This window comes from Modestobacter sp. SSW1-42, assembly GCF_046635825.1.
Lineage (GTDB): Bacteria > Actinomycetota > Actinomycetes > Mycobacteriales > Geodermatophilaceae > Modestobacter.
In genome coordinates, this window is sequence record NZ_JBISCA010000004.1 from 284957 (window position 1) to 398109 (window position 113153).

General features: G+C 76.1%; 109 protein-coding genes, 1 pseudogene and 2 riboswitches (2 of these 112 running past the window's edge). Of the genes and pseudogenes, 54 read left to right on the forward strand and 56 right to left on the reverse strand.

The genetic code is table 11. The features are described from left to right. From ACGBYP_RS15640 to ACGBYP_RS15655, 4 genes are all read right to left on the reverse strand, one after another. On the reverse strand, positions 1-913 hold the start of the coding sequence (locus ACGBYP_RS15640) for a penicillin-binding protein (RefSeq protein WP_411585576.1). The gene continues 1487 nt to the left of window position 1, outside the view; 913 of the gene's 2400 nt are visible here — the first part of the coding sequence; it begins with the start codon at positions 911-913; its stop codon lies off the left edge, out of view. A gap of 130 nt (positions 914-1043) precedes the next feature. Then, positions 1044-2168, reverse strand: a complete 1125-nt coding sequence (locus ACGBYP_RS15645; protein WP_411585578.1) for a fatty acid desaturase — start codon at positions 2166-2168, stop codon at positions 1044-1046. 173 nt (positions 2169-2341) lie between these two features. Further along, positions 2342-3556, reverse strand: coding sequence for an ArsA family ATPase (locus ACGBYP_RS15650; protein ID WP_411585580.1), 1215 nt, complete (start codon positions 3554-3556; stop codon positions 2342-2344). Next, positions 3553-4548 (reverse strand): ArsA-related P-loop ATPase, encoded by a 996-nt coding sequence (locus ACGBYP_RS15655; protein WP_411585582.1) that lies wholly within the window; start codon positions 4546-4548, stop codon positions 3553-3555. The genes ACGBYP_RS15650 and ACGBYP_RS15655 overlap by 4 nt, the downstream gene beginning before the upstream one ends. 63 nt (positions 4549-4611) lie before the next feature. On the opposite strand from ACGBYP_RS15655, the gene ACGBYP_RS15660 reads away from it, so the two are divergent. Further along, the gene (locus ACGBYP_RS15660; protein ID WP_237492791.1) at positions 4612-4785 is read left to right on the forward strand and encodes a DUF4177 domain-containing protein; all 174 of its coding nucleotides are present in this window, start codon (positions 4612-4614) and stop codon (positions 4783-4785) included. Next, positions 4785-5261, forward strand: a complete 477-nt coding sequence (locus tag ACGBYP_RS15665; RefSeq protein WP_411585584.1) for a RidA family protein — start codon at positions 4785-4787, stop codon at positions 5259-5261. The genes ACGBYP_RS15660 and ACGBYP_RS15665 overlap by 1 nt, the downstream gene beginning before the upstream one ends. Positions 5262-5480: 219 nt before the next feature. Here ACGBYP_RS15665 and ACGBYP_RS15670 read toward each other — a convergent pair whose 3' ends face one another. Next, positions 5481-6155 (reverse strand): Crp/Fnr family transcriptional regulator, encoded by a 675-nt coding sequence (locus ACGBYP_RS15670; RefSeq protein ID WP_411585585.1) that lies wholly within the window; start codon positions 6153-6155, stop codon positions 5481-5483. Positions 6156-6303: 148 nt separating this feature from the next. Then, positions 6304-6603 carry a hypothetical protein gene (locus ACGBYP_RS15675; RefSeq protein WP_411585587.1) on the reverse strand — a complete coding sequence of 100 codons (300 nt, stop codon included), beginning with the start codon at positions 6601-6603 and terminating at the stop codon, positions 6304-6306. A gap of 155 nt (positions 6604-6758) precedes the next feature. Here ACGBYP_RS15675 and nth point away from each other — a divergent pair, with 155 nt between their 5' ends. From nth to ACGBYP_RS15700, 5 genes are read left to right on the forward strand one after another with little or no spacing between them, the layout of a single operon-like run. Further along, positions 6759-7595 carry an endonuclease III gene (gene nth / locus ACGBYP_RS15680; RefSeq protein ID WP_411585589.1) on the forward strand — a complete coding sequence of 279 codons (837 nt, stop codon included), beginning with the start codon at positions 6759-6761 and terminating at the stop codon, positions 7593-7595. Continuing rightward, complete coding sequence (locus ACGBYP_RS15685) at positions 7592-8164, forward strand: TlpA family protein disulfide reductase (RefSeq protein WP_411585591.1); 573 nt, start codon at positions 7592-7594, stop codon at positions 8162-8164. The genes nth and ACGBYP_RS15685 overlap by 4 nt, the downstream gene beginning before the upstream one ends. Then, positions 8161-8913 carry an NUDIX hydrolase gene (locus tag ACGBYP_RS15690; protein ID WP_411585593.1) on the forward strand — a complete coding sequence of 251 codons (753 nt, stop codon included), beginning with the start codon at positions 8161-8163 and terminating at the stop codon, positions 8911-8913. The genes ACGBYP_RS15685 and ACGBYP_RS15690 overlap by 4 nt, the downstream gene beginning before the upstream one ends. Further along, positions 8910-9398, forward strand: a complete 489-nt coding sequence (locus tag ACGBYP_RS15695) for a cupredoxin domain-containing protein (protein ID WP_411585594.1) — start codon at positions 8910-8912, stop codon at positions 9396-9398. The genes ACGBYP_RS15690 and ACGBYP_RS15695 overlap by 4 nt, the downstream gene beginning before the upstream one ends. A gap of 51 nt (positions 9399-9449) precedes the next feature. After that, positions 9450-10631, forward strand: coding sequence for a MarP family serine protease (locus tag ACGBYP_RS15700; RefSeq protein ID WP_411585596.1), 1182 nt, complete (start codon positions 9450-9452; stop codon positions 10629-10631). A gap of 88 nt (positions 10632-10719) precedes the next feature. Here ACGBYP_RS15700 and ACGBYP_RS15705 read toward each other — a convergent pair whose 3' ends face one another. The 4 genes from ACGBYP_RS15705 to acs all read right to left on the reverse strand — a co-directional run bounded on the left by ACGBYP_RS15705 (position 10720) and on the right by acs (position 15153). Beyond that, complete coding sequence (locus ACGBYP_RS15705) at positions 10720-11649, reverse strand: alpha/beta fold hydrolase (RefSeq protein WP_411585598.1); 930 nt, start codon at positions 11647-11649, stop codon at positions 10720-10722. A 19-nt stretch (positions 11650-11668) separates the two neighbouring features. Then, positions 11669-12169, reverse strand: coding sequence for a phage holin family protein (locus tag ACGBYP_RS15710; protein WP_411585600.1), 501 nt, complete (start codon positions 12167-12169; stop codon positions 11669-11671). 117 nt (positions 12170-12286) lie between these two features. Further along, the gene (locus tag ACGBYP_RS15715; RefSeq protein ID WP_411585602.1) at positions 12287-12952 is read right to left on the reverse strand and encodes a helix-turn-helix domain-containing protein; all 666 of its coding nucleotides are present in this window, start codon (positions 12950-12952) and stop codon (positions 12287-12289) included. 269 nt (positions 12953-13221) lie between these two features. Beyond that, complete coding sequence (acs, locus tag ACGBYP_RS15720) at positions 13222-15153, reverse strand: acetate--CoA ligase (protein WP_411586058.1); 1932 nt, start codon at positions 15151-15153, stop codon at positions 13222-13224. Between the two features lie 179 nt (positions 15154-15332). Here acs and ACGBYP_RS15725 point away from each other — a divergent pair, with 179 nt between their 5' ends. Further along, positions 15333-16058 carry a (2Fe-2S)-binding protein gene (locus ACGBYP_RS15725; RefSeq protein ID WP_411585604.1) on the forward strand — a complete coding sequence of 242 codons (726 nt, stop codon included), beginning with the start codon at positions 15333-15335 and terminating at the stop codon, positions 16056-16058. Positions 16059-16113: 55 nt separating this feature from the next. On the opposite strand, the gene ACGBYP_RS15730 is transcribed toward ACGBYP_RS15725, so the two are convergent. From ACGBYP_RS15730 to ACGBYP_RS15775, 10 genes are all read right to left on the reverse strand, one after another. Further along, positions 16114-17334 carry a serine hydrolase domain-containing protein gene (locus ACGBYP_RS15730; protein WP_411585605.1) on the reverse strand — a complete coding sequence of 407 codons (1221 nt, stop codon included), beginning with the start codon at positions 17332-17334 and terminating at the stop codon, positions 16114-16116. A gap of 174 nt (positions 17335-17508) precedes the next feature. Continuing rightward, positions 17509-18738: a uroporphyrinogen-III C-methyltransferase gene (cobA, locus tag ACGBYP_RS15735; RefSeq protein WP_411585607.1), complete on the reverse strand. Its 1230-nt coding sequence runs from the start codon at positions 18736-18738 to the stop codon at positions 17509-17511. Further along, complete coding sequence (gene cobC, locus ACGBYP_RS15740; protein ID WP_411585608.1) at positions 18738-20162, reverse strand: Rv2231c family pyridoxal phosphate-dependent protein CobC; 1425 nt, start codon at positions 20160-20162, stop codon at positions 18738-18740. The genes cobA and cobC overlap by 1 nt, the downstream gene beginning before the upstream one ends. 5 nt (positions 20163-20167) lie before the next feature. Continuing rightward, positions 20168-21013, reverse strand: a complete 846-nt coding sequence (locus ACGBYP_RS15745) for an energy-coupling factor ABC transporter ATP-binding protein (RefSeq protein ID WP_411585610.1) — start codon at positions 21011-21013, stop codon at positions 20168-20170. Further along, complete coding sequence (gene cbiQ, locus ACGBYP_RS15750; protein ID WP_411585611.1) at positions 21010-21744, reverse strand: cobalt ECF transporter T component CbiQ; 735 nt, start codon at positions 21742-21744, stop codon at positions 21010-21012. Before cbiQ ends, ACGBYP_RS15745 begins: the two co-directional genes overlap by 4 nt. Continuing rightward, positions 21741-22058: an energy-coupling factor ABC transporter substrate-binding protein gene (locus tag ACGBYP_RS15755; protein ID WP_411585612.1), complete on the reverse strand. Its 318-nt coding sequence runs from the start codon at positions 22056-22058 to the stop codon at positions 21741-21743. The genes cbiQ and ACGBYP_RS15755 overlap by 4 nt, the downstream gene beginning before the upstream one ends. Beyond that, positions 22055-22738 carry an energy-coupling factor ABC transporter permease gene (locus ACGBYP_RS15760; protein ID WP_411585613.1) on the reverse strand — a complete coding sequence of 228 codons (684 nt, stop codon included), beginning with the start codon at positions 22736-22738 and terminating at the stop codon, positions 22055-22057. The genes ACGBYP_RS15755 and ACGBYP_RS15760 overlap by 4 nt, the downstream gene beginning before the upstream one ends. Then, the gene (locus tag ACGBYP_RS15765) at positions 22725-24131 is read right to left on the reverse strand and encodes a cobyrinate a,c-diamide synthase (RefSeq protein ID WP_411585615.1); all 1407 of its coding nucleotides are present in this window, start codon (positions 24129-24131) and stop codon (positions 22725-22727) included. Before ACGBYP_RS15765 ends, ACGBYP_RS15760 begins: the two co-directional genes overlap by 14 nt. Before the next feature lie 25 nt (positions 24132-24156). After that, entirely contained in the window at positions 24157-24771 is a 615-nt protein-coding gene (gene cobO, locus ACGBYP_RS15770) for a cob(I)yrinic acid a,c-diamide adenosyltransferase (protein ID WP_411585617.1), read from the reverse strand. 1 nt (position 24772) lies between these two features. Next, the gene (locus tag ACGBYP_RS15775) at positions 24773-26893 is read right to left on the reverse strand and encodes a putative cobaltochelatase (protein ID WP_411585619.1); all 2121 of its coding nucleotides are present in this window, start codon (positions 26891-26893) and stop codon (positions 24773-24775) included. Positions 26894-26929: 36 nt separating this feature from the next. Then, positions 26930-27050, reverse strand: a riboswitch (cobalamin riboswitch). Between the two features lie 77 nt (positions 27051-27127). On the opposite strand from ACGBYP_RS15775, the gene ACGBYP_RS15780 reads away from it, so the two are divergent. The 4 genes from ACGBYP_RS15780 to ACGBYP_RS15795 are packed head-to-tail and all read left to right on the forward strand — an operon-like array spanning position 27128 to position 29271. Next, complete coding sequence (locus ACGBYP_RS15780; protein ID WP_411585621.1) at positions 27128-27577, forward strand: hypothetical protein; 450 nt, start codon at positions 27128-27130, stop codon at positions 27575-27577. Next, the gene (locus ACGBYP_RS15785; RefSeq protein WP_411585623.1) at positions 27574-27870 is read left to right on the forward strand and encodes a transcriptional regulator; all 297 of its coding nucleotides are present in this window, start codon (positions 27574-27576) and stop codon (positions 27868-27870) included. The genes ACGBYP_RS15780 and ACGBYP_RS15785 overlap by 4 nt, the downstream gene beginning before the upstream one ends. A 44-nt stretch (positions 27871-27914) precedes the next feature. Next, on the forward strand, positions 27915-28973 hold the full coding sequence (locus tag ACGBYP_RS15790) for an AbrB family transcriptional regulator (protein WP_411585625.1): 1059 nt from the start codon (positions 27915-27917) through the stop codon (positions 28971-28973). 37 nt (positions 28974-29010) lie between these two features. Then, the gene (locus ACGBYP_RS15795; RefSeq protein WP_411585627.1) at positions 29011-29271 is read left to right on the forward strand and encodes a hypothetical protein; all 261 of its coding nucleotides are present in this window, start codon (positions 29011-29013) and stop codon (positions 29269-29271) included. Positions 29272-29278: 7 nt separating this feature from the next. Here the strand turns inward: ACGBYP_RS15795 and ACGBYP_RS15800 are convergent, their stop codons facing one another. Continuing rightward, on the reverse strand, positions 29279-29836 hold the full coding sequence (locus ACGBYP_RS15800; RefSeq protein ID WP_411585628.1) for a type II toxin-antitoxin system PemK/MazF family toxin: 558 nt from the start codon (positions 29834-29836) through the stop codon (positions 29279-29281). 231 nt (positions 29837-30067) lie between these two features. Here ACGBYP_RS15800 and ACGBYP_RS15805 point away from each other — a divergent pair, with 231 nt between their 5' ends. After that, entirely contained in the window at positions 30068-30283 is a 216-nt protein-coding gene (locus ACGBYP_RS15805; RefSeq protein WP_411585630.1) for a hypothetical protein, read from the forward strand. 60 nt (positions 30284-30343) lie between these two features. Here ACGBYP_RS15805 and ACGBYP_RS15810 read toward each other — a convergent pair whose 3' ends face one another. Beyond that, positions 30344-30940, reverse strand: coding sequence for an MSMEG_1061 family FMN-dependent PPOX-type flavoprotein (locus ACGBYP_RS15810; RefSeq protein WP_411585632.1), 597 nt, complete (start codon positions 30938-30940; stop codon positions 30344-30346). Positions 30941-30964: 24 nt separating this feature from the next. Between ACGBYP_RS15810 and ACGBYP_RS15815 the strand changes: the two genes are divergently transcribed. Further along, positions 30965-31342 (forward strand): acyl-CoA thioesterase, encoded by a 378-nt coding sequence (locus ACGBYP_RS15815; RefSeq protein WP_411585634.1) that lies wholly within the window; start codon positions 30965-30967, stop codon positions 31340-31342. A 21-nt stretch (positions 31343-31363) separates the two neighbouring features. Here the strand turns inward: ACGBYP_RS15815 and ACGBYP_RS15820 are convergent, their stop codons facing one another. From ACGBYP_RS15820 to ACGBYP_RS15835, 4 genes are all read right to left on the reverse strand, one after another. Beyond that, positions 31364-32851 carry a cobyric acid synthase gene (locus tag ACGBYP_RS15820; protein ID WP_411585636.1) on the reverse strand — a complete coding sequence of 496 codons (1488 nt, stop codon included), beginning with the start codon at positions 32849-32851 and terminating at the stop codon, positions 31364-31366. Positions 32852-32885: 34 nt separating this feature from the next. Then, on the reverse strand, positions 32886-33551 hold the full coding sequence (locus tag ACGBYP_RS15825) for a lysophospholipid acyltransferase family protein (protein WP_411585638.1): 666 nt from the start codon (positions 33549-33551) through the stop codon (positions 32886-32888). A 98-nt stretch (positions 33552-33649) separates the two neighbouring features. Beyond that, positions 33650-34378: a PAS and ANTAR domain-containing protein gene (locus ACGBYP_RS15830; protein WP_411585639.1), complete on the reverse strand. Its 729-nt coding sequence runs from the start codon at positions 34376-34378 to the stop codon at positions 33650-33652. A gap of 211 nt (positions 34379-34589) precedes the next feature. Further along, positions 34590-35519 (reverse strand): cobalamin biosynthesis protein, encoded by a 930-nt coding sequence (locus tag ACGBYP_RS15835; RefSeq protein ID WP_411585640.1) that lies wholly within the window; start codon positions 35517-35519, stop codon positions 34590-34592. Between the two features lie 119 nt (positions 35520-35638). Here ACGBYP_RS15835 and def point away from each other — a divergent pair, with 119 nt between their 5' ends. From def to cobM, 3 genes are all read left to right on the forward strand, one after another. Next, positions 35639-36196: a peptide deformylase gene (gene def, locus ACGBYP_RS15840; protein ID WP_411585642.1), complete on the forward strand. Its 558-nt coding sequence runs from the start codon at positions 35639-35641 to the stop codon at positions 36194-36196. 79 nt (positions 36197-36275) lie between these two features. Continuing rightward, positions 36276-37496 carry a precorrin-6y C5,15-methyltransferase (decarboxylating) subunit CbiE gene (gene cbiE / locus ACGBYP_RS15845; protein ID WP_411585643.1) on the forward strand — a complete coding sequence of 407 codons (1221 nt, stop codon included), beginning with the start codon at positions 36276-36278 and terminating at the stop codon, positions 37494-37496. Further along, positions 37493-38236, forward strand: a complete 744-nt coding sequence (gene cobM, locus ACGBYP_RS15850; RefSeq protein WP_411585645.1) for a precorrin-4 C(11)-methyltransferase — start codon at positions 37493-37495, stop codon at positions 38234-38236. Before cbiE ends, cobM begins: the two co-directional genes overlap by 4 nt. A gap of 68 nt (positions 38237-38304) precedes the next feature. Here cobM and ACGBYP_RS15855 read toward each other — a convergent pair whose 3' ends face one another. Continuing rightward, positions 38305-39387, reverse strand: a complete 1083-nt coding sequence (locus tag ACGBYP_RS15855) for a cobalt-precorrin-5B (C(1))-methyltransferase (protein ID WP_411585646.1) — start codon at positions 39385-39387, stop codon at positions 38305-38307. 95 nt (positions 39388-39482) lie between these two features. Between ACGBYP_RS15855 and ACGBYP_RS15860 the strand changes: the two genes are divergently transcribed. Beyond that, entirely contained in the window at positions 39483-40217 is a 735-nt protein-coding gene (locus ACGBYP_RS15860; protein ID WP_411585647.1) for a cobalt-precorrin-6A reductase, read from the forward strand. Here the strand turns inward: ACGBYP_RS15860 and ACGBYP_RS15865 are convergent. After that, positions 40208-40597: a hypothetical protein gene (locus ACGBYP_RS15865; protein WP_411585648.1), complete on the reverse strand. Its 390-nt coding sequence runs from the start codon at positions 40595-40597 to the stop codon at positions 40208-40210. The two genes, ACGBYP_RS15860 and ACGBYP_RS15865, sit on opposite strands and share 10 nt — an antisense overlap. A gap of 75 nt (positions 40598-40672) precedes the next feature. Between ACGBYP_RS15865 and ACGBYP_RS15870 the strand changes: the two genes are divergently transcribed. Genes ACGBYP_RS15870 through ACGBYP_RS15885 form a run of 4 tightly spaced genes read left to right on the forward strand, consistent with a single transcriptional unit; the run spans position 40673 to position 45189 of the window. Continuing rightward, entirely contained in the window at positions 40673-41305 is a 633-nt protein-coding gene (locus ACGBYP_RS15870; RefSeq protein ID WP_411585649.1) for an HAD hydrolase-like protein, read from the forward strand. A 57-nt stretch (positions 41306-41362) separates the two neighbouring features. Beyond that, the gene (locus ACGBYP_RS15875) at positions 41363-41851 is read left to right on the forward strand and encodes a hypothetical protein (protein WP_411585650.1); all 489 of its coding nucleotides are present in this window, start codon (positions 41363-41365) and stop codon (positions 41849-41851) included. Positions 41852-41893: 42 nt separating this feature from the next. Beyond that, positions 41894-43600, forward strand: a complete 1707-nt coding sequence (locus tag ACGBYP_RS15880; protein ID WP_411585651.1) for an ABC transporter — start codon at positions 41894-41896, stop codon at positions 43598-43600. After that, positions 43597-45189 (forward strand): GTPase, encoded by a 1593-nt coding sequence (locus ACGBYP_RS15885; protein WP_411585652.1) that lies wholly within the window; start codon positions 43597-43599, stop codon positions 45187-45189. Before ACGBYP_RS15880 ends, ACGBYP_RS15885 begins: the two co-directional genes overlap by 4 nt. A 183-nt stretch (positions 45190-45372) precedes the next feature. On the opposite strand, the gene argG is transcribed toward ACGBYP_RS15885, so the two are convergent. From argG to ACGBYP_RS15915, 6 genes are all read right to left on the reverse strand, one after another. Next, positions 45373-46821 carry an argininosuccinate synthase gene (gene argG, locus ACGBYP_RS15890; RefSeq protein ID WP_411585654.1) on the reverse strand — a complete coding sequence of 483 codons (1449 nt, stop codon included), beginning with the start codon at positions 46819-46821 and terminating at the stop codon, positions 45373-45375. A gap of 44 nt (positions 46822-46865) precedes the next feature. Further along, complete coding sequence (locus ACGBYP_RS15895) at positions 46866-48074, reverse strand: MFS transporter (RefSeq protein ID WP_411585656.1); 1209 nt, start codon at positions 48072-48074, stop codon at positions 46866-46868. A 78-nt stretch (positions 48075-48152) separates the two neighbouring features. Beyond that, complete coding sequence (locus tag ACGBYP_RS15900) at positions 48153-49649, reverse strand: precorrin-2 C(20)-methyltransferase (RefSeq protein WP_411585657.1); 1497 nt, start codon at positions 49647-49649, stop codon at positions 48153-48155. Positions 49650-49689: 40 nt separating this feature from the next. Then, positions 49690-50310, reverse strand: coding sequence for a precorrin-8X methylmutase (locus ACGBYP_RS15905; protein ID WP_411585659.1), 621 nt, complete (start codon positions 50308-50310; stop codon positions 49690-49692). Then, complete coding sequence (locus tag ACGBYP_RS15910) at positions 50310-51506, reverse strand: precorrin-3B synthase (RefSeq protein WP_411585660.1); 1197 nt, start codon at positions 51504-51506, stop codon at positions 50310-50312. Before ACGBYP_RS15910 ends, ACGBYP_RS15905 begins: the two co-directional genes overlap by 1 nt. A gap of 51 nt (positions 51507-51557) precedes the next feature. Next, on the reverse strand, positions 51558-52238 hold the full coding sequence (locus ACGBYP_RS15915; RefSeq protein ID WP_411585661.1) for a DUF4383 domain-containing protein: 681 nt from the start codon (positions 52236-52238) through the stop codon (positions 51558-51560). Between the two features lie 191 nt (positions 52239-52429). Here ACGBYP_RS15915 and ACGBYP_RS15920 point away from each other — a divergent pair, with 191 nt between their 5' ends. Together ACGBYP_RS15920 and ACGBYP_RS15925 are read left to right on the forward strand one after the other, a co-directional pair. After that, on the forward strand, positions 52430-52771 hold the full coding sequence (locus ACGBYP_RS15920) for a tetratricopeptide repeat protein (protein ID WP_411585662.1): 342 nt from the start codon (positions 52430-52432) through the stop codon (positions 52769-52771). Between the two features lie 225 nt (positions 52772-52996). Further along, the gene (locus tag ACGBYP_RS15925; protein ID WP_411585663.1) at positions 52997-54862 is read left to right on the forward strand and encodes a family 43 glycosylhydrolase; all 1866 of its coding nucleotides are present in this window, start codon (positions 52997-52999) and stop codon (positions 54860-54862) included. Positions 54863-54921: 59 nt separating this feature from the next. On the opposite strand, the gene ACGBYP_RS15930 is transcribed toward ACGBYP_RS15925, so the two are convergent. Continuing rightward, entirely contained in the window at positions 54922-55716 is a 795-nt protein-coding gene (locus tag ACGBYP_RS15930) for a hypothetical protein (RefSeq protein WP_411585664.1), read from the reverse strand. Further along, positions 55713-56273 carry a SigE family RNA polymerase sigma factor gene (locus ACGBYP_RS15935; RefSeq protein ID WP_411585666.1) on the reverse strand — a complete coding sequence of 187 codons (561 nt, stop codon included), beginning with the start codon at positions 56271-56273 and terminating at the stop codon, positions 55713-55715. The genes ACGBYP_RS15930 and ACGBYP_RS15935 overlap by 4 nt, the downstream gene beginning before the upstream one ends. A 179-nt stretch (positions 56274-56452) precedes the next feature. Between ACGBYP_RS15935 and ACGBYP_RS15940 the strand changes: the two genes are divergently transcribed. Next, on the forward strand, positions 56453-57004 hold the full coding sequence (locus ACGBYP_RS15940) for an FKBP-type peptidyl-prolyl cis-trans isomerase (protein WP_411585668.1): 552 nt from the start codon (positions 56453-56455) through the stop codon (positions 57002-57004). A gap of 10 nt (positions 57005-57014) precedes the next feature. Here the strand turns inward: ACGBYP_RS15940 and ACGBYP_RS15945 are convergent, their stop codons facing one another. Then, positions 57015-57446: an Lrp/AsnC family transcriptional regulator gene (locus ACGBYP_RS15945; protein ID WP_411585669.1), complete on the reverse strand. Its 432-nt coding sequence runs from the start codon at positions 57444-57446 to the stop codon at positions 57015-57017. A gap of 103 nt (positions 57447-57549) precedes the next feature. Between ACGBYP_RS15945 and ACGBYP_RS15950 the strand changes: the two genes are divergently transcribed. The 5 genes from ACGBYP_RS15950 (at position 57550) to ACGBYP_RS15970 (ending at position 65600) form a co-directional block, all read left to right on the forward strand. Next, positions 57550-58581, forward strand: coding sequence for an ornithine cyclodeaminase (locus tag ACGBYP_RS15950; RefSeq protein ID WP_411585671.1), 1032 nt, complete (start codon positions 57550-57552; stop codon positions 58579-58581). A 43-nt stretch (positions 58582-58624) separates the two neighbouring features. Then, positions 58625-58692: riboswitch (cobalamin riboswitch) on the forward strand. A 51-nt stretch (positions 58693-58743) separates the two neighbouring features. Continuing rightward, complete coding sequence (gene cobN, locus ACGBYP_RS15955; protein WP_411585673.1) at positions 58744-62376, forward strand: cobaltochelatase subunit CobN; 3633 nt, start codon at positions 58744-58746, stop codon at positions 62374-62376. Between the two features lie 232 nt (positions 62377-62608). Next, entirely contained in the window at positions 62609-64108 is a 1500-nt protein-coding gene (locus ACGBYP_RS15960; protein ID WP_411585675.1) for an NAD(P)/FAD-dependent oxidoreductase, read from the forward strand. A gap of 131 nt (positions 64109-64239) precedes the next feature. Continuing rightward, entirely contained in the window at positions 64240-65319 is a 1080-nt protein-coding gene (locus ACGBYP_RS15965; protein WP_411585676.1) for a WD40/YVTN/BNR-like repeat-containing protein, read from the forward strand. Next, the gene (locus tag ACGBYP_RS15970) at positions 65316-65600 is read left to right on the forward strand and encodes a MoaD/ThiS family protein (RefSeq protein ID WP_411585678.1); all 285 of its coding nucleotides are present in this window, start codon (positions 65316-65318) and stop codon (positions 65598-65600) included. Before ACGBYP_RS15965 ends, ACGBYP_RS15970 begins: the two co-directional genes overlap by 4 nt. Positions 65601-65609: 9 nt before the next feature. Here the strand turns inward: ACGBYP_RS15970 and ACGBYP_RS15975 are convergent, their stop codons facing one another. Beyond that, positions 65610-66059 carry a MarR family winged helix-turn-helix transcriptional regulator gene (locus tag ACGBYP_RS15975; protein WP_411585680.1) on the reverse strand — a complete coding sequence of 150 codons (450 nt, stop codon included), beginning with the start codon at positions 66057-66059 and terminating at the stop codon, positions 65610-65612. Between the two features lie 62 nt (positions 66060-66121). On the opposite strand from ACGBYP_RS15975, the gene ACGBYP_RS15980 reads away from it, so the two are divergent. Further along, positions 66122-66496: a VOC family protein gene (locus ACGBYP_RS15980; protein WP_411585682.1), complete on the forward strand. Its 375-nt coding sequence runs from the start codon at positions 66122-66124 to the stop codon at positions 66494-66496. Between the two features lie 31 nt (positions 66497-66527). On the opposite strand, the gene ACGBYP_RS15985 is transcribed toward ACGBYP_RS15980, so the two are convergent. The 3 genes from ACGBYP_RS15985 to ACGBYP_RS15995 are packed head-to-tail and all read right to left on the reverse strand — an operon-like array spanning position 66528 to position 68394. Further along, positions 66528-67268 carry an adenosylcobinamide-GDP ribazoletransferase gene (locus ACGBYP_RS15985; protein ID WP_411585683.1) on the reverse strand — a complete coding sequence of 247 codons (741 nt, stop codon included), beginning with the start codon at positions 67266-67268 and terminating at the stop codon, positions 66528-66530. After that, positions 67265-67834, reverse strand: coding sequence for a bifunctional adenosylcobinamide kinase/adenosylcobinamide-phosphate guanylyltransferase (gene cobU, locus ACGBYP_RS15990; RefSeq protein ID WP_411585684.1), 570 nt, complete (start codon positions 67832-67834; stop codon positions 67265-67267). The genes ACGBYP_RS15985 and cobU overlap by 4 nt, the downstream gene beginning before the upstream one ends. Continuing rightward, positions 67831-68394 (reverse strand): histidine phosphatase family protein, encoded by a 564-nt coding sequence (locus ACGBYP_RS15995; RefSeq protein WP_411585686.1) that lies wholly within the window; start codon positions 68392-68394, stop codon positions 67831-67833. The genes cobU and ACGBYP_RS15995 overlap by 4 nt, the downstream gene beginning before the upstream one ends. A 61-nt stretch (positions 68395-68455) precedes the next feature. Between ACGBYP_RS15995 and ACGBYP_RS16000 the strand changes: the two genes are divergently transcribed. Next, entirely contained in the window at positions 68456-69445 is a 990-nt protein-coding gene (locus ACGBYP_RS16000; RefSeq protein ID WP_411585688.1) for an aldo/keto reductase, read from the forward strand. A gap of 11 nt (positions 69446-69456) precedes the next feature. Here the strand turns inward: ACGBYP_RS16000 and ACGBYP_RS16005 are convergent, their stop codons facing one another. Continuing rightward, complete coding sequence (locus ACGBYP_RS16005) at positions 69457-70290, reverse strand: HAD family hydrolase (RefSeq protein WP_411585690.1); 834 nt, start codon at positions 70288-70290, stop codon at positions 69457-69459. A 181-nt stretch (positions 70291-70471) separates the two neighbouring features. Here ACGBYP_RS16005 and ACGBYP_RS16010 point away from each other — a divergent pair, with 181 nt between their 5' ends. The 3 genes from ACGBYP_RS16010 (at position 70472) to ACGBYP_RS16020 (ending at position 73519) form a co-directional block, all read left to right on the forward strand. Further along, the gene (locus tag ACGBYP_RS16010) at positions 70472-71020 is read left to right on the forward strand and encodes a phosphatase PAP2 family protein (protein WP_411585692.1); all 549 of its coding nucleotides are present in this window, start codon (positions 70472-70474) and stop codon (positions 71018-71020) included. Between the two features lie 184 nt (positions 71021-71204). After that, the gene (locus ACGBYP_RS16015) at positions 71205-71912 is read left to right on the forward strand and encodes an acetyltransferase (RefSeq protein WP_411585693.1); all 708 of its coding nucleotides are present in this window, start codon (positions 71205-71207) and stop codon (positions 71910-71912) included. Beyond that, positions 71909-73519, forward strand: a complete 1611-nt coding sequence (locus ACGBYP_RS16020) for an FAD/NAD(P)-binding protein (protein ID WP_411585695.1) — start codon at positions 71909-71911, stop codon at positions 73517-73519. The genes ACGBYP_RS16015 and ACGBYP_RS16020 overlap by 4 nt, the downstream gene beginning before the upstream one ends. Before the next feature lie 48 nt (positions 73520-73567). Here the strand turns inward: ACGBYP_RS16020 and ACGBYP_RS16025 are convergent, their stop codons facing one another. Genes ACGBYP_RS16025 through ACGBYP_RS16040 form a run of 4 tightly spaced genes read right to left on the reverse strand, consistent with a single transcriptional unit; the run spans position 73568 to position 78676 of the window. Continuing rightward, on the reverse strand, positions 73568-74197 hold the full coding sequence (locus tag ACGBYP_RS16025; RefSeq protein ID WP_411585697.1) for a sugar transferase: 630 nt from the start codon (positions 74195-74197) through the stop codon (positions 73568-73570). Next, positions 74194-75351 carry a DegT/DnrJ/EryC1/StrS family aminotransferase gene (locus tag ACGBYP_RS16030; RefSeq protein WP_411585699.1) on the reverse strand — a complete coding sequence of 386 codons (1158 nt, stop codon included), beginning with the start codon at positions 75349-75351 and terminating at the stop codon, positions 74194-74196. Before ACGBYP_RS16030 ends, ACGBYP_RS16025 begins: the two co-directional genes overlap by 4 nt. Next, positions 75348-77264: a polysaccharide biosynthesis protein gene (locus ACGBYP_RS16035; RefSeq protein WP_411585700.1), complete on the reverse strand. Its 1917-nt coding sequence runs from the start codon at positions 77262-77264 to the stop codon at positions 75348-75350. Before ACGBYP_RS16035 ends, ACGBYP_RS16030 begins: the two co-directional genes overlap by 4 nt. Further along, positions 77261-78676 carry a polysaccharide biosynthesis tyrosine autokinase gene (locus tag ACGBYP_RS16040; protein ID WP_411585701.1) on the reverse strand — a complete coding sequence of 472 codons (1416 nt, stop codon included), beginning with the start codon at positions 78674-78676 and terminating at the stop codon, positions 77261-77263. Before ACGBYP_RS16040 ends, ACGBYP_RS16035 begins: the two co-directional genes overlap by 4 nt. Positions 78677-79000: 324 nt before the next feature. Here ACGBYP_RS16040 and ACGBYP_RS16045 point away from each other — a divergent pair, with 324 nt between their 5' ends. Then, a complete protein-coding gene (locus ACGBYP_RS16045) occupies positions 79001-80059 on the forward strand; it encodes a GNAT family N-acetyltransferase (RefSeq protein ID WP_411585702.1) in 1059 nt (352 codons plus the stop codon). 16 nt (positions 80060-80075) lie between these two features. On the opposite strand, the gene ACGBYP_RS16050 is transcribed toward ACGBYP_RS16045, so the two are convergent. The 5 genes from ACGBYP_RS16050 to ACGBYP_RS16070 all read right to left on the reverse strand — a co-directional run bounded on the left by ACGBYP_RS16050 (position 80076) and on the right by ACGBYP_RS16070 (position 86221). After that, positions 80076-81104 (reverse strand): glycosyltransferase, encoded by a 1029-nt coding sequence (locus tag ACGBYP_RS16050; protein ID WP_411585703.1) that lies wholly within the window; start codon positions 81102-81104, stop codon positions 80076-80078. Between the two features lie 65 nt (positions 81105-81169). Continuing rightward, a complete protein-coding gene (locus tag ACGBYP_RS16055; protein ID WP_411585705.1) occupies positions 81170-82522 on the reverse strand; it encodes an O-antigen polymerase in 1353 nt (450 codons plus the stop codon). Beyond that, positions 82519-83400: a glycosyltransferase gene (locus ACGBYP_RS16060; RefSeq protein ID WP_411585707.1), complete on the reverse strand. Its 882-nt coding sequence runs from the start codon at positions 83398-83400 to the stop codon at positions 82519-82521. Before ACGBYP_RS16060 ends, ACGBYP_RS16055 begins: the two co-directional genes overlap by 4 nt. After that, positions 83397-84743, reverse strand: coding sequence for a lipopolysaccharide biosynthesis protein (locus ACGBYP_RS16065; protein ID WP_411585708.1), 1347 nt, complete (start codon positions 84741-84743; stop codon positions 83397-83399). The genes ACGBYP_RS16060 and ACGBYP_RS16065 overlap by 4 nt, the downstream gene beginning before the upstream one ends. Continuing rightward, positions 84740-86221, reverse strand: a complete 1482-nt coding sequence (locus tag ACGBYP_RS16070) for a hypothetical protein (protein WP_411585710.1) — start codon at positions 86219-86221, stop codon at positions 84740-84742. The genes ACGBYP_RS16065 and ACGBYP_RS16070 overlap by 4 nt, the downstream gene beginning before the upstream one ends. Positions 86222-86557: 336 nt before the next feature. On the opposite strand from ACGBYP_RS16070, the gene ACGBYP_RS16075 reads away from it, so the two are divergent. The 3 genes from ACGBYP_RS16075 (at position 86558) to ACGBYP_RS16085 (ending at position 90715) form a co-directional block, all read left to right on the forward strand. After that, positions 86558-87859 carry an OmpA family protein gene (locus ACGBYP_RS16075; protein WP_411585711.1) on the forward strand — a complete coding sequence of 434 codons (1302 nt, stop codon included), beginning with the start codon at positions 86558-86560 and terminating at the stop codon, positions 87857-87859. 1 nt (position 87860) lies between these two features. Continuing rightward, the gene (locus ACGBYP_RS16080) at positions 87861-88997 is read left to right on the forward strand and encodes a glycosyltransferase (protein ID WP_411585713.1); all 1137 of its coding nucleotides are present in this window, start codon (positions 87861-87863) and stop codon (positions 88995-88997) included. Between the two features lie 140 nt (positions 88998-89137). Beyond that, positions 89138-90715, forward strand: a complete 1578-nt coding sequence (locus ACGBYP_RS16085) for a glycosyl hydrolase family 28-related protein (RefSeq protein WP_411585714.1) — start codon at positions 89138-89140, stop codon at positions 90713-90715. Positions 90716-90805: 90 nt separating this feature from the next. On the opposite strand, the gene ACGBYP_RS16090 is transcribed toward ACGBYP_RS16085, so the two are convergent. Further along, complete coding sequence (locus tag ACGBYP_RS16090; RefSeq protein ID WP_411585716.1) at positions 90806-91558, reverse strand: methyltransferase domain-containing protein; 753 nt, start codon at positions 91556-91558, stop codon at positions 90806-90808. 205 nt (positions 91559-91763) lie between these two features. Here ACGBYP_RS16090 and ACGBYP_RS16095 point away from each other — a divergent pair, with 205 nt between their 5' ends. Further along, complete coding sequence (locus tag ACGBYP_RS16095; protein ID WP_411585718.1) at positions 91764-92045, forward strand: hypothetical protein; 282 nt, start codon at positions 91764-91766, stop codon at positions 92043-92045. A gap of 16 nt (positions 92046-92061) precedes the next feature. Here ACGBYP_RS16095 and ACGBYP_RS16100 read toward each other — a convergent pair whose 3' ends face one another. Both ACGBYP_RS16100 and ACGBYP_RS16105 read right to left on the reverse strand, forming a co-directional pair. Beyond that, a complete protein-coding gene (locus ACGBYP_RS16100) occupies positions 92062-92616 on the reverse strand; it encodes a sugar transferase (RefSeq protein ID WP_411585720.1) in 555 nt (184 codons plus the stop codon). 202 nt (positions 92617-92818) lie between these two features. After that, a complete protein-coding gene (locus tag ACGBYP_RS16105; protein ID WP_411585722.1) occupies positions 92819-93022 on the reverse strand; it encodes a hypothetical protein in 204 nt (67 codons plus the stop codon). Positions 93023-94939: 1917 nt separating this feature from the next. Here ACGBYP_RS16105 and ssd point away from each other — a divergent pair. The 7 genes and pseudogenes from ssd to ACGBYP_RS16140 form a co-directional block, all read left to right on the forward strand. Beyond that, on the forward strand, positions 94940-95974 hold the full coding sequence (gene ssd, locus ACGBYP_RS16110; protein WP_411585724.1) for a septum site-determining protein Ssd: 1035 nt from the start codon (positions 94940-94942) through the stop codon (positions 95972-95974). After that, positions 95971-97119 carry a TadA family conjugal transfer-associated ATPase gene (locus tag ACGBYP_RS16115; RefSeq protein ID WP_411585726.1) on the forward strand — a complete coding sequence of 383 codons (1149 nt, stop codon included), beginning with the start codon at positions 95971-95973 and terminating at the stop codon, positions 97117-97119. The genes ssd and ACGBYP_RS16115 overlap by 4 nt, the downstream gene beginning before the upstream one ends. Beyond that, a complete protein-coding gene (locus tag ACGBYP_RS16120) occupies positions 97116-97889 on the forward strand; it encodes a type II secretion system F family protein (RefSeq protein WP_411585727.1) in 774 nt (257 codons plus the stop codon). The genes ACGBYP_RS16115 and ACGBYP_RS16120 overlap by 4 nt, the downstream gene beginning before the upstream one ends. Continuing rightward, a complete protein-coding gene (locus ACGBYP_RS16125) occupies positions 97886-98611 on the forward strand; it encodes a type II secretion system F family protein (RefSeq protein ID WP_411585729.1) in 726 nt (241 codons plus the stop codon). The genes ACGBYP_RS16120 and ACGBYP_RS16125 overlap by 4 nt, the downstream gene beginning before the upstream one ends. 126 nt (positions 98612-98737) lie before the next feature. Beyond that, positions 98738-98962, forward strand: coding sequence for a DUF4244 domain-containing protein (locus ACGBYP_RS16130; protein ID WP_411585731.1), 225 nt, complete (start codon positions 98738-98740; stop codon positions 98960-98962). A 14-nt stretch (positions 98963-98976) separates the two neighbouring features. Then, positions 98977-99345 carry a TadE family type IV pilus minor pilin gene (locus ACGBYP_RS16135; RefSeq protein WP_411585732.1) on the forward strand — a complete coding sequence of 123 codons (369 nt, stop codon included), beginning with the start codon at positions 98977-98979 and terminating at the stop codon, positions 99343-99345. Continuing rightward, a pseudogene (locus ACGBYP_RS16140) lies at positions 99342-99689 on the forward strand (Rv3654c family TadE-like protein); the annotation flags it as partial. The gene ACGBYP_RS16135 and the pseudogene ACGBYP_RS16140, both read left to right, overlap by 4 nt. 60 nt (positions 99690-99749) lie before the next feature. Here ACGBYP_RS16140 and ACGBYP_RS16145 read toward each other — a convergent pair. After that, positions 99750-102278, reverse strand: a complete 2529-nt coding sequence (locus tag ACGBYP_RS16145; RefSeq protein WP_411585734.1) for a DEAD/DEAH box helicase — start codon at positions 102276-102278, stop codon at positions 99750-99752. Between the two features lie 223 nt (positions 102279-102501). On the opposite strand from ACGBYP_RS16145, the gene ACGBYP_RS16150 reads away from it, so the two are divergent. The 5 genes from ACGBYP_RS16150 (at position 102502) to ACGBYP_RS16170 (ending at position 108671) form a co-directional block, all read left to right on the forward strand. After that, positions 102502-102825, forward strand: a complete 324-nt coding sequence (locus ACGBYP_RS16150; protein WP_411585735.1) for a hypothetical protein — start codon at positions 102502-102504, stop codon at positions 102823-102825. Further along, positions 102822-104366 carry an alpha/beta hydrolase gene (locus ACGBYP_RS16155; RefSeq protein WP_411586059.1) on the forward strand — a complete coding sequence of 515 codons (1545 nt, stop codon included), beginning with the start codon at positions 102822-102824 and terminating at the stop codon, positions 104364-104366. The genes ACGBYP_RS16150 and ACGBYP_RS16155 overlap by 4 nt, the downstream gene beginning before the upstream one ends. Positions 104367-104548: 182 nt before the next feature. Further along, a complete protein-coding gene (topA, locus tag ACGBYP_RS16160; RefSeq protein ID WP_411585737.1) occupies positions 104549-107404 on the forward strand; it encodes a type I DNA topoisomerase in 2856 nt (951 codons plus the stop codon). A gap of 5 nt (positions 107405-107409) precedes the next feature. Then, positions 107410-108153, forward strand: coding sequence for a class I SAM-dependent methyltransferase (locus ACGBYP_RS16165; RefSeq protein ID WP_411585739.1), 744 nt, complete (start codon positions 107410-107412; stop codon positions 108151-108153). Then, positions 108150-108671 carry a DUF1990 family protein gene (locus ACGBYP_RS16170; protein ID WP_411585740.1) on the forward strand — a complete coding sequence of 174 codons (522 nt, stop codon included), beginning with the start codon at positions 108150-108152 and terminating at the stop codon, positions 108669-108671. The genes ACGBYP_RS16165 and ACGBYP_RS16170 overlap by 4 nt, the downstream gene beginning before the upstream one ends. 3 nt (positions 108672-108674) lie before the next feature. Here ACGBYP_RS16170 and ACGBYP_RS16175 read toward each other — a convergent pair whose 3' ends face one another. Beyond that, complete coding sequence (locus ACGBYP_RS16175; RefSeq protein ID WP_411585742.1) at positions 108675-109475, reverse strand: trans-aconitate 2-methyltransferase; 801 nt, start codon at positions 109473-109475, stop codon at positions 108675-108677. A 225-nt stretch (positions 109476-109700) separates the two neighbouring features. Here ACGBYP_RS16175 and tmk point away from each other — a divergent pair, with 225 nt between their 5' ends. After that, a complete protein-coding gene (tmk, locus tag ACGBYP_RS16180; RefSeq protein WP_411585744.1) occupies positions 109701-112007 on the forward strand; it encodes a dTMP kinase in 2307 nt (768 codons plus the stop codon). A gap of 14 nt (positions 112008-112021) precedes the next feature. Next, positions 112022-113153, forward strand: the 5' portion of a protein-coding gene (locus tag ACGBYP_RS16185) for a DNA polymerase III subunit delta' (RefSeq protein ID WP_411585745.1). The gene runs 47 nt beyond the window's last position; 1132 of the gene's 1179 nt are visible here — the first part of the coding sequence; its start codon is at positions 112022-112024; its stop codon lies beyond the right edge, outside the window.

Below are 113153 nucleotides of genomic sequence, written 5' to 3' on the forward strand. Positions count from 1 at the left end.
AGAACCCGCCGATGGTGGCGTTGGCGCAGCCGTTCGGCGGCCGGGAGCCCTCGGCGGTCTGGATCGGCGCCGCGGACAGGTCGGCCAGCTCCTGCTCGGTCATCGGCTGGTCGGGCTGCCCGCCCCCGCCGTGGCCGAGGTCGTGCATCCGCTGCAGCACCTGGTTGCGCCGGGTCTGCGCGGCCTCCGGGTACAGGAGCGGGTCGTCGTTGGTCGGGCTCTGCACGAGACCGGCCAGCACGGCCGCCTGGGGGAGGGTCAGCTCGGCGGCGCCCACGCTGAAGTAGGTGCGCGCGGCGGCCTCGATGCCGTAGGCGCTGTGGCCGAAGTAGGCGATGTTGAGGTAGCGGGTGAGGATCTCGTCCTTGGAGTAGGTCTGCTCCAGGGCGAGCGCGAGCCGGGCCTCCTTGAGCTTGCGGCCCACCGACTGCTCGGTGGCCGCCGCGGCCTCGGCCGGCGTGGCCGCGGTCTGCAGCAGGGTCTGCTTCACCAGCTGCTGGGTCAGCGTGGAGCCGCCCTCCTCGACCCCGCCGGCGGCCAGGTTCTTGGCCAGCGCGCGCAGGGTGCCCTGGGCGTCGACGCCCTGGTGCTCGTAGAAGCGGGAGTCCTCGATGTCGACGATCGCCTGCTTCATGATCGGCGAGATCTGGTCCGGCGTCACCGGCGTCCGGTTGTTCTCGTAGAACTCGGTGATCAGGCTGCCGTCGGCGGCCAGCACCTTCGTGTTGCCGTTCGGCGTCTTGTCGGTCAGCTCGACCGGCAGCGCGTCGAGCAGGGTCGTGGAGTTGCGGGCGATCAGGCCCGCTCCTCCGACGAAGGGCAGCAGCACGGCGGCGACCAGGCCGCCGGCGACGACCAGCGCGACCAGGAGCTTCGCCAGGGCGCCGACACGGGAGGGAGCAGACTCGGACATCGCAGGCCAAGGTACCTGTCGCGGGCCTCCGCGTGCCGTGCCCGAGACCCGACGCGCGGGCCCGCCGGGCGACGCGCCGGGGGCGCTCACAGTCCCGTCCCAGGAGCGCCCCCGGCGTCGCCGCCGCCGGTCAGTCCTTCGCGTACCGGTTGGCCCGGGCGAAGGTGCCCATGTCGTTGAACCGGACGCCGTTGGCGGCCAGCACCGGGTGGATGTCGCGCTCCATCAGCTGGCGCACGTAGAACGGGTCGGCCACGTAGAAGTGGTGGATCGGGTGCGTGCTGCCGAAGTTCGCGCAGAACACCTGGAACGGCGCCAGGTACCACTTGTTGAACACCTGGGTCTGCTGCAGGACGTTGCCCTGCTCGACGTCGCCCTGGTAGTGCATGTTGCTGGAGATGAAGTGCAGGCAGAAGCCGCGCCACACGTTCGGGCCCACCCACACGACGGTGAGCACGGTGAGGGCGTGCAGCAGCCCGGCGGGGACGGCGGCGCCCAGCCAGGAGGCCAGGTGCAGGCCGAGGAAGCCGTACCAGATGGTGATCGCGACCGGGGTCAGCCCGATGCTGGCCTTGAGGATGGTGCGCCGCCACAGCGCGTCCTCCTCGTCGACCGGCTTGGTCAGCACGATCCGGACCATCGCCGGCACGTAGGGGTCGAGGAGGCTGTACAGCCGCACCAGGCCCCACGGCTTGCCGTTGGTGATCGACACCTCCTCGATGTCGTCGGGCAGGCCCGAGTAGGCGTGGTGCCGCAGGTGCAGCCGGATCCGGTAGACCGGGTTGATCGTGTAGGGCCGGAACGCCCACACGGCGTAGAGCAGGGCGTAGCGCACCGCCTTGCGGCGGCGGAAGTAGAGCGCGTGGATCAGGTCGTGCTCGACCTCGTGGCCGATCGCGGCGAAGGCGGCCGACACGAGGACCGTGACGTACCAGGGCAGGACGCCGGTCAGGTACAGAGCGCCGCTGCCGACGAAGCCCAGCAGGGCCACGGAGAAGGCCGCCAGCCCCAGGGCGTCCTGGTGCCGCAGCCCCGGGTGGTCGCGCCGCAGCTCCTGCGAGCGCTGCCGGATCGCGGTGGTAATGACCTTCGTACGGGCCCGGTCGTCGGCGTCCATGCCGGTCAGGTCGACGGGGATCTCCACCGGCAGGTCCGCGGCCGCGGGCACCGTGCCGGTGCCGAACAGGCCCATCGGGGCCGGCGCGGTGGTGGTCGTGGCACCGGGCGGTGCGTCGAGCTCGGGCGCGGTGCTCATGCGTGTGTCATCCCTCCGACGGAACGGTCGGCCGGACGCTAACGGTGCGTCACGACCTCCGTCGAGGTGCGCGTGTGAACAGGGCACGAACCGGAGTCGCCGGGTGCGCAGGTGCACCGTGCGTCACGCCCGCCCCACCCGTCCCACCGGGAGGGGGAGGACGGCGGGCGGGGTCAGGCAGCCGGGGGGCGCAGCGGCAGGACCCGGCTGCGCGGGGTGCCGGTGCCGGTGTCGGCCTCGGCGGCCAGCAGCGCCCGGCCCATGACCCGCAGGCCGTCCAGGTCGTGCACGTCGCCGGCGGCGGCGGGCACGGTGCGCACCGGGACCTCGGGGTGCGCGCTGCTGAACCGGTCGGCCAGCCGCTGCTCGCGGGTGGCCACGGTCATCCGGTCGGCGTGCACGCGCAGCGCGCCGGCGGCCAGCTCGGCGCCCGGGCCGCCGGCCTCCAGGACCGCCTCGGCCGCGGCCTCGGCGCGGGTCGCCGACAGGCCGGTCGTCGCCGGGGGGTGCGTGCGGTTGACCACCAGGCCGGCCAGGGGCATGCCCTCGCTGGAGAGCCGGTCGACGAAGTAGGAGGCCTCCCGCAGCGCGTCCGGCTCGGGGGCGGCGACGACCACGAACGCCGTCCCGGGCTGGCGCAGCAGCTGGTAGGTGGCGTCGGCACGCTCGCGGAAGCCGCCGAACATGCTGTCCAGCGCGGAGACGAAGGCGGAGATGTCGTTGAGCAGCTGCCCGCCGAGGACCTTGCTGATGATCCGGCTGAACAGGGCGAAACCCGCGCCGACGAGCCGGACGCCGGCCCGGCCACCGGCCCGCGCGGGGGCGGTGAGCAGCCGGATCATCGTGCCGTCGAGGAAGCGGGACAGCCGGTTCGGGGCGTCGAGGAAGTCCAGCGCCGAATGCGAGGGCGGGGTGTCGACGATCACCAGGTCCCAACGGTCGCTCTGCCGCAGCTGCCCCAGCTTCTCCATGGCCATGTACTCCTGCGTGCCCCCGAAGGAGGACGACAGCGCCTGGTAGAAGGGGTTGTCGAAGATCACCTGCGCCCGTTCGGGCGTCGAGTGCGCGGACACGACGTCGTCGAAGGTCCGCTTCATGTCCAGCATCATCGCGTGCAGCTCGCCGCTGGCCCCCGGCGTCTCGACCAGCCGCGGCTCGTTGTCCAGCTCGACCAGTCCGAGCGACTGCGCCAGCCGGCGGGCCGGGTCGATCGTGAGGACGACGACCTCCCGGCCGGCCTCCGCCGCGGCCAGGGCCAGCGCCGCGGACGTCGTGGTCTTGCCCACGCCGCCGGAGCCGCAGCAGACGATGATCCGGGTCTCCGGGTCGCTGACCAGGGCGGCGAGGTCGAGGGCCGGGGCGGGCCCGGTCCGGCGGGGGGCGGTCACGCGGCGACCTCCGTCTGCAGGTGGCCGCTGAGCCGGTCGGCCAGCTCGAACAGGCAGCCCAGGTCGATGGGGGACGACGACAGCGGCAGCTCGACCACCGGACGGCCCAGCGCCTCGACGTCCCCGCGCAGCGCGTCCTGGGCCTGCCAGCGGCGGGCGTGCTCGACCGCCTCGGCGACCAGGGCGTCGGCGACGGCGGCGTCCCCGGGCAGGTGTGCCGCGGCCAGCGCGGGGAGCAGGTCGGCGCCGGACAGCCGACCGGCGGCGGTGGCGGCCAGGTCGGCGGCCGGCAGCAGCGGCTCGGTGGCCATGTTGACGATCACCGAGCCCACCGGCAGCCGCAGCGTCTCGAGCTCGGCGATCGCGTCGGCGGTCTCCTGCACGGGCATGTCCTCCAGCAGGGTCACCAGGTGCACCGCGGTCTGCGGCGACCGGAAGACGGCCATCACCCCGTCGCTCTGGCTCTTGATCGGGCCGGAGCGGGCCAGGCCGGCCACCTCGCCGGTGACGTTGAGGAACCGGGAGATCCGCCCGGTCGGCGGGGCGTCGACGACGACGGCGTCGTAGACCGGCCGGCCGTCCTTGCCGCGGCGGGTGACCGCCTCCTTGATCTTCCCGGTGAGCAGCACGTCGCGCAGGCCCGGGGCGATGGCGGTGGCGAAGTCGACCGCGCCCATCTTGCGCAGCGCGTAGCCGGCGCGCTTGAGGTTGTAGAACATGTCGAGGTACTCCAGGAAGGCGGCCTCGACGTCGATCGCCAGTGCCTTGACCTCGCCGCCGCCGCGGGTCACGGCGACCCGGCGCTCCTCGTAGGGCAGCGGCGGGGTGTCGAAGAGCTGGGCGATGCCCTGGCGCCCCTCGGTCTCCACCAGCAGCACGTGCCGGCCGTCGGTGGCCAGGGACAGGGCGAGCGCCGCGGCGACCGTCGTCTTGCCGGTGCCGCCCTTGCCGGTCACGACGTGGCACCGCACGGGCATGGGCTCGGAGGTCACCCCCAGGAGAGTACGAGCGGTCGCCGGGTCCGGCCCGGCGCGAGGCTGCGCTAGCGTCGCGGCATGAGCGAACCGGCCCGCCGTACCTGGGAGTACGCCACCATCCCGCTGCTGATCCACAACACCAAGGCGATCCTGGACTCCTGGGGCGTCGACGGCTGGGAGCTGGTGCAGGTGCTGCCCAGTGGTGACTCCGGCACCCAGCTGGTGGCCTACCTGAAGCGCCCCACGAACTGATGACCGCCTCCGACCAGCCCACGAGCTGGACCGCCCGGCTGGCCGAGCTCGGTGTCCGGCTGCCCCCGGTGGCCGCCCCGGTCGCCGCGTACGTCCCGGCCATCCGCACCGGCCAGCTGGTGTTCACCTCCGGGCAGCTGCCGTTCGTCGACGGCGGGCTGCGGCGCACCGGCAAGGTCGGCGGCGCCGTCGACATCGAGGACGCCGCCGCCGACGCCAAGGTCTGCGCCCTCAACGCGCTGGCCGCGATCGACGACCTGGTGGGCCTGGACGCGGTCGCGCGGGTGGTCCGGGTCGTCGGTTACGTCGCCAGCGCCGAGGGCTTCAGCGGCCAGCCGCGCGTGGTCAACGGCGCCAGCGAGTTCCTCGGCCGCGTGTTCGGCGAGGCCGGGCAGCACGCCCGCTCCGCCGTCGGCGTCGCCGAGCTGCCGATGAACGCCCCCGTCGAGGTCGAGCTCACCGTCGAGCTCCGCTGAACCCAGCGCCGTCCGTCCGTCCGTCCGTCCGTGGCGGGTGCGTCCGGGATCAGGTGACCTGATCGTGCGTGCTCCTGGCTCACCTCCGGAGGTGAGCCAGGAGCACGGCCGGTGAGCTCAGCTGATCCCAGCGCGCAGCGGGCGCAGCGCGCACCCGGCGCAGGACGCGAGAAGGCCCCGCTCCGGATCGGAGCGGGGCCTTCTCGCGTGACGGGTGGCTCAGCGCGCGCGGCGGCGCAGCCGGTCCTCGTCGAGGACGACGACGGACTTGCCCTGCAGCTGGATCCAGCCGCGGTGGACGAAGTCGGCCAGCGCCTTGTTCACCGTCTCGCGGGAGGCGCCGACCAGCTGGGCCAGCTCCTCCTGCGTCAGGTCGTGCTTGACGCGCAGGCCGTCGCTCTCGCGGCTGCCGAAGCGGTCGGCCATCTGCAGCAGCGCCTTGGCCACGCGGCCGGGGACGTCGGTGAAGATCAGGTCGGCGACCGAGTCGTTGGTGCGGCGCAGCCGGCGGGCCAGCACGCGCAGCAGCTGCTCGCCGATCTCCGGGTGCGCGGTGATCCACGGCCGGAGCATGTGGTTGGGCATCTTCGCCAGGCGCACGTCGGTGACGGCGGTGGCGGTGGCGGTGCGCGGCCCCGGGTCGAACACCGAGAGCTCACCGAACTGGTCGGAGGGGCCCATGACGGCCAGCACGTTCTCACGACCGTCCGGCGCGCGCCGGGAGAGCTTGATCTTGCCGGAGAGGACGACGTAGAGGCTGTCGCCCGACTCGCCCTCGTTGAAGACCACCCGGCCGCGGGGGAGCGTCACCGTCTCCAGGGCGCTGGCCACCGGCTCGGCAGCCTCCTCCGACAGCCCCTGGAACAGGCCGGACTGGGCAAGGACCTCGTCCACGTGCACCTCTCGAACGTCCTCACGGGTGCGATGGCGACCCGTGTTGCTGGTGAGTCTAGGGCTTGTGGTCCGCCTCACCAGTGCACTGCGTCACCGGACTGCCCACTCTGAGTGGCAGCCGAACATCGGACGTCGCCCGGGCGGGTGATCAGCCGGCGTGCCGGCCCCGCTCGGTCGGCTGTTCCGGCGTGCGGTCGGCCTGCCGGTCGGTGAGCACCGGCCGCGGCGCGGTGCGCGGGCGGCTGCGACGGCGCATCCGCCAGCGGGTCATCGCCCGGCGGATCCCCGAGTGCGCCAGCGTGCTGACCTCGGCGTCGGTGGCGGTGCCGAGGAAGTCCTCGACCTCGCGCTGCGACGTGGGGCGCCGCAGGGGCTCCTCGACCCGCTCCATGACGAGCAGGAAGGCGATCAGCAGCGGCGGGAACAGGATGACGATGAGGGCGACCACGGGCACCTCCTCGGGTCGTGCGTCCCCGGGCGGAGCGGCCCGGGAGGGTCGGCGTCGTCGTGCGGGCGGCGGGCGCTGCGGCCGGGGCCGGAGCACGCACCTGCGTCGAGTATGACGGGCGCCGCCACCCAGGCCCGACGCCTACCCTCACACGCGTGTCCCGGCCCGCCCCTTCGCCCGCCAGCCAGTCCGCCGAGTCCCCGGCCGACCCGTCGGTCTACACACGTCCCGCCCGGGCCCGGCGTCCCGGTCCGGTCGCCCGGCTGGGGGTCGCGCCGTTCGACCCGCAGGAGAGCCCGCTGGCCCGCACCCGCCGGGCCCGCCGGATGGCCCGCGAGCTGGCCGTGATCCACCCCGACGCGCACTGCGAGCTGGACTTCACCACCCCGCTGGAGCTGCTGGTGGCCACCGTCCTGTCGGCGCAGACCACCGACAAGACGGTCAACAAGGTCACCCCCGCGCTGTTCGCGCGCTACCCGGATGCGCACGCCTACGCCGGTGCCGACCGCGAGGAGCTCGAGACGGTCCTCAAGCCCACCGGGTTCTTCCGGGCCAAGGCGAACTCCGTCATCGGCCTGGGGCAGGCGCTGGTCGAGCGCTTCGACGGTGTCGTCCCGGGGCGGCTGGAGGACCTGGTCACGCTGCCCGGCGTCGGGCGCAAGACCGCCAACGTGGTGCTGGGCAACGCCTTCGGCGTCCCCGGGCTGACCGTCGACACCCACTTTGGCCGGCTGGTGCGCCGTTTCGGCTGGACCGCCGAGGACGACCCGGTCAAGGTCGAGACCGAGGTCGCGGGGATCGTGCCGAAGAAGGAGTGGACCGACTTCTCCCACCGGGTGATCTTCCACGGCCGGCGGGTCTGCCACGCCAAGAAGCCGGCCTGCGGGGCGTGCGGTCTGGCGGCCTGGTGCCCGTCGTTCGGGATCGGCCCGCTCGACCCCGAGGTCGCCGCGAAGCTGGTCAAGACCCCCGCCGCCTCGGACACCGAGTGAGCCGCGGCCCGCGCGCCCTGGCCGCTGCCCTGGCGGTCGGGCTGGCGCTGCTCACCGCCTGCGGCTCGGACGACGCCCCGGCCGACCCGCCCGCCCAGCCGGTCGCCGCGCTGGCCCCCTGCCCGGAGCAGCCGGACACCCCGGCCGCGGACAGCGACCTGCCGGCGGTCTCGCTGGACTGCCTCGGCGGCGGGACCCTCGACCTGACCAGGGCGCCGGGCGTGCCCACCGTGCTCAACCTCTGGGCCAGCTGGTGCGGGCCCTGCCGGGAGGAGCTCCCCCTGGTGCAGGAGCTCGCCGACGTCGCCGGTGACCAGGTGCGGGTGGTCGGGGTGGCCAGCAAGGACGGCATGCCGCAGGCCACCTCGTTCGCCGCCGACGCAGGCATCACCTTCCCCGGCGCGTTCGACGGCGACGGCGCGGTGATGACCGCGATGCGGCTGGTCGGTCTGCCGGCCACGGCCTTCCTCGCCGCCGACGGCTCGGTCGCCTTCGTGCAGGTCGGCCCGGTGCGCTCGATCGAGGAGTTCGAGGAGCTGGTGGCCACCCACCTGGGGGTGCAGCTGTGACCGGGCCCGCCGCCGACCTCGCCGGGCTGCCCGAGCACGTGCAGCGGCTGGTGACCAACGCCGGGCGGCTGCCGCGCATGCGCACCGAGCGGCCCTCGTCCACCGCGCGCCGCTCGGCCGTGCTGATCCTCTTCGGCGAGGGCCCGGCCGGCCCGGACGTGCTGCTGATCGAGAAGTCGCCGCACCTGCGCAGCCACGCCGGGCAGCCGGCCTTCCCCGGCGGCGGGGCCGACCCCGGCGACGAGTTCCCGGTCGGGACGGCGCTGCGCGAGGCGCACGAGGAGGCCGGGGTCTCACCCGACGGCGTCCGGGTCCTCGCCGTGCTCCCGGAGCTGTTCCTGGGGCACTCGGACAACCTCGTCGTCCCCGTCGTCGGCTGGTGGGACGACCCCCGCGAGGTGACCACCGGCGACCCCCGGGAGGTCGCCCGCGTGGCCCGGGTGCCGCTGGCCGACCTGGTCGACCCGGCCAACCGGTACCGGGTGCGCATCGCCACCGGCTACGTCGGCCCCGCGTTCGGGGTCGCCGGCATGGTCGTGTGGGGCTTCACCGCCGCGCTGCTGGACTCGGTGCTCACCGCCGCCGGCCTCGACCGGCCCTGGGACACCACCGACGTCCGCCCGCTCGCGACGCCGGCCGGCGGCCCGGAGCCCGGCCGGTTCCCCGGTCCCGGCGCCCCCGTCGCCGCGCCGACGGACGACGACGACGCGGCACGCGGGGCCGCCGCGCGTACGGTTCCGGGGCCATGAACTCCGCTGCAGCTCGCGCCCGAGGAACGCACCGGACCACCCTGAGCAGGGGGCCGGCCGGCGTCCTGCTCAGCGGTGCGCTCGTGCTCGCGGTGCTCACCGGCTGCTCGGACTCCGAGCCCACGCTGCCCGAGGTCACCCGGGCCACCTCCGCGGACGCCGGGGTCGTGCGGACCGCGCCCGACGGCGTCCAGGAGGTCACCCTGGAGACCGGCGACGACTACGCGTTCACGCCGGCCACGTTCACCGTCGCGCCGGGTCCGGTGCGGCTGACCGTGCGCAACACCGCGAAGCAGCTGACCCACAACTTCCTCTTCACGAAGGGGAAGGGTCCGGAGGAGATCACCGAGCAGATCCCCTTCCTCGGTCCGGGGGACAGCAAGACCATCGCGTTCACCGCCACCGCGCCGGGCGACCACCCCTTCGAGTGCAGCTTCCACCTCGCCCTCGGCCAGGTCGGCACCATGACGGTGAGCGCCCCGTGACCGGGCGCAGCGCGGCGTGCGCGGGCCGGTCCGGGACGGGAGCCGGCTGAGGTGTCCCTGCTCGACCTGGCCCTGATCGTGCTGGCGCTGGTCTTCGCGCTGTCCGGGTTCCGGCAGGGCGTGATCGTCTCCGTCACCTCCTTCGTGGGCTTCTTCGGCGGGGCGGTGATCGGGGCGCAGCTGTCCGGGCCGGTCTCCGAGGAGCTCGCCACCTCCTCGGTCACCCGGGTGTTCGTCGCGCTGGTCGTGGTCCTGGCCGGTGCGCTGCTGGGCCAGCTGCTGGCCGGCATGGTCGGCCGGGCGGTGCGCAAGCGGGTCACCTGGGAGCCGGCCAAGATGGTCGACGCCGCCGCCGGTGCGGTGGTCTCCGCGGCCGCCGTCCTGCTGGTGGCCTGGATGGTGGCGACCCCGCTGGCGAGCTCGCCGCTGCCGGGGATCGCGGGGCAGGTGCGGCAGTCGACGCTGGTGCAGGCGGTCGACCACACCGTGCCCCCGCAGGTGCGCTCGCTCTACGACTCGCTGCGGCAGGCCATCGACCGCAACGGCCTGCCCGACGTGCTCGACCCGCTCACGCCCACCGAGGCGCGGCAGGTGCCGGCGCCGGACCAGGCGCTGCTGGCCAACCCGGTGGTGGCGAGCGTGCAGGGCTCGGTCGTGCAGGTCCAGGGCATCGCGACCTCCTGCTCCAAGCAGATCGACGGCTCGGGCTTCGTCTACGCCGACCAGCGGGTGATGACCAACGCGCACGTGCTGGCGGGGGTGACCGCCCCGGAGGTGATCGCCGAGGGTGAGAGGTACGACGCCGTCCCGGTCTACGTCGACGAGGAGACCGACGTCGCGGTGCTCGCCGTCCCCGGCCTGCCCCAGGTGCCGCTGTCGTTCGCGCCGACGCCGGTCGACACCGGCGCCGACGCGATCGTCATGGGCTACCCCGGCGGCGGCCCGTTCTACGTCGGCCCGGCGCGGGTGCGCGACCGCGGCGAGATCAGCGGCCCGGACTTCCGCTCCACCGGCACCGTGCAGCGCGACGTCTACGCGCTGTTCGGGGAGGTCCGGGCCGGGAACTCGGGCGGACCGCTGGTCGCCCCCGACGGCACCGTGCTCGGCGTGGTGTTCGCCTCCGCGATCGACGATCCCGAGACGGGGTACGCGCTCACCGCGGCGCAGGTGATGACGGCGGCGACCACCGGGGCCGGTTCGAGCGCACCGGTGGACACCGGCTCCTGCGAGTGAGAGGAACCCGTCCTCCTCATCCCTCGCAAGCTCGGGACGAGCCTCTGGACGGGGCCGATGGCTGGTGGCGCGGCGTGATCGACCTGCGTCAGGGACTCGCCCAGCGGGCGATGGCCTCGGTGACCTCGGTGGGGGACTCCTCGTGCGGGAAGTGGCCGATGCCGGGGAGGGCGCGCCACTCGTAGGCGCCGGCGACGTAGCGGCCGGAGCCGGTGGCGGTCGAGGGCAGGACGTAGGGGTCGGCGGCGCCGTGCAGCTGGAGCGTCGGAGCGGTGATCGGCGCGGACATCCGGCGGGCGTAGCGCAGGCCGTCGGGGCGCAGCTGCGAGCGGCCGGCCCAGCGGTAGTACTCCATGGCGCCGTAGGCGGCCTGCGGGATGCGCGAGGCGGAGCGGTACCGGTCGACGGCCTCGGCGAAGTCGGTGGTGCTCGCCCACGCGGGCCCGGCCCAGCGGCGCATGAGGTCGGCGACGGGGTCGTCGTCGGCGCGGGTGAGCCGGCGCTCGGGCAGCCGGGGGAGCTGGAAGCGCAGGGCGTAGGCCAGGGCGCGCCGCTGCCGGGGGTCGGTGATCGAGGACCGCAGCCGACGGGGGTGCGCGGCGGAGACGACCACCAGCCGGCGGACGCTGCGCGGGTGCAGGGCGGCCATCGTCCAGGCCACCAGCCCGCCCCAGTCGGAGCCGACGACGACGGCCTCGGTCTCGCCCAGGGCCCGGACGACGGCGGCGGCGTCGGCGGCCGCGGTGGGCAGGTCGTAGCCGCGCGGGGGCTTGTCGCTGGCGCCGAAGCCGCGCAGGTCGGGGGCGACGACCCGGAACCCGGCCGCAGCCAGGCCGGTCAGCTGGTGCCGCCAGGTCCACCAGAACTGGGGGAAGCCGTGCAGGAGCAGGACGAGCGGCCCGCTGCCGGCCTCGGCGGCGTGCAGCCGGACGCCGTTGGCCGAGACGTCCCGGTGCGCCCAGGGGCCGGGCAGCAGGACGCTGGTGGCGTCGGGCTGCCCGGCCCCTGGGTCGGTCACGGTCGCTGCGGGCGCGAGGTCAGCGCAGCGGGGCGTGCGGGTCGGCGACGACGACCTTGCCGTTGCGCACGGTGGGGAGGTCGTGCTGACGCTGGCCGGGGGCCTCGCGGCGGGCCAGGTCGGGCAGGTCGTGCAGCGTCTCCAGCGTCTTCTCCGGCTTCTGGATCTTCTTGACCTGGCGGTAGCCGATGAAGGCCACGACCGCGGCCACCACGACCAGCAACGCGAAGACGATCAGGAACGCCGCCCAGCGGGGGAGCCACTCGGCGAGCAGCTCGGCCAGGAAGAAGAAGAAGAAGAAACCGGCGAACAGGAGCATCGCGCCGGCGGCGGCGAAGGCCGCGGCACCGATGCCGCCGCGCTTGGCGGAGGTGGTGAGCTCGGTCTTGGCGAGCTCGATCTCCGAACGGATCAGCGTGGACATGTCGGCCATCGCGCTCTTGGCGAGCGTGCCGACCGACGGTTCGGTCGGGCCCGTGGGCCGACCCGCCAGCTGGGTCGTCGAGACACTGTGGGCCACGGGTGGCTCCTCTCTGATCTGCGCCGGGTGCGACGCGTTCCTCCGGTGATCGTGCCGCATGATCGCCGCGCCCGCCGGTCCGGATCACCCGCTCGTGGCGCATCTCGCCCTCGGCGGTCAGGCGACGTCGCAGCGGCAGCCGCAGTCGGCCACGTGCGGGACGGCGTTCTCCCGGGCCGACAAGGGTGCTGACGGGAACAGCAGCGCGTCGCACCCGGCCGGGCAGGTGCACGTCGGTGCCCAGGTGTCGGTGGGTCGCCGGGCTCCCTCCTCGGCCAGCCGCCGCTGCTCGGCCCAGGCGGCCTGCCGCCGGGCCCGGGCCCGGGCCTGCGGCGCATCGCCCGGCTGCGGCACCTGGTGGTCGGACGGTTCGCCGCGTCGGGTCCGGCGGTGGTCCCGGGCCCGCCGGTCGCGGTCGAACGTGTACCAGGGACGCGGCCGGCTGTACCGGACCTCGTCGTGCCACCAGCCCTCGTCGCCGTACCGGGTGTCCAGGTGTGCCGGGAAGCGCCGGCCGGCCATGTCGCGGACGGCGTTGCCCGCCATGCCGCCGACCTCGTCGCCGGCGTCGTCGAGGAGGGCCAGCCGGAGCCCGGCGAGTCGGGCGGCGCGCATGAGCACCGTCGCCGGGAGGTCGCGATCACCGGTCTCTGCCCGCGCGACAGCTCCGCTGCTCACCGAGAGGGCGTCGGCGAGCTCCCGCTGGGACAGGTCAGCCGCCCGGCGGATGCGTCGCACCCAGGCGCTGAGCTGTGATCGGCCCCGCAGTTCGTCGTCGCCCACGAGGTCGACGATGGCGCGTCGAGGCGGTCCCGTGGGGCGGCTCGACGCGAGCTGTGGACAGACGAGGGAGGAAGGGCCGAGGCGGTCACGTGCCCCTGGCGGGAGTCGTGCTCTGCTCACCAGGGTGAGCAGAGCACGACTGCCGCGGGCGGTGACCCCGGAGACCACGGCCGAGGAGCCAGGCGACCCTGGCCTGTGTCCGGGCTGCCCGGGCTGGCCTCGTCGGCGCGCCCCCGGACGGACGCGGGGGCGCGGCGACGATGCGCGCCTCAGTCCTCGCTGGAGGTGGCCGGGAGCTTGGCGCTGATCAGGTCCATCACCGAGGAGTCGGTCAGCGTCGAGACGTCGCCGAGCTCGCGGTTCTCCGCGATGTCGCGCAGCAGCCGGCGCATGATCTTGCCCGAGCGGGTCTTGGGCAGCTCGGCGACGACCATGATCTGGCGCGGGCTGGCGATCGGGCCGATCTCCTTGCGGACGTGCTGCCGCAGGACCTTGACCAGGTCCTCGCCGGAGTCGACCGCGTCCCCGCGCAGGATCACGAACGCGACGATGCCCTGGCCGGTGGTCGGGTCGGTCGCGCCCACGACGGCGGCCTCGGCCACCGTCGGGTGGCTGACCAGCGCCGACTCGACCTCGGTGGTGGAGATGCGGTGCCCGGACACGTTCATGACGTCGTCGACCCGGCCGAGCAGCCAGATGTCGCCGTCCTCGTCGAGCTTGGCGCCGTCGCCGGCGAAGTAGACGCCCTCGCCGTACCGGCTCCAGTACGTGTCCTTGTACCGCTCGTCGTCGCCCCAGATGGTGCGCAGCATCGACGGCCAGGGCTCGGTGAGCACCAGGTAGCCGGTGGCGCCGGGGGAGATCGGGTTGCCCTCCTCGTCGACCACGGCCGCACCGATCCCGGGGAACGCGCGCTGCGCCGAGCCGGGCTTGAGCGAGGTGGCGCCGGGCAGCGGGGTGATCATGTGGCCGCCGGTCTCGGTCTGCCACCAGGTGTCGACGATCGGGCAGCGGCCCCCGCCGATGTTCTCGTGGTACCAGAGCCACGCCTCGGGGTTGATCGGCTCACCGACCGAGCCGAGCAGCCGCAGCGAGGACAGGTCGGCCGCGGCCGGCACCTCGGCGCCCCACTTCATGAACGTGCGGATCGTCGTGGGCGCCGTGTAGAGGATCGTGACGCCGTACTCGGCCACGATGTCCCACCAGCGGCCCTGGTGCGGGGTGTCCGGCGTCCCCTCGTACATCACCGACGTCGCCCGGTTGGCCAGCGGGCCGTAGACGATGTAGCTGTGGCCGGTGACCCAGCCGACGTCGGCGGCGGTCCAGAAGACGTCGGTGTCGGCCTTGAGGTCGAACGTCGCCCAGTGCGTGTAGGCGATCTGGGTCAGGTAGCCACCGGAGGTGTGCAGGATGCCCTTCGGCTTCGCCGTCGTCCCGGACGTGTACATGATGTAGAGCGGGTGCTCGGCGTCGAAGGCCTGCGCCTCGTGCTCCGCCGACTGGCCGGCGACCAGGTCGTGCCACCAGACGTCGCGGCCCGGCGTCCACGCGACGTCCTGCTCGGTGCGCTTGACCACGAGCACGCTGCGCACGCCCTCGGACTTGGTCAGCGCCTCGTCGACGTTGGGCTTCAGCGCGCTCGGCGCCCCGCGCCGGTAGCCGCCGTCGGCGGTGATGACGACCTTCGCGTCGGCGTCGGTGATCCGGCTGGCCAGCGCCTCGGGGGAGAACCCGCCGAACACGACCATGTGGACGGCGCCGATGCGGGCGCACGCCAGCATCGCGAACACCGTCTCCGGGATCATCGGCATGTAGATGGCCACCCGGTCACCGGCGGTCACGCCGAGCTCGGTGAGGGCGTTGGCCGTGCGGCACACCTCGTCCTTGAGCTGGGCGTAGGTGATCGTGCGGGTGTCGCCGGGCTCGCCGACCCAGTGGTAGGCGACCTTCTCGCCGTGTCCGGCGTCGACGTGCCGGTCGACGCAGTTCACCGCGACGTTGAGCTTGCCGCCCACGAACCACTTCGCGAACGGCGGGTTGCTCCAGTCCAGGACCTCGGTCCACGGCTCGGCCCAGTCCAGCCGCGCGGCCGCCTCGGCCCAGAAGCCCAGCCGGTCGGCGGCTGCCCGCTCGTAGACGTCCGGCCCGACGTTCGCCGACGCGGCGAAGTCGGCGGGGGGCGGGAAGCCCCCGGCCGGCATGCGGCTGGACAGGCTCTGCTCGGTGGACGGGGTCTGCTCGTCGGTCGTCTCGCTCACGCGCACCTCCGGGTCCGGGCGCCGCCTCGCCACGAGGCGGCGCTGCCTCGGGGGACAACCTATGGCCCCGGTCACCCCGGCGTCAGGCCGGACCACGCCGTGGTGGACGGCAGACTGGGGGAGTGACCACCGACGGGGCCCAGGCGAGCGTCGCGGCGCGCCTCCCGGGCGCCGGCGCGCTCGGTCTGCTCGCCCCGCCCGGCGCCGCCGTCGTCCCGGCCGTCCGGCTCGCCGACCCCGGCTGGACGGCGCAGGTGCTCGCCGCCCGGGCGCTCCGGCAGCGCACCCGCGACCGCCGTGTCCTGGCGACGCAGTGGTGGTGGTACTCGGCCTCGAGCGTGCTGCTGACCCCGGCGCTGGCCGGGCTGGTCACCGGCGTGCGGCTGTCCGCGCGGCTGGCCGACACCTCCGTGCACCTGCTGGCCGGGCACACCCCGATCGCCGCGACCGCCACCGCCGGGGCCGGGGACGACGTCGCCGGCGAGCTGCACGGCTCCCTGGCCGCGGTGGTGGCCGCCGTGGCCGAGGCCGGCGGGATGCGCGCGCGGCCGCTGTGGGCGATCGCGACCGACTCGCTGGCCAACCGGCTGCTCGCGCTGGGCGGGGCGGTCGGCGACGTCGGCGCGGTCACCGCACTGGCCGGGCCGCTGGCCGCCGCGATCGGCGGGCCGTTGCCCGCGCCCCGCTACGTCGACGTGGCCACGCCGTCCGGGGGCACCGCCCGGTTCACCCGCCGGGCGTCGTGCTGCCTGCTCGACCGGGTGCCGCACGAGGTGCGGTGCACCTCCTGCCCGCACCGGACGCCGTCCGAGCGCCAGGTGCTCCTGGAGGACGCCGCGTCCCGCTGACGCAGGAGGGCCCCGGCCGCTGCGACGACCGGGGCCCCTCGGGCAGGTGGGTGCGTCAGCGACGCGGCTGGGCGCAGACGGCGGCGTCCACGGCGTCCTCCCAGGCGACGTACTGGTGCAGGTCCTCGGGGTCGGCGTTGGCCGGCTCGCCGGTGACGGTCAGCGTGGCGCCCCGGCCGTCCTCGGTGAACGCGTTGCGGGTGTGCACGCCCGGCAGGTCACCGCCGTGGCCCCAGCCCTCCACCCCGCAGGGCAGCTCGTGGCCGGCCAGCCCCAGGCCGTACTCCATGCCGGTCCCGCGCAGCGAGAGGTCCGGGGCCGGCACGGTCGTCTTCATCTGGGCCAGCTGCGCCGGCGGCAGCAGCTGCCCGCCGAGCAGGGCGCGGAAGAAGGTCGCCAGGTCGCGCGGCGTGGAGACCAGCTGGCCCGCGGCGCCGCCGATGGACGGGTCGAGCTCGGTCACGTCGGTCAGCGGTCCGCCGGCCTCGGCCTGCGTGTAGGTGTGCGGGTGGCGGCCGCGGACGGTCAGGTCGCCGTCCGCCGGCCAGTAGGTCTGTCGCAGGCCCAGCGGCTCGATGATCCGGCGCTCGATCTGGTCGGCGACGGACCGGCCGGTGACCTCCTCGACGACCATCCCGGCCAGCACGTAGTTGGTGTTGGCGTAGGAGAACACCCCCTGCGGGGTCGCCGGCCGGCCGAGCCCGGCCGCCACCAGCTCTTGGGGCGTGAAGTGCCCGGTCAGCCCGGTCTCGGCCCAGTCCGGGTAGACGACGTCGTCGTAGTCGGGCAGCCCGCTGGTGTGCTGCAGCAGCTGGCGCACGGTGATCTGCCGGCCGTCGCCGCCCGGCCCGCGGACCAGCCCGGGCAGGTACCGCTCGACCGTCTGGTCCAGGCCGATCCGGCGCTCGGCGACCAGTTGGAGCACCACGGTCGCGGTGAAGGTCTTGGTGTTGCTGGCGATCCGCACCCGGCCGTTGACCGGTGCCGGCTCGCCGGTGGTGACGTCGGCGACGCCGGCTGCCACGTCGCGGACGCGCCCCCGCCCGTCGACCACGGAGCCGAGCACCGCGGGGAAGCCGCCCTCGCTCACCAGGGCGTCGACGTCCCGCTGGACGGAGGCGATCGGTGCGGGGGCGTGCCCCGGGGTCGCGGACGCGGTCGCCGGGGCGAGCAGCCCGGTGCCGGTCAGGGCGGCCAGGACGGCGCCGGTGGCCACGAGCGAGCGGCCGCGGCGGCCGGGGCGGGAACGGGCGGGGAGGGCACGGGTACCGGTCACGGGGTGGAGCTCCTCGGGACGGAGGTGGTGTGCGGACTGCTCCAGCCTCGGTCCCGGTGGTGGCCCCGACGATCCCGTCAGCCCGACACCCGGGGTGGTGCAGGCACCACCCGGGCTGCTCGTCCGGTCGACCTGCCGGCGGCCGTCACCGGCAGCGGAGCAGGGCCGCTGCGGTCAGGCGCCGAGCGACACGACGTCGCCGACGACCCAGACCGCGGGGGGCCGCACGCCCTCGGCGGTGATGGTGGCGGCGAGCCCGGCCAGGGTGGTCCGCAGCGTCCGCTGGGCGGGGGTGGCCCCGTCGGTGACGACGGCGACCGGGGTGTCGGCGGCCCGGCCGTGCTCGACCAGCGCCGCGGCGATGGCCGGCGCGGTGTCCACGCCCATGAGCACCACGATCGTCCCGCGCAGCCGGCCCAGCGCCGCCCAGTCGACCAGTGACGCCGGGTGGCCCGGCGGGACGTGCCCGGAGACGACGACGAACTCGTGAGTCATCCCGCGGTGGGTGACCGGGATGCCGGCCAGCTCCGGGACGCCGATCGCGCTGGTGACCCCGGGGACGACCTCGACCGGTACGCCCGCGGCGGCGCACGCCTCCAGCTCCTCGTAACCGCGGCCGAAGACGAACGAGTCGCCGCCCTTGAGCCGCACCACGCGCTTGCCGGCCAGGGCGCGGGTGACCAGCAGCTCGTTGATCTGCTCCTGGGCCATCGAGCGCCCGCGGGGCAGCTTGGAGGCGTCGATGACCTCGACGTCGGCCGGCAGCGAGGCCAGCAGCGCCTGCGGGGCGAGGTGGTCGGCGACCACGACGTCGGCGTTGGCGACCGCCTGCCGGCCGCGCACGGTCACCAGCCCGGGGTCGCCGGGGCCACCGCCCACCAGGACCACGCTGCCCGGCGCCACCGAGGCCGTGCGGGAGGTGCGGTCGGCGATCGAGCCGTCGGTCAGCCCGGTCAGCACCGCGTCGCGCACGCCGACGGCCCGCTGCGGGTCGCCGCCGCCGTGCACGCCGACGACGAGGTCGCCCTGCCGGCCGACCGCGGGGGTCCAGGCGCTGGACAGCCCCCGGTCGTCGGCGCGGGCGCAGAACACCCGGTCGCGCTCGGCCTCGGCGGCGACGGCGGCGTTGACCGCGGGGTCGTCGGTGGCGGCGACGGCGTACCAGGCGCCGGCCAGGTCGCCCGCGACCCAGCCGCGCCGGTGCCAGGTGACCGAGCCGGGCGCGACCAGCGCCTCCAGGGCAGGGGTGACCTCCGGGCTGACCACGGTCACCAGGGCGCGCGCCTCGAGCAGGCCGGCCACGCGGCGGTGGGCGACCTGGCCGCCGCCGACGACGACGACCCGTCGTCCGGCCAGGCGCAGGCCGACCGGGTAGACGGCGCCGGGGTCTGCAGGAGCGGTCATCAGCTCGTCTCGTCGGAGGTCGGGGCGGTGCCGGGGGGACTGGGCTGCGGATCGCGACGCTGCGGACCGGGCACCAGGATCGCAGCCAGCGCGGCGGCGAACGCACGGGAGGTGCCCGGGTCGCGGACGGCCACCCGCAGGTGGTCGGCCGGCAGCCCCGGGAAGGTGTCCCCGCGGCGGACCGCCCAGCCCTGCTCCCGCAGCTGCGCGCGCACCCGGGCTGCGCCCGGCACCCGCAGCAGCACGAACGACGACCGCGGTGTTCCCACCACCTCGACGCCGGGCGGCAGTGCGGCCAGCAGCGCCGCCCGGTCGGCCTCCAGCCGCACCGCGGCGGCCCCGGCCTCGGCGCGGGCGGCCGGGGAGGTGCAGGCGACCAGCGCAGCCAGCGCCGGCGTCGAGACCGGCCAGTGCGGCTGCTGGGCGGCCAGCGCGGCGACCAGGTCGGCCGGCCCGAGGGCGTAGCCGACGCGCAGCCCGGCCAGGCCCCAGGTCTTGGTCAGGCTGCGCACCACGAGCAGGCCGGGCAGGTCGGTGCGGGCGGCCAGCGACGCCGGCTCCCCGGGCACGGTGTCGGCGAACGCCTCGTCGACCACCAGCACCCGGCCGGGCCGGGCCAGCGCGGCGACGTCGTCGGCGGGGTGCAGCACGGAGGTGGGGTTGGTCGGGTTGCCCAGCACCACCAGGTCGGCGTCCTCGGGGACCTCGCCCAGCCGGTAGGACGGCGGGGCGAGCAGCACCCGCTCGACGGCGTGGCCGGCGGCGCGCAACGCGGCCTCGGGCTCGGTGAAGGAGGGGTGGACGACGACCGCGCGGCGCGGGGAGAGCGCCCGGGCCAGCAGCGTGAAGGTCTCCGCGGCGCCGGCGGTGAGCAGCACCTCGGCCTCGGGGCGGCCGTGCGCGGCGGCGACCGCGGCGCGGGCCGGCCGGGGGTCGGGGTAGGCGGCGCTGGCGTCGACGGCGTCGTGCAGCACGGTGCGCAGCCAGGCCGGCATGTTGCCCGCCCGCACGTTCACGGCCAGGTCGACCAGTCCTGGCGTGGCCTCGGCGTCGCCGTGGTGACGCAGGTCGACGTCCGGCGGGGCGGCGTCGTCGGCGACCGCGACGGTCACCGGGCCGTGCACGGTCTTGGCGACCAGCAGCCGGCTCCCGCCGAGCAGCGCGGCGGCCTCGGCGACCGAGGGGGTGCCGACCGCGGTCGCGACCCGGTCCGACGGGGTGGGCACCGCGACGGCGGCCAGCGCGGCGGCGGGGTGCCCGGTGAGCGGCCAGCCCCGGCTCGCCGCGGCCTCCCGCAGTCCCGGCTCGGCGGCCCGGGTGTCGAGGGTGGCCAGCCGGACCGGCCCGGACGGCGCGGGCAGCACGGCGTCGACGGCGGCGAGCACCTCCGTGGCGCGCACCCCCGCCCGCGCGCCGACGCCCACGACGATCAGGTCCGCACCCCGGGCCGGTCGGGCAGCGCGGCGACCAGCGCGTCCGCGTCGCGGGGGAGGGCGCCGTCGGGGAGCAGCCCGAGGGCCTGCAGCCGGGCGCCCACGGTGAGCGCCCAGGGGCGGTCCAGCCGCGCCCGGGCCAGCAGCGCGTCGTCGCCGAGGACGGCGTCCGGCGCGCCCTGCACGACACCGCCGTCGACGACCACGGCGACCTCGTCGGCCCAGCGCAGCGCCAGGTCGACGTCGTGGGTGCTCATCACGACCGTGGAGTCGGCCTGCTGCAGCCGGGCGAGCGCGGCCAGCGCCTCGCCGACCGCCGTGGGGTCCAGCCCGGCGGTCGGCTCGTCGAGCAGCAGCACGCAGGGCCGCATGGCGACCGCGCCGGCGATCGCGACCCGCTTGCGCTCGCCGTAGGACAGCTGGTGGGTGGGGCGACCGGCGAGGTGGGTGACGGCGAGCAGGTCGAGGGCCTCGGCGACCCGGGCGCGCACCTCGTGCTCGGTCAGCCCGAGGTTGACCGGGCCGAAGGAGACGTCCTGGGCGACCGAGGCGCTGAACAGCTGGTCGTCGGGGTCCTGCAGCACCAGCTGCACCTCCTGCCGGTGCGCGCGCAGCCCGGCGCGGGTGTGCCGCAGCTCGGCGCCGTCGAGGGTGACCCGGCCGCGGGCGGGCTGCAGCGCTCCGGACAGGCAGCGCAGCAGCGTGGTCTTGCCGGAGCCGTTGGCGCCCAGCAGCGCCAGCCGCCGTCCGGCGGGGATCGTGAGGGACGCGCCGTCCAGCACCCGGGCGCCGCGCTCGTACCCGGCGACCAGCCCGTCCGCGGCGAGGGTCAGGTGGCTCACGCGAGCACGCTCACCGCGGTGAGGGCGGCCAGCCCGGTGACCGTGCCGGCCACGAACCGGCCCGACGACGGCAGCGCCTCGGGCAGCACCCGCAGGCCGGCCTCCATGCCGCGGCCGGCCAGCCCGTCCTGCAGCCGGCGGGCGCGGTCCCAGGAGCGGGTCAGGACGGCGGCGGCGAGCATCCCCGAGGAGCGGTAGGAGCTGCGGATGCTCGCGTGCCCCATCCGGGCGGTCTGCGCCTCGCGGATGGTCGACAGGCTGGTGAGCAGCACGAACAGCATCCGGTAGGTCACCGACGCCACCTCGACCACCGCCGCCGGCACCCGCAGCCGGGCGAGCGCGGGCAGCAGGTCCGACATCGGGGTGGTGGTGGCCAGCAGCAGCACCGCGGCGCTGCCGGCGACGGAGTGCCCGACCAGCGCGCCGGCGCGCGCGGCGGCGTCCGGCGCCCAGCCCCACCCGCCGGAGCCGACCTCGACGACGGTGGTCAGCGCGCCGAGGGCGATGAAGACCAGCGGCACCCGCACCGCGCGGCCGAAGGTGCGCGCCGGCACCCGCGCCGGGCCCAGCGCCAGCACGACGGCGGTCAGCCCCACCAGCACGCTGCCCGGCCACACCGGCAGCAGCAGCGCGCACAGCACCAGGCCGACGGACAGCAGCAGCTTGTCGGCGGGGGAGCGCAGCCGCCAGGCGCTGGCCCAGGCGGCGTCGTCGACGGCCAGCCCGGTCACGGCTCCGCCGGGGGCACGGGCACCGCGGCGGCCCGCTCGGCCAGCCGCCGGCCGCGCAGCCGGCCCAGCACGTAGCCCAGCACCACGCCGCCCAGGCCCGCCTGCAGCGCGAACAGGCCGGACTCGACCTCGCTGGAGCCGGGGGAGAACACCGACTCGAACCACGGCTCGTAGCCGGGCTGCGACTCCGCGATGAGCTCGGTGGCCTGGCTGTCGGTGCCGGCGTACTCGCGGTCGCCGCCGGTCAGCAGCGGGACGGCGAACAGCGCGACGACGGCGAGCACCAGCAGCGCGGTGACCAGGTGCCGCCTCACGGCTCGGCCCGCTCGGCGTCGGGGCGCAGGACACCGAGCCGTACCAGCTCGGGCCGGGCGTTGACCGTCAGCACCCGGAACAGCAGGACGCCGAGCAGCCCCTCGCCGATCGCCAGCGGCACCTGGGTGACCGCGAAGACGCCGAGGAACTTCGCCGCCGCGCCCAGGAAGCCGCTCTCGGCGTCCGGGAAGGCCAGCGCCAGTTGCAGCGCCGTCGTCACGTAGGTGGCCAGGTCCGACAGCGCCATCGCGGCGAACACGGCGGGCAGCAGGCCGCCGCCGAAACGTTCCACCAGCCGGTAGGCGCCGTAGCCCACCCACGGCCCCACGACCGCCATGGAGAAGGCGTTGGCGCCGAGCGTGGTGAGCCCGCCGTGGGCCAGCAGCAGCGCCTGGAACAGCAGCACGATCGTGCCCAGCAGCGCCATCACCGGTGGCCGGAACAGCACCGCGCCCAGTCCGGTGCCGGTCGGGTGGCTGGAGCTGCCGGTGACCGAGGGCAGCTTGATCGCGCTCAGCACGAACGTGAACGCGCCGGCCGCGCCCAGCAGCAGCGTCGACTCGGGGTGCTCGCGCACCTCCCTGACCACGCAGCGGGCGCCGTGGACGACGAACGGGGCGGCGGCCAGCGTCCAGCCCAGCGCGTGCGGGGCGGGCAGGAAGCCCTCAGCGATGTGCACTCGGCACCTCCGGGGGGCTGGGCGGGGCCGACGGCCGTCGGGAAGAGACCGCGGCGGCGACGAAGCGGGAGGCCAGCTGCGGCGATCCGGCCCAGTTCAGGTGCAGGTAGGAGGCGTGCACGTTGGCCGTGACGAACCCCTCCGGGCCGTCGGCGTTCCACTGCCACGCCGGGGTGGCGCCCGCGGCTGGGCCGGCGGTGGTGCGGTGGAACTCGTGCCCGCGCACCCGGGTGCCGGCCGGGGCCAGCACGCTGTCGGTCAGCGCCACCGCCGCGCGGTAGCCCAGCGTCAGCTTCGGGTGCATCGCCGTGGTCGTGGGCAGCACCCCGCACATCGGCTCGCCGTCCAGCTCCCGGGACAGGTAGAGCAGCCCGGCGCACTCGGCGGCGATCGGGCCCCCGGCGGCGGCCAGCTCGGCGATCGCCGTCCGCAGGCCGACGTTGGCGGCCAGGGCGCTGGCGTGCACCTCGGGGAACCCGCCGCCGACCACCAGCGCGCGGGTGCCCGCGGGCAGGGCGTCGTCCCGGAGCGGGTCGACGGTGACCACCTCGGCACCGGCCGCGGCGAGGAGCTCGGCGGTCTCCGCGTAACCGAAGGTGAACGCCGGTCCGCCGGCCACGGCGACCACCGGGCGGCCCTCGACGCGCGTCACCTCGGCGGTCGGGTCCCAGGGGTCGCCGGCCAGGTCGGGGGCGGTGCGGGCCAGCCGCAGGACGGCGTCCAGGTCGATGCTCGACTCGACGACCGCGCCCAGCGCCCGCACGGTGCGCACGGCCTCGGCCGACCGCTCGGCGGCGGGCACCAGGCCCAGGTGCCGGGACGGCGTCTGCAGCTCGGCGATCCGGCGGACCGCGCCCAGCACCGGCACGCCGGCCGCGCCCAGCGCCTCGCGCAGGATCGCCTCGTGCCGGTCGCTGCCGACCCGGTTGAGGACGACGCCGCCGATGCGCACGGTGGGGTCGAAGGTGGCGAACCCGTGCACCAGCGCGGCGACGCTGCGGGCCTGCGAGGCGGCATCGACGACCAGCACGACCGGGGCCTGCAGGTGCGTGGCCAGCTGCGCGGTGGAGCCGTAGCCGGGCTCGACGCTGGCGTGCGCGGCGCCGTCGAACAGCCCCATCACGCCCTCGACCACCGCGACGTCCGCGCCGCGTGCGCCGTGCAGGAACAGCGGGGTGATCCGGTCGTCGCCGACCAGCCACTTGTCCAGGTTGCGGCCCGGGCGCCCGGCGGCCAGGCCGTGGTAGCCGGGGTCGATGTAGTCGGGCCCCACCTTGTGCGGGCTGACCCGCAGCCCGCGGCTGGTCAGCGCGGCGATCAGCCCGGTGGTGATCGACGTCTTGCCGGCGTTGGACGACGGCGCGGCGACGACGATCCGCGGGATGGTCGTCATCGCCCGGCCTCCGTCAGGAGGGCGGTCACCACTCGATCCCCCGCTGGCCCTTCTGGCCGGCGTCCATCGGGTGCTTGACCTTGGTCATCTCCACGACCAGGTCGGCGGCCTCGACGAGCCGGGGGTGGGCGTCGCGCCCGGTGATGACGACGTGCTGGCTGCCCGGCCGGCTCGTCAGCGTCTCCACCACGTCCTCGACGTCGACCCAGCCCCACTTCATCGGGTAGGTGAACTCGTCGAGCACGTAGAAGCGGTGCGCTTCAGCGGCCAGGTCGCGCTTGATCTGCGCCCAGCCCTCGGCGGCGTCGGCGGCGTGGTCGGTCTCGTCGCCGGCCTTGCGCGACCAGGACCAGCCCGAGCCCATCTTGTGCCAGACCACCGGGCCGCCCTGCCCGGTCGTGGCGTGCAGCTCGCCGAGGGCGGTCAGCGCGTTCTCCTCGCCGACCTTCCACTTGGCGCTCTTGACGAACTGGTAGACCGCGATCGACCAGCCCTGGTTCCACGCCCGCATGGCCATGCCGAACGCCGCGGTGGACTTCCCCTTCATCTCCCCGGTGTGCACCGCCAGCAGCGGCCGGTTGCGGCGCTGCCGGGTGGTCAGCCCGTCGACCGGGACGGCGGTCACCTGCCCCTGGGGCATGTCAGGCCGCCTCTCGGACCGTGCGGACCAGGGACTCGGCGCCCAGCTCCTCGAGCCGCATCGTCCGCGCGCCGAGGGCGGCACCGAGGGACGTCGCCAGGCCCAGCCGCACCGGCCCGGACTCGCAGTCGACCACGATGCTCGCCACCCCGCCCGCGGCCAGCAGCCCGGCCGCGCGCCGGGACTCCCCGAGCGAGTCGGTGCCGCGCGGGCCGGTCGCCCGGCCGTCGGTGACGACGACCAGCAGCGGACGGCGCTGCGGGTCGCGCACCCGTTCCAGCCGCAGCGTCTCGTGCGCCCGCAGCAGCCCGGCGGCGAGCGGGGTGCGCCCGCCGGTGGGCAGGCTGGTCAGCCGGGCGGCCGCGGCCTCCACCGACCAGGTGGGCGGCAGGGCCAACTCGGCCTCGCCGCCGCGGAAGGTGATCAGCCCGACCTTGTCGCGGCGCTGGTAGGCGTCCATCAGCAGGGACAGGACGGCGCCCTTGACCGCGGCCATCCGCGACCGGGCGCCCATCGACCCGCTGGCGTCGACGACGAACAGCACGAGGTTGCCCTCGCGGCCCTCCAGCGTCGCCTGGCGCAGGTCGGCGCGCTCGACGCGCAGCCCGGTGCCACTGCGGCCGCGGGCCCGCTGGTGCGGCGCGGCGGCCAGCACGGTGTCGACCAGGTGCAGCTTGGTGACCGCGTGCTCGGGACGCCGGGAGCCGACCACCCGCCCGCGCTCGCTGCGCGCCCGGGACCGCCGGCCCGACGCGCCCGCGCCGATGCCGGGCACCTCCAGCCGCTGCACGCGGAACGCCGCGTCCGGGGCGACGGCCGCCTTCTCCGGTGCGGGGGCGGCGTCGGTGTGCCCACCGCCCTCACCCCGCGGCGCCGTCGTCGGCCCCTGCTCCCCGCCGTCGGGCCCCCCGCCGTCCGCACCCGCGCCGCCCGGCCCTGCGCCGTCCGGGCCCGCGCCGTCCGGGCCCGCGCCGTCCGGGCCCGCGCCGTCCGGGCCCGCGCCGTCCGAGGGGCCGCCGTCCGAGGGGCCAAAATCGCGACTTCGGCCCTCGGGAGGGGGGCCGTCGCCGTCGGTGGGGTCGGTGCCCTCGGGTGGGGTCGGGTCGTCGTCGTCCGGGCGGGAGTCGGACAGGGCCTGCTCGAGGGTGTCGTCGTCCAGGCCGGGGGCGTCGAAGGGGTTGCGCCGGCGGCGGTGCGGCAGCGCCAGGCGGGCGGCCACCCGGACGTCGTCCTCGGTGACCTCGGTGCGCCCGGCCCAGGCGGCGTGCGCGATGGCGGCGCGGGCGGTGACCAGGTCGGCGCGCAGGCCGTCGACGTCGAAGGCGGCGCAGACGCTGGTGACCTGCCGCAGCGCGGCGTCGCTGAGCACCACCTGCGGCAACAGCGCGCGGGCGGCGGCGATCTGGGCGGCGAGCTCGGACTCCGACGCCGACCACGCAGCGGCGAAGCCGGCCGGATCGGCGTCGTAGGCGAACCGGCGGCGCACGACCTCGGCGCGCAGGCCCGGCTCGCGCGGGGCGGCGACCTCGACGGTGAGCCCGAACCGGTCGAGCAGCTGCGGGCGCAGCTCGCCCTCCTCGGGGTTCATGGTGCCCACCAGCAGGAACCGCGCGGCGTGCCGCACCGAGACGCCCTCGCGCTCGACGTAGGCCCGGCCCAGCGCGGCGGCGTCGAGCAGCAGGTCGACCAGGTGGTCGTGCAGCAGGTTGACCTCGTCGACGTAGAGCACGCCGCGGTTGGCGCCGGCCAGCAGCCCGGGCTCGAAGCTCTTGACGCCCTCGGTGAGCGCGCGCTCGAGGTCCAGCGAGCCGACCAGCCGGTCCTCCGACGCCCCGACCGGCAGCTCGACCAGCGCCGCCGGGCGGGTCGCCGAGGGTGCACCGGGGTCGTGCGGGCCGTCGGGGCACTCGGCGTCGGGGGCGGCGGGGTCGCAGGCGAAGCGGCAGCCGGCGACGACGTCCACCGGCGGGAGGACGGCGGCCAGGGCGCGCACCGTCGTCGACTTCGCCGTCCCCTTCTCACCGCGCACCAGCACGCCGCCGACGGCAGGGGAGACGGCGTTGAGCAGCAGGGCCAGGCGCAGGTCGTCCATGCCGACGACGGCACCGAAGGGGTAGGTCAAGGGAGCACAGGTCCTCTCCCCGGGTGTCCACGCCCGGAGGTGGCAGGAGGCGACGGCGGGAGTTCCTGACTCACCGGCTCGGGAGCCGGCTCACAGTGGCGGGACCGCGCCGGAATCGCACCGGGCTTCCTCCACTGCCGTCGCAGTTCGCGTCCATCAGACCACGGCGATCCGGCGCAGGACAGGGGCGGGACGTCTTGACGGAGTGGAAAGTGATGCGGCACTCTTTCCGACATGGAAAGCAACCACCTCGACCGGGACGACGCCGCGGCCCAGCTGGCCGCCCTGCAGGCCGACCGCGCGGCGCTGGCCGACCGGGTCGTGCAGCCCTGGTGGTACGACGTGGCGCTCGGGCTGCTGCTGTTCGGCTTCCTGGCGTCCTACGCCTTCGACTCGCTGTGGGTCACCGTCCCCGCCCTGGTCGTCTTCTGCGCCGCGCTGGGCGCCCTGGTCCAGGCCTACCGGCGGATCACCGGCGTCTGGGTGAACGTCGACGCCCGGAGCATGACCGTCTGGTGCGCCATCTGCGTGCCGGTCCTGGTGGCCGCGTTCGTGCTCGCCGAGGGTTTCGACCAGCACTGGGTGATGGTGCCCGCGGGCGCCGTCCTCGGCGTCGCGGTGACCGTCCTGGGCCGCCGGTGGGGCCGCGCCTACGCCGCCGAGCTGCGCAGCGGTCAGCTGTGACGGCGGTGGCCCCGCGCTTCGACGCGGTGATCCACCCCCCGCCCCGGCTGCAGATCTGCGGGCTGCTCGCGGCGGTCGACACGATGGAGTTCGCCACCGCCCGCGACGCCGTCGGGGTGAGCGACTCGGTGCTGTCCAAGCACGTCAAGCAGCTGGAGGAGGCCGGGTACGTGCAGGTGCGCAAGGCCACGATCGCCTCCCGGCAGCGCACCTCGCTGTCGCTGACCAAGGCCGGGAAGGCGGCCTTCGCCGCCCACGTCGCCGAGCTCCGCCGGATCACCGAGGGCCTGTAGCCCGCGCGGCTGCGGCGGCCGGGGCTCCGGCAGAGTGGGCGGCGATGGACGACGGACGGCACCGGCGGCTGCTCGACCGGGCGCTCGTGCTGGCCGTGGGCGTCGGCGTGGCCGGGGCGTTCGAGCTGCTCGGCGTCCCGTCGGCGGCGCTGTTCGGCGGCCTGGTCGCGGGCCTGGGCCGGGCGCTGCTCGGCCGCACCCGGCTGGCCCTGCCCCAGCGGGCGGGCACCGCGGCGCAGGCGGTCATCGGCGTCTCGATCGGCGCGCTGATCCAGACCGACACGCTGCGCACCATCGGCGAGCACTGGCTCGCGGTCCTGCTGGTCACCGTCGCGACGCTGCTGGTCAGCCTGGTCGCCGGGCAGCTGATGCGGCTGCAGCCCGGGATCAGCCCGGTCACCGGGGCGTTCTCGATGATCGCCGGCGGGGCCTCGGGCATCACCGCGATGGCCCGCGACCTCGGCGCCGACGAGCAGGTGGTCGCGGTCCTGCAGTACCTGCGGGTGCTGCTGATCGTCGTGGCGATGCCGATCGTGGCGACCACCGTCTACGGCGCGTCCAGCGGCAGCGGGCCGGCGCCGGCCGAGGACGGCCCCGGCTGGCCGGCCGGGCTGCTGTTCACCGTCGTCTGCGTCGGGGTCGGGGTGGTCCTCGGCCGGGCCACCCGCATCCCGGTGGGCGCGCTGCTCGGCCCGATGGCGGTCGCCGCCGTCCTGGACCTCACCGGCCTCTCGCAGGGCGCCACGCTGCCCGGGCCGCTGGAGGCCGCGGGCTTCCTGGCGATCGGTCTGCAGGTGGGGCTGGGCTTCACCCGCTCGAGCCTGCGGCTGGTCGGCCGTGCGCTGCCGCTGGCGCTGCTGCTGATCGTCGGTGCCGTCGTCGCCTGCGCGGGGCTCGGGGCGGTGCTCGCCCGGACGGCGGGCGTCAGCCCGCTCGACGGCTACCTGGCCACCACGCCCGGCGGGCTGTACGCGGTGCTGGCCACCGCCCGGGGCAGCGGTGCGGACGCGACGTTCGTGCTCGCCGTCCAGGTCCTGCGGCTGTTCGTGATGCTCTTCTCCGCCCCGCTGCTGGCCCGGCTGCTGCGACCGCGCGCGGGGTGAGGCGGCGACCGCCCGATCCGCGCCTACCCTGGTCCGGGTGCGCCAGCAGCCGATCGAGGAGGTACCGCTGTCCGAGGACGCCGTGAGCACGACGCGCGAGACCGACGCCGTGCTCCTCTTCGTGGGTGGTCCGCTGGACGGCCGTGTCGAGATCCGCGCTGCCCGGCACGGTGAGCCGCTGCCCACCGTCACCCACGTGCACCTGCACGACGGCCCCAAGGTCGTGCACCGCTACGACCTGCAGCCGCTGACCGACTCGGCCGGCGTCTACCACCTGCGCAGCCGCCCCCCGGTCTAGCCCGCGCTCAGCGGAGGCGCCGGACCTCGGCGGCCACCTCGTCGAAGCGGGCGCGGCTCAGCGCCGCCCCCTCCCGCCGGACGTCGCCCGGCTCGATCCGCAGCACCCGGTCCACCCGCGCCTCGCTGGGGCGGCCCTGCCTGTCCCAGGGGCCGGTGCCGACGTCGACCCAGTGCCGGCCGTGCCGGGCCTCGTCGGCGGCGTCCCGGTCGTGGTCCTGGCTGCTGAGCATCAGCCCGAGCAGCGCGCCGCCGTCCCGGCCGATGACCAGCACCGGGCGGTCCTTGCCGCGCCCGTCGTTCTCCTCGAACGGGACCCACGCCCACACGATCTCGCCGGGGTCGGGGGCGCCGTCGTCGACCGGGGCGTACTCCATCCGGACCGGGCCGGCGTGGTCGGTGACCGGACCGGGCCGGGCGGCGATCGGGCCGGGCGCGGGGAGCGGGGCCCGGGTCGGGGCCGGCTCGCCGCTGCGCCCCCCGCCGCGGCTCAACGTGCGTGCGCCCTCGCGGACGACGGCCACGGCCAGCCGCCCCAGCTGTGCTCTCCAGTTGCTGCCCGCCACGGCCGTCACGGTAGGCCACGAGGTGGTGGCGGCGTGCCGCCACCGACACGCCGCCGCCACGCGGCGCCGTCTCGCGCGTCGATGACCTGCGGAACCACAGCCGTGTGATCCTCGCCGGACAGGGGCCCGGTCAGGGACGAACTCGTCACACCCGCGGTTGAACAGGACCGTGGCGAGCCACATTCGTACCGGCGACCCCATCCAGGCGGCGCTTCGGAGAAGAGGTCGAACATGACCACAGTGCAGCCAGTCGTCCCGGTCCCCGTGCCGGTGACCGCGCTGGCGCAGCCGGCGGTCCGGGCGAGCGCGCTCGCCGCGTTCCAGCTGGTGGAGGACGCCCGCTACCGGGCTCCCGAGCGACGACGACGCGACGAGCGCCGGCGGGTGCTGGCCCAGCGCGCGGTCGCCGAACGCAAGGCCGAGCGCGAGCACCGCGCCGACTCCTGAGGGAGCACCCCCCCGTGCCCCCACGCTTCGCGAGCTGAGCGCGGGGCCCTGCACGGGGGCCTAGAGCTCCTGGGCGAGGTCCGCGCGGATCGTCGCGTCGTCGGGCAGCTCGTCCTCCAGCGCGCAGTGGTCGCGGATGACCTGGCCGAACGGGGCGAAGGTCGAGCGGTCGACCTGCGCCTCGGGGTCCCAGAGGCCGGCGCGCATGACCGCCTTGGCGCAGTGGAAGTAGGTGCTGGTCACCTGCACGACCAGCACCGAGCGCGGCGGCCTGCCGAACTCGGTCAGGTCGGTGTCCAGGGCGCCGGGCTCGACCAGCGTCGTCGTCCCGAAGACCTTCAGCGTCTCCTCGAACCCGGGGACGAAGAACTGCAGCGCCACCCGCGGGTTCGCCGCGACGTTGCGCAGGCTGTCGAGCCGGTTGTTGCCGGTGCGGTCGGGCATCGCCAGCCGGTGCTCGTCGAGCACGTGCACGAAGCCGCGGCCGCCGCCGCGCGGGGAGATCTCCGGCCACCCGTCGGCGCTGGCCGTCGACAGCATCGCGAACGGGGACAGGCCGATGAACGCCGCGCAGTGGGCGTCGATGCGGTCGATCTCCTTGTCCAGCACCAGCTGCGAGGGCGGGCGGTAGGAGGCGAGCACCGTCGAGTCGTCCACGCCCCGACGGTAGCGTGCGGCTGCGTGCGCGACGTCTGGAGTTCCCCGGTCCGCTTCGCCGAGTGCGACCAGGGGGCGGTGGTCTTCAACGGCCACTACCTGACCTGGGCGCACGAGGCGGTCGAGGCGTGGTGGACCGCGCTCGGCCTGCCCTTCGCCGAGACCGGCCTGGACCAGCGGATCAAGGCCGCCACGCTGGAGTGGAGCTCCTCGGCCCGGTACGGCGACACGGTCACCGTCGACGCCGAGCTGGACCGGATGGGCAGCACCAGCTTCACCGTGGCGCTCACCGTGCGGGTGGGGGAGCGGGTCTGCTGCGTGGTGCGGACGACGTACGTGGCGGTCGCCGACGGCGTGCCGGTCCCGTGGCCGGAGCGGGTGCGGGCGCTGCTGCAGGGCTGAGGGCGGGGGCGTGCCGGGCCGTCAGTGCGGGCCGATCACCGGCAGCCCGGCCGGCGGGCCCTGCTCGATGAGCCGCCACAGCGCGTCGGTGTCGGCGTGCTCGCCGATCAGGTCGCCCAGCGCGTCGAGGCGGGCCTCGCGGACCGCGGCGAAGTCGGTGTCGGGTGCGGCGGTGAACCGGCGGCCGGCGATCGCGGCGACCTCGGCGAGGAACGCCCGGCGGAACCCGTCGTTCTCCAGCGCCCCGTGCCACGTCGTCCCGAACACCGACCCGGCGCGGGCGCCGTCGAGGAACGGCTCGGCCCCGTCGTCGACGCTGACCACCCCGTGGTGGATCTCGTACCCGCGCACCGGCCGGCCCAGGGCCGTCCCGACCGGGCGGCCGAGGGTCTTGTCGGGTGCGAAGCGGACGTCGGTGGGCAGCAGCCCCAGCCCGGGGACGGCGCCGGCCCGCGACTCCACGTCGTCGGTGATCGTGCGGGCCAGCATCTGGTGCCCGCCGCAGATGCCCAGCACGGCGCGGCCCTCGGCGGCCCGGCGGGCGACGGCGTCGGCCAGCCCGGTCTCGCGGAGCCAGCGCAGGTCGGCCACCGTGGACCGGGTGCCGGGGAGCACGACCAGGTCGGCGTCGGCGAGCTCCTCGGGGCGGGTCGCGTAGCGCACCAGCACGCCGGGCTCGGCGGCCAGCGCGTCGAGGTCGGTGAAGTTGGACAGCCGCGGCAGCCGGGCGACCGACACCCGCAGCACGTCCTCGCCGACCGGGGGCCCGGCCGGCTCGGCGACGCCCACCCCGAGGGAGTCCTCGACGTCCAGGTGCAGGCCGGTCTGCCAGGGCAGCACCCCGAGGGTGGGGCGTCCGGTGAGCGCGGCGAGGGAGTCGAGGCCGGGGGCGAGCAGCCGGACGTCGCCGCGGAACTTGTTGACCAGGAACCCGGCCACCAGCGCCTGGTCGCCCGGCGGCATCAGCGCCACCGTGCCGTACAGCGCGGCGAACACCCCGCCGCGGTCGATGTCGCCGACGACGACCACCGGCAGCCGGGCGGCGGTGGCCAGGCCCATGTTGGCGATGTCGTCGGCGCGCAGGTTGATCTCGGTGGGGGAGCCGGCGCCCTCGCAGACCACCACGTCGAACCGGGAGCGCAGGTCGGCCAGGCAGGCCAGCGCCTGCTCCAGCAGCGCCGCCTTCATCGGCCGGTAGCTCAGCGCCGTGACGTCGGCGACGGCCCTGCCCAGGACGACGACCTGGCTGGCGTTGTCGCCGCCGGGCTTGAGCAGCACTGGGTTCATCGCCGCCTCGGGCTCGACCCGGGCCGCGGCGGCCTGCATCACCTGGGCCCGGCCGATCTCGGCGCCGTCGGCGGTGACCATCGAGTTGTTGCTCATGTTCTGCGCCTTGAACGGCGCCACCCGCACGCCCTGGCGGGCCAGCCAGCGGCAGATGCCGGCGGTGACGACGGACTTGCCGGCATCGGAGGTGGTGCCGGCGACCAGCAGCGCGCCCCCTGTCACGCGAGCGCTCCGCGATCAGCCGTTCGGCCGATCGTCACGCCGCGTCGGGCTTCTCGCCCCAGCCGGCCTTCTCCTGGCCCGACAGGTCGGCGATCGCCTCCATCACCCGGTCGGTGACCTCGCGCCGTGCCCGGTTGCTGCCGGCGGAGCCGCGGTGCTCGGGGAAGGTCAGCGGCTCGCCGAAGGTCACCGAGACCTTGTGCGGGCGCGGCCAGCGGGCGCCGATCGGCTGGATCTTGTCGGTGCCGATGACGGCGACCGGCACGACCGGGCAGTCGGCCGTGAGCGCGAGCCAGGCCACGCCGGTCTTGCCGCGGGCCAGCCGGCCGTCCCGCGAGCGGGTGCCCTCGGGGTAGATGCCGAACGCGCCGCCGGCCCGGAGCACCCCCATCGCGGTGTCGAGGGCGGCCTGGGCGGCGCGGTGGTCCTGTCGCTCGACCGGGAGCGCGCCGAGGGCGGTGAACAGCGTGCGGGACACCCAGCCGCTGAACCCCGCACCCCGCCAGTACTCCGCCTTGGCCAGGTAGGCCACCTTGCGCGGCGCCACCAGGGGGATGCCGATGCTGTCGATGAAGGACAGGTGGTTGCTGGCCAGGATCACCGGGCCGGTCAGCGGCACGTTCTCGCGGCCGACGACGGTGGGCCGGAAGACGACGAAGACCAGCGGTCGCAGCACGAACCGCACCAGCAGGTAGAACACGGTGCCGCGGCCCCCATCCCGTCCCGGCCCCGCACCGGCGCGGGGTTCGGTCGATCCTGCCCGACGCGGGTGTCGCCGGGACGGGCGGGGGAGCCGCCTCAGGCGGAGTGCGCCGGCGGCGAGGCGTCGTGCAGGATCTCGCGCACGTCGTCGGGCAGCGGGGCGCGCCCGCTGGCCGAGTCGATGATCAGGACGGCGACCTCGCGCACCTTGCGGTGGGTGTGGCTGGAGATGTGCGCCAGGAGGTCGAAGGCCACCTGGTCGCCGCAGCTCATCAGCACCATGAGGATGCCCTTGGCCTGCTCGATCGCCGCGCGACTGGCCATCGCGCTGCGCAGCTGCTCGACCTCGGTCTGCAGGCTCCGGACGGTGGTGTCCTCGGCGGCCGGGGGGCGACCCTCGGTGACGTCGACGGCCAGGCCGGCCAGCGCCAGCACGGTGCCGGAGGCGTCGAGTTCCGGCTCGCAGACCAGCAGCAGCGACCGGGCGGCGCCGTCGCCGCGCTGCACGCGGTACTCCCGGGCGAACGCCGTCCCGGTGGTGCCGGCGACCAGCAGGGCCTCGCGGAGCGCGGAGCGGTCGTCGTCGTGGACGTGGGAGAGCAGGAGCTGCACGGTGGGGCGCACCGTGCCGGCGGGGACGCCGAGGAGGTCGTGCAGCTCGGGCGACCACCACCACTGCTCGGTGGCGAGGTCGCCGCGGAAGCGGCCGGCCACCCGGGCGGCGTTGGCCTGCGGAGGGAGGGATCGGTGGGCCCGGCCGGGTGTGGCGTCCGCGAGGCGTGGGCCCGCGTCGGCGTGGCGGGGGAGTGCCGAGGTGGAGGACATCGAGTTCAGGCCGATCTCTGCTGACGCCCCGTGGCTCAGGGGGGTCGTCGAGCCGTGCGCTCGACCGTGACGACCCATCGGCCCCTCGGGGTCGACCGCTCCAGTCCCCGCCAAGTTACCGCTGGGACCCGACACATGCACGCGCGTTCGGGGTGGGCAACCCGGCTGCGCACGGCGCGGCGGTTGGTACCTGCCCGGTCACCGAGCGTGGTCAGCGACGGAGCCGGCTGACCGCTGCCGCCGCTGCCGCCGCGGTCCACACCGCCCGGGAGAGCCGGACGGCCCGCCCGACGTCCGCGCGCACCGGCGGCCGGCCGTCGCCGAGCACCGGCCGCTCCTCGACCCGGGCGCCGTAGACGTTGCGCCCGCCCAGCCGCAGGCCGAGCGCGCCGGCCAGCGACGCCTCGCACCGGCCGGCGTTGGGGCTCGGGTGCGCGGCGCCGTCGCGCCGCCACACCCGCCAGGCGCCCGCCGGTGACCCGCCGGCCAGCGGCGCGGTCAGCACGGTGAGGACGGCGGTGAGGCGGGCGGGCACCCAGTTGACGACGTCGTCGAACCGGGCCGAGGCCCAGCCGAAGCGGGTGTACCGGGGCGACCGGTACCCGACCATCGCGTCCAGGGTGTTGGCCGCCCGGTAGCCCAGCAGCCCGGGCAGCCCGGCGACCGCGCCCCAGAACAGCGGGGCGACCGCGGCGTCGGAGGTGTTCTCCGCGACCGACTCCACCGTGGCCCGCACCAGTTCCGGCTCGCCCAGGCCGCTGGGGTCCCGGCCGGCCAGTGTGGACAGGTGCGCGCGGGCCGCGGGCAGGTCGCCGGCGGCCAGGTGCTGCTCCATGGTGGCCGCGGCCCGGCCCAGCGAGGTGCCGCCGAGCACCGCCCAGGTGGCCAGGGCGGTGGCGGCGGTCCGGGCCGCGGGGGAGCGCGCGGTCAGCCGGGACGCGGCGGCGCCCACCGCGACCGCCGTCCCGACGCAGAGGCCGGTGTAGGCCGCGCCGGCGGCCCGGGAGTCGCGCCACATCCGCCGCTCGAGGGCGGCGGCGGCCTGCCCGAACCCGGCGACCGGGTGGCCCCGGCGGGGGTCGGCGAACACCAGGTCGGCGGCGCTCCCCAGGGCGAGGCCGGCGGCGGTCGCGCGGTTCACCGGCCGACCGTCCCGGAGCACGGTCGGGGGCTGCCCGGCGGGGAGGGCAGGACCCGGGCGGCGGCAGTGGACATCGGCGGCCACGGTAGGGCAGCGCCGCGACCCTAGGATCAGCGGTCATGCGCCTGCCCGGCCGTTACGACGGCGTCGCCCGCCCGATCGTCACCTACGGCAGCAACCCCGTGCTGCACCGCCCGTGCGCACCGGTCACCGTGTTCGACCGCGACCTGCGGCACCTCGTGCTGGACATGTTCGCCAGCATGGCCGCCGCCGACGGCGTGGGGCTGGCGGCCAACCAGATCGGCGTCGACGCCCGCGTGTTCGTCATCGACTGCCCGGACGCCGACGGCGAGGACGTCGTCGGCGTGGTGGTCAACCCGGTCCTGACGATCGTCGACCCGGTGGACGGCGAGCCCGCGGTGGAGGTCACCGAGGAGGGCTGCCTGTCGGTGCCGGGGCCCTACGCCGAGCTGGCGCGGGCCTTCCGTGCCCGGGTCGACGGCGTGGACGTGCACGGTGACCCGGTGTCGATCGAGGCGACCGGCATGGCCGCCCGCTGCCTGCAGCACGAGGTCGACCACCTCGACGGCACCGTCTACGTCGACCGGCTGCCCGCCGAGCAGCGCGAGCTGCTGCTGGCCGAGGCCGCCGGCCCGGAGGGGGAGCTGCCGGCGTGAGGGCCGAGGGAGCATCGCAGGGAGCGCCAGCGACCGAGGAGCGGATCGAGGCCCGTCCACACGCCCTCGGGTGCACGGCGTGACGGCGCCGGAGGGGTGGGTCGTCACCGTCGTCGGCATCGGCGCCGACGGCTGGGACGGGCTGTCCCCGGCGGCCCGGCGCGCGGTCGAGGGCGCCGAGGTGCTGCGCGGCAGCAGCCGGCAGCTGTCCCTGGTGCCGGCCGGGGTCACCGCCGAGCGGGTGCCGTGGCCCTCGCCGATGGCGCTGGCCGTGCGCGAGCTGCCCGAGGCGCACCCCGGCCGGCGGGTGGTCGTGCTGGCCAGCGGCGACCCGATGTACTCGGGCATCGGCACCACGCTGGTGCGCTGGTTCGGCGCCGCCGCCGTCGACGTCGTCCCGCACCCGTCCTCGGTCACCTGGGCCTGCTCGCGGATGGGCTGGTCGGTCGAGGAGACCACCGTCGTGTCGGTGGTCTGGAAGCCGGTCGAGCTGCTGGCCGCCCAGGTCGCCCCGGGGCGGCGGCTGCTCGTGCTCGGCGCCGACGGCACCACCCCCGCCGAGGTCGCGCGCCGGCTCACCGCCTGGGGCTACGGCGCCAGCACGCTGACCGCGCTGGCCCAGCTCGGCGGCCCCGCCGAGCGGCGGTTCACCGGGACGGCGGCGGCCTGGCCGCACGCGCAGACCGACCCGCTCACGATCACCGCGGTCGAGGCGGTCGCCGACCCGGGCACCGTGCCGCTGTCCACCGTGCCGGGGCTGCCCGACGACGCCTACCGCAACGACGGGCAGCTGACCAAGCGCGACGTCCGGGCGGTGACGCTGTCCCGGCTGGTCCCGCTGCCGGGGCAGCTGCTCTGGGACGTCGGCGCCGGCGCCGGCTCGATCGGCATCGAGTGGATGCGGGTGCACCCCTCCTGCCGGGCGGTCGCCGTCGAGTCCGACCCCGACCGCGCGCACCGGATCGGGCAGAACGCCGCCCGGCTCGGCGTCCCGGGCCTGCAGGTGGTGCGCGGCCGGGCGCCCGAGGCGCTGGGCGACCTGCCCGCCCCGGACGCGGTGTTCGTCGGCGGCGGCGCGACCGTGCCCGGCGTGCTGGAGAACTGCTGGGACGCCCTGGCCCCCGGCGGCCGGCTCGTGGTCAACGCGGTGACCGTGGAGAGCGAGGGCGTGCTCGCGCAGTGGCAGGCGCGAGTCGGCGGCTCGCTGACCCGGCTGCAGGTCGCGCAGGCCGCCCCGGTCGGCGGCTTCACCGGCTGGAAGCCGGCCATGCCCGTGACGATCTGGAGCGTGACCCGGTGACCGTCCACTTCATCGGCGCGGGTCCCGGCGCGGCCGACCTGGTCACCGTGCGGGCGGCCCGGCTCATCGCCTCGTCCCCGGTCTGCCTGTACGCCGGGGCGCTGGTGCCGCGCGAGCTGCTCGACAGCGCACCGGCCGGCGCGCGGCTGGTCGACACCGCCGACCTCGACCTCGACCAGATCACCGCGGAGCTGGTGGCCGCGCACGCCGCGGGGCTGGACGTCGCCCGGCTGCACTCCGGTGACCCGTCGGTGTACAGCGCGATGGCCGAGCAGATGCGCCGGCTCGACGCCGCCGGGGTGCCCTACGACGTCGTCCCGGGGGTGCCGTCGTTCGCGGCCGCGGCCGCCTCGCTCAAGCGCGAGCTGACCGTGCCGGGGGTCGCGCAGACCGTCGTCCTGACCCGGACGTCGGCGCGGTCGACGCCGATGCCGCCGGGGGAGGAGCTCGCCGCCTACGCCGCGACCGGCGCCACGCTGGTGCTGCACCTGGCCGTGCAGCGGCTGGACGTCCTGGCCCCCGAGCTCGCCGCGCACTACGGCGAGGACTGCCCGGTCGCGGTCGTGGCCAAGGCCAGCCGGGCCGACGAGCTGGTGCTGCGCGGCACGCTCGCCGACATCGCCGCCCAGGTGGCCGAGGCCGGCGTCCGGCGGACGGCGATCGTCGTCGTCGGCCGGGTGCTCACCGCCGGCGAGTTCCCCGACAGCCACCTGTACTCGACCACCCGGGCCCGCGCGTGAGCTCTTCTGGCCCCGCCGCAGGGCCCCGCCGCGAGCTTGCGAGTGGTGGGGGGCGGTGGGGTCCTTTCTCAGGCGCGGCCGACGATGACGCCGGCGCGGTCGATCACCACGACGTCGACCTCGACCGGGGCGCCGAGGAGCACGCCCTCGGCGGTGCGGCGGGCGCCGGCGGCGACCAGGTCGCCCAGCGGGAGGCCCGCGGCCTGGCTCTGCCGCAGCGCGTCGAGTGCGGTGTTGGCCCCGCGCACGCCCTCGACCAGGGCGGCGTCGCCCCCGGCGCCGGCGACCAGGTCGGCGAGCACGGCGAAGGAGACCTGCGAGCGGCCCGAGTGCAGGTCGAGGTGGCCCTCGGCGAGCTTGGCCAGCTTGCCGATGCCACCGGCCACGGTCAGCCGCGGCACCGGGTGCCGGCGCAGGTACTTGAGCACGGCGCCGGCGAAGTCGCCCATGTCGAGCAGGGCGTCCTCGGGCAGGTCGTACAGCTCCTGCGCGACCCGCTCGCTGGTCGACCCGGTGGCGCCGGCCACGTGCTCGCGGCCGGCGGCCCGGGCGACGTCGATGCCGCGGCGGATCGAGTCGATCCACGACGAGCACGAGTACGGGACGACGACGCCCGTCGTCCCGAGGATCGACAGCCCGCCGAGGATGCCCAGCCGCGGGTTCCAGGTCTTCCGGGCGAGCTCGGCGCCGTTCTCCACCGAGACCTCGATCAGGACGTCGCCGGTGCCGCCGAACCGCTGCGCGACCGCGGCGACGTGCGCGCTCATGAACTGCCGGGGCATCGGGTTGATGGCCGGTTCGCCGACGGCCAGCGGGAGCCCGGGCTTGGTCACCGTGCCCACGCCCTCGCCGGCCCGGAACCGCACGCCGCTGCCGGGCTCGCCGAGCACCACCCGGGCGGAGACCAGCGCGCCGTGGGTGACGTCGGGGTCGTCGCCGGCGTCCTTGACGATGCCGACGGTCGCCTCGCGGGTGCCCAGGGACTCCCGGGCGAGGGCGAAGGCCGGGTGCTTGTCGTTGGGCAGGTCGATGCTGACCGGGTCGGGGAACTCGCCGGTGAGCAGCGCCGTGTAGGCGGCGGTGGTGGCCGCGGTCGCGCAGGCGCCCGTCGTCCAGCCGTGCCGCAGCCCCGCGCTGCCGTCCCTGCTCACTCGTGCTCCTCGCTGGCGCTCGTCGCCCGCGTTCGCGGGGCTGCTGTGCCCCCTGCTGAGCTCGCGAGCTCGCTCATCCTGCACATGGTGCACGCGTGACCGGTGCGGTGTTGGTGCTGGGCGGCACCGGCGAGGCGCGGGCGCTGGCCGCCGCGCTGCTCGCCGAGGGGGTCGACGTGCTCTCCAGCCTGGCCGGGCGCACCGCCGACCCGGTGCTGCCCGCGGGGCCGGTGCGGGTCGGCGGGTTCGGCGGTGCCGAGGGGCTCACCGCCTGGCTCGCCGAGCACCGCCCGCGCGCGGTCGTCGACGCGACCCACCCGTTCGCCGCGCAGATCACCGCCTCGGCGGCCACCGCGGCGGCCGCGCACGGCACGCCGCTGCTGCGGCTGCAGCGCCCCGGCTGGACGCCGCAGGACGGGGACACCTGGCGGTACGTCGACTCGCTGCCCGCGGCCGCCGCGGCGGTCGCCGGGTACGCGAGCGTCTTCCTGACCACCGGCCGGCAGGGCGTCGCGGCGTTCGCCGGGCTGCCCGGCCGGGTCCTGGTGCGCTCGGTCGACCCGCCCGACGAGCCGCTGCCGGCCGGCGCGACGGTGCTGCTCGACCGCGGGCCGTTCAGCGTCGCCGACGAGCTGACCCTGATGCGCGAGCACGCGGTCGACGTCGTCGTCACCAAGGACTCCGGTGGTCACCTCACCGAGGCCAAGCTGGTCGCCGCCCGCGCGCTGGGGCTGCCGGTCGTGCTCGTGCGCCGGCCACCGCTGCCGCCGGGGGTCGGGACGGTGACGACGGTGGCCGACGCGCTCGTCTGGCTGCGGGCTCAGGCCTGACGGGTGAACGCCCAGGCGGTGACCCAGACCGTGCCGACGGCGAGCACGAGCGAGCCGGGCACGTGTGCGGCCATGTTCCCGCCGTCACCGACCGCGGCCTGCACGAAGCCGGCCACGAAGACGGCGGCGGACACGACCACCGGCCACCGGGCGCCACCGGCCCGGGCGTGCAGGGCGGTGGCCACCACGAGCAGCAGGCCGGCGACGTGCAGCGCGATCGCGCCGGCGCCGTGGCCGTCGCGCGCCCCGCTGGCGTCGGCGAGCACCTGGCCGGCCGTGACGAACTGGAAGAGCAGCACGACCACCGACAGCGCGGCGCCGGCCTGGACGGCGCGGAGCGTGCCGGCGCTGCGGGTGGGCAGGGGTGCGGTCCGGGTCATCGGGTCCTCCGGGAGGTGGGTTGCTTGAGAGTTCATGGAACCAGTCCGGGCGCCGGAGCGGAAGCGTCGCGGCTGGTGCTCTTCGACCTCGACGGCACGCTGGTCGACTCGACCCCGGGCATCTGGGCCTCGATCCGGGTCGCCGCCGACCGGCTCGGGCTGCCCGTGCCGACCCCGGCGCAGCTGACCGCGATGGTCGGGCCGCCGCTGGAGGAGGGCTTCGCCGGCGCGTTCGGGCTGACGGGGGCGGACGTCGACCGGGCGGTGCTGGCCTACCGCGAGCACTACACCGCCGGTGCGCTGCTCGACGCCACCGTGTACCCGGGCATCCCGCGGCTGCTGGCCGACCTGCGCGCCGGCGGTGCGCTGCTCGCCGTGGCGACCAGCAAGCCCGGGCCGTTCGCCGTCCGCATCCTGGAGCACGTCGGGCTGCTCGCCGCCTTCGACAGCGTCCACGGCGCGACGCTGGACGGCGTCGTGCGGCACAAGGAGCAGGTGGTCGCCGCGGCGCTGGCCGCGCACCCGGACGGCGCGCGGCCGGTGCTGGTCGGCGACCGGCTGCACGACGTGCTCGGCGCCCGGGTCCACGGGCTGCCGTGCGTCGGCGCCGGCTGGGGACCGGCCCCGCCCGGCGAGCTCGCGGCGGCGGGCGCGGTGGCCGTCGTCGCCACCCCCGCGGACGTCCCGGCGGCGCTCGCCGTCCTGTAGCGGCGGACTGTCGTACCCCGGGTGCACAGTGGACGCCGACGGAGGAGGTGCACCCCAGTGCTCGGTGAACCGCAGGCGGTCGACCTCGACCTGCTGGACCTGGAGAGCGCCCTGCTGCGCGCCGCGGTCGGTGACTACGCGGCCGAGGCGGCGGTGCTGCTGCTGGCCGACTCCGGCCACTGGCTGCCGCAGCTGCAGGCGGCCGGGCTGGTGTCGATCGCCCTGGACGGCGACGCGGTCGACGGCGGTCCGTGGGCGGCGGTGCAGTGGAGCGACCTCGACGACGCGCTGCGGTCGGGGCGGATCGGCGGGTCCGGCGGGCAGCGCCGGCTGCTGCGCGCCGCGGCGGGCCTGGCCGAGGGGCAGCCGGTCGACCTCGCCGACCTCACCGCCGGCCTCGACCGCAACGAGCTCACCCTGCTGCTGGCCGCGCTGGCCCACGCCGCGGGCAGCCACGAGCACCACGACGTCGTCCGCGACGGCGACGGGCTGTCGCACGACGGCGCGCTGCTGGGCCCCGTGGTCGCCTGGCCGCTGCGCGACTGAGCGCGAGGGGTGAGCGGCGCCCGTTCTGGGCAAGATCGCAGGATGACCAGCACGGCTGAGACGCGGCTGCCCGACGCCCTGCAGCTGTTGCGCGACCGGGTCGCCGCGGCTCCGCTGGGCCTGGCCACCCAGAACCGCGACGAGGCCGAGCGCACCGCGCGGGCCGTGGTCGACCAGGTCGACGACTACCTGCTGCCCCGGCTGCGCGACCTCGACGCCCCGCTGCTGACCGTGGTCGGCGGCTCGACCGGCGCCGGCAAGTCCACGCTGGTCAACAGCGTGCTGCGGGCGCGGGTCACCACCCCGGGCGTGCTGCGGCCCACCACCCGGGCGCCGGTCCTGGTCTGCGCCCCGGCCGACCGGGAGTCCTTCGCCGGCGACCGGGTGCTGCCCGGCCTGGCCCGCACCACCGGCGGCGAGGCCGGCCCCGGCGGGCTGCAGCTGGTGGTCCACGACGGGCTGCCGGCCGGGCTCGCGCTCATCGACGCCCCCGACGTCGACTCCGTCGTCGAGGCCAACCGCGACCTGGCCGGGCAGCTGCTGGCCGCCGCCGACCTGTGGGTGTTCGTCACCACCGCGGCCCGCTATGCCGACGCCGTCCCGTGGGACCTGCTGCGCACGGCGCAGGAGCGGGGCACCGCGCTGGCCGTCGTGCTCGACCGGGTCCCGCCGGAGGCGGTGCGCGAGGTGGCCGACGACCTCGCCGCCATGCTGCGGGCCGCGCGGCTCGACAGCGCCAAGCTGTTCGTGGTCGAGGAGCGGCCGCTGGTCGACGGGTTCCTGCCCGACGACCAGGTGGCGCCGCTGCGCGCCTGGCTGCACGGGCTGGCCGCCGACGCCGAGCAGCGGGCCGCCGTCGTCCGCCAGACCCTCGCCGGTGCGCTGGAGAGCCTGGGCGACCGGGTCGACGTCGTCGTCGCCGGGGTGCGCGAGCAGGAGACCGCCGCCGAGGCGCTGTGGGCGGCCGCCGACGCCGCCTACGCCCGGGCGCGCGCGAGCATCGACGAGGCGGTCGGCAACGGCAGCCTGCTGCGCGGTGAGGTGCTCTCCCGCTGGCAGGAGTTCGTCGGCACCGGCGAGTGGATGCGCAGCCTGCAGGGTCAGGTCGGCCGGCTGCGCGACCGGCTGACCGCGGCGTTCACCGGCCGTCCGGCGCCCGGCGCCGACCTCACCGGCGCCCTGGAGTCCGGGGTCGAGACGCTGCTGCGCGCCGAGGCCGACCGGGCCGCGGAGAAGACGGTCACCAGCTGGCGGTCGCTGCCCGGCGGGATCGAGCTGCTCGACGGCCGGGAGACCGAGCTCGACGGCGTCTCGCCGTCCTTCGCCGGGGCCTCGGCCGACGAGGTGCGCGGCTGGCAGGGGTACGTGCTGGAGCTGGTCCGCGACGAGGGGGCGGGCAAGCGGTCCCAGGCCCGGCTGCTGTCCTGGGGCGTCAACGGCGCCGGCGCGGTGGTGATGGTCGCCGTCTTCGCCTCGACCGCGGGGCTGTCGGGCATCGAGGTGGTCGTCGCCGGCGGCACCACCGCGCTCGGCCAGCGGGTGCTGGAGGCGGTGTTCGGTGACGCCGCGGTGCGCGAGCTCGCCGCCCGCGCCCGCGCCGACCTCGACGAGCGCGCCGCCCGGCTGCTGGCCGCCGAGCAGGCCCGCTTCGACCAGCTGCTCGACGACGCCGCCCCCGAGCCCGGCACCGACGACGAGCTGCGCGCCGCCGTCTCCGCGCTGGCTGCCGCCCGGAAGGCGAGCGCGTGAGGCTGGGCAAGCGCGAGCAGCTGTCCCTGACCGACCGGCTGGCCGCCCTGCGCGAGGCGGTCGAGGTGGCCGACGGCCGGCTGGAGGTGCCCGAGGTCGGCCAGGCCCGCGCGCTGCTGGCCAAGGCCGGGGCCCGCGAGGCGCTCGGCGACGCCACCGTCGTCGCCCTCGCCGGGGCCACCGGCAGCGGCAAGTCGACGCTGTTCAACGCGCTCAGCGGCAGCGAGGTGAGCACCCCCGGGGTCCGCCGCCCGACGACCGGGGTCGCGCACGCCAGCGTGTGGGGCGAGCACGGGTCCGACCGGCTGCTCGACTGGCTGCAGGTCCCGCGCCGCAACCGGGTCGAGTCCGGGGACCCGGCGCTCGACGGGCTGGTCCTGCTCGACCTGCCCGACCACGACAGCGTGCGGCTGGAGAACCGGCTGGAGGTCGACCGGCTCGTCGAGCTGGTCGACGTCCTGGTCTGGGTGCTCGACCCGCAGAAGTACGCCGACGCCGCGGTGCACTCCCGCTACCTGGCTCCCCTCGCCGGGCACGCCGGGGTGCTGGTCGTCGTCCTCAACCAGGTCGACCGGCTCGACGAGGCCGCGGCCCGGGCGTGCCTCGCCGACCTGCGCGGGCTGCTGGACCGCGAGGGCCTGGCCTCCACACCCGTGCTGGCCACCGCGGCGCGCACCGGCGCCGGGCTGCCCGAGCTGCGCGCCGAGCTGGCCCGCCGGGTCTCCGCCCGCCGGGCGGCCACCGACCGGCTGGCCGCCGACGCCCGGGCCGCCGCCGCGGCGATGGCCGGGCACTGCGCGCCCGACGCCGGCGCCGACCGCAGCCGCGACACCGACGAGCGGGAAGGCCTGACCGCGGCGCTGGCCGACGCCGCGGGGGTGCCGGCGGTCGTGGGCGCGGTCGAGCGGTCGGCGCGCCGCCGCGGCAACCAGCACACCGGCTGGCCGGTGCTGCGCTGGACGTCGAAGCTGCGGGCCGACCCGCTCCGCCGGCTGCACCTGGGCAACGAGGACTCCCGGACGTCGCTGCCGCCGGCCGGCGCCGTGCAGCAGGCCGCGCTGGGCGCCGCGCTGCGCCGGGCCCGGGACGCCGCCGGCCACGGCCTGCCGCAGGCGTGGCGCGACGAGCTGCGCCGCACCGCCGAGCTGTCGGAGGACCGGCTGGCCGACGACCTCGACCGCGCCGTGGCCGGCACCGACCTCGGCCCGGACCGCACCCCGCTGTGGCAGCGCGCGGTCGGCGGGCTGCAGTGGCTGCTCCTGCTGGTCGCGCTGGCCGGGGCGCTGTGGCTGCTCGGCCTGGTCGGGCTCGGGCTGCTCCAGCTGGACGACGTCGTCCCGCTGCCCCGGGTCGAGGGCATCCCGCTGCCCACGCTGCTGCTGGTCGGCGGGCTGCTGGCCGGGTTGCTGCTGGCGCTGGTGGCCCGGCCGCTGGTCGCGATGGGCGCCCGACGCCGGGCCCGGCAGGTGCGCCGCCGGCTGCTGGACCGGGTAGGGGAGGTGGCCGACGCGCAGGTCGTCGCCCCGCTCAGCGAGGCCCGCGCCGACCACGGCCGGTTCTGCGCGGCGGTGACCCGCGCCGGCAGCTGAGCCCGCCGCCGGTCGCACGGGGACCGGTGGTGCCGCTGCTCGTGCTCCGCTGCCGGTCCGTCAGCAGAGCACGGGCGGGCGCGTGAGCACCCGGTCGAGGGGGGAAGCTGCCGGAGCTCGTGCTCTGCTCACCAGGGTGAGCAGAGCACGAGCTTGCGCGGTGCCAGGACCCCGCCGGGGACCTCAGTCGGTGCCGGACTCCATCGCGGCGCGGTCGAGCAGCTCGTCGTTGGGCGACACCTGCCCGCGGGAGGCGATCGCCTCGGCGCCGCCCTCCTCGGTGACGTCGATCAGGCCGGTCGAGGCCGCCTGCGCGGCGCCGATCGACACGTGCGTGGTACCGCCGACCAGCCCCATCCGGGCGTACTGCTCGAGCTTGGCCCGGGAGTCGGCGATGTCGAGGTTGCGCATGGTCAGCTGGCCGATCCGGTCGACCGGGCCGAACGCGGAGTCCTCGGTGCGCTCCATCGACAGCTTGTCCGGGTGGTAGCTGAACGCCGGGCCCGCCGTGTCGAGCACCGAGTAGTCCTCGCCCCGGCGCAGCCGCAGGGTGACCTCGCCGGTCACGGCGACGCCGACCCACCGCTGCAGCGACTCGCGCAGCATGAGCGCCTGGGGGTCCAGCCAGCGGCCCTCGTACATCAGCCGGCCCAGCCGCCGGCCCTCGGCGTGGTAGGTCGCGAGGGTGTCCTCGTTGTGGATCGCGTTGACCAGCCGCTCGTAGGCGATGTGCAGCAGCGCCATGCCCGGCGCCTCGTAGATGCCGCGGCTCTTGGCCTCGATGATGCGGTTCTCGATCTGGTCGGACATGCCCAGCCCGTGCCGCCCGCCGATGGCGTTGGCCTCGAGCACCAGGTCGACGGCGGAGTCGAACTCCCGGCCGTTGATCGTCACCGGCCGGCCCTGGGCGAAGCCGATGGTCACGTCCTCGGGAGCGATCTCCACGGCGGGGTCCCAGAACCGCACGCCCATGATCGGCTCGACGGTCTCGATCCCGGTGTCCAGGTGCTCGAGGGTCTTCGCCTCGTGCGTGGCGCCCCAGATGTTGGCGTCGGTGGAGTAGGCCTTCTCGGCGCTGTCGCGGTAGGGCAGGCCGTGGGCGACCAGCCACTCCGACATCTCCTTGCGGCCGCCGAGCTCGGTGACGAAGTCGGCGTCCAGCCAGGGCTTGTAGATGCGCAGCGCCGGGTTGGCCAGCAGGCCGTAGCGGTAGAACCGCTCGATGTCGTTGCCCTTGTAGGTGGAGCCGTCGCCCCAGATCTGCACGCCGTCGGCGAGCATCGCCCGCACCAGCAGCGTGCCGGTGACGGCGCGGCCCAGCGGGGTGGTGTTGAAGTAGCTGCGCCCACCGGAGCGGATGTGGAACGCGCCGCAGGTCAGCGCGGCGAGGCCCTCCTCGACGAGCGCGGCGCGGCAGTCGACCAGCCGGGCGATCTCGGCGCCGTACTGGGCGGCCCGGCCGGGCACCGAGCTGATGTCGGGCTCGTCGGCCTGGCCGATGTCGGCGGTGTACGTGCACGGGACCGCGCCCTTGTCGCGCATCCACGCGACTGCGACAGAGGTGTCGAGACCGCCGGAGAAGGCGATGCCGACGCGGTCACCGACGGGCAGGGACGTGAGCACCTTGGACACGGCAACAGTATGCAACGCCATGTATGGCCATGCAGTACCGGGGGTCAGCCGGCGGCCGGGACCGCCGCGGGACGGCGCCGCTGCACGGCCAGTCCGGCCACCGCGACCAGGGCCAGCGCGATGACGCCGGCGCCGTAGAGCTGCGCCGTCCGCTCCAGGCCCAGGTGGGTCGCCGCGATGCCCGCGGCGATCGCCGGCAGGCTGAAGCCGAGGTAGCTGGCGGTGAACACCGCGGCCAGCAGCCCGGCCCGGGCGCCCGGCTCGACCCCGCGGGTCACCGTGGCCATCGCCCCGAGGAAGGCACTGCCGAAGCCGAGGCCGGAGACCACGGCGGCGACGAAGAACAGCGCCAGCGAACCGACCGCCAGCGCGGTGACCGTGCCGGCCACCCCGCCGGCGAACACCAGCGCGCCGACGACCATGGCCCGGGCCGGGGCCACCCCGCGCATGCCGAGCGAGCCGACCAGGCCGGTGCCGTTGAGCGCCAGGACGACGAGGCTGCCCACCAGGTGGTCCTGCACGCCGTAGACGGTCGAGACCAGCGACGGGCCGAGCGAGGCGTACAGCCCGCCGAGCGCCCAGGTGGCGACCAGGCAGGGCAGGACGACGACGAACGCCCGGCGCTGCGCCGGCGGGACGTGCACGCTGGGTCGCAGCGAGGCCAGCGCGCCCGGCGTCCGGGGCGAGGTCTCGGGCAGCAGCACCAGCACGCCTCCCGCGGCCGCCAGGCAGAGCGCGGTCAGGGTGCCGAACACCCAGTCGGTCGGGGCGGGCAGCCACTCGACGGCCATGCCCGCGCCGACCGCGCCCAGTGACAGCCCGAACCCGGGGGCCGCGGAGTTGACCAGCGGCCCCAGCGGCTTCTCCGCTCGCTGCAGGTCCAGCAGCGCGGCCCCGAACGCGCCGGTCATCGCCCCCGTCGCGAACCCCTGCACGACCCGGGCGGCCAGCAGCCACCCGACCCCGTCGGCGGCGAGGAACAAGACCATCGACACCGCCTCCAGCACCAGTGCGGCGGCGAGCACCGGCCGGCGGCCGACGTGGTCGGACAGCCCGCCCACCACCAGCAGCGACACCAGCAGGGCCAGGGCGTAGACGGCGAAGACGACGGTCAGCAGCCCCGAGCCGAACCCGAACTGCTCGGCGTAGACCCGGTACAGCGGCGAGGGCACCCCGGAGGCGGCGAGCACCAGGACGAGCAGGACGGCGACCGCCCAGAAGGCGGCGGGACGACCGAGCTGACGACGGGGCACGCCCTGGTGCAAGGACCAACGACTCGGCTGTGTTCCGCCTCCCGGGGGCCATGTCGGCGGACATGGCCCCGCGGGGCGTCAGCCGGGGTAGCGGCGGGAGGTGAAGACCCGGCCGGTCGAGGTGACCCGGGTCTGGGTGGAGCCGATGAGCACCAGGCAGCGCATGTCGACCGTCTCCGGGTCCAGGTCGCCGAGGGAGGTGACGGTGACCCGCTCCTCCGGGCCGCCGACGTCCCGGCCGACCACGACCACCGTCTCGGGCTTCCGCACCTCGAGCAGGACCTGGAGCGCCTCGCCCAGCTGGTGCGGGCGGGCCTTGGACCGCGGGTTGTACAGCGCGAGCACCAGGTCGGCCGACGCCGCGGCGCGCAGCCGGTCCAGGACGACGTCCCAGGGCTTGAGGACGTCGGACAGCGAGACGACCGCGAAGTCGTGGCCGAGCGGCGCCCCGACCCGCGACGCCACCGCCTGCGCGGCGGTCAGCCCCGGCAGCACCCGCACCTCGACGTCGGGGAAGCTCTCCGCCGCCACCTCGAGCACGGCCGCGGCCATCGCGAAGACGCCCGGGTCGCCGCTGGAGACCACGGCCACCCGCCGTCCGGACCGGGCCAGCTCCAGCGCGTGCGCCGCCCGCTCGGCCTCGACGCGGTTGTCGCTGGGGTACCGGGTCTGCCGCGGGTTGGCCGGCACCCGGTCCAGGTAGGGGCCGTAGCCGACCAGGTCATCGGCCTGCGCCAGCGCCTCGGCCGCCTCGGGGGTGGTCCAGCTGCGCTGCCCGGGACCGAGCCCGACGACGACGACCTCGCCGGTGGTCGGAGTCTCGTCGTCCTCGCCGAGACCGGGGTGGTTGCCCGGGCCGGTCAGCTCGCTGGGCAGCAGGGCCAGGGAGAAGTAGGGCACGGTGTCCGGGTCGACCTCGGCCAGCGGCAGTATCCGCTCGCGGTCGGTGGTGGCCCGCTCGACGTAGTACGCGCGGTCGAGCACCCCGGCGGCGTCGAAGGCCTCGCGGACGTTGCGGAAGGTGCGGCCCAGCTTCATCACCGCGGCCGAGTCGGTGGTCGACAGCCACTCGGCCAGCTCGTCGGCGTCCAGGGTGCCGGGCAGCACGGTGAGCACCTCGTCCCGCTCGACCAGCGGCCGGCCCAGCACCGCGGCCGCGCCGCTGACGCTGGTCACCCCGGGCACCACCTCGGTCGGGTACCGGTGCGCGAGCCGCTTGTGCATGTGCATGTACGAGCCGTAGAAGAACGGGTCGCCCTCGGCCAGCACGACGACGTCGCGGCCGGCGTCCAGGTGGGCGGCCAGCCGGGCGGCGGCGGCCTCGTAGAACTCGTCGATCGCGCCCTGGTAGCCGCCGGGGTGGTCGGTGGTCCCGGTGGTGACCGGGTAGACCAGCAGCTCCTCGACCTGGCCGGCGCGCAGGTAGGGCGCGGCCAGCCCGCGGGCCACCGAGCGGCCGTGCTGCGCGGCGTGGAAGGCCACGACGTCGGCCGCGCCGATCAGCCGGGCGGCCTTGACCGTCACCAGCTCCGGGTCACCCGGCCCCAGCCCGACCCCGTACAACCGCCCGGTCACCGGACACCCCCACGAGGGGCGGAGGTGGCCATCTTCGCCCTCATTCGACGGTGCTCGCGATGGCGTTGACCGCGGCGGCGGTGATCGCGCTGCCGCCCCGGCGGCCGCGGACGACGAGGAACTCCAGGTCGGCCTCGGCCAGGGCGTCCTTGGACTCGACCGCGCCGATGAAGCCCACCGGGATGCCGACGACGGCGGCCGGGCGGGGCGCGCCGTCGCGGACCATCTCCAGCAGGTGGAACAGGGCGGTGGGCGCGTTGCCGATCGCGACCACCGCACCGCCGAGCCGGTCGCCCCACAGGTGCATGGCCGCGGCGGTGCGGGTGGTGCCCAGCTCGCGGGCGAGCTCGGGGGTGCGCGGGTCGTTGAGCGTGCAGATCACGTCGTTGTCCTTGGGCAGCCGCTTGCGGGTCACCCCGGAGGCGACCATCTGCGCGTCGCACAGCACCGGGGCGCCGGCGTCCAGCGCCTCCCGGGCCCGCAGGACGACGTCGGGGGAGAAGTCGATGTCCTCGGTCAGGTCGACCTGGCCGCAGGCGTGGATCATCCGCACCGCCACCTGGGCGACGTCCTCGGGGAAGCGGGAGAGGTCGGCCTCGGCCCGGATCGTGGCGAAGGAGCGGCGGTAGATCTCGGCGCCGTCGTGCTCGTACTCGTACATCAACCCTCTTCGATCCGGTAACCGGCCGGCGTCGCGACCACGTCGACCACGTCGCCCGTCGGGCGTCCGCAGCGGCGCTCGCAGCCGACCCAGTGCTGACGGGCGCCACCGGCGGGCAGCGTCCGGGTGGCCACGGCGGCGACGGCGTCGGCCCGCACGTCGGCCAGCGACCGCGCGCAGCCCGGCCGGCCGGCGCAGGTGGTCACCCGCAGCCAGGGGCTGGCCTCGTCGAACACCATGCCGGTGCGGAACAGGTCGACGGCGGTGTCGTCGACGGTGTCCTCGGCGAGGTCGGGGACGACCACGCTGCGCCACGGGGTGAGCTGCACCTGCGCGGTGCGGTCGGCCATCAGCTCGGCCTGGTCGGCGGTGAGCCGGCCCAGCGGGACGACGCCGATCAGCGCCGTCCGGCCGTCGACCTGCGTGGCCGCGCCGACGGGGCCGACGAGCGGCGCGGCCGGGACGTCGACCTTCGGCTCCCGTGGGCCGTCGAGGCGGGCGGCGACCCGGGCCGGCCCGTCGGTCAGCTCGGTGACCCGCCAGGCGGTCGACCCCTGCGCGGCCCGCTCGGCGAGGAAGGCGCGGGCGGCGGCCAGGGCGAGCAGGACGGCGTCGTCGAGGCCGGCGCGCAGACCGGAGTCGACGCCGCCGACGAGCAGGGCGACCCGGTCGGGGGCCAGCGCCAGCAGGCCGACGTCGCCGCCGAGGCCGGAGACGTCGCCGCGGCCGTCGTCGAAGGTGGCCAGGAAGCGGCCGGGCAGCTCGGCGAGCGCGGGGTCGGCGCGCAGCCCGGCGTCGAACAGCGTCACCCAGCGGGAGGCGTCGACGTGACCCTCGCCGTCCCGGCCCGAGCGGGTGCTGGCCAGGGAGTTGCGGGCGCGCTCGTGGGTGTCGCTGGGCAGCAGCCCGGCGTCGGCGAGCCGGGCGCCCAGCAGTGCCTGGGTACCGGCCTGCAGGCCGCGCAGCTGCAGGTTGCCGCGGCTGGTGAGCTCCAGGTGGCCGTCGCCCAGGTCGCGTGCGGCGGCGGCGAGGACCCGCAGCTGGTCGGCGGTCAGCACCCCGCCGGGGACGCGGACGCGGGCCAGCTCGCCGTCGGCGGCGGAGTGGGTCTGCAGCGCACCGGGGCAGGCGTCGACCCGGTCGCGCACGGGGGCGACGGTGTCGGGGGCGACGGCGGAGTGAGCGGGGGAGGACATGGCGCCAGCGAGGTTACGTCCACCCCGCCACCCCGTCGTCGCCCCCGTGGCTCAGAGCAGCGAGGGCTGGTCGTAGGACATCCACACCGCGCGCCGCGCGGACCGGGTGCGCACCTTGGCCATCGCCTCGACCCGCGCCCGCTGGTCGGCGGTGGCACGGTGCTCGACCACGGCCAGCTCCGCCTCGCGCATGGCGCGCTCGGCCGCCTCCTCCTCGGGGGTCTCCGGCCGCTCCGGGCTCTCCAGGACGACGTCGTCGGCCCGCGCGCCGCGGTAGGGGCTGTCCTCGGGGAGGTTGCCGCTGACCCGGCCGTAGGCGCCCAGCGTCAGCAGCACCAGGCCGGCGCAGATGGAGAAGATGACGTTGGCGACGGAGAAGGCCAGGAAGTTCCAGTCGGTCTCCAGCAGCGCCAGGTTGACCAGCGCCGAGCCGAGGAACAGCACGCCGATCACCAGCATCACCGTCGACGCCACGCGCGAGCCGCGGACCGCGGCGAAGACCAGCACCGCCGCGGTGACCAGCGAGATCGTCGACAGCAGACCGTTGGACGACAGCCCGGCGATGCGCTGTCCGTCGGTGGAGAAGTAGTCCAGGCCGTTGGCCAGCCCCAGGACGCCGAACGCGGCGATGACCGCGGCGACGACCAGGGCGCCGATCCGGTGGACGACGGTGACGCGGGTCTTCTCCTCGGCGGGGGAGGACCAGTGCGGCAGGTGCAGGGTGTGGGTCATCACGGACTCCGGGGGAGGAGCGGGCGCCGGGCCGGTCGGCGTCGGCGGACACGCCCTACCCAGTTCTGTGGCACACAACTCGACGACTCGCCAGAGAAATGTCGTTGCGTCAGCAAACCATCGCGCAGCGTGGTCGGCAGGGGGGAAGGCGGACGGGGCTGCTGCTGTTGGGGGCCGGTGGAAGGAGCGTCATGACCAACCCCACGCCCCAGCACCACCCCGTCGACCTGCACTCCGAGTACCTGCGGGCCGACCTCTTCCTCGCCGTCGACCAGCCCGTCGAGGCCGCCAAGGTCCTCGTCCCGATCGTCGAGGCCGAGCCGGGGAACCAGGCCGCGCTCGAGCTGCTGGCCCGCAGCTACTTCCGGTCCGCCCAGCTGACCCGCGCCGAGGAGGTCCTCGGCCGGCTGGTCGAGCTCGCCCCGGCCAACGGCTGGGCCCGCCGCGCGCTGGCCCGCACCCTCGAGCGGCAGAGCCGGTCGCTCGAGGCCGTCGCCCACCACCGGGTGGCCGACGCCCTCGGCGTCGCCTGATCCCGTACCCCCGGTCGCGGGGGTGTGCCCGTGGACCGTCGAGCCCTGCCCCTGACCGGGGGCAGGGCTCGACCGTTGTGGACGACGGTCGCCGCGCGGCACCGGCGTGCCCCCGGGACGACACGCGGGGAAGAACCGGACATTTGCGCTCACTGATTGACCGCTGAACGCACAGGAGTGCACGCTTCCGCGCACAACAACTGCACATCCACCGAGAGGGTCACAGTGTCGTCACCCGTTTCGTTCCGCCGCCTCGCGGCAGGAGGGGCCTTCCTGGCCCTGACCCTGCTCGCGCCGGCGCTCTCCGGCACCGCGTCGGCAGCACCCGGCCAGCCGGGCACCCCGCCGCCGGGCGCGGGGTCCACGTCGATGATCGAGCCGGTCATCGACGCCAACTTCGCCGACCCCGACGTCCTGCTGGTCGACGGCGTCTACCACGCCTATGCGACCAACAACGAGGGTCAGAACGTCCAGCACCAGACCTCGACCGACCTCGTGCACTGGACGCCGCAGCCCGACGCGGCGCCGACGCTGGGCGCCTGGGTCGGCGCGTGCAGCTTCGCCCCCGGCGGGGCCACCGACAACTGCGTGTGGGCCCCCGAGGTGACCGCGGTCGACGGCGGCTACGCGCTCTACTACACCGCGCGCGACGCCACCTCCCCGCGGCAGTGCATCGGCGTCTCGACGTCCGCCTCGCCCGACGGCCCGTTCCTGCCCGTGGGCACCGAGCCGCTGGTCTGCCCGAACGGGGAGAACGGCACGACCGACCTCGGTGGCGCCATCGACGCGGCCACCTACTCCGAGGACGGCCAGCTGTACCTGCTGTGGAAGGCCGACGGCAACTGCTGCGCCGGCAAGACCGCGATCATCTTCATCCAGGCGCTGTCGGCCGACGGGACGACGCTCACCGGCCCGCCCGTCGAGCTGATCCGCCGCGACCTGCCCTGGGAGGGCAACGTCGTGGAGGCCCCGACGCTGGTGGAGCGGGACGGCACCTACTACCTCTTCTACTCGTCCAACGACTTCGGCGGCGGCGGTTACCGCACCGGGTACGCGACGTCGGACAGCATCACCGGCCCGTACACGAAGTCGACGACCGAGCTGGTCACCAGCGAGATGTTCCAGGACCACGTGCTCGGCTACGGCGGCCAGGACGTCGTCACCAACCCCGACGGCGGCACCTCGATCGTCTTCCACGGCTGGGACCCGACCTACTCCTACCGCGCGATGTACGTCAGCGACCTGAACTGGTCGGCCGACGGCGTCCCCGTGGTCGAGGAGGCCGCGGTGCGCTACCAGGCCGAGGACGGCGTGGTCACCAACGCCCGCGTGGTCGGTGACGACGCGGCCTCCGGGCTGGCCAAGGTCGGCGGCATGGACGCCACGAACAGCTCGGTGACGGTCCAGGTGCAGGCGGAGAAGTCCGGCCCGGCGACGCTGGGCATCCGCTTCACCAACGGGTCCTACGACGGGGCGACCCCGGTCGCGGCCACCGACACGCTCACGGTCAACGGGCGCGACGCCGGCACGGTCACCTTCCCGCACACCACCTGGGGCAACTGGCGGATGGCCGAGGTGCAGGTGCAGCTGAAGAAGGGGACGAACACGATCACCCTGACCAAGGCCACGTACTTCGCCGAGATCGACGCCTTCGACGTGTACGACGCCAGCCACGTCCCCGACCCGAAGGGCCCGCCCGCGGGCTCGACGACCACCCGGTACGAGGCCGAGCTCGGCACGGTCACCCACGCCCGCGTGGTCGGCGACGGCCGCGCGTCCGGTGGCGCGAAGGTCGGCGGCATGGACTTCGCCGACAGCGCGATCTCGCTGCAGGTGTACGCCGAGCGCGGCGGGCCGGCCACGCTGGCGATCCGGTTCGCCAACGGCTCCGACCGCGGCGGCTACCCCGTCGAGGCCACCGACACGGTCACGGTGAACGGGCAGGCGGCCGGCACGGTCACCTTCCCGTACACCCGCTGGGACAACTGGACGACGATCGAGCACTCGGTGCAGCTGAAGAAGGGCTGGAACACCGTCACGCTCACCCGCGGCACGTTCTACGCCGAGATCGACGCGGTCGACGTCTCCTGACGTCACCGTGCGGACGCAGGCCCCGGCCGCCGCTCGCGCGGCCGGGGCCTGCGTCCCGGTCAGTCCAGGCAGTACGCGGTGATCCGGGCCGTGCCGACGACGCCGGGCTGGTACAGGTCGACGAACCGCTGCGCGTCGGCGGCGGTCGCGAAGAACACCGAGACGCCCGTGTAGCCGACCGTCGGGTCCAGGCCGAGCGCCTCGACGGCGCCCCCGGTGCAGCCGATGTCGCCGATCCCGCCCTGGTAGCCGACCGCGGACAGCGCTGCCAGCGCCTCCTGCGTGCCGGTGAGGTCGTCCCCCCGTGCGACGTCGAGGAAGACCGCCCAGTACTCCCCGCCGTGGACGGCGACGGCCTCCGAGGGCCAGTCGGTGGGCCCACCGGTCGGTGCCGACGCGGAGCCGGTGGGCGCGGCGCTGGTGGGCGCACTGCCCGTAGGGGTGCCGGCGGAGGAGCGGGGCGTGCCGGTCGGGTCCGCTGCCGGCGGCGCCGGTGTCCCCGACGTCGGGGACGCCGGGGCCGTGGTGACCGGCTCGGTGACCGGCTCGGTGACCGGCTCGGTGACCGGCTCGGTGGCCGGCGCCGGCCCGGGGGTGGACGGCGCGGTGGTCGCCGGGACCGTCGGGGTGGCGACGTCGCGGTCCGGGGCGGAGGACAGCAGGGTCCCGGCCGCGGTGGACCCGCCGGCGACCACGAGGAGGCCGGCGCACACGGCCAGGACCGCCGTGCGGTTGCGGCGCTGCCGCTGGTGCCGGGTGCGGGCCGCCACCGCGTTGTGCCCGCCGTCCTCGTCGGGCAGGGCCGTGGCCAGGTCGTGCAGCCGGGCGCGGACGGTCGACTCCAGGTCGTTCACGGTCGCCTCCTCGAGAGGGTGGAGAGGTCGTCGGGGGAGGGCTGGGCGAGCAGGCCGCGCAGGACCGACAGCCCGCGGGTGACGTGGCTGTTGACGGTGCTGACCGAGCAGCGCATCAGCTGCGCGGTCTCGGCCTCGCTGCGGTCCTCGAAGTAGCGCAGCACCACGGCCGTCCGCACCCGCGGCGAGAGCTGGGCCAGGGCGGTGCGCATCTCGTCGCGCGCGGCGTGGTCGGCCTGGTGGTCGGCGGTGCTGCGGTCGGGGACCGACTCGACGACCGTCTCGGTGTTGGTCAGCCGCCGGCGCCAGTTCAGGTGTGTGTTGATCATCAGCCGGTGCACGTAGGCCGACCGGTCGTCGGCCCGCTGCACCCTCGACCACTTGCCGTAGGCGCGGGTCAGCGCCGACTGCACCAGGTCCTCGGCCAGTCCGCGGTCGCCGGTCAGCAGCCAGGCGGTGCGCATCAGCGCCGCGTTCTCACTGCGCGCGAACGCGGTGAACTCGTCGTCGTCCAGGGATCTCGCCCCCTCTCTCCATCTGTCGCGGTACTCACCCACACAGACACCCCGGCCGGGCGGGGAGACCCGAACCCGGCAGGTCACGATCGGGTCACGAGTCCGGCGGCTGGGGACCGTGCCGACGCGTCGAGGGCGCTGTGGTGTCCTGGGGGTACGCCGTCCCGCACGGGCACGCAGCGTCCGCCCGACCCGAGCCGCCGCTCGGCCAGAGGAGCCCGATGACCCGCCGCACCGCCCCCCGCCTGCTCGCCGCCGCCGCCGTGGCGCTGTCCCTGGCCGCCTGCGGCGGGACGGACGCGGCGTCCCCGCAGGCCGCCGGGAGCACCACCGCCGCGGCCTCGGACTGCCTGGCGGAGACGCCCACCACCGAGGCGCCGGCCGAGGTGTCCACCGACCTCGCGGAGGAGCCCGCGGCCCCCTGCTACAGCGCCGCGGCGCCCACCGAGCTGGTGCTCAGCGACGTCGTGGTCGGCACCGGGGCCGAGGCCGTCGCGGGCACCGACACCGCGGTGAAGTACGTCGGCGCCTTCTACGAGTCCGGCGAGGAGTTCGACGCCTCGTGGAAGCGCGGCGACGACTACACGCTGCCGGTCACCGTCGGCGCCGGGCGGGTCATCCCCGGCTTCGACCAGGGCATCGAGGGCATGAAGGTCGGCGGGCGACGGATGGTCACCATCCCCAGCGACCTCGGCTACGGCCCGCAGGGACAGGGCCCGATCCCCGGCGGGGCGACCCTGGTCTTCATCATCGACCTGGTCTCCGTCGGCTGACGCCCGCTAGCTAGCGGAGCACGGAGGTCAGCAGCAGGCTCGTCTCGCTGTTGAGCACCCCCGGGACCGACCGGATGCGGGCGAGGAGGGCGTCGAAGGCGGCCAGGTCGGCTGCCCGCACCTCGGCGACCAGGTCCCAGGCGCCGTTGGTGGTGTGCAGCGACTCGATCTCCGGGAAGCCGCCCAGGGCGGCGATGACCGCGTCGGTCGAGCGGCCCGCCACCTCGATCAGCGACACCGCGCGCACCCCGCCGGTCGTGGCGTCCTCCCGCACCCGGACGGTGAACCCGACGATCACCCCGGCGGCGACCAGCCGGTCCAGCCGGGCGGTGACCGTGGCCCGGGTGACCCCCAGCCGGCGTGCCAGGTCGGCCACCGGGGCGCGGCCGTCCTCCCGGAGGACCGCGAGGAGGCGGTGGTCCAGCTCGGTGAGGACGGTCATGAGCAGAAGGTAGAGACGGGCTGCGCAAGGTGGCCGGTCCGCCGGTGCGAAACGCGCGGTCCGCCCATCGACGGGCACCCGTCCCGCTCCCTAGCGTTGCGCCATGACGGAGTTCGTGGACGTGCGCAGCATGGTCCGGTGGGTCGCCGCCACCGGGCCGGAGCAGGTGGTGGCCGGCATCGCCGGGTACCTGACCGAGGACCTCCGCCGCTGGGAGTCCTTCGACAAGACCCCGCGGGTGGCCAGCCACACGCCCTTCGGCGTCATCGAGCTGATGCCCACCAGCGACGGCGAGCTCTACGCCTTCAAGTTCGTCAACGGCCACCCGGACAACCCCGCCCGCGGTTTCCAGACCGTGACCGCCTTCGGTGCGCTGGCCGAGGTGCACAACGGCTACCCGGTCTTCCTCGCCGAGATGACCCTCCTGACCGCGCTGCGCACCGCCGCCACCTCGGCGGTCGCCGCCCGCGCCCTGGCCCGCGCGGACTCCCGGCGGCTCGCGCTGATCGGAGCCGGCAGCCAGTCGGAGTTCCAGGCGCTGGCGATGCGCAGCGCCCTGGGCATCGACCAGGTCAGCGTCTGGGACACCGACCCGGCGGCGATGGCCAAGCTGGCGCGCAACCTCGGCCCGCTCGGCTTCGACGTCCGGGTCGCCACCTCCGGGCAGGACGCCGTCCGCGGCGCCGACGTCGTCACCACCTGCACCGCGGACAAGACGCGCGCTCGGGTGCTCGAGGCCGGGTGGCTGGAGCCGGGCGTGCACGTCAACGCGATCGGCGGCGACTGCCCCGGCAAGACCGAGCTCGACCCGGCGATCCTGACCGGTGCGGACGTGTTCGTGGAGTTCACGCCGCAGACCCGGGTCGAGGGGGAGATCCAGGCGCTGCCACCGGACTCCCCGGTGACCGAGCTGTGGGAGGTGCTCACCGGGCGGGCGCCCGGGCGCACCTCGGCCGGGCAGGTGACGGTCTTCGACTCGGTCGGCTTCGCCGTCGAGGACTTCTCCGCCCTCCGCTACGTGCGGGACGCCGTCCGGGGCACGCCCTGGGTGTCGCACGTCGACCTGGTGGCCGAGCCGGACGACCCCAAGGACCTGTTCGGGATGGTCGGCGCCCTGTCGCCGCTCGGGGTCTGAGCCGGCCGCCGGGTAGCGTGCGGAGCAACCACGGCAGTGCAGCAGGGAAGCCGGTGCGACACCGGCGCGGTCCCGCCACTGTGACCTCCTCACGGAGGGAGCCAGACACCTCGGCTGCCGTGTCCGACGACCCGGGGCGCGGACCCCGAGGGAGGCACCGCCGTGAGCTCACGCACCTTCACCCTGCTGTCCACCTCCGACACCGACCTGCTGTCGGCCCGGTCCAGCACCGCCGACTGGCGGCTGGGCAACCCCGCCCGGCTCGGTGCCGACGGGATGGTCGGGCTCGCCGCCGGCAGCGAGCTGGTCGTGGTGCGGATCCTCGGCGTCCGGCGGCAGTACGAGGAGATGCTGGCCCCGCTGCTGGCCTCGGGTGTGCCGGTCGTCGTCCTGGGCGGGGAGAACGTGCCCGACGCCGAGCTGATGGAGCTCTCGACCGTGCCCATGGGCGTGGCCACCGAGGCGCACGGCTACCTGGCGCAGGGCGGGCCGGGCAACCTCGCCCAGCTGCACGCCTTCCTCGGCGACACCGTGCTGCTCGACGGCGAGGGCTTCGAGCCGCCGTCGGTCGCGCCGGAGTGGGGCCTGCTCGAGCGGGAGGCGCGCACGACCGCGGGCCCGGTCGTCGCCGTCCTGTACTACCGGGCGCACCAGCTGTCGGGCAACACCGGCTTCGTCGAGGACCTGTGCCGCGCCATCGAGGACGCCGGCGGCCGCGCGCTGCCGGTGTTCACCGCCTCGCTGCGCACCGTCGAGCCCGGCCTGGTCGAGGTGCTGCGCACCGCCGACGCCCTCGTGGTCACCGTGCTGGCCGCCGGCGGCTCGAAGCCCGCGACCGCGCAGGCCGGAGGGGACGACGGTGCCTGGGACGTCGGGGAGCTCGCGAGGCTCGACGTCCCCGTCGTGCAGGGGCTGTGCCTGACCAGCTCGCGCGCCGTGTGGGCGGCCAACGACGACGGGCTGTCGCCGCTGGACGTGGGCAACCAGGTCGCCATCCCCGAGTTCGACGGCCGGCTGATCAGCGTGCCGTTCTCCTTCAAGGAGGTCGACGAGGACGGGCTGACCTCCTACGTCGCCGACCCCGAGCGCGCGGCGCGGGTCGCCGGCACCGCGGTCGCGCACGCCCGGCTGCGGCACACCCCGCCCGCCGAGCGCCGCATCGTGGTGATGCTGTCGGCCTACCCGACGAAGCACGCCCGGATCGGCAACGCCGTCGGCCTGGACACCCCGGCGTCGGTCGTCCGGCTGCTGGCCGCGATGGCCGGGCAGGGGTACGACATCGGCCCCTTCGACGGGCCCGACGCCCTCCCCGGCGTCGCCGACCTGGACGGCGACGCGCTGGTGCACGCGCTGATCGCCGCCGGCGGGCAGGACGAGAACTGGCTGACCGAGGAGCAGCTGTCGGGCAACCCGGTGCGGATCTCGGCCGCGGACTACCAGCGGCACTTCGACACCCTGCCGGCCGAGCTGCGCGAGGCGATGGAGGAGCACTGGGGCCCCGCGCCCGGGTCGCTGTTCGTCGACGACGGGCACATCGTCCTCGCCGGGCTGCGGGCGGGGAACGTCGTGGTGATGGTGCAGCCGCCGCGTGGCTTCGGGGAGAACCCGATCGCGATCTACCACGACCCGGACCTGCCGCCCTCGCACCACTACCTCGCCGCCTACTGGTGGCTGCGGCACTCGTTCGGCGCGCACGCGATGGTGCACGTGGGCAAGCACGGCAACCTGGAGTGGCTGCCGGGCAAGACCGTCGGGATGAGCGCGGCCTGCGGCACCGACGCCGCCATCGGCGACCTGCCGCTGGTCTACCCGTTCCTGGTCAACGACCCCGGCGAGGGCACCCAGGCCAAGCGCCGGGCGCACGCCACCCTGGTCGACCACATGGTGCCGCCGATGGCCCGCGCCGACTCCTACGGCGACATCGCCCGGCTCGAGCAGCTGCTCGACGAGCACGCCAACATCGCCGCGATGGACCCGGCGAAGCTGCCCGCCGTGCGCCAGCAGATCTGGACGCTGCTGCAGGCGGCCAAGCTCGACCACGACCTGGGCCTGGCCGAGCGACCCGAGGACGACCACTTCGACGAGATGATCCTGCACGTCGACGGCTGGCTGTGCGAGATCAAGGACTCCCAGATCCGCGACGGCCTGCACGTCCTGGGCGCCCCGCCCAGCGGGCAGGACCGCATCGACCTGGTGCTGGCGATCCTGCGCGCCCGGCAGATCTGGGGCGGCTCGGTCGCGCTGCCGGGGCTGCGGCAGGCCCTGGGCCTGGTCGAGGACGGGACGGCGGGGCTGCACGAGACCGACCGGGTCGAGGCGCAGGCCGAGGCGCTGGTGGCCGGCATGGAGGCGCGTGGCTGGGACGCCACGGCGATCACCGACGTCGTCAGCGGGGTGCTCAGCCGCACCGACGACGAGGTCACCGAGGTGCTGCGCTTCGCCGTCGAGGAGGTCGTGCCCCGGCTGGAGCGCACCACCGACGAGCTGACCAACACCCTGCACGCCCTCGACGGCGGCTACGTGCCGGCCGGGCCGTCGGGCTCGCCGCTGCGCGGGCTGGTCAACGTGCTGCCGACCGGCCGCAACTTCTACTCCGTCGACCCCCGCGCCGTCCCGTCGCGGCTGGCCTGGGAGACCGGGTCGGCGATGGCCGAGTCGCTGGTCGACCGCTACCGCGCCGACCACGGCGGGGAGTACCCGCCCTCGGTCGGGCTGTCGGTGTGGGGCACCTCGGCCATGCGCACCGCCGGGGACGACGTCGCCGAGGTCCTCGCGCTGCTCGGCGTCCGCCCGGTCTGGGACGACGCCTCGCGGCGGGTCACCGGCCTGGAGCCGGTCGACCTCGACGAGCTGGGGCGGCCGCGGATCGACGTCACGGTGCGCATCTCCGGCTTCTTCCGCGACGCCTTCCCGCACGTGGTGACCATGCTCGACGACGCCGTCCGGCTGGTCGCCTCGCTGGAGGAGCCGGACGCCGACAACTTCGTCAAGGCGCACGCCGACGCCGACACCGCCGTCCACGGCGACCGCCGGCGGGCCACCACCCGGGTGTTCGGCTCCAAGCCGGGCGCCTACGGAGCCGGGCTGCTGTCGCTGATCGACTCCCGCAACTGGCGCGGGGACGCCGACCTCGCCGAGGTCTACGCGGTCTGGGGCGGCTACGCCTACGGCCGCGACCTCGACGGCGTGCAGGCGCGGCCGGACATGGAGGCGGCCTACAAGCGGATCGCGGTGGCGGCGAAGAACATCGACACCCGCGAGCACGACATCGCCGACTCCGACGACTACTTCCAGTACCACGGCGGCATGGTCGCCACGGTCCGCGCGCTGACCGGCTCCTCGCCGGAGGCCTACATCGGCGACTCGACCCGGCCCGAGCAGGTGAGGACGCGGTCGCTGACCGAGGAGACCTCGCGGGTGTTCCGCGCCCGGGTGGTCAACCCCAAGTGGCTGGCCGCGATGCGCCGGCACGGCTACAAGGGCGCCTTCGAGCTGGCCGCGACCGTGGACTACCTGTTCGGCTACGACGCCACCACCGGCGTGGTCGCCGACTGGATGTACGAGAAGCTCGCCCAGACCTACGTCCTGGACCCCGAGAACCGGGAGTTCATGGAGAGGTCCAACCCGTGGGCGCTGCACGGCATCGCCGAGCGGTTGCTGGAGGCCGTCGACCGCAAGATGTGGGCCGAGCCGGACCCGGCGCTGCTGGCCGAGCTCCAGCAGGCCTACCTGGACACCGAGGGCGACCTGGAGGGCGGGGACACCCCCGCCCAGACCGCCGCCGCCCGCGGCTGACCGCGGGGCTCAGACTCTGATCAGGTGACCTGATCGAACTCTGTCCTCCCTCACCAACGCTGCTGAGGGAGGACAGACGGTGATCAGGTGACCTGATCCACGTCCGACTCCGCGCCGACGCGCCCGCGCAGGGTGGCGGCGTCGGCATCGCTACGTTGGAGACAGTCGCCCGGGACAACCGGGCAGGACCGGGGAGGCGACCCGGTCCGCACTACCGAGGGGGAACGCACGCATGGAGCAGGCCGATCCGATGAACGTGGTGGTGATCGGGGCGGGCCCGGCAGGCCTCACCGCCGCCTACGAGCTCACCAAGCGCCACGTGCCGGTGACGGTGGTCGAGGGCGACGCGATGGTCGGCGGCATCAGCCGCACCGCCGAGCGGGAGGGGTGGCGCTTCGACATCGGCGGGCACCGCTTCTTCACCAAGGTGCCCGAGGTCGAGGCGCTGTGGCACGAGATCCTCCCCGACGAGGACTTCCTGCTCCGGCCGCGGATGAGCCGCATCTTCTACGACGGCAAGCTCTACGACTACCCGCTCAAGGCCTCCAACGCCCTGCGCAACCTGGGCCCGGTCGAGGCGCTGCGCTCGGTGGGGTCCTACTTGAAGGCGAAGGTCAGCCCCCCGACCAACCAGGACACCCTCGAGGGTTGGATCGTCGCGCGGTTCGGGCAGCGGCTGTACGAGCACTTCTTCAAGACCTACAACGAGAAGCTCTGGGGCGTCTCGGTCGACAAGCTGCCGGCCGACTGGGCCGCCCAGCGGATCAAGAACCTGTCGCTCACCAGTGCGGTGATCAACGCACTGACGCCCAAGCGCAAGCAGACCGACATCACCTCGCTGATCGAGGAGTTCCAGTACCCCAAGTACGGCCCCGGGATGATGTGGGAGGCCGCCGCGGACAAGGTCACCGCCGGCGGTGGCACCGTGGTCCTGGAGGAGAAGATCCAGACCGTCCACTGGGAGCCCGGACGCGGTGTCACCGGCCTGACCTCCGTCGTCACCGGCGGGTACGGACCGGGTGCGGGTGCTCCTGAGGCCACCCGCACCGACGTCGGGGCACACAAGGACTACCCAGCCGACCACGTCATCTCCTCGATGCCGTTCTCCTCCCTGGTGAAGGCGCTCGACCCGGCGCCGCCGGCTGAGGTGCTGGCCGCCGCCGACGCGCTGAAGTACCGCGACTTCCTCACCGTCGCCGTGGTGCTCCCGGTCGAGGCCGGCTTCCCGGACAACTGGATCTACATCCACTCCCCGGACGTCGAGGTCGGGCGGATCCAGAACTTCGGCTCGTGGTCGCCGTACCTGGTCAAGGACGGCCGCACCTGCCTGGGCATGGAGTACTTCGTCAACGTCGGTGACGACACGTGGAGCCGTTCCGACGAGGACCTGATCGCGCAGGGCGGCCGCGAGCTCGAGCAGCTCGGGCTGGCCAAGGCCACGGACGTCGAGCGCGGCTTCGTCGTCCGGATGCCGAAGGCCTACCCGTTCTACGACGCCGACTACAAGGCCAACGTCGAGGTCATCCGCCGCTGGATCGAGGCGAACACGCCGAACCTGCACCCGGTCGGGCGCAACGGCATGTTCCGCTACAACAACCAGGACCACTCGATGCTCACGGCGCTGCTCACCGTGCAGAACATCGCCGACGGTGCGCACCACGACGTCTGGGACGTCAACGTCGAGGAGGACTACCACGAGCAGGGTCCGGCGGACCGCGACGCCGACCGCTGACCCACTCCAGGATCAGGTGACCTGATCGCCGGTGCTCCTGGCTCACGGTGGGAGGTGAGCCAGGAGCACGTGGGCCGAGTCAGGACGCCGGACACCGATGAGTTCGGCCCCGCCCGGCGGTCTCCTCCTGCATGACGACGACGCTGCTGGCGATCGGCACCCGCAAGGGGCTCTGGCTCGCGACCAGTGAGGACCGGCGCAGCTGGTCGCTCTCCGCACCGCACTTCCTGATGACCGAGGTGCCCAGCGTGGGCATCGACGTCCGCTCCGGGCGCACCCGCCTGATGGTCGGGGTGCGCTCGGAGCACTTCGGGCCCACCGTCGTGCACTCCGACGACCTCGGGGTGACCTGGGACGAGCCGAACGGCGGGGCCATCCGGTTCCCGGCCGACACCGGGGCCGCGGTCGAGCGCATCTGGCAGCTGCAGCCGGACTCCGCCGACCGCCCCGGCGTCGTGTGGGCCGGCTGCGAGCCCATCTCGGTCTGGCGGTCCGAGGACGGCGGCAGCTCCTTCGCCCTCGACCGCGGGCTGTGGGACCACCCGCACCGCACCGAGTGGGGCGCGGGCTACGGCGGCGCGGCGGCGCACTCCGTCGTCCCAGGGCCGGCCGCGACGGTGCACGTGGCCATGAGCACCGGCGGCGTCTACCGGACGACGGACGGCGGCCGCTCGTGGCGGCCCCGCAACTCCGGGATCGGCGCGTACTTCATGCCCGGCCCGGCGCCGGAGTTCGGCCAGTGCGTGCACAAGATCGCCCGGGACGCCGCCGACCCCTGTCGGCTGTACGCGCAGAACCACCACGGCGTGTACCGCTCCGACGACGACGGGGACTCCTGGACCTCCATCGCCGACGGGCTGCCGTCGGACTTCGGGTTCGTGATGCTGGCCCACCCCTCCCGCGGCGGCACGATCTGGGTGGTGCCGCTGGTCGCCGACGGCGAGCGGGTGCCCCCGGGCGGCCGGCTGGCGGTGCACCGCAGCGAGGACGCCGGGCAGACCTGGCGGGAGCTGCGCACCGGGCTGCCCGACGTCGAGTACAACGCGGTGCTGCGCGATGCGGCGTGCGTCGACTCCGGTGACCCGGCCGGGGTCTACCTGGGCACCCGCGGCGGCGACGTGTACGCCAGCGCGGACGAGGGCGACTCGTTCGTGCAGGTCGCCGGTCACCTGCCCGACGTGCTCTGCGTGCGGGCCGCGGTGCTGCCGTGAGGGTGCCGGTGCGGCTGCCGCGGATGCTGACCGACTGCACCGGCGGCCACACGTCGGTGGTCCTGGACCTCGCCGCGCCGGTCACCGTCGGCGCGCTGCTGGACGCCCTGGCCGCCGACCACCCGGTGTTCGACCGGCGGGTGCGGGACGAGACCGGTGCGCTGCGCCGGTTCGTGAACGTCTACGTCGGTGGGGACGAGGTGCGTCGGCTGTCGGGACTGGCCACCGAGGTGCCGGCCGGGGTCGAGGTGATGGTCGTGCAGTCCGTCGCCGGCGGCTGACGCGGTCGGTCACCCCTGCGCCGCGGGCCCCTCCAGGGCGGCGGCGCAGGCGGCGAGGTCGTCGCGCAGCCGCACGACCTCGGCGGGGGACCGGTCGCCCAGCATCCGGCGCTCGACCCCGGCGACCGCCCGGCTCGCCCGGCCGAGCAGGTCGGTGCCCGCCGCGGTCAGCCGGGTGGGCAGCGCCCGCCCCTGCGGTGCGGTGGCGGAGCGGCTCAGCAGGCCGCGCTCCTGCAGGCCCTGCAGCACCGCCTGCATCGACTGGCGGGTCACGAACACCCCGCGGGCCAGCTCGGCGGAGGAGAGACCGGGGCGCTGGCCCAGCAGCTCCAGGCAGGCGTACTGGGTGACGGTCAGCGACAGCGGCTCCAGCTCGGCCTCCATCGCCGTCCGCAGTGCCGCGGCTGCCTGCTTCAGGGCGTAGCCGACCGACGAGTCGAGGTGGACCTCTTGCGCCATGTCAGGATTCTGACATACGGTCTCGGTGTCAGGAACCTGACATCCAACTCCAGGAGGACCTCATGGCCGCTGTGACCGGACCCGACTTCATCGCCCTGCAGGTGCGCGACCTGGCGGCGTCGGCCGCCTTCTACGAGCAGCGGCTGGGCCTGCGCCGCGCGCCGGTCAGCCCACCGCGCGCGGTCGTGTTCGCCACGACCCCGACCGCCTTCGCCGTGCGCGAGCCACTGCCCGGCGTCGACCTGGACGCGGCGGTCCCGCGCCCGGGGCTGGGTGTCGCGGTGTGGCTGCACACCGACGACGCGCAGGAGCTGCACGACTCCCTGGCCGGCGCCGGGGTGCCGGTCCTGGCCGAGCCCGTCGACGGGCCGTTCGGGCGGACGTTCACCTTCGCCGACCCCGATGGCTACGCGATCACCGTCCACGACCGCACCTGACCCCTGCCCGGTGGCCGGGGCCGGGGCCGGCTCAGGGCAGCAGCAGCGCGGCGGCCAGCAGGGTGACCGTGGCGGTGACCTCGCCGAGCGCGCCCATCACGTCGCCGTTCACCCCGCCCAGCCGGGCGCTGGCCCGCCGCCGCAGCAGCTCGGCGGCGCCCCAGCCGAGCACGACGGCGACCGCGAGCCGGACGTCGGCGGCCGCGGCGACGGCCAGGGTGACCAGGGCAGCGCCGGCGAGCCAGGGGCGGGAGACGGTGCCGGCCACGGCCTGGCCCAGCGACGAGCCCGCGGCGATCGCGGTGCCGGCCAGTCCGGTGCGCGCCATCGCGACCCGGGCGGCGACGGTGGCCACGGGCAGTGCCGCCCACCCGCCGTCGGCGGCCAGCAGCGGGGCCAGGCAGGCGACCTGCAGCAGCAGCGTGAGCACCAGCGTGGTGACGCCGAACGGGCCGACGTCGCCGGCCCGCATCACCGCCAGCGCCTTCTCACGTCCGCGCAGGGGGCCGAGCCCGTCGGCGGTGTCGGCCAGCCCGTCCAGGTGCAGGCCCCGGGTCAGCGCGGCCAGGACGGCGACGGCCAGCACCGCGCCGATCAGCGGCTCGCCGTACCGGGCGGCGAGCCAGCCGGCCGCGGTCGCGAGCGCGCCCAGCACGAGGCCGACCAGCGGCGCCCAGGGGAGCACGCCGCGGGCGGTCTCGGCCGCGGGCACCCGCGCGATCGACAGCATCGCGAACGACTCCGCCGGCCCGGTCCAGGGGCGGCGCGTCATCGCAGGCGCTGGGGGAGGCCGGCCACCACGAACCACACCTCGTCCGCGGTCGCGGCCAGCCGCTGGTTGACCGTGCCCAGGGTGTCGCGGAACAGCCGGCCGGCGCGGGTCTCGGGCACCACGCCCAGCCCCACCTCGTCGCTGACGGCCACCACGTGCGCCGGGGTCATCACCCAGTTGCTGACCAGGGCGTCGCAGCGCTCGCCCAGCCGCTCCCGTGCCGCGGCGGCCTCGGCGGGGGAGGAGCGGTCGGCGGCGTGCGCACCGGCGTCCTCGGCGACGTCCCAGATGCCGGTCTCGTCCATGAGCGCGGCGACCCAGGTGGTGATGCTGTCGACCAGCACCGCGCCACCGCGCACGAGCTCCGAGGGTGCGGTGGTCTCGACCGTGCGCCAGTGCGCCGGGCGGCGGGAGCGGTGGGCGGCGACCCGGGCGGCCCACTCGGCGTCGGCGTCGTCGACCCGCGAGGTGGCCAGGTAGGTGACCTCGTCCCAGCCCTCGAGCAGCTGCTCGGCGTGCGCGGACTTCCCCGACCGCGAGCCGCCGAGCACCAGCACCCGGCTCACGCCAGCACCAGCCGGGTCACGGTGCCGTTGTGCGGGGTGACCGCCGGCATGGCGTCGGGCCCGAGCCCGGCGACGACCGCCTGGAGCGCGCGGATCGTGTCCCCGTGGGTGACCAGCGCGACCACGTCGGCCGGCGGGGTGGTCCGCAGGCCGGTCAGGAAGGCCGAGACCCGGGCGTGCAGCTGGGCCAGGCTCTCCCCGCCTTCGGCGGACCAGTGGACGTCGGTCCAGTCGACGACGTCCCACAGCTCGCGGGACGGGCGGCCCTCCAGCACCCCGTAGCCCTGCTCGCGCAGCGCGGGGGTGGTGGTGACGGGCAGGCCGGTCGCGGCCGCGCAGTGCTCGGCGGTCTGGACGGCCCGCAGCAGGTCGCTGGACAGCAGCGCCCCGGGGCCGGCGCCGTCCCGGGTGAGGGCGGCGAGCTCGGCCGCGGCGGCTGCCGCCTGCTGGTGGCCCAGCCCGGTGAGCGGGATGCCGGGGGTCTGCCCCTGCATCCGCCCGGCGGCGTTCCACTCGCTCTGGCCGTGCCGGACGAGCAGGAGGGTCAGCGGTGCGGGCATCGTCCGAGCAGCGTAGGTGGTCGGGCCAGCGGTCCCGGCCGGGAGGCCCGACACTGGGACGATGCGCTTCCTCGACGTCGACGGTCTCGGTCAGGTCAGCCGGGTGGGCCTGGGCACCTGGCAGTTCGGCTCCCGCGAGTGGGGCTACGGCGACACGTACGCCTCCGGCGGTGCCCGCGACATCGTGCGCCGGGCCCGGGAGCTGGGGGTGACGCTGTTCGACACCGCCGAGGTCTACGGGACGGGGAGGAGCGAGCGGATCCTCGGCGAGGCGCTGGGCGACGAGCGGTCCTCCGTCGTGGTCGCCAGCAAGTTTTTCCCGGTGGCGCCGCTGCCGGCCGTCGTCCGCAACCGGGCCGAGGGCAGCGCCCGCCGGCTGCAGCTCGACCGCATCCCGCTCTACCAGGTGCACTGGCCCAACCCGCTGGTCCCGGACTCGGTGGTGATGCCGGGCCTGCGCGACCTGCTGGACGATGGGCGGATCGGCGCCGTCGGCGTCTCCAACTACTCCCTGGACCGGTGGCGGGCCGCCGACGCCGCGCTGGGCCGCCCGGTCGTCAGCAACCAGGTGCGGTTCTCCCTCGCCTCGGCCGGGCCGCTGGCGGACCTGGTGCCCTTCGCCGAGCGGGAGGGCCGCATGGTCATCGCCTACAGCCCGCTCGCCCAGGGGCTGCTCGGGGGCCGGTACTCCGCCGGGAACCGGCCCGGCGGCGTCCGGGCGACCAACCCGCTGTTCGGCACCGAGAACCTGCACCGCGCGGAGCCGCTGCTGGCCGTGCTGCGCGAGGTCGCCGACGCCCACGACGCGAAGCCTGCTCAGGTGGCGCTGGCCTGGCTGATCAGCCAGCCGCAGGTGGTGGTCATCCCCGGCGCGTCCAGCGTCGAGCAGCTGGAGTCCAACGTCGCGGCCGCCGACCTGGCGCTCACCGACGGCGAGCGGACGGCGCTCACCGCGGCCGCCCGGGCCTTCACGCCGGCCTCGGCGGTGCGCACCGCCGGCGACACGGTCCGCGAGCAGGCCGGGAAGCTGCGGAGCCGGCTCGGCGTCTGAGAGGCGGGCCGTCAGGCCCGGCGGCGCAGCAGGGCGACCGGGGCCGGGGCGGTCACGGCGGGCGCCGGCTGCCCCGCCCGGCGGCGCACGTACAGAGCCAGCCCCACCAGGGCCGCGCTCAGCGCGGCGCCGACCACCACGGGCGGGCGGGACCCGGTGAACCGGGCCCGCATCGGGACCGGGCGGGAGAAGGCGAGCACCGGCCAGCCCCGCTCGGCCGCGGCCTTGCGCAGGCCGCGGTCGGGGTTGACCGCCGTCGGGTGCCCCACGGCGCCGAGCATCGGCAGGTCGGTGACCGAGTCGCTGTAGGCCCAGCAGTCGGCGAGGTCCCAGCCCTGCTCGGCGGCCAGCTCGCGCATCGCCGCGGCCTTGTCCTCCCCGTAGGCGTAGAAGTCCATCTCGCCGGTGTAGACCCCGTCACGGACCACCATCCGGGTGGCCACGACCCGGTCGACGCCGAGCATCTCGCCGATCGGCTCGACCACCTCGGCGCCGCTGCTGGAGACGATGACGATCTCCCGCCCCGCAGCCCGGTGCGCCTCGATCAGGTCGGCGGCCTCGGCGTAGACCAGCGGGTCGACGATCCCGTGCAGCGTCTCCCGCACGATCTGGTGCACCACGGCGACGTCCCAGCCGGTGGTCATGGCCGCGATCTGGCTGCGCATGCGCTCCATCTGGACGGCGTCGGCGCCGGCCAGCGAGAACACGAACTGGGCGTAGGCGCCCTTGAGCGCCGCCCGACGGTTGATCAGGCCGCCCTCGAAGAACGGTCGTCCGAAGGCCAGGGTGCTGGACTTCGCGATGACCGTCTTGTCCAGGTCGAAGAACGCCGCCGCGCGGGTCACGGCCCACACGGTAGGCGGACCGGGTGACGAGGAGGTGTCGCGCACCGCCGTCCACACCCGGACGGGTCGACCACCGGGCCGCGCGTCCGGTCCCGCCGGGCGGCTGCCCGGGACCGCGCCGATCGGCCTGCCCACGTCCCGGAGCCCTCCTCGGGAGCCGGCGCTGGGCGATGATGGGGGCATGTCGCTCGACCTGGCGGTGCTCGAGGCGATCGGACGACACCGCACCGGCTGGACCGACGCCGCCGCGCGCGGGCTCATGGACGCCGGTCAGCCGGCGGGCACCTACGTCCTGGCCGCGGTGACGGCGCTGGCGTTCGCGTGGGCGTGCCGGGCGTGGCGTGCGGTGGCCGCGGCGATGGTCTCCTCCGTCGTCGCGACACTGCTGGCCGAGTGGCTCAAGGAGGTCATCGGCCGGCCCCGCCCGCCCGCCGCTCTGGCGATCGTGCCCGCGGACGGCCCCGCGTTCCCCTCGTCGATCGGTGCCCTCACCGCCGGCGCCGCCGTCCCGCTGGTCCTGTGGGGCCTGCGCCGGGCCGACCGGACCGGACGTGCCGTGGCCGCCCTGCTGGTCGCCGGCACGCTCGCGGTGGGGGTGAGCATGGTCTACCTCGGCGCGCACTGGGTGAGCGACGTCCTCGCCGGCTGGGTGCTCGGCGGGGTGGTCGGCGTCGTCGCCCACCGGGTGTCCCGATGGACACCGGGCCGCCGCACCGCGACCGCTCGCTGACCCCGGGGACACGGCCGGGTGGGCACCCCGGTCCACGGCACCACCGGGGGCCGCCCGGCGCACAGGTCTTCCAGCCCGGGCGCGCGAAGGGGGTCCGCGAGACGGCTTGGGCCAATACGCTCTGCCCGCTGACCCGCCCCACCGCGTCGGGCCAGACCGGTGGGGGAGCGACACAGGAGGCCGTGTGACGTCCGGTGAGAGGCCGTTCTACGACGTGTACGGAGCCGGCGGGCATGCCCAGGTGGTGGTGGACGCGCTCCGGGAGCGCGGCATCGGTGTCCGGCGCATGTACAACGACAGCCCGGCGAACCAGCACCCCGCGAGCCGGGACGTCCTCCCGGGCATCCGCGTGGTGGGGCCCGACGAGTTCCCGTCACTCGACGTCCCGCTCGTGCTGGCCGTCGGCATCAACGGCGAGCGCGCCGAACTCGCCCAGGTCCTCGACGCCGACTTCGGCCAGGCGGTCCACCCGACGGCGATCGTGGCGAGGTCGGCCCGGATCGGTGCGGGGACCGTCGTCCTCGCCGGCGCGATGGTCCAGCCCAACGCCCGCATCGGCCGGCACGTCCTGGTCAACACCGGGGCCAGCGTCGACCACGACTGCGTCATCGGCGACTACGTCCACATCAGTCCGCAGGCGGCGCTCAGCGGGCACGTCACCGTGGGCGAGGGCACGCACATCGGCGTCGGTGCCGTCGTCATCCCCAAGGTCAGGATCGGGCGCTGGTGCAAGATCGGCGCCGGTACGGTCGTCATCGCCGACGTCCCCGACCACGTCACCGCCGTGGGCAACCCGGCGCGGATCCTCCCGGACCGGAGCGGGGAGGTGCCGCCGGACCCGGTCTTCGTCAGCTCCGGGGGCCGACAGCAGGCAGGGCTACGGGTGCCATGACGACCATCGACGAGCAGTACCGGCCGACCGGGGCGCTGCCCGGGGGCGACGGGGGCGGGACGCACGACCTGGTCCTCGTCGGCGCGGGGGCCTCCACGTCCTACGTCCTCATCTCGCTGCTGACCGCGCTCGCCGCCGACCCGCCGCCGCGGCCCCTGCGGATCGCCGTGGTCGAGCAGGCGCCCGACCCGTTCCCCGGCGTCGCCTACGGCAGCCGCGCGGCACGGACCTGCCTGCTCATCACCCCCCTGCGGGAGTTCCTCCCGCCCGAGGAGCTGCGGCTGTTCACCGACTGGCTGTCGGCCAACAGGTCCTGGGTGCTCGACGAGTTCCTCGCCGCCGGTGGGCCGGTGTCCTCCCGGTGGTGGGCGCGCCACCGCGAGGCCGTCGCCCGGGGGGAGTTCGAGGACCTGTTCCTGCCCCGGTACGTCTTCGGTCTCCACCTCACCGAACGGGTCCGGGCGGCCATCGACCTCGCCGAGGAGGCCGGCGCCGCCGACGTCGACGTCGTCCGGGACGAGGTCCTCTCCGTCGAGCCCGACGGACCCGTCCACCGCGTGACCGGCCGGCAGTCCGCCCTGCGCGCCGGCTCGGTGGTCCTGGCGACCGGGTCCTCGCCGGTGGTGCGGCGGCTGTACGACGCCGGGGAGGTGGGCGGCGCCGTGCTGGTCGACCGTCCCTTCGACGACATGCAGGACGCGCTGGACCGGACCCGGGTGGCCATGGAGCGCCGCGCACCCGACGCCGGGCCCCCGCACGTCGTCGTCATCGGCGGCAACGCCGGGACGATGGACGTGCTCTACCAGCTCAACGACCTGCCCGTCGTCACCGAGAAGGGCACTGTGTTCTCGGTGCTCACGCCCGGCGGTGCGCTGCCCGAGCTGCTGGCCGAGCCCAGGACCGGCTTCGTGGCCGCGTGCCTGTCCGAGCTCGGGTCCGCGCCCCAGGTCACGGCGCGGGAGGTGTACGCGGCCGCCCTCGCCGACCTCCAGCGGGGCCGGGACGCCGGGTTCGCGGTGGGTGACACGCTCGCGCCGATCTCCCAGGGCGTGTCCGCCCTGCTGCCACGGTTGTCCGAGGAGCAGACCCTGGAGTTCGCCGGCCACTGGGGTGTCGAGCTGGGCCGCCACCAGCGGCGCGCCGGCTGGGAGTACACCGAGGTGGTCGACGAGCTCTCCCGCGAGGGGCGGATGGCCCTCGTCGCCGGCAGCTTCACCGGCCTGGCCGCCGGGGAGGGGCCGGGGGTGCGGGTCCGGTACTCGCACGGTGGCGTGCCCACGGAGCTCGACCGGCCCGCCGACGTCGTCGTCAACTGCGGCGGCCCCGCCCGGGCCCTGCGCGACGCGACGCCCTCCCTGGTCGCCTCCCTCATCGACCGTGGCGTCGTCCGCGCGACCCGGTACGGCGGCGGCATCGCCGTCGACCGGGACCTGGCGGCCGCACCCGGGTTGTACGTGATGGGGCCGCTGCTCGCGGGCAACATCGTGCACGGACAGCCGGTCTGGCACATGGAGCACTGCGGCCGGATCAGCGCGTACGGTGCCCGGCTCGGGCGCAGCCTGGCGGGCGAGCTCACGACCGCGGCGACCACCACGCCGCCGCGGTGACGCAACGGGCCCCCGCCGTCGTGGCGGGGGCCCGTTCGCGCGCCGGGCTCAGGCGGCGGCGTCGTCCCGCCGGCTGCCGGTGAACAGGTGCATGGTCGGGGCGTCGGTCGCCGAGATGCCCTCACGGCGGAGCACCGTGCGCAGCGTCGCGACCAGCACCTGCAGGTCCAGCCGGGGGCCGAGCCGGTCGACGTACTCGACGTCGGCGGTGAAGCGCTCGTCCCAGCCCAGCAGGTTGCGGCCGCGGACCTGCGCCAGGCCGGTCACGCCGGGTCGCACCTCGTGCCGTCGGGCCTGCTCGGGGGTGTACCGGTCCAGGTACTCGACGAGCAGCGGCCGGGGGCCGACCAGGCTCATGTCGCCGCGGAACACGTTCCACAGCGTGGGCAGCTCGTCGAGGCTGGTGCTGCGCAGCCACGTCCCGAACGGCGTGAGGCGCGCGCCGTCGGTCTCGACCGAGTCGCCGGGCCCGAACGTGCGCATCGTCCGGAACTTGACCAGCTCGAACGGCCGCCCGCCGAGCCCCGGGCGCTGCTGGCGGAAGAGCACCGGCGAGCCGAGGTCCCGCCGCACCGCGACGGCCACCGCGGCCATCACGGGTGCGGTGACGACCAGCCCGACACCGGAGACCACCACGTCGACGGCGCGCTTGACCGGGGGGTAGAGCCGCCGCCTCACCGGTGCCGCTCCAGGAAGTCCCCCAGCGTCTCCAGGACCGTGTCGACCTGGCCCGCGGTCAGCGCCGAGCCGCTGGGGAGCGTGAGCCCCGTCGCGAAGAGCCGGTCGGCGGAGCCGTCGAGGTGGCCCCGGGCGCCGGCGAACAGCGGCTGGCGGTGCATCGGCTTCCACAGCGGCCGGGACTCGATGTCGGCGTCGTCGAGCGCCTGCCGCAGGTCGTCGACGGACCAGCCGGCCACGGCGGGGTCCACCAGCAGCGCGGTCAGCCAGCAGTTGTCGGCCGCGTCGCCGTCGCGCTGGAACACGCGCACCCCCGGGACGCCGTCGACCAGCGCGGCGTAGTGCTCGCGCAGGGCGCGGCGCCGGCCGATCATCTCGTCGAGCCGCTCGAGCTGGGCGAGGCCGAGCGCGGCGAGCAGGTTGCTCAGCCGGTAGTTGTAACCGGCCTCGGTGTGCTCGTAGTGCACCGCAGGCTGGCGGGCCTGCGTGCTGAGGTAGCGGATCCGCTGCGCGGTGGCGGCGTCGTCGGTCAGGAGCATGCCGCCGCCGCTGGTCGTCATGATCTTGTTGCCGTTGAACGACAGGGCGGCCACGGCGCCGAAGGACCCGGCGGGCCGGCCCTGCCAGCTCGACCCCAGCGCCTCCGCCGCGTCGGAGACGACCGGCACGCCGTGGCGGGCGCAGACGGCGTCGATCGCGGTGTAGTCGGCGCAGCGTCCCAGCAGGTCGACCGGGACGACGGCGGTCACCGGCGTCCCCTCCGCCCCGAGCGCGGACAGGGCCGCGTCCAGCAGCGCCGGGGAGAGCACGCCGGTCTCCGGGTCACAGTCGACGAAGACCGGCTCCGCGCCGGTGTAGGTGACGGCGTTCGCGGTGGCGACGAAGGTCATCGTCGGGACGACCACGGCCCGGCCCGGACGGGCACCGAGCTCCAGCAGGGCCAGGTGCAGCGCAGCCGTCCCCGACGACAGGGCCACGGCGTGCTCACGACCGCAGCGCTCGGCGATGCGCTGCTCGAACGCATCGACCATCGGGCCCAGGGGTGCGATCCAGCCGGAGGCGATGGCCGCGGCGACCATCTCCTGCTCCCGGCCGCCCACGTCGGGGGATGAGAGGAGGATCCGCCCCCGGGACCGGACCGGTGCGGCGGTCACAGCCGGACCACGTTGGTGCGCTCGGGCTGCGGGGCGACGTGGTTGAGCGGTTCGGCCGTCCGCGCGGTGCGAGCGGGGTAGCGCGACCCGAGGCTGTCGAGCTCCTCCGGCTGCATGGCCGGCACCGGCACGTGGCTGATCATCGGGTGGAACGGGCGGCTGTCCTGCTCGCCGGTCCCGAACAGCTCCTCGTGCAGCTTCTCGCCCGGCCGCAGGCCGGTCACCCGGACCTCGATCGGCCGGTCCTCGAGGCTGATCAGGTGGGCTGCGACGTCGCCGATGCGCACCGGCGTGCCCATGTCGAGCACCAGCGCCTCCCCGCCGCGGCCGATGGCGCCGGCCTGGACGACCAGCTGGACCGCCTCGGGGATGGTCATGAAGTAGCGGGTCACCTCCGTGTCGGTGATGGTGAGCGGGCCGCCGCGGGCGATCTGGGCGGCGAAGGTCTCCAGCACCGACCCCCGGCTGCCGAGCACGTTGCCGAACCGGACCGACAGGTACCGGCCACTGCCGCCTGCCGCGTACGTCGCGGTCAGCTGCTCGGCCATCCGCTTGGTGCGCCCCAGGACGTTGACCGCGTTCGCGGCCTTGTCGGTCGAGACGTTGATGAAGTGGGTGACCTGGACCGCGGTCGCCGCGGCCAGCACGTTGCGCGTGCCCAGCACGTTGGTCTTCCAGCCCTCGTCCGGGTACTGCTCCAGCATGTTGACGTGCTTGAGCGCGGCGGCGTGGAAGACGACCTCCGGGCGCCGCTCGGCGAACAGCCGGGCGATCGCCTCGCCGTCGCGGATGTCGGCGAGGACGGCCTGCGGCTCGTGCAGCCTGGCCTCGCCGAACATCGTCAGCTGCAGCGCGTGCAGGGCCGACTCGTCGCGGTCGAGCATCAGCAGCTCGCCCGGACCGAACTGCTGGATCTGGCGGCACAGCTCGGAGCCGATCGACCCGCCGGCGCCGGTGACCAGGACCCGCTTGCCGCGCAGGTAGTCGGCGATCTCAGCGACGTCGGTGTCGATCTGCCGGCGGCCCAGCAGGTCCGCGACGTCAATGTCGCGGACGTCGCGGATGCCGACCCGGCGGTTGAAGTACTCCGACATCCGCGGCAGGACCTTCACGGCCAGTCCGGCGTCGTTCGCCCGCTGGGACAGGTCGCGCACCAGCGCGCCACCGGCCGAGGGCAGCGCGATGACGAGGGTCTCGGCGCAGGTCGCCGCGGCGGCCTCCGCCATGCGGTCGCGGCCGCCCATCATCCGCACCCCCCGGATGCGCAGGTGCCGCTTGGCCGGGTCGTCGTCGAGCAGGCCGACGGGCAGGTAGGGGCTGTCGGGGTCGCCGAGCATCGAGCGGACGAGCTGCTCGCCGGCGATCCCGGTGCCGAAGACCAGCGTCCGCTCACCGGACCGGGGCCGGACGGCGCCCTCGCGCTGGCTGCGGATCGCCACCCGGAAGGCCGCCATCATCACGAAGGACAGGACGGCGGCGACGGGCGGGACGCTCAGCGGCAGCAGCCGCGGCGTCCCGACCAGGACGACGACGAGCAGCACGGCCAGCAGGGTCACCCCCACCGCCGTCGCCAGGCTCTTCAGCTCCTCGGCGCTGCCGACGGCGTAGCGGCCCTGGTGCAGGCGGAGGGCCGTCGACGCGACGGGGAAGACGAGGACCGTCAGCGCCATCGCCACGACCAGGCCCCGTGAGTCGATCTGGTCCAGTGCCCCCTCGTACCGGGCGGTGACCGCCAGGACCAGCCCGGCCAGCAGCGATCCCACGTCACCGGCGAGCATCGCCAACCGGATGAGACGCCACCGCAGTGCCGGTTCCTTGTCGGTCATGTCGGCCTTCCTCTCCGGACGGGCGTCGGGGTGCGCCCCGGTCATCGGGTCGTGGGGACGGGGGTCGGTGGGGTGGGGGGTGCTCATGGCTGGTGCGGGGGGGCCGGTGGGACGGGTCCGGCCGGGACCGCCCGTCGGCGCTGCCGGTCGGCGGCGTAGCTCATCGAGCCGGTGGTGGCGACCCGGGCCCGGTGCGGGAGGCGGGTGAGCACGACACCCAGGGCGGGCACCCGGACCCGGGCCACCGCCGCCGCGGCCTCGGCCAGGTGGCCCCGGCGGGTCCTGCCGTAGCGCGCCACCAGCAGGCAGGCGTCGGCCTGCGCGCTGAGCACGGCGGCGTCGACCACCGGGAGCAGGGGCGGGGCGTCGAGCACGACGACGTCCCGGCTCTCGCGCAGGTCCCGGAGCAGGGCCGCCATCGCGGGGGAGCCCAGCAACGCCTCGGGGTCCGCGGGCAGGGCGCCGGCACCGAGGACCGCGAGGCCGGGCCCGTCGCCCCACTGCTGGACGACGTCGGACAGCTGTGCGGCCCCGGTCAGGAGCTCGGTCAGACCCGGGCCGTCGGGCAGCTGGAGCCGGCGCCGGACCTGGGGACGGCGGAGGTCGGCGTCGACCAGGACGACCCGGCCACCGGCCCGGGCGAGGGAGACGGCCAGCTCGGAGGCGACGGTGGTGGCCCCTTCGCCGGGCAGCGCGCCGGCGACCACGACGACCCGGGGGCCGGACTCGCTGCCCAGGTGCCTCAGGTTGACTCGCAGCGCCCGGAACGCCTCGGCGTTCGGGGACTGCCCGCCGGCGCCGGCCGTCAGCGGCTTCCTGGCCAGCTCGCGGTCGGCGAAGACGCGGCCGATGACGGGAGCGCCGGTGGCCTGCTCGACGTCGTCGACCTCGCGGACGGTCCGGTCGAGCCGGCTGCGCACCAGCACCACGGCGATCCCGAGCACCAGGCCGACGGCGGCACCCCGCCACAGGTTGCCCGCCGTGTCCGGGCTGACCGGCGTCGGGTCGAGGTCGGCGGGCTGCAGGACGGTGATCGAGACCACCGGGGAGGTGGCGTTCGCGGGGGCCTCCAGCTCGGAGACCCGCTGGATGAACTGCTGGGCGAGGGCCGTGGCGATCAGCTGCGCGCGTTCGGCCGAGGTGTCGGTGACGACGACGTCGAGCACGACCGTCTCCGGCAGCGGCGTGGCGGCGACCTTGCCGGCCACCTCACGGGCGGTCAGGGGCAGGCCGGTGGCCGCGACGACCCGTTGCGCCAGCTCCTGCGAGGTGAGCACCTCCGCGTAGGAGGCGGTCCGCTGCTGAGAGAAGAGGTTGCCCTCGTACGCGTCCGCGGAGGCGGTCGACCCGCCTGTCCCGACGAACAGCTGCGTCGACGACGCGTAGGTCCGCTCCGCCGTCGCGCTCAGCGCTGCGGCCACCGCCAGCCCCAGCAGGAGGCCGGCCACGACGATGCGGACGTCACGTCGGAGGGTCTGGAGGAGGTCGATCCGGTGCACTCGTCAGCCAATCCCCTGGGGTCCTGGTCGCCCGTGCTCTGTGGCGGGCCCCGACGTCCGGAGGACGTCGGAGTCACGCAAGGTAGGGGTGGAGCGGTGTCGGCAGGGGGGTTTCCGGTACGGCTCCATGACGTCGGACACATGGTCGGCCGCTGATCGGCTGGTCGTATGCGCTGGTGAGCGGCGCGTGTACGGAGCGTGATCGGTTCGGGTGGCGGTCGGCGCCCAGGCGTGTGATCGGGCGAGTACGGGCGTTCGCGGGCCGCTCAATCGGCCTCCTGGCCTCTAGCCTGCGGGCGTGGGCACCGAGACGGGAGAGCGCGAGTGACCGTGACCGACGTCGGTCACCGCCGGACGGTGACCTCGATGGGTGGGCTGGAGGTGGTCCCCGAGCCCCAGTGGGACAGCGTGGTCGCCACGCTCGGTGGGCTGGACACCTACACCAGCGCCGCCTACTCGCGGGCCTCGGCGCTGCTGGAGGTGCCGGGGACCCGCCCGGTGCTGGTGCGCCTGAGGCACCCGGACGGTGACGTGGCGCTGCCCCTGCTGCTGCGGCCACTGCCCGGACGCCCCGGCTGGGACGCCACCACCGCCTACGGCTACGGCGGTCCGGTCTCCCGGTCCGAGCGGGTCCCCGCCGCCCTGGGCCCGGCCCTGGACGCGTGGGCCAGGGGCAACGGCGTGGTGGCCACCTTCCTGCGCCTGCACCCGCTGCTGGGCAACGCGGCCCTGGTCCCGCCGTCGGCCGAGCTCGTGCCGGCCGGCTCCACCGTGGTCTGGGACGTCTCGCCCGGCCGGGACCTCTTCGCCGGCATGCACCCGCACCACCGGCGGGCGGCGCGCCGGGCCGACCGCGAGGGGCTCGAGGTCGTCGTCGACCAGCGGCCGGCCTCCCTGGCCGGGTTCCGGGACCTGTACGTCGCCACCATGCGCCGCCAGCAGGCCGACCCGTTCTTCTACTTCCCGGACGAGTACTGGGCGGCGCTGCTCGCCGAGGCGGCGACGCTGCGCCCGCTCCTGGTCGAGGGCCGGGTCGGGGGCCGGTTGGTGGCGGCGCTGCTGTGCTTCGCGCACGGGTCGTGGCTGCACTACCACCTCGGCGCCTCCGACGAGCTGGCGCGCACGATGGGGGCGTCCAACCGGCTGTTCCTGGCGGCGGCCGAGTGGGCGCAGGCCCGGGGCATGGAGCGGCTGCACCTCGGTGGTGGCCTCGGGGGGTCGGCCACCTCGCCGCTGTTCGTGTTCAAGCACCGCTACGACCCACCGAGCGTGCCGCTGCCCTTCCACGTGGCCAAGCTCGTGCACGACCCGGCCGGCTACCGCGACCTCGCGGGCACCGATGACACCGCGGGGTTCTTCCCGCCGTGGCGGCGCCCCGCCTGACCCGGGGGCCCAGGGGTCAGGACGGCGACACGGGGTCCCGGCGGCCGAGCACGTCGAGCAGCGCTCCGGCGAGGCCGTCGGCGGCCCGGGCCGCGTCCAGCTCCGCACGCACGTCGGGGACGCCGACCACCGCACCGGAGGCGGCGTCCGCGGCGAGCAGGTCGGCCAGCGCCCCGGCGTCCCCGTCGGGCGCCAGCCGGACCAGCGGGGCGTCCCGCAGGCCCTTGACGTCGAAGCCGTAGCACCAGCGCCCGACCGCGGCGGCCTCCAGCGCCACCCGCGGCAGACCCTCCCAGGACGCGGTGTGCAGCAGGGCGGTGGCCCCGCCCAGCGCGGCGGCCACCGGCCCCCGGCCCTCGGCCCGGACGACGCCCTCCAGGCCGCGCGCGGCCACCTGGGCGCGGACGGTCTCGTGCAGCGGGCCGTCACCGAGCATGCGCAGCCGTACGGGCACCCCCCGCTCGAGCAGGCGGCCGACGACGGCGAGCGCGTGCAGCGGGCGTTTGCGGGGGGTCATGTCCCCGGCCCACAGCAGGTCGAGGGTGTCCGAGGCCGGCAGTGGCACGGCCGGCCACTGCGCGAGCGGGACGCCGACGCCGCCGGGGAGCCGGTGCACCCGCCGCGCACCGTGCCCCTCGAACCAGGCCTGGTCGTCGCGGTTGATCGTCACGACGCCGGCCGTCCGCGGCAGCAGGGCGCGCTCGACGGCCTTCCACGGCAGCGCGCGGGCGTCGTCGCGCCCCCAGTGCAGGCCGTGGCAGAAGTAGACGACCGGCGCCGGCAGGCCGGCGGCCCGCACGAGCACCGACGCGGTCGCGGTGTTGGTGACCACGACGTCGTGCCGCTGCGCCGCCGACCAGGCCCGGACGGCGCGGACGGCGGTGCGCACCCGGCGGGAGGGGCGCTGGGTGAAGCCCTCCAGCGGTGTCCAGTCCGGCAGCGACGACGTCGTCCCGCTGGCGGCGGTCACGATGAAGCCGAGCTCGCTGAGCCGGTCGACGATCGGCGGGAAGAAGGCGTCCAGCGTCCGGCCGACGCTGGTCACGAGGCCGACCCGCACGGGCGGGCTCACGGGGGCCGGCCCGGGGCGGCCGTGGTCCCGGCCCCCGGTCACCGCAGGACCCGCTGCTCGACGGTGGCCGTCGCGGCCGGTGCCCGCGACGGGGCGGCCGGGAGAGCCGGCTCCGGGCGGAGCACCCAGGCGACCAGCAGCCAGCCGGCCACCCCCGGCGCCAGGACGTCGATGTCCAGCAGCCGCATGTGGATCGGCGTCGCCAGCATGACGGCGGCCAGCATGCTCAGGCCCCAGAGCGAGGCCGGGTGACCGGGCCGGGGCCACGTGCCGAGCAGGTGCACCACCAGGCCGGTGAGGAGGAAGACCACCAGCACGCCGGCCAGGCCGAAGTCGAAGTAGGCGTCCCCGAACGCCGTGTAGGTGTTGAACGGGAGCGGCATGTCCACGTAACCGGCGAACGGCTGCGGCTCGGGGACGGGCGCGCCCAGGAACTGCAGGACCTTCCCCACGGCGTACACCGACCGGCCCCAGGCCCCGTAGGGGCCGGCGTCGCCGGTGGACTGGTCGACCGCGACGGTGAACGCGCTGATGCTGCCGACCTGGTAGAGCACGGGCTGGACCAGCGCGTCGGGCAGCCAGTCGGCGACCACCAGCCCGGTCGGCACGGCGCCCTTGTCCAGCTGCTGGCCGACGCTGCCGAAGTAGGCCAGCGCCGCCGCGCCGACGGCCGTGGCGAGCACGGTCCCCCGGACCCCGGGGGACAGCACCCGGCGCCGGTGGCGGCGGACGAGGCCGGTGGCCCGCGGCAGCAGGACGAGGAAGAACAAGCTGGTCACGGCCACGGTGAGGGTCGCGGTGCGCGAGGGCGACTGCATGGTGGCGGCGATCGCCAGCGGGACGAGCAGGTACCACCACCAGCGGTGGCACAGCCCGCCGACCACGCCGAGGGCCCCCAGCAGCGGGGCCATCGCCTGCGCGACGCCGACCGGCGCGGGGACCGCCAGGTCGCCGTAGAGCTCCGCCCAGCGCACCAGCTTGGCGTCGACCTCGCTGAAGGGGACACCGAGGACGGCCGAGACCGCCTGGCGGTACTGCCAGGTGCCCCAGGCGACGACGACGAACACGACCACCGTCGCCGTCGCCAGCCGCCCGACGCGCACGGCGCTACGGACCGGTGGGTCGTCGGCCGCGTCCGCCTCCCTCCCGGCCCCCGCCCGGGGCGTGCGGTCGAACAGCAGCGGGACGACGGTCATCGCGGCCAGGCCCAGCAGGATCGCCACCGCGGTCCGCATGCTCGGTTCCTCGAGCTCGATCGGCTCGGCCACCAGCAGCAGCCCGATGAGCGCCCAGAAGGCGAGCGAGACGGTCAGCAGGTGCACCGGCCCCCACCGGCGCCAGCACAGCAGCATCAGCAGCGTCGACCCGACGAGCACCAGCGCCGCCGTCACGACAGCACCTCCACCGTGCCCGGCCGCCACGCCTCGCGGGCCGACAGCCGCAGGCCGCGCCAGCGCACGCGCCACCCCTCCGGTTGCCGGGTCAGCGTGCGGGCGACCACCTCGGCCACCGCGACCAGCAGCGCCGCCGCGGCGGCCGGGCGACCGCCGCGCTTGGCGAAGTAGCGGATCCGGGAGACCCGGAAGACGCAGTAGGAGGTGGCGGCGACCGTGCGCGAACTGCCGCCGCCGGCGTGGCTGCCGTAGCACCGGGTGTCCAGGAGCACCCGGCCCTGCTCCCTGGCCCGGTCGCAGATGTCGACGTCCTCGAAGTAGAGCTCGAAACGCTCGTCGTACCCGCCGAGCCGTTCCAGGAAGGTGCGGGCGGCCATCAGGAACGCGCCGTCCACCTGGGGCACGGGGACCGTGCCGGTGTCCGGCCGCACCGGCTGCACGGACGACGCGGCGCCCAGCACCGCGCGTCGCAGCTCGACGCCGAGCGTCTCCCGGCGCCGGACGTTGCCCAGCGCGCCCCCGGCCTCGCCGGTCAGCCCACCCCCCAGGACCACCCGGTCGTCGGCGGCGCAGACCCCGACCAGCTCGGCCACGCTGCGTTCCAGCAGGACGTCGGGGTTGAGGAAGGTCACCACCGGGTCGTCGGTGGCCCGCATCCCCAGGTTGCAGCCCCGGGCGAAGCCGAGGTTCCCGCCCGCGTCGAGGTAGCGGACCCGCCCGTCGGTGCGGCCGACCACGCGCGCGGTGGCCGGGTCGCTGCTGTTGTCCACGACGACCACCTCGCCCACGGCGGGGTCGCGCAGCAGCGCGGGCAGGCCGCGTTCGAGGTACCCGGCGGACCGGTAGGCCACCAACACGACCGACGTCCGGGTCACCGGGCCTCGCCTCCTCGCAGTGCCGATCTCAGGCTGGTGTGCAGGTACAGGGCCGTCACGACGTAGGCGGCGGTGGAGACGGCGGCGGTCCCGGCGGTGCCGCCGAGCCACGCCCCGGGCAGGTAGCCCGCGGACAGGACGACGGCGAGCACGCCGAAGACCGCCACCGCGGAGTGCCGGCCCAGGGCCTGCAGGGCGCTCAGCGCGACCCTCGAGTAGCCGGCGAAGAGGGCGCCGGGCAGCACGATGAGCACGAGGGGCACCAGGCCCCGGTAGTCCGACAGCGGTCCGAGCGAGAGCACCACGGCGGCTGCGGCGATGCACAGCGCGGCGAGGAGGCCGACGGCGGCGTTGAGCCGGACCGTGCGGGCCAGCTGGGCCGCCCACCGGTCCCCGGTCAGCCGTGCCCGCCCGGAGAAGACCGACAGCGCGAAGGCCTCCGGGACGATCAGGACCAGCTCGGTCAGCGAGAGGGCGATGCCGTAGACGCCGGCGGCCGTGGGACCGAGGACGACCCCGACGACGAGCACGTCGGCCCGGAGCATGACCATCTGGCCGATGCTGCCGACGTTGTTGGCGGTCGCCGAGCGCAGGAACTGCGGCCAGCTGCGGGCCGGGCTCCCGGCGGGGACCTGGGCCACGTGGTCGCGCAGGTGGCGGACCAGCTGGGTGGTCGCGACCCCCAGGCCCGCGACCACCGACAGCGCCCAGGCGGCGTAGACCAACAGCGGGGACCGGGTGGTCGCCAGCACCGCTCCGGCGCCGGCGAGGTAGAGCACGCTCTGCACCACGATCGTCACCTGGTAGGCGCGGTCGCGGCCCAGGCCCTGCAGCACCCGGTTCGCGAACAGCTGGCAGACGATCAACGCGCCGCCCATGAGGGCCCACCCGGTGGTGGCGGCGTCGGAGTGCCCGCCGTCGGCGGCGCCGGGCCGGCCCGTCACGACCAGCACGGCGCCGACCACGGCCAGGGCGCCCGCGAGGCCGGCGACCAGCCGGACACCGTGGCGCAGGGCGCTGCGGTCACCGACGCGCAGGGCCTCGACCACCGGCACGTGGAGGCTGCCGTAGGCGAGCGCGCCGGCCAGGAGCGCGCCGGTCATGAGGAAGGTCAGGACGCCGCGACGCTCGGGGCCGAGCAGGGCGGCGGAGACCAGGGTCAGGACGAAGGTGACGCCGAGCGGCACGACCTGGGCGACGAGCAGGTCGGGGAGGCCGCCGGTCCGCAGGGTGCCGAGCGCCCCGCGGATCCCCCCGGCGGCCCCGGCCGGTACCGCCGCCGGGCCGGTCGGCACCGCCGCGTCCCCGGCCACCGCCGTCGACGACGGGAGCTCCGCGCTCACGACGGCTCCGGCCGGACCGCCGGCAGTGGACCCACCCGGTCCCCGCTCCCGGGCTGCCGGTCGGGCTGTCCGGCGGCGGCCGGCCGCAGGTGCGCGGGGGGTGGCGTGGCGGTGACGGCCCGGTCCGGCGCGTAGGGGACGAGCAGCCGGTGGACCTGCGCGGCGCGGCGCGGCACCCCCGTCAGGACCACGCCCACCAGCCCGGCCGGGGTGTCGGCCAGCGTCCGCGCGGCCTCGGCCAACTGCTCGCGGGAGGTGACCCCGAAGCGGCTCTCCAGCAGGAAACCGTCCGCGACCTCGCCGAAGGCCACGGCGTCGGCCACCGGGGAGAGCGGGGCCGCGGCGACGACGACGACGTCCGCCCGGGCGCGCAGCCCGGTCAGCACGGCGGCGGTGCGCGCGGCCGGGTCCTGCCCGGCGGGACCGGGCGGCGTCGACCCGGCGGTGAGGACGGCCAGCGTCTCGTCGCCCCACGGGCGCAGCGCGTCCTCGAGCGCGGTGGTCCCGGCCAGGACGTCGGCGAGACCGGGACCACCGGTCATTCCGAGCTCCTCGGCCAGGTGCGGGGCGTGCACGTCCGCCTCCACCAGCACAACCCGGCTGCCCTCCTGGGCCAGGGACCGCGCCAGCCGGACGGCCAGCGTGGACCGGGCCCCACCCGCCTCCACCGCGGTCACGACCACCACCCGGGGCGGGGTATCCCCGTGCCCGAACCGCAGGTGGGCGCGCAGGCGGCGCAGCGACGCCGCATCGGGGGCGTCCGTGCGGGTGGGGTCGTGCGCCGGGGAGGAGGGGCCGCCGGGCGCGGGGTCGGCCAGGAGGGCTGCCAACGGCGGGGCGCCCGTGGCCGCGCGGACGTCCTCGGCGCCGGCGACGGTCCGCCGCAGGCGCGCGGGCAGCAGCGCGAGCAGGGCTCCGATCAGCAGGCCGAGCCCGCCTCCGAGGGCGAGGTCGCGGGCGGGGTCGGGGCTGATCGGCCGGGGGTCGGAGGTCGCGGGCTGGACGGTCGCCACCTGCACCGCCGACTCGACGACGCCGGGGGGCTGCTCCAGGGTGGCCACCTGCTCGGTGAACTCGGCGGCGACGGCCTCGGCCAGCTGCCGGGCGCGCTCGGCGGTGCGGTCGGTCACCGTGATCTCGAGGACGACGGTGTCGGGGACCGCCTCGGCGTGGATGCGCGAGCCGACCTCGGCGGGTGTCTCGTCCAGCCGGAGGTCCTCGACGACCCCGCGGACGAGCCGCTCGCTGCCGAGCAGCTCGACGTAGGAGGCCAGCCGCTGCATGGCGAACAGCTCCGCCGCGTGCGCCTGGGGCAGGTCGCCGACCTCGGTGGCGGTGACGAAGACGCTCGTGGTCGACGACCAGGTCGGGCTCGACCGCTCCACGACCAGCGTGGCCAGCACGAGGCCGACGAGGACCCCGAGGACCGGGGACCACCATCGGGCACGCAGCGCCCGTCGCGCGTCCCGCAGTTCCACTACGCCCCCCGTCGTCCATGGGAGTGCCGTGCCCGTGCGGGCCGGCACGGGTCCGGCCCCTGCCGGACCCCCGAGCGGCCACACGGTAACGGCACCGACCAGCTCGGATAACCCCTTTCGGCCCGCCCTCGTGCAGCCCGGTCGCCGGCCGGGCCGGGCGCCACCGGATGACCGCGACCCGGACGGGAGGGCGCTTCGTGACCGTCCACCTGCTCAACGTCACGGCTCGCCATGAGGAGGGGGCATCCAGCCGTGCGGGCAGCCGGGCCGGATCGGGGCAGGGGCACGGCAGGAACGCCTGCGGCCAGAATCCCCGCCGTGCGGAGATGGACGTTCGTGACGCCCGCAGCCGGGACGGTGACCTCGCCGGTCCGCCGGGACACCCTGACCAGGCGCGCGGTGGACGGCCCGGCGGCCGCCCCGACGGACGAGGGGCCGCGTGCGGGCGGCGTGCGGGCGGCGCGGGGGACGCCCCGCCCGGCCCGGTGGGTCGCCGCCCTGGCGTCGCTGGCCGTGGTGGGGAGCTCGGCGGCGTGCGCCGCCGGCCCCCAGGCGGCGACGGAGCCCAGCGGGGCCCTCGTGGTCGTGGTCGGCGGGCGGTCCAACGCGGCGCCGCCGGTGCTGTCCGGCGTCGCCGCCTCGGCCCGGGACCTCGCGGTCCAGCAGCAGTCGGTGTTCTCCCTCGTCGTCGCCGACGGCGCACCCTTCACCGTCGAGCAGGCGGTGCCGCTCACCGCTGACGCCACGGACGCCGGGGCGCGCGCGGAGCAGTACGCCGCCAACCGCGCGCGGATCGACGACGCCGTCACGGGGGCACGGGCGAGGACCCCCGAGAGCGACCTGCTGGCGGCCATCGACCTCGGCGTCCAGACCGTCGGGACGCCGACCGGGGTGCGCACGCTGGTGGTCGTCGACTCCGGCCTGGCCACCGCCGGGGCGCTGGACCTCACCGTGCCGGGGATGCTGGACGCCGACCCGCGTCAGGTCGCCGACACCCTCGCCGACTTCAGCCAGCTCCCGGACCTGCGCGGCTGGTCGGTCGTGCTGCAGGGCCTCGCGGACACCGCGCCTCCGCAGCAACCGCTCGACGCCGCCCGGCGCACGCAGCTCGCCTCGATCTGGACCGCCGTCCTGCAGCGGTCCGGTGCCACCGTCGTGCAGCGCGGTGACGTCCGGTTGGTCGGCGTCCCGGACCCGGCCCTCCCCGCGGTGCGGCCGGTCGCGGTCGACCCGGGCATGCGCTGCACCGGTGAGGTGCTGACGCTGACCGGCGGGCCGCTGGCCTTCCACCCCGGCGAGCCCACGTTGCTGGACGAGGACACGGCGGCGGAGCTGCTGCGCCCTTATGCCGAGCAGCTCATCGCCCGCCCGCGACTCATCGCCGAGGTGTTCGGCACGTCGCCCGCGGTGGGCGAACCCGACGTGGACCGGCAGGTCAGCGAGGACCGGGCGCAGGAGGTGGCGCACGTCCTGATCGACCTCGGCGTGCCGATCCCGCAGCTGCACGTGCTCGGCCTGGGGAGCGACTTCGCCGGCCGGGTGCCCGACCGGGACGCCACCGGGCACCTCCTGCCGGCGGCCGCGGCCCTCAACCGCACCATCCGCATCGACTTCACCGAGCCCGTCGAGTGTGTCTGACATGACCGCCTCCGACGCCCTGCTGCCGCCTCCCCGGATCGCCGTCGGCTCGTCCTACGGGCCGGCGGGAGCCAGCACCCGGGTCCGGGTGCTGGAGTGGCTGCGCTTCCTCGGCCTCGAGGCCGAGGCGGTGCTGCAGTACATGGGCACGCCCAACGTCCGTCCCGGGACGCTGCTGCGCCGTCCCCGGGAGGTGGCGCGGGCCGAGTGGCGGCTGCGCCGGACCGGCCGCGGGCCGGGCTGGGACCGGCTGCTCATCTCCCGCTCCCTGGGCCCGTTCACCCGGGGCCGGGTCGAGGCCGACCTGTTCCGCCGCTCCGGCTGGGGGGTGTTCGACTTCGACGACGCCCTGTTCGCCGACGACCGCGGCGGTGTGCACCGCGTCTTCGGCGAGGCTGCCGGCTGGTCCACGGCCGTGCGGGCGGCGGACCTCGTGATCGCGGGCAACGACCGGCTCGCCGAGGCCGCCGGCCGGCTGAACCCCGAGGTACGGGTCATCCCGAGCTGTGTGCAGCCCGACGCCTACCCGCGGAAGCGGGACTACGCCGTGGGTCAGGTGCCGCGGATCATCTGGGCCGGGTCACCCTCCACCGAGCCCTACCTCGCCCACGTCGCCCCCGCCCTGCTGGAGGTGCACCGGCGCACGGGGGCGCGGCTCACGGTGGTCAGCTCGGGCGACCGGTCGCTGGGCGACCTGGAGGTCATGGCCGACCGGGTGGCGTGGGCCGGCCGGGAGACCGACGCCCTCCTCGCCTCGTCCGACTGCGGGATCATGCCGCTGCCCGACACCCCCTTCACCCGGGGCAAGTGCGCCTACAAGCTGCTGCAGTACGGCGCGGCCGGGCTGCCCTCGGTGGCCACCCCGGTGGGTGTCAACGCCCAGGTCCTGGACCAGTTCGGCGCGCCCGCGGCCACGGGCACCGACGAGTGGGTGGACGCCCTGCTGGCCGTCCTCCAGGAACCGGAGTCCGCCCGGCGGGCGCGCGGCGACGCCGCCCGCCGGGCGGTCGAGGAGCACTACAGCTACGCGGCGTGGCGCAGCAGGTTCCTCGATGCGCTGCACCTGCCGGCCGGGACGGGGCCCGAGGTCCCGGCGGGCGCCGCGGACGCGGCGAGCGGGCCGGGCGGAGGGCCGTGAGCCCGGAGCACGGGAGCGCAGCAGGCCGGGCGGCGGTGCCGACCGTCCAGGGCACGTCCGCACAGCCGGCCGACCCGGATCGCCAGGACGGGGCGGGACCGCGCGCGGGAGGGAGCCGGCCGCCCGCGCGACGCGTGCTCGTGCGCGCCGCGGTCGCCGTGGTGGTCGCCGTCCTGGCCGGGACCGGCCTGTTCGTCCTCACCGGCGGCCCGGGGGAGGAGGGGGGCCAGCCCCCGCCGTCCGCGGCCACGTCGTCGGCCCCGCCGCCTGTCGGCGCACGCGGCACCGCCGCGCCCCCGCCGCCGGGCGCGGTCGACGTCCGGACCTTCGGTGCCACCGGCGACGGCGTGACCGACGACGCCCCCGCGCTGCGGCGGGCGCTGGCCGAGGCGACGGCGGTGCACGTGCCCGCCGGCACCTACCTCCTGGGCTCCTACGCCACCCCCCGGGACGACGTCATCGGGGCGGACTTCGTGTTCCACCTGCGGGACGGGCAGCGCGTCACCGCCGACCCGGGCGCCGTCCTGGTCATGGCCGACGGCGTCATCGCCGCCTCGAGCGCCGAGTGGGGCGGGAACGTGTTCCTCGGCGACTCGGTCAGCGACGTGCGGATCTCCGGGCTGACGGTCGACCTCAACGGCTCGGGCAACCTGGTCCCCGCCGGCCGCACCATCACCGGGTACGGCCTCTACCTCTACCGGGCGCAGGACGTGGGACTCGACGGCGTCACCATGCGCGACACCCCGGGGCAGAACTACGTCGTCGCCCAGGACGGCGGCAGCAGGATCACGGTCCGGGACTCGACGTTCCTCAACGGCGGCACGTCGATACCCGGCAACCGACACCAGGACGACTTCTCGGCGCTCTACTTCACCGCCTCCGACGTCACCGTCGAACGGATCGTCGTCGACCACGACCAGCAGCCCGTCGGGTTCAGCGGTGGGGTCGAGCTGCACGGCGCGCGCCAGAGCGTCACCGACAGCGTCGTCCACGACAGCTGGCCGGCCGTCTACATCGGCCCCGACGTCGCGTCGGACCTGCGGTTGCAGGACGACGTCACCGTCTCCGGCAACCGGTTCCTCGACTGCGGCCGCGGGGTGGTGTTCAACGCGCTGGGCACCGGGGCCATCGCGGACGTCGAGATCGCCGACAACGAGTTCCGGATGGCCGCGTTCGCCGCCTTCGAGGGAGAGCCCACCCGCGCCGTCGACCAGGACATGCCCCCCGACGGCAACTGGACGTACCACCACCTCATCACCGGGCTGACCGTCCGCGGCAACACCGTCACCGGGGACGGGGCGTGGAGCGACGCCGTGGTGCGCCTCTCGCAGGTCCACGGGGCGACGATCACGGGCAACCGCCTCGACGACGTGGTCGGGTCGGCCTTCGTGCTCTACAGCTCACCGTGGGACACGACCGACGTCGTGTTCGCCGGCAACGCCGTCACGTGGCGACTCAGCCGCGGGGCGCCGCTGATGGCGCTGTCCTTCGACGGCAGCTCCACGACCCCGGCGCGCGAGGCGTTCGACGCCCGGGCGATCACCCTCGCGGACAACGACGTCCGCGTCACCGGGGACGGTGACGGGTCCTGCGCCGTGTACGCGGAGTGGCCGGCCGCCGCCGAGGTCCAGGACGTCGAGGTGCGCGACAACGAGCTGGAGGGGGTCGACGAGGAGCGGTGCGGCCCCCAGGCCGACGAGCTGGCCGCCGGCTCCTGACCTGCGTCCGGCAGCGACGTCCCTGGTCGCGCGGCGCGCCGGCGGGCATCCGGTGCCGCGTGGATCCGCGGCGAGCCGCCCGCCGGCGGGTCAGCCGCCGGTCGCGGCGGGCTCCGGTGCGAGCCGGTGGACCACCCAGTCGCGGCCACGGGCGTGGTCGGTGAACCGCGGGAAGGCGGCGAAGACCGTGTCGTGCACGGGGTGGACGTAGACCACCCAGGCCGGGTCCGGGTCGCCCCGGCGCGCGTCGCACAGCGACCGCAGGACCAGGTCGAGCGTGGTGGCGCCGAAGGGGTTGAACATCGTGACGACGAGCGGTCCCGACGGCAGCGGCTCGGTCGCCGCGTCCCCGTGCACCACCCGGACCTCCGGTGCGGCGCCGGGTGCGGCGCGGCGGCTCCAGCGCCGGACGTTCTCCCGTGCCTCGGCGGCCAGGCTCTCGTCGAGCTCCACGCCGAGCACCCGGCCGAAGCCGGCCTCCGCGGCCAGCAGCAGTGCCCGTCCCCGTCCTGCGCCGAGGTCGACCAGGGTGCTGCCGGGCCGGTCGACCGGGACGGTGGCCAGCGCCTCGCCCAGCGGACGCAACCCGATGGGCTGGTAGAAGATCGGGTCGCCGCCGACCGAGCGGGCGGCCACGTGCGCCTCGTTGCGCACGAACCCACGGGTGCGGGTGCCGCGCCGCAGGTCGAAGGCCAGTTCGCGGCCGAGGGCCGCCGGGATCCCCGTCAGTTCGCGGGCCAGCCGCTGGGCCTCGGCGGCGAGGCCCCTGCTCCCGGTGTCCCCCCAGGCGGTGGCCAGCCGTCGTGTGGCCTGCCTGGTCTTCCACAGCGCGGTGGAGATCACGGGGTCTCCCGTCGGGTGCGGACGCCGTCCTGGCGAGCTAAGCGGCTGCGCGCACCGGCGTCAACGGCCCCGGGCGTGGCGGGGGGCGGCGGGGGGACCGGTGGCTCCCCGCGGGCGCGGGCCGCTGTTGTCGGGGTGACCGGTGCAGGGGATCATGGTGCGCAACCGACCGTCCTCCCGGTTGGCACGCGACCGAGGAGCCGCCGTGACCACCGCTCTCGTCCTGGGGCTGATCTGGCTCGGGCTCACCGGTGTGCTCTGCATCGTGGTCGGCCGGGCCATCCGCGCTGCCGACCGCACGGACGACGTGGGCTCCCGGGCCGCGCGGCGGTCCCGCAGCCGGACCACCGGCGGGTCGGCCGGCGCGGTGCCCGCCGCGGACCCCGCGCCGTCCGTCGACGAGCTGGAGCACTGGTACCGCACGGGCTCGGCACCTGGCGACCGCCGCCGCGACCCCTCCGACGATGGTCCGGAGGACGCTCGCTGAACCGGCGTCGCCGCGCTCAGGCCGCCGGGCCCCGCACGGCCCGCCCGAGGGCCCGACCGAGGATGACCAGGTCCAGGCGCAGCGACCACTCCCGCACGTAACGGTCGACCGCCGAGCCCGGCGCGCCCGTGGACACCGGGTCGAGCGGACCCGGGTCGACCAGGCCGGGCCGCAGCGCCACCCGCGCGAGGGTCGTGGGCGTCCGCCGGCCGTCCGTCGGCGTGCTCGCGCGGGGACCCACCAGGGACATCTCGCCCCGCAGCACGTTGACCAGCTGGGGGAGCTCGTCCAGGCAGGCGACCCGCAGCAGCGCGCCGCACGGTCCGGTGACCGGGCCGCCCGGGCCGGTGGTGCGGAACCGCAGCTGGTGGAACGGCCGTCCCCACTGGCCCAGCCGCAGGTCGCGGCGGAGGACCGGACCGTCGTCGTGGCGCCACAGGGCCACGGCCAGCAGGGCCATCCACGGTGCGGCGAGCAGCAGCAGGACGGCGGCCACCGAGCGGTCCAGGACGGTCTTGGCGAGGGGGAGCGGTTGGGGCGAGTCGAGGCCGTGGGAGACGGTCAGGGACACGTGGTCCTCCCGGGGTGGGCGGGGTGCACGGGGTGCGGGGACGGCGGTGCGACCGCTGTCGTGCGCAGGGTGCGGACGGCTGGAGACCCGTCCGGCGGCGAGGTCGACCGGCTGTCCTGGACGGGCAGCCGCACGACGGGGTCCGGCGGTGGCTCGACGGCCACGACCGGCCGGGTGTGGCGGGGTCGCGTACGGCGGCCGCTCAGCCCGGCCGCGTGGCGGGGTCGTCCTCCCGGCCGGTCGCCCGGGTCTCCGCAGCGGCCAGCACCCGGACGTCCCGGGCGGTCCCGTCGGCGGCTCGGGCGCCGGCGGTCAGGACGGCGGAGAGGTCACCCGGGCGCACCCGCTCGCCCGACCCGGACGCCCCCGGGCTGCATCCGCCGGCGCCGGCGTTGGCCGGCGTCACCGGCGACGGCAGCGCGGGCGGAGGCGGTGGCGCCTCGGGTGCGCCGGGAGACGGCGTGGCGACCGGGGCCGGCGTGGCGACGGGGGCGGGGGCCGGCGGCGGGTCCGTGGTGCGCGGCTCGCCCGACGTGGCCGGACGCCGCCCGGTGCCGGCCCCCGCGCTGTCCGGCACGGTCGACGGGCGAGTGGGGTGACAGGCGAGGGCGGTGACGACCGGTCGTGGACCGGCGCGGTGCGGTGTCGCGCTCGCGGCGTCGCCGGTCGGCAGCGGACCGGCCGTTGGCCGGCCGATCGCCTGCGGGAGCGGCGTGCTGCCGGGCGTGGCCGCACGAGCGGCGTTGCCGCCGGCGGAGGGGGGGCCGGCGGGGAGGAGGCCGGCGGTGGGGGTGCCGGCGGTGGGGGTGCCCGCGGTCGTGCTCGGCTCCGGTGCGGTGTCGGTGTCGGTGTCCGTGTCCGTGTCCTCGGCGACCGGGGGCACGGCACCGGCAGCCGGGCACGAGCCGGCCGGCGACTCCCCGGTGGGCGACGCTGCAGCCGGGGCGGCGGCGTCCGCTGCGGCAGCCTGGAGTCCGCGGGTGGGGGCGGCCGGGCAGGACGCGCCGGGCGTCGGTGCAGCGGGGACCGGATCGCTCGGGAGTGGCGGGGTGGTGGCCCCGGTGCCGGTGGCCGCGGTCCCCGCGACGGGCGGCGTCGCCGGAGACGGCGACGGGGTCGGGGTCGGGGTCGGGGTCGAGGTCGGGGCCGGGGCCTGTACAGGGGCCGGGGCCGGGGCCTGGACCGGGCTGGGGGCCGGGGTCGGAGTGGGCAGCGGGGTCGGGGCCGGAGCGGGGGCTGGAGCGGGTGACGGAATGGGGGCTGGGGCTGGGGCTGGGGCCGGCGCCGGGGTGGGGGTCGGGGTCGGCACCGGCGTCGGTGTCGGTGTCGGGCCGACGGGCGCTGGGCCGGGTTCCGGGACCGGCTCGGGCTCGGCTGCGGGAGGGGGAGTGGGGGCGGGCTCCGGTGCCGGCTCGGGCGCGGACCCGGGCTCGACCGCGGGAGCGGGTTCGGGCTCGTCCTCGGGTGTGGTCTGCGGGACGGACTCGGGCATGGCCACGCCCTCGGTGGCGCGCGGCTCCTCGGCGTCCACCGGGACGGGCGACGGGGCGACGTCGGTGCCGGTGGCGGTGCCGCTCCCGCCGCGGGGCTCCGGGGTCGGCTCTCCACCGGGGGCCTCCGACCCGGACGGGTCGCCGCCGGGCGCGGGCGTGGGCGCCTCGCCGACGGACCCGTCGGGGACCTCGTCCACCGGGGGCGCCTGCTCCGGCGGGGGCGCGCCACCCGGCGCACCGGCGTCCGGCACGGGCGCGGGGGTGGACGACGCGGTGGCCGGCTCCGGGGGTGTCTGCGGCGCGTCCCCGGCGCGGGCGGGGGAGACCTGCAGGGCGAGCAGCAGCCAGGCGCCGACGGCCAGCGCGACCGCGGCCAGCAGCCGGGCGGGCACCCCCGGGGAGAGACCCCGGGCGGCGACCGCACCAGGTGCAGCGGCGCTCACCCCCCGGTTCGTCACCGTCCGCACGGTGGCCCTCACCGGCACGAGCGTCAAGACCCGGCCGCGCGGAGGATCCTGAGCGCGGCGTGTCCCGTCACGGGTCGTGACCGACCAGGACTGCTGTGCGCGCGGTCCGTCCCGGACCGCCGGCCACGCCGGGTGCTCGGCCCAGCTGCACGCCACTGCGCCCGGAGGTGTCGGGAGGGGACCCATGGGCGTCGAGGGTGGGCGACAGCCCGGCGACGGGGGCACCGCCGTCCACACCCGGTCGGTCCGTCCACAGATCGGCCGATGCCCTCCCGGCGGACGGCCCGAGCGGCTGCGCTGGGGGACGTGTCCGCTGTCTCCCGCACCTCCGTCCCTGGGGCGGCCGCCCCCACCTGTCCCCTCGTGGTCAGCACCGACCCGGTGCTGCTCGACGACCTGCTCCGGCTGCTCGCCGCCGCCGGCAGCACCGGTGAGCTCACCTCCGGCGGCGGTGCGCTGCGCCGGGCGCACCGCTCCGCGCCGCTGGTCCTGGTCGGCGCCGAGGTGGTGGGCAGTGCGCCGGTGCGGTCGCTGCCGCGCCGGCCCGGCCTGCTGGTCGTCGCCGTCGGCGACCCCCCGGCCGACGTGTGGCCGGCCGCGGTCGAGCTGGGGGCCGAGCGCGTCGTCGTCCTGCCCCGCGACGAGACCTGGCTGGTCGAGCGGGTGGCCGCGGTGGTGCGGGCGCCCACCACCCCGGGCTGGCTGGTCGTCGTCGGCGGCGCGTGCGGTGGCTCCGGGGCCAGCACGGTCGCCACCGCCCTCGCCCTGGCCGCCCGGACGGCGGGGGACCGCGACGTGCTGCTGGTCGACGGCGACGGGTGGGCGGGCGGGCTGGACCTGCTGCTGGGCGCCGAGCGGTCGCCGGGCCTGCGCTGGCCGGAGCTGGCCGGCACCAGCGGGCGGGTGTCCGGCCCGGCGCTGGCCGCCGCCCTGCCCGAGGCCGCCGGCGTGGCAGTGCTCTCGGCCTCCCGCGAGCACCCGCAGGAGGTGCCGCCCGAGGCGTTGCTGGCCGTCGCCGCCGGGGCCCGGGACAGCGGCTGCGGCGTGGTGGTCGACCTGCCGGCCCGCAGCGCCGCCGCCGAGCCGTTGCTGGCCGAGGCGGAGCTGGCGGTGCTCGTCGTCCCGGCCCGGCTGCGGGCCGTCGCGGCGGCGCGTGCCCTGCTGGAGGGCTCCCGGCCGTGGTCGTCCGCGCTGGTGGTCAGCCGGCCGGTGCCCGGCGGGCTGGACCGCGCCGACGTCGCGGCCCTGCTGGGCCGGCCGGTCTCCGCCGAACTCGCCGCCGACCGGTCCGCCTCGGCCCGCAGCGAACGCGGGGAGCCGCCCTCCGTCGCCGCCCGCTCGCCGCTGGGCGTGCTGAGCCGGCAGCTGCTGGCCCGGCTGGCCGGGCGCGCCGCGTGACCGGGGAGTCGGCGGCCCCGCTGGTCGAGCGGGTCCGCGCCCGGCTCGCCGCCTCCGCCGCAGCGCCCAGCGCGGCGGCGGTCGCAGCGCTGGTCCGCGAGGAGTCCGGCGGGCTGCTGGGCGACCGGGCGGTGCTCGACGCGGTGCGCGCCGCCACCGACGAGCTGGCCGGCGCGGGCGTCCTCGAGCCGCTGCTGCGACTGCCCGGGGTCACCGACGTGCTGGTCAACGGCCCGGACTCGGTGTGGCTGGACCGGGGGAGCGGGCTGGAACCCGCCGACGTGCGCTTCCCCGACGAGGGCGCGGTCCGCCGGCTCGCCGTCCGGCTGGCCGCCGCGGCCGGGCGCCGGCTGGACGACGCCTCGCCGTGGGTGGACGCCGGGTTGCCCGACGGCACGCGGCTGCACGCGGTCCTGCCACCGGTCTCCGGGTCGGGCACCTGCCTGTCGCTGCGGGTGCTGCGGCGGGCCGAGCTGTCCGTCGCCGACCTGGCCGCCCGCGGCGCGCTGCCGGGTGCCGCCGCGGACCTGCTGCACCGGGCGGTGCGGGCGCGGCTGGCGTTCCTGGTGACCGGCGGGACGGGCACGGGCAAGACCACGGTGCTGTCGGCGCTGCTCGGGCTGGCCGACCCCGCCGAGCGGCTGCTGCTGTGCGAGGACGCCCCCGAGCTCACGCCCCGCCACCCGCACGTCGTCCGGCTGCTCACCCGCCCGCCCAACGTCGAGGCCGCCGGTGCGGTGACGCTGCGCGACCTGGTCCGGCAGGCGCTGCGGATGCGCCCGGACCGGCTGGTGGTCGGGGAGGTGCGCGGCGCGGAGGTCGTCGACCTGCTGGCCGCGCTGAACACCGGCCACGACGGTGGCTGCGGCACCGTGCACGTCAACCGGCCCGCCGACCTGCCCGCCCGGCTCGAGGCGCTGGGCGGTGCCGCCGGGCTCGGGCGGGCGGCCGTGCACAGCCAGGTCGCGGCCGCGTTGTCGCTGGTGGTCCACCTGCAGCGGGGCGCGGCCGGCCGGCACGTCGCCGAGCTCGGCGTGGTGCGGCGCCGCGGCGAGCTGATCGAGGTCGCCGCCGGGTGGCGGGCCGACGGCGGCGACTGCCCGGCGCGCGACGACCTCGCGGCCCTGCTCGGGGCCCGGGCATGACCGCGGCGCTGCTGTGCCTGGGCGGCGCGCTGCTGCTGTGGCCGCCCGGTGCACGGGGTCGCCGCCTCGCCGCAGCGCCCGGTCGGCGCCTCGACCTGACCGGGCTGCCCACCGGGCGCGGCGGCGTCGTGCTCCCGGCGGTACTGGCGGCCGCCGTCGGGCTGGTGCTGTCGACCCCGGTGGTCGCCGGGCTGGCGGCCGCCTGTGCCGCGGCGGCCGGGCGAGCGGTGCAGCAGCGGGGCCGGACCGCCGCCGGGGAGCGCGGGACCCGGGCGCTGGTCGAGGCGCTCGGCGTCCTCGTCGCCGAGCTCCGTGCCGGCCGGCCGCTGGTCGACGCCACCGCCACCGCCGTCGACGGCTGCACCGACCCGGGCACCGCCGGCCGGCTGGGCCCGGTGTTGCGGCTCGGCGAGCCACCCCCGGGTGCGGACCCCGCGCTCGTCCGGATCGCCGCGGCGGTGCGGTTGAGCGCCCGCACCGGCTGCTCGCTGGCCGGGGTCGCCGCCGCGGTGGAGGACGACCTGCAGGCCCGGCTGCGCGCGGAGCAGGAGCTGCGCTCGGCGGTCGCCGGGCCGCGCGCCAGCGGGACGGTGCTGGCCGGCCTCCCGGTGCTCGGGCTGCTGATGGGCAGCGGGGTGGGCGCCGACCCGTGGCGGGTGCTGACCACCACGACGCCGGGCACGGTGCTGCTGGTGCTCGGCGTCCTGTTGGAGCTGGCCGGCATCGCGTGGACCGGCCGGCTGGTGCGGCGCGCGGTCACCGCGCCGTGAGCGCCTGGGCCGTCGTGCTGCTCGCCGCCGCGCTGCTGGCCTGGCCGTCGGCGGCGACGGCCAGGCGCGACCGGCTGCGTGCGCTGCTGCCCCCTCCCGCTGCCGACCGCCCGCGCCGGAGCCCGAGCGGGCCACCGGGTGCCCGGCGGCGCTGGGCCGAGGCCGTGGCCGCCGGGCTGGCCGCCTTCCTGCTGCTCGGCGGGGGGCTGCCGGCCGCGCTCCTGGCCGCCGGGGTGGTCGCCGGGGTGGACCGGCTGCTGCGGCGGTCGGGTGCGCCGCCCGACGACGGCGGGCAGCTCGCCCACGACCTGCCCGTGGCCTGCGACCTGCTGGCCGTGTGCCTGCAGGCGGGGACCCCGGTGGGCGCTGCGGTGGCCGCGGTCGCGGACTCGGTGCCCGGCCCGCTCGGCGAGCGCCTGGCCGGCGTCGGCGGGCTGTACCGGCTCGGGGCGTCCCCGCAGCGGGCCTGGGCCGGCGTGCCGACACCGGTCGACGCCCTGGCCCGCACGGTGGTGCGCGCGGGGGAGTCCGGGTCCTCGGTCGTCCCGGCGCTGCAGCGGCTGGCCGCCGACCTGCGCGGGTCCGCGCGCAGCCGCACCGAGGCCGCCGTCCACCGGGCCGGCGTCTGGGTGCTGGCACCGCTGGGGCTGTGCTTCCTGCCGGCGTTCCTCTGCCTGGGCGTCGTCCCGCTGGTGCTCGGCATCGCCACCGACGTCTTCTGACCGTGCTCGCCGCCGTCCACAACCGCGGGCTCCCTCCACAGTCGGCGCCGGCCCCTGGAGCGCCGGCCGTGGCCGCAGCAGGGTCGGGAGCGACGGACCGGCAGGCGGTCCGCGGGAGGTGGGGACATGGACCAGGACGAGCAGACCGGGACGACGTGGCGCACGGCGCTGGCGCGGCGGTGGGCGCAGGCGCGGGCCACCGACGAGGACGGCATGAGCACCGCGGAGTACGCGGTCGGGACGGTCGCGGCGTGCGCCTTCGCCGCGGTGCTGTACCAGGTGGTCACCGGCGGCTCGGTGGTCGCCGCGCTCGGCGACCTGGTCGAGACGGCGCTGGCCACGCTGTCCTGAGTCGACCTGTCGTCATGTCGACACGCCGCGACCCCGACCGCGAGGCCGGGATGGTCACCGCCGAGACCGCGGTCGTGCTGCCGGTGCTGCTCATGGTGCTGGCCGCCGCCGTGGCCGCGGTGGTCGTGGTCGGTGCCCAGTTGCGCTGCGTCGACGCCGCCCGGGAGGGGGCCCGGGCGGCGGCCCGCGGCGAGCCGGCCGGGGTGGTCGCCGGCGTCGCCGGCCGGGCTGCACCGGCCGGCGCGGTCACCGACGTGACGACGACGGAGGAAATCGTGCAGGTCACCGTCTCGGCCACGGTCTCCCCGCTCGGGCCGCTGCCCTGGCGCCTGGACGTCTCGGCCACCGCGACCGGTGTGCTCGAGCCGGCGGCCCGGCCATGAGCCCCGGGTCCGCGGCCGAGGACCGCGAGCGCGGATCGGCGACCGTCTGGACGGTCGCGCTGGCCGCGGTGCTCGCGCTGGTCGGGGCGGCCGCGGTGCTGGTCGGCGCCGCGGTCGTCGCCCGGCACCGGGCCACGTCGGCCGCCGACCTGGCCGCGCTGGCCGCCGCGGGCGCGGCCGTGCAGGGCGACCCGGGCGCCTGCGCGGTTGCCGGTGAGGTCGCCGCGGCCAACGCGGCGACGGTCGACTCGTGCACGGTCACCGCCGGCGCGGTGGTCGAGCTGTACGTCCACGTCCCGGTCCGGCTGGGCCCGCTCGGCGTGCTCGACGCGCGGGCCCGGGCGCGGGCCGGTCCGGCACCACCGGACGCCGGTCCGGTGCCGCCCGGCGCGGTGCCGGGAGGGTCAGAAGACGAGGTCCTCGGGGTCGGGCTGCGGCTCCGGCTCGGGGACGACGGTGTCGGCCGCACCGGGCTCGTCGTCGGCCGCCGGTGCGGTGGGGCCGGCGGTGCCGAAGAGCCCCGACCGCGGCGCCGGCGGCCGGGTCGTCGCCGCCTCCTCGGGCGTGAGCTCCGGGGCGCGGGCCAGCTCGTCGAGCACGACGTCCAGCACCCGGACCGCGCCGGCCTTGTCCAGCGGGTCGTTGCCGTTGCCGCACTTGGGCGACTGCACGCACGAGGGGCAGCCCGACTCGCACTCGCAGCTGGCGACCGTGGCCCGGGTGGCCTGCAGCCACTCGCGCAGGACCGCGTAACCGCGCTCGGCGAAGCCCGCGCCCCCGGGGTGGCCGTCGTAGACGACGATCGTCGCCGCGCCGGTGTCCGGGTGCAGGGCGGTCGAGATCCCGCCCAGGTCCCAGCGGTCGCAGGTGGCCAGCAGCGGCAGGATGCCGATCGAGGCGTGCTCGGCGGCGTGCAGGGAACCGGGCAGCGCCACGTCGTCCACGTCGGCGCGGGCCACGGCCCGGTCGTCGAGGGTCAGCCACACCGCACGGGTGCGCAGCTGGCGGGCGGGGAGGTCCAGGGGGAACTCCGCGAGCACCTCGCCGGTGCCCAGCCGCCGCCGCTGGTAGGCCACCACCTGGTTGGTCACGTCGACCACCCCCGTGTGCGCGGTGACCGCGCCCAGCAGGCGGGTCCGGTCGACGGCCACGATCGACAGGTCGACGGTGTCCCGGGCGACCGTCGTCCACTCCGGGCTCTCCGGGTGCACGACGGCGCAGGCGTCCTCGACGTCGAACTCGTCGACCACGTAGGTCTCGCCGCGGTGCACGTACAGCGCCCCGGTGTGCACGGTGGCGTGCGAGGCGTCGCCGTCCACGGTGCCCAGCAGCCGGCCGGTCGCGCCCTCGATGATCGACACCGGGGCCTCGCCGCTGCCCCGGATGTCGACGTCCGGGCGCCCCCGGCCGGCCCAGTACCAGCCGGTGGGCCGGGAGCGCAGCAGCCCCTCGGCCACCAGCTGCTCGACCTGGGCGGCGGCCACGTCGCCGCCGAAGTCGGCCAGGTCGGCCGGCGCCAGCGGCAGCTCGGCGGCCGCGCAGCACAGCTGCGGGCCGAGCACGTAGGGGTTGGCCGGGTCGGTCACCGTCGCCTCGACCGGCCGGCCGAACACCGCGCGGGGGTGGTGGGCCAGGTAGTGGTCCAGCGGGTCGTCGCGGGCGACGAAGACCACCAGCGACTCGGTCTGCGCGCGGCCGGCCCGCCCGGCCTGCTGCCACAGCGAGGCCAGCGTGCCGGGGTAGCCGGCCAGCACGACGGCGTCCAGCCCGGCGATGTCGATGCCGAGCTCGAGGGCGTTGGTGGTGGCCACGCCCAGCAGCACCCCGGTCGACAGCGAGCGCTCCAGCTCCCGCCGCTCCTCGGGCAGGTAGCCGCCGCGGTAGGAGTCGACCCGGGACACCAGGTCCGAGCGGCCGCGCGAGCGCAGCACGGCCCGGGCCTGCTCGGCGACCGACTCCGCGCCCCGGCGCGACCGCACGAAGGCCAGCGTGCGGGCGTTCTGCTCCACCAGGTCGGCCAGCAGCCCGGCGGCGTCAGCGGCGGCCGAGCGGCGCAGCGGCGCGCCGTGCTCACCGGTCTTCTCCGTCAGCGGCGGCTCCCACAGCGCGAAGGTCGCCCCCGGCCGCGGCGACCCGTCGTCGGTCACCGCCGTCACCGGGGCGCCCACCAGCCGGGTCGCCGCCGCGGCGGGCTCGGCCACGGTGGCCGAGGCCAGCACGAACACCGGTTCGGCACCGTAGCGCCGGCAGATCCGTCGCAGCCGGCGCAGCACGTGCCCGACGTGCGACCCGAAGACGCCGCGGTAGGCGTGGCACTCGTCGATGACGACGTAGGCCACCCGGCGCAGCGTGCTCGACCACTTCTGGTGCGCCGGCAGGATCCCGCGGTGCAGCATGTCCGGGTTCGTGACGATCCAGCGCGCGTGCCGCCGGACCCACTCCCGCTCCTCCTGCGGGGTGTCCCCGTCGTAGGCCGCCGGCCGCACCGACGGGTCGGCCAGCGCCGTCACCGAGGCCAGCTGGTCGCGGGCCAGCGCCTTGGTCGGGGCGAGGTAGAGCACGCAGGCCCGCGGGTCCTCGGCGAGCGCGGTCAGCGCGGGCAGCTGGTAGGCCAGCGACTTGCCCGACGACGTCCCGGTCGCGACCACCACGTGCTGGCCGGCGCGGGCCAGCTCGGCGGCGCCCACCTGGTGGCTGAAGGGAGCCAGCACGCCGCGCTCGGCCAGCTTCTCCCGCAGCGGCGCGGACACCCACGCCGGCCACTCCGCCGTCCGGCTCGGCCGCGCCGGCAGCCGGTGGACGTGGGTGACCGGGTCGTCGTCGGGGTCGGTGCCGGCGAGCAGGGCGTCCAGCAGCTCGGTGCCGCCGACGGCGGCCGGGGCCTGCTCCGCATCGGCGTCGGCGGCCGGCCGGGGAGGGCGCGTGGACGTCACCCCACCACTCTCACACCGCCGCGCAACCGCCGGCACGGCCGTCCTGGGCGGAGGCCCGCCCGCTGTCGACGAGATCACAGCCCGGCGCCGCCGACGACCTCCCGGGCGAGGGCTGTGGAGTGCGGTCCCGGGTGTGGACGACGGCGCCCGCGGCGTCCCCGGGCCTTCCTAGCGTCCTCGGCGTCGGCCCCCTCCAGGGGCCGCTGTCGCGCCGGGAGGCCCCGTGTCCCACCTGATCTCCGTCCAGCTCGACGCCCTGACGGCGCTGCTGGCGGAGCTGTCCGCGCTGGGCGTGGAGCTGCAGCGGGAGGGCGAGCTGTGCGCGGCCACCGGCCACTCGCTGGCCGCAGCGCTCGAGGGCCCGGTCGGGGCCGACGCCGCGGCGGCCGGTGCCGGCTGGACCGAGCTGGTCACGGCCCTGGCCGCCCGCACGCTGGCGGTCGCGGCGACGCTCGAGGCCGCGGTGGCCGCCTACCGCACGGCCGACGCGGGCCTCGCCGGGCAGCTCGACCCGGGGTGGGCCGGCCGGGTCCCGGTGCCCCGGTGACCGCCCCGCTGACCACCCCGCTGACCACCCTCGCCGACTGGGACCTCCCGCTGCTGCGCGGCTGTGTCGGCACGCTCGACCTGGTCGCCGAGCGGCTGCTGCCCTGGCGGTACCGGCTCGACGACCTCGGCCGCCGCCTCGGTGACGCCGAGTGCTGGTCCGGCCCGGCCGGGACGGCGGCCGCGGCGGCGCTCGTCGAGCTGTCCACGGTGGCCGGCGCGGTCACCGGCGCGGTCGCCGGCTCGCTGCACGACCTGCAGGGGCTGACCGGGGCCGCGGCCGAGGCGCAGGAACGCGCCGAACGGGCCCGCGCCCTGGCCGCCTCGGCCGGCATCGGCCTGGACGCGGCCGGCCACGCCGTCGGGGTCCCGCCCGCGCACGCGGCGATGTCCCCGGACCAGGCCGCCGACGTCGCAGCCGGTGCCCGGGCCGCCGGGTGGGCCGAGGCCGCCGCCGAGGACGCCCTCGCCGCCGCGGCCCGGGCGGGGGAGTGCGCGCGGGCGGCCGCCGGGCCGCTCGCGGTGCTGGGCGTGGTCGCCGCGCCGGTCTCCTTCGCCGACCTGGTGACCCGGCTGCCCGGGACGTCGGTCCCGCAGGTGCCGGCCGGCGGCGACCCGCAGGCGGTCGCGAGCTGGTGGACGTCGTTGTCGGCGGCCGCGCAGCAGGCGGTGATCGCCGCCCAGCCCGGCGCCGTCGGCGCGCTGGACGGGCTGCCCGGCTGGGCCCGGGACCAGGCGAACCGGCTCGGGTTGGCCACGGCGTCGCAGCACCTCCCGCCGGGGTCGCCCGGTGCCGCCACGGCCCGTGCCGTGCAGGCCCAGCTCGCCGAGGTCGAGGCGGCCGGCGCGGTGGCGCAGCTCCTGCAGTTCGACCCGGCCGGCGACCTCGTGGCGCTGGCCGTGGGCGACGTCGACACCGCGGCCGCCGTGGGCGTGCTCGTCCCCGGCATCGAGACCACGCCGGCCGACGACCTGCCCGGCCTGGTGGGCGACGCCCGGGACGTCGCGACCGTCGCGGCGGCCGCCGCACCCGGGCTGGCCGTGGCGACCGTGGCCTGGCTGGGCTACCGGACGCCGGGCTGGCGCACCGCGTGGTCACCGGGCGCGGCCGTCCGCGGCGGGCCGGCGCTGGACCGCGCGCTCGACGGGCTGGCCGCGGCCCGCACCGCGCCGCCGGCCGTCGTCCGGGCAGCGCCGCCGCGGACCACGGTGCTCGCCCACAGTTACGGCACCGTGGTGACCGGGCAGGCGGTCCGGGCGCCGGGCCGGCTGGCCGCCGACGCCGTCGTCCTGCTGGGCAGTCCGGGCGTGCCCGGTGGCGGGGCCGACGACCTGGAGGCGGCGGAGGTGTACGGCGCGTGGTCGCCGGCCGACCCCGTGTCGCTGCTCGACTGGTTCGGCGACACCCCGGCCGACCGGAGCTTCGGCGACGTCGACCTGCCCACGGACCCGACCCAGTGGCACACCCGCTACTACGACCGTGACCGCCCGACCCTGGCCGCGATCGGCGAGGTCGTCGCCGGCACCCGCCCGCCGGGATGAGGGCGGGAACAGCCGCCGCTGCCGTGCGTTGGACGGGCAGCGGCACGCCCGGTGGACGTCGCCGCCCGGGCTCTTCTACGGGCGGTGGCCTACCGTGGCCTCGCCGAACGGGTGCAGCTCGCACTGCCCCGTGTGCGCCCGGGTCCTCCCGGCGCCTGCACCAGCACCCCGACAGGAGCACCGTGCCGCCCACCAAGACCACGAAGTCCGCCGCCACCACCGGTACCGCCACGCCGCGCAAGCGCGCGGCCGCCGCCGGGGGCAAGCCCCTCGTCATCGTCGAGTCGCCGACCAAGGCGAACAAGATCGCGGGGTACCTGGGCAGCGACTACGTCGTCGAGGCCAGCGTCGGCCACATCCGCGACCTGCCGCGCAACGCCGCCGACGTGCCCGCCGCCCACAAGGGCGAGTCCTGGGCCCGCCTCGGCGTCGACGTCGACCACGGCTTCTCCCCGCTCTACGTGGTCAGCCCCGACCGCAAGCAGCAGGTCACCCGGCTCAAGCAGCTGGTGAAGGACGCCAGCGAGATCTACCTGGCCACCGATGAGGACCGCGAGGGCGAGGCCATCGCCTGGCACCTGATCGACACCCTCAAGCCGACCGTGCCGATCCGCCGGATGGTCTTCCACGAGATCACCCGCGAGGCGATCGCCCGCGCCGTGGCCAACCCGCGCGAGCTCGACACCGCGCTGGTCGACGCCCAGGAGACCCGCCGCATCCTCGACCGCCTCTACGGCTACGAGGTCAGCCCCGTGCTGTGGAAGAAGGTCCTGCCGAAGCTGTCGGCCGGCCGCGTGCAGTCGGTCGCGACCCGCATCGTCGTCGAGCGCGAGCGTGCCCGGATGCGCTTCACCGCCGCCGACTACTGGAGCCTCGACGGCCTGTTCGAGGTCGCCCAGCAGCGCGCCGGCGCCGACGCCGGGGAGCCGACGACGCTGCGCGCCCGGCTGGTCAGCGTCGACGACAGCCGGGTCGCCACCGGCAAGGACTTCGACGCCGACACCGGCACGGTCACCAGCGACGTCGTCCACCTCGACGAGGCCGGGGCCCGCGGCCTGGCCGCCCGGCTCGAGGGCCGCTCGGTCACCGTCAGCCGGGTCGACGAGCGCGACTACACGCGCAAGCCCTACGCGCCGTTCATCACCTCGAGCCTGCAGATGGAGGCCGGGCGCAAGTTCGGGTGGTCCTCGGCCCAGGTGATGCGCGTGGCCCAGCGGCTGTACGAGAACGGCCACATCACCTACATGCGCACCGACTCGACGAACCTGTCGAACGAGGCGATCACCGCCGCCCGCCGCCAGGCCGCCGAGCTCTACGGCGACGCCTATGTGCCGACCGAGCCGCGCCGCTACGACAAGAAGGCCAAGGGCGCCCAGGAGGCGCACGAGGCCATCCGCCCCGCCGGTGACTCCTTCCGCACGCCCGGGCAGCTGGCCGCCCAGCTGGCCCGCGACGAGTTCCGGCTCTACGAGCTGATCTGGCAGCGCACCATCGCCTCCCAGATGGCCAACGCCGTCGGCAAGACGCTGAGCATCCGGCTGGCCGGCAGCTCCAGCACCGGCGAGGCCGTGGAGTTCACCGCCTCCGGCCGCACCATCACCTTCCCCGGCTTCCTGCGGGCCTACGTCGAGGGCAAGGACGAGGACCACACCGACGACGCCGAGACCGACGACAGCGAGCGCCGGCTGCCCCGGGTCGAGCGCGGTCAGACCCTCGACACCCGCGAGCTGGACCCCAAGGGCCACACCACCAGCCCGCCGGCGCGCTACACCGAGCCGAGCCTCACCGCCCGGCTGCAGGAGCTGGAGATCGGCCGCCCGTCGACGTACGCGTCGATCATGCAGACCATCCAGGACCGCGGGTACGTGTGGAAGAAGGGCTCGGCGCTGGTGCCGACCTTCATCGCCTTCGCCGTGGTCAACCTGCTCGAGCAGCACTTCGCGGCGCTGGTCGACTACGACTTCACCGCCCTGCTGGAGCGCGAGCTCGACGAGATCGCGGCCGGGCAGCTGGCCCGGGTCGACTGGCTGACCGAGTTCTACTTCGGTGGCGCGGGCGGGCACGCCGGCGGCATCGGCGCCTCCGGTGGCCTGAAGTCCGTCGTCGGCCAGCGGTTGGAGGAGATCGACGCCCGCGGGGTGAACTCCATCCCGCTGCGCGCGGTCACGCCCAACGGCGAGCCCGTCGTCGTGCGGGTCGGGCGCTACGGCCCCTACCTGCAGGCCGGCGGCGAGGAGGGGGCGCGGATCAGCATCCCCGACGACATCGCCCCCGACGAGCTCACCAGCGAGAAGGTCACCGAGCTGCTCGACGCGCCCTCCAGCGACCGGGAGCTGGGCACCGACCCGGAGTCCGGGTTCCCGGTGGCGGTCAAGGCCGGGCGCTACGGCCCCTACGTCACCACCGTGCTGCCCGAGGGCAGCAAGGAGACCCCGCGCACCGCGAGCCTGTTCAAGACGATGACCCCGGAGACGGTCACCCTCGAGCAGGCCCTGCAGCTGCTGACCCTGCCGCGCACCATCGGCAAGGACGCCGACGGCGAGGAGATCCAGGCGCTCAACGGCCGGTACGGGCCCTACATCAAGAAGGGCACCGACTCCCGCTCGCTGGAGAGCGAGGAGCGGCTGTTCACCGTCACCCTCGACGAGGCGCTGGCGATCTTCGCCCAGCCCAAGCAGCGCGGCCGGGCCGCCGCGAAGGCCCCGCTCAAGGAGCTGGGCAACGACCCGGTCAGCGGCGGTGCGGTGACCGTGCGCGAGGGCCGGTTCGGCCCCTACGTCACCGACGGCGAGCACAACGCCAGCCTGCGCAAGGGCGACGAGATCGAGACGCTCACCCTGGAGCGGGCCGCCGAGCTGCTGGCCGACCGCCGCGAGCGGGCGCCGGTGAAGAAGAAGGCGGCCAAGAAGACCGTGGCGAAGAAGGCGCCGGCCAAGAAGGCCGTCGCCAAGAAGGCCGCGGCGGGGACCACGAAGAAGGCCCCGGCGAAGAAGAAGGCCACCGTCGCGACGGTGACCGAGCCGGTCGCCGCGAGCTGACCACCGTGGCCGGCTGGCAGGAACGACGCACCTCCTTCGGCGGGGTCGCGGCCGAGTACGCCGCGCTCCGCCCGGGCTACCCCGCCGAGGTGGTGCCGTTCCTGCTCGGCCCGGCACCCCTCCGGGTGCTGGACCTGGGCGCCGGCACGGGGCTGCTCACCGACCGGCTGCTCGAGGCCGGGCACGAGGTGGTCGCCGTCGACGTCTCCGCCGGCATGCTCGACCAGCTGCGCGCCAGGCTGCCCCAGGTGCGCGCCGAGCTCGGGGGAGCCGAGGCGGTCCCGCTGGCCGACGCCTCCGTCGACGCGGTCGTCGCCGGGCAGGCCGCCCACTGGTTCGACCCGGAGCCGGCGGCCGCCGAGCTGCGGCGGGTGCTGCGGCCCGGCGGCGTCGTCGGCCTGGTCTGGAACACCCGGGACGAGCGGGTGCCCTGGGTGCGCGCCCTGGGCGAGCTGATCGCCGACGAGGCGCGCGGGCACGAGGCCGACCAGGGCGTGGTCGCGGGGTTCGCCGACCTGCTGCCGGCCGACGTCGAGGTGTACGACGCCACCGTGGTCCAGTCGCTGACCCCCGAGCAGGTCGTGGGCGGCATCGGCACCCGCAGCTACGTCGCGGTCAAGGACGCCGCCGGCCGGGCGGAGTTCCTCGGCCGGGTCCGCGAGCTGCTGGCCACCCACCCCGACACCCGGGGCCGGGAGCGGATGGAGCTGCCCTACACGACCCGGGCGCACAGGCTCACCCTCCGGTGACCCCGCCGCTCACCGGCCCGCCCGCGGGCGCCACCCGTCCCCAGGACGAGCGCTGGACCCCGCCGCCGGGCTGGCGCGGGTACGAGCGCACGGCGGTCACCGGCTCCGGCCCCGGGCACTGGGCCGCGGCGTCGGCCGCGGTGCTCGAGTGGGGCGTCAAGACCCGCAGCGGGTTCGCCGTCGAGCCGGCCGCCGACGGCAGCCGCCGCGTCGTGGCGGGCACCGACCCGTGGCTGGTCGCCGCGGTCGGCCCGCTCAGGGTCCGTGAGCCGGTGCGCGTCGTCGCCGTCGTCACCGAGCCCGACCGGTGCGGCTTCGCCTACGGCACGCTGCCCGGGCACCTGGTGGCCGGGGAGGAGGCGTTCGTCGTCTCCCGCGCGCCCGACGGCACCGTGTCGCTGACCCTCCGCTCGCTCACCCGGTCCTCCCCGGGGGTGTGGCGGCTGGCTTTCCCGGCGCTGCTGGTCGCCCAGCGCTGGTACCGCCGTCGGTACCTGCGCGCGCTCCGCGGCCTCTGAGCGTCAGTCCGGCCGGTGCCCGACGGCGAAGACCCGCCGGAAGGGCAGCACCGTCGTCCCGTCGGGGCGCACCGGGTAGGCCGCCCGCAGGGCGTCGGCGTACTCGGTGGTGAACTCGTCGGCGTCCCCGGGCGAGAGCCGGGCCAGCACCGGGCGGAGCACGGTGCCCGACACCCAGCGCAGCACCGGGTCGCTGCCGCGGAGCACGTGCAGGTAGGTGGTCTCCCAGGAGTCCGCGACCAGCCCGGCGCCGGTGAGGACGTCGAGGTAGCCGACGGGGTCCAGGACGGCGTCCGCGGCCAGCGCGACGTCCTCGCCGGGGGCCAGCCGCGCAGCCCACCGCGGTGCCCTGACCAGCCCGGCCAGCAGCGCGTGGGTGGGCGCGGTCTGGTTGCCGGGCACCTGCACCGCCAGCCAGCCGCCCGGGGCGAGGTCACCGGCCCAGCGGGTGAGCAGCCCGGCGTGCCCGGGGAGCCAGTGCAGCACCGCGTTGCTGACCAGCACGTCGACCGGGCCGGCCGGCCGCCAGTCGCGCACGTCGCCGGCGGAGAAGTCCAGCCGGCCGGGCACCGCCAGCGCGGCCGCCGCGGCCAGCATGGACGGGGAGCTGTCCACACCGCTCACCTGCGCACCGGGCCAGCGCTGGGCCAGCGTGGCGGTCGCCGAGCCGTCGCCGCAGCCCAGGTCGACCACCACATCGGGGGCCGACGCGCCGACCCGGGCCAGCAGGTCGCCGAACGGCCGGGCCCGCTCGTCGGCGAAGCGCAGGTAGGTGGTCGGGTCCCAGCCCGCGGCGCTGTCCACCGCGGCAGGTTAACGGCCCGCGGCCGGGTGGAACGCCCGGTGAACGCGCCCCGGCCCGCGACGAGACGGGTCCGTCCTGTCGGACCCGGCCGGTACGGTGGCCGGGTCCGGTCGAGACCCGGCCGGGCACAGCGCGCCCCTGCGCCACCCACACCCCGGGGGGTCCCGATCAGCTCCGACCAGGCTGACGGCCCGTCCGCCGCCGGCCCCGCACCCGGTGGCGCCATGCCCGGCGCCGGCTCCGGCGGGGTCGCCGGCCCGGCTTCGGCCCCCCGGCCCTCCTCGTCCGGCGCCGTCCCCACCGACGGGCTGCCTCCGGCCGGCACGCCCACCCCCGACGGCGCGGGCGTCCCGCTGGCCGAGCTGCTCGACGGCAACTCGTCCCCGGCGGACCGCTCCGGCGCGACACCTCCCGACGCCGCCGACCAGGGGCACGGTGCGGTCGCCGTCGGTCTGGCGGCCAAGGTCCGGGCGGTGCTGCGGGTGCGCGACTTCCGCCGGCTCTGGCTGTCGATGACGCTGTCGAGCTTCGGCGACTGGCTCGGCCTGCTGGCGATCACCGCGACCGCGACCTCGCTGGTCGAGGGGTTCGCCGCGGCCAACTTCGCCCTGGGCGGCGTGCTGCTGTTCCGGCTGCTGCCGGCGATCGTGCTCGGGCCGCTGGCCGGGGCCTTCGCCGACCGGTTCGACCGCCGCCGCACGATGGTGGTCTCCGACGTCCTGCGGTTCGGGCTGTTCGCCTCCATCCCGATCGTCGACGACCTGGTGTGGCTGTTCATCGCCCAGTTCCTCATCGAGGCGATCAGCCTGTTCTGGATCCCGGCCAAGGAGGCCGCCGTCCCGAACATGCTCCGCAAGGACCAGCTGGAGCCGGCCAACCAGCTGTCGCTGGTCACCACCTACGGGCTCACCCCGGTCGTGGCCGCGGCCGTGTTCGCGCTGCTGGCCTCCCTGGGGGGCGGGCTCAGCGACGTCCTGCCCGGCGTCGACGAGGTCGACCTGGCGCTCTACCTCAACGCGCTGACCTTCCTGGTCGCGGCCGTGGTCATCTGGAACCTGCCCTCGATCAGCGGCCGCCGCGCCGCCGGGGTGCAGGTGACCGGCGACAGCTTCCTCGGGTCGCTGCGCGAGGGCTTCTCCTTCGCCGGGCACACCCCGCTGGTGCGCGGGCTGGTCGTGGGCATCACCGGTGCGTTCATCGCCGCCGGGGTGGTCATCGCCACCGGCCAGGCCTTCGTCGCGGCCCTCGGCGGCGGGCAGGCCGCCTACGGCGTCCTGTTCGGGGCGGTCTTCGTCGGCCTGGGGCTGGGCATCGCGCTGGGCCCCAGCGTGGCCCGCGACCTGTCCCGGGAGCGGCTCTTCGGCATCGCCATCGTCGGCGCCGGGGTCTCCCTGTTCCTGCTGGGCACCGCGGTCGCGCTGTGGATCGCGCTGCTGCTGGTCGTGCTCACCGGCTTCTTCGCCGGCGTGGCCTACCTGTCCGGCTTCACCTTGCTGGGCACCGAGGTCGACGACGCCATCCGCGGCCGCACGTTCGCCCTCGTCCAGTCGCTGGTCCGGGCGGCGCTGATCGTCTCCCTGGGGCTGGCGCCCATCTGCGTCGCGCTGATCGGTCAGCACCGGTTCGACCTGGGCGTGGTCACCGTCCCGGTGACGGGGGAGCGGGTCATGTTGCTGGTGGCCGCGCTGCTCGCGGTCGTGGTCGGCCTCGTGGCCTACCGGCAGATGGACGACGGCAGGCCGGTGCCGCTGGTCGCCGACGTGGTGACCGCCCTGCGCCGCGACACCACCGCCCGCCGCCGCCTCGCCGGTGGCGGCGTGTTCATCGCCTTCGAGGGCGGGGAGGGCGCGGGCAAGTCCACCCAGGTCCGCCGGCTGCAGGAGTGGCTCACCGAGGAGGGGCTGGTCGCCCGCACGACCCGCGAGCCGGGCGGGACGGCGCTGGGCGGGAAGGTGCGCGCGATCCTGCTCGACCCGGCCAGCACCGGGTTGTCCCCGCGGGCCGAGGCGCTGATGTACGCCGCCGACCGCGCCCAGCACGTGCACGAGGTGCTGCGCCCGGCCCTCGACGCCGGCGAGGTGGTCATCACCGACCGGTTCGTCGACAGCTCGCTGGCCTACCAGGGCGCCGGTCGCACGATCCCGATGGACGACGTCCGGTCGATCTCCCGCTGGGCCACCCAGGACCTGCGGCCCGACCTCACCGTGCTGCTCGACCTGCCGCCCGAGGTCGGGCTGGCCCGGGCCCGCGGGCGCGCCGCCATGGACCGGCTCGAGTCGGAGTCGATCGACTTCCACCAGCGGGTGCGCCGCACCTTCCACGCCCTGGCCGAGGCCGAGCCCGACCGCTACCTGGTGCTCGACGCCGGGCAGACGCCCGAGGAGCTCGCGGCCGCCATCCGGGTGCGGGTCAGCACCCTGCTCGAGGGGCTGCCGCTGCAGCAGCTGCCCCCCGACGCCCAGCTGCCGCGCAGCCGCCGGCACGCCGACCACGTCGTCCAGACCGGGACGACGCCGCAGCTGCACCCCTGAGGGACGATGGGCGCGTGACTGCGACTGGGGTGTGGGCCGACGTGGTCGGCCAGCCGGCGGTGGTCGCCGAGCTGCAGGCCGCGGTGGCCTCGCCGGCGGCGATGACCCACGCCTGGCTGTTCACCGGGCCGCCCGGCTCGGGCCGGTCGGTGGCCGCGCGGGCGTTCGCCGCGGCCCTGCAGTGCCCGAACGGGGGTGACGGCACCTGCCACGAGTGCCGCACGGTGCTCGCCGGCAGCCACGCCGACGTGCACCGGATCGTCCCCGAGGGCCTGTCGATCAGCGCCGCCGAGGTGCGGGCCATCGTCGGCACCGCGGCCCGGGCCCCCTCCCGCGGCCGCTGGCAGATCGTGCTCGTCGAGGACGCCGACCGGATGACCGAGGCGGCGTCCAACGCGGTGCTCAAGACCCTGGAGGAGCCGCCGGCGCGCGCGGTGATCCTGCTGTGCGCGCCCTCGCTGCACCCCGACGACGTCTCGGTCACCATCCGGTCGCGCTGCCGGGTCGTGCCGCTGCGCACCCCGACGATCGAGGCGGTCACCGAGGTGCTGGTCCGCCGCGACGGCATCGATCCGGCGCTGGCCTCGTGGGCAGCGGCCGCTGCTGCCGGGCACGTCGGCCGGGCCCGGCACCTGGCCCGGGACGAGTCGGCCCGGCTGGCCCGCAAGGCGGTGCTGGACATCCCGCTGTCGCTGGTCTCGCTGGCCGCCTGCCTCAACGCCGCCGACGACCTGGTGGGCACGGCGAAGGAGGAGACCGACAAGGCCGTGGCCGAGGTCGACGTCCCCGAGACCGAGGCGGTCAAGGCGAGCCTGGGCATGGGCGCCCGGGGCCCGGGGGTGGCTGCGGCCAGCCGCGGCGCCGGGCAGCTCAAGGAGCTGGAGAAGCGGCAGAAGTCCCGCGCCACCCGGATCGGCCGCGACTCCCTGGACCGGGCGCTGGTCGACCTGGCGGCGATGTACCGCGACGCGCTGGTCGTCAGCTCGGCGACCGCAGCCTCGGCGGAGCTGACCGTGCCGCTGGCCCACCCCGACCGGCGGGCCGACGCCGTGGAGCTCGCCCGCCGGATCGGTGCCGAGGGTGCGCTGCGCCGGATCGACGCGGTCCTGGCCGCCCGCACCGCCCTGGAGCAGAACGTGAAGCCGC

Coding starts and splice junctions, on each gene's coding strand:
- ACGBYP_RS15645 (WP_411585578.1), bottom strand. CDS start 2,168: ATGAGCACCGCGCCCGAGCTCGACGCACCGCCCGGTGCCACGACCACC.
- ACGBYP_RS15660 (WP_237492791.1), top strand. CDS start 4,612: ATGAGCGAACCGGCCCGCCGTACCTGGGAGTACGCCACCATCCCGCTG.
- ACGBYP_RS15665 (WP_411585584.1), top strand. CDS start 4,785: ATGACCGCCTCCGACCAGCCCACGAGCTGGACCGCCCGGCTGGCCGAG.
- ACGBYP_RS15695 (WP_411585594.1), top strand. CDS start 8,910: ATGAACTCCGCTGCAGCTCGCGCCCGAGGAACGCACCGGACCACCCTG.
- acs (WP_411586058.1), bottom strand. CDS start 15,153: ATGCCGGCCGGGGGCTTCCCGCCCCCCGCCGACTTCGCCGCGTCGGCG.
- cobA (WP_411585607.1), bottom strand. CDS start 18,738: ATGACCGCTCCTGCAGACCCCGGCGCCGTCTACCCGGTCGGCCTGCGC.
- ACGBYP_RS15765 (WP_411585615.1), bottom strand. CDS start 24,131: ATGACGACCATCCCGCGGATCGTCGTCGCCGCGCCGTCGTCCAACGCC.
- cobO (WP_411585617.1), bottom strand. CDS start 24,771: ATGCCCCAGGGGCAGGTGACCGCCGTCCCGGTCGACGGGCTGACCACC.
- ACGBYP_RS15780 (WP_411585621.1), top strand. CDS start 27,128: ATGGAAAGCAACCACCTCGACCGGGACGACGCCGCGGCCCAGCTGGCC.
- ACGBYP_RS15790 (WP_411585625.1), top strand. CDS start 27,915: ATGGACGACGGACGGCACCGGCGGCTGCTCGACCGGGCGCTCGTGCTG.
- ACGBYP_RS15805 (WP_411585630.1), top strand. CDS start 30,068: ATGACCACAGTGCAGCCAGTCGTCCCGGTCCCCGTGCCGGTGACCGCG.
- ACGBYP_RS15830 (WP_411585639.1), bottom strand. CDS start 34,378: ATGTCCTCCACCTCGGCACTCCCCCGCCACGCCGACGCGGGCCCACGC.
- def (WP_411585642.1), top strand. CDS start 35,639: ATGCGCCTGCCCGGCCGTTACGACGGCGTCGCCCGCCCGATCGTCACC.
- ACGBYP_RS15865 (WP_411585648.1), bottom strand. CDS start 40,597: ATGACCCGGACCGCACCCCTGCCCACCCGCAGCGCCGGCACGCTCCGC.
- ACGBYP_RS15880 (WP_411585651.1), top strand. CDS start 41,894: ATGACCAGCACGGCTGAGACGCGGCTGCCCGACGCCCTGCAGCTGTTG.
- ACGBYP_RS15905 (WP_411585659.1), bottom strand. CDS start 50,310: ATGTACGAGTACGAGCACGACGGCGCCGAGATCTACCGCCGCTCCTTC.
- ACGBYP_RS15910 (WP_411585660.1), bottom strand. CDS start 51,506: ATGTCCTCCCCCGCTCACTCCGCCGTCGCCCCCGACACCGTCGCCCCC.
- ACGBYP_RS15915 (WP_411585661.1), bottom strand. CDS start 52,238: ATGACCCACACCCTGCACCTGCCGCACTGGTCCTCCCCCGCCGAGGAG.
- ACGBYP_RS15920 (WP_411585662.1), top strand. CDS start 52,430: ATGACCAACCCCACGCCCCAGCACCACCCCGTCGACCTGCACTCCGAG.
- ACGBYP_RS15940 (WP_411585668.1), top strand. CDS start 56,453: ATGACCCGCCGCACCGCCCCCCGCCTGCTCGCCGCCGCCGCCGTGGCG.
- ACGBYP_RS15945 (WP_411585669.1), bottom strand. CDS start 57,446: ATGACCGTCCTCACCGAGCTGGACCACCGCCTCCTCGCGGTCCTCCGG.
- ACGBYP_RS15950 (WP_411585671.1), top strand. CDS start 57,550: ATGACGGAGTTCGTGGACGTGCGCAGCATGGTCCGGTGGGTCGCCGCC.
- ACGBYP_RS15960 (WP_411585675.1), top strand. CDS start 62,609: ATGGAGCAGGCCGATCCGATGAACGTGGTGGTGATCGGGGCGGGCCCG.
- ACGBYP_RS15965 (WP_411585676.1), top strand. CDS start 64,240: ATGACGACGACGCTGCTGGCGATCGGCACCCGCAAGGGGCTCTGGCTC.
- ACGBYP_RS15975 (WP_411585680.1), bottom strand. CDS start 66,059: ATGGCGCAAGAGGTCCACCTCGACTCGTCGGTCGGCTACGCCCTGAAG.
- ACGBYP_RS15980 (WP_411585682.1), top strand. CDS start 66,122: ATGGCCGCTGTGACCGGACCCGACTTCATCGCCCTGCAGGTGCGCGAC.
- ACGBYP_RS15985 (WP_411585683.1), bottom strand. CDS start 67,268: ATGACGCGCCGCCCCTGGACCGGGCCGGCGGAGTCGTTCGCGATGCTG.
- ACGBYP_RS15995 (WP_411585686.1), bottom strand. CDS start 68,394: ATGCCCGCACCGCTGACCCTCCTGCTCGTCCGGCACGGCCAGAGCGAG.
- ACGBYP_RS16000 (WP_411585688.1), top strand. CDS start 68,456: ATGCGCTTCCTCGACGTCGACGGTCTCGGTCAGGTCAGCCGGGTGGGC.
- ACGBYP_RS16010 (WP_411585692.1), top strand. CDS start 70,472: ATGTCGCTCGACCTGGCGGTGCTCGAGGCGATCGGACGACACCGCACC.
- ACGBYP_RS16020 (WP_411585695.1), top strand. CDS start 71,909: ATGACGACCATCGACGAGCAGTACCGGCCGACCGGGGCGCTGCCCGGG.
- ACGBYP_RS16035 (WP_411585700.1), bottom strand. CDS start 77,264: ATGAGCACCCCCCACCCCACCGACCCCCGTCCCCACGACCCGATGACC.
- ACGBYP_RS16080 (WP_411585713.1), top strand. CDS start 87,861: ATGACCGCCTCCGACGCCCTGCTGCCGCCTCCCCGGATCGCCGTCGGC.
- ACGBYP_RS16120 (WP_411585727.1), top strand. CDS start 97,116: ATGACCGCGGCGCTGCTGTGCCTGGGCGGCGCGCTGCTGCTGTGGCCG.
- ACGBYP_RS16130 (WP_411585731.1), top strand. CDS start 98,738: ATGGACCAGGACGAGCAGACCGGGACGACGTGGCGCACGGCGCTGGCG.
- ACGBYP_RS16135 (WP_411585732.1), top strand. CDS start 98,977: ATGTCGACACGCCGCGACCCCGACCGCGAGGCCGGGATGGTCACCGCC.
- tmk (WP_411585744.1), top strand. CDS start 109,701: ATGCCCGGCGCCGGCTCCGGCGGGGTCGCCGGCCCGGCTTCGGCCCCC.